This window comes from Thiothrix sp. UBA5583, from assembly GCA_002425225.1.
Taxonomy (GTDB): Bacteria; Pseudomonadota; Gammaproteobacteria; order Thiotrichales; family Thiotrichaceae; genus Thiothrix; species Thiothrix moscowensis.
Window position 1 is genome coordinate 238,366 of record DILV01000026.1, and the last position, 110,528, is coordinate 348,893.

122 protein-coding genes and 5 tRNA genes (1 of these 127 running past the window's edge) are annotated in these 110,528 nt (G+C 53.6%); 94 read left to right on the forward strand and 33 right to left on the reverse strand.

The genetic code is table 11. The annotated features are described in order from the left end of the window. On the reverse strand, window positions 1-3,145 hold the 5' portion of the coding sequence (locus B2U47_RS09820; RefSeq protein WP_296679328.1) for a cadherin domain-containing protein. The gene continues 2,798 nt to the left of window position 1, outside the view; 3,145 of the gene's 5,943 nt are visible here — the first part of the coding sequence; the start codon lies at window positions 3,143-3,145; its stop codon lies beyond the left edge, outside the window. Between the two features lie 224 nt (window positions 3,146-3,369). Between B2U47_RS09820 and B2U47_RS09825 the strand changes: the two genes are divergently transcribed. The 7 genes from B2U47_RS09825 to B2U47_RS09855 all read left to right on the forward strand — a co-directional run bounded on the left by B2U47_RS09825 (window position 3,370) and on the right by B2U47_RS09855 (window position 13,847). Beyond that, window positions 3,370-3,906 carry a protein disulfide oxidoreductase gene (locus B2U47_RS09825; RefSeq protein ID WP_296679325.1) on the forward strand — a complete coding sequence of 179 codons (537 nt, stop codon included), beginning with the start codon at window positions 3,370-3,372 and terminating at the stop codon, window positions 3,904-3,906. Window positions 3,907-4,000: 94 nt separating this feature from the next. Continuing rightward, window positions 4,001-4,936: a lysylphosphatidylglycerol synthase transmembrane domain-containing protein gene (locus B2U47_RS09830; protein WP_296679323.1), complete on the forward strand. Its 936-nt coding sequence runs from the start codon at window positions 4,001-4,003 to the stop codon at window positions 4,934-4,936. Continuing rightward, complete coding sequence (locus tag B2U47_RS09835; RefSeq protein ID WP_296679322.1) at window positions 4,929-6,353, forward strand: glycosyltransferase family 39 protein; 1,425 nt, start codon at window positions 4,929-4,931, stop codon at window positions 6,351-6,353. Before B2U47_RS09830 ends, B2U47_RS09835 begins: the two co-directional genes overlap by 8 nt. Then, a complete protein-coding gene (locus tag B2U47_RS09840; protein ID WP_296679319.1) occupies window positions 6,350-7,060 on the forward strand; it encodes a phosphatase PAP2 family protein in 711 nt (236 codons plus the stop codon). Before B2U47_RS09835 ends, B2U47_RS09840 begins: the two co-directional genes overlap by 4 nt. A gap of 193 nt (window positions 7,061-7,253) precedes the next feature. Further along, on the forward strand, window positions 7,254-11,243 hold the full coding sequence (locus B2U47_RS09845) for a cellulose binding domain-containing protein (RefSeq protein ID WP_296679318.1): 3,990 nt from the start codon (window positions 7,254-7,256) through the stop codon (window positions 11,241-11,243). Between the two features lie 12 nt (window positions 11,244-11,255). Continuing rightward, entirely contained in the window at window positions 11,256-12,527 is a 1,272-nt protein-coding gene (locus tag B2U47_RS09850; protein WP_296679316.1) for a DUF1552 domain-containing protein, read from the forward strand. 12 nt (window positions 12,528-12,539) lie between these two features. Next, entirely contained in the window at window positions 12,540-13,847 is a 1,308-nt protein-coding gene (locus B2U47_RS09855) for an NAD(P)/FAD-dependent oxidoreductase (RefSeq protein ID WP_296679314.1), read from the forward strand. A gap of 9 nt (window positions 13,848-13,856) precedes the next feature. On the opposite strand, the gene B2U47_RS09860 is transcribed toward B2U47_RS09855, so the two are convergent. Then, window positions 13,857-14,054: a CPXCG motif-containing cysteine-rich protein gene (locus B2U47_RS09860; RefSeq protein ID WP_296679312.1), complete on the reverse strand. Its 198-nt coding sequence runs from the start codon at window positions 14,052-14,054 to the stop codon at window positions 13,857-13,859. A 2-nt stretch (window positions 14,055-14,056) separates the two neighbouring features. Next, entirely contained in the window at window positions 14,057-15,205 is a 1,149-nt protein-coding gene (gene hemW / locus B2U47_RS09865) for a radical SAM family heme chaperone HemW (RefSeq protein WP_296683377.1), read from the reverse strand. Window positions 15,206-15,272: 67 nt separating this feature from the next. Between hemW and B2U47_RS09870 the strand changes: the two genes are divergently transcribed. Both B2U47_RS09870 and recQ read left to right on the forward strand, forming a co-directional pair. Next, window positions 15,273-15,566 (forward strand): antibiotic biosynthesis monooxygenase, encoded by a 294-nt coding sequence (locus B2U47_RS09870; RefSeq protein WP_296679308.1) that lies wholly within the window; start codon window positions 15,273-15,275, stop codon window positions 15,564-15,566. 6 nt (window positions 15,567-15,572) lie between these two features. Further along, entirely contained in the window at window positions 15,573-17,399 is a 1,827-nt protein-coding gene (gene recQ / locus B2U47_RS09875; protein WP_296683412.1) for a DNA helicase RecQ, read from the forward strand. A 31-nt stretch (window positions 17,400-17,430) separates the two neighbouring features. Here the strand turns inward: recQ and rsmA are convergent, their stop codons facing one another. From rsmA to B2U47_RS09890, 3 genes are all read right to left on the reverse strand, one after another. Continuing rightward, window positions 17,431-18,210, reverse strand: coding sequence for a 16S rRNA (adenine(1518)-N(6)/adenine(1519)-N(6))-dimethyltransferase RsmA (gene rsmA / locus B2U47_RS09880; protein ID WP_296679305.1), 780 nt, complete (start codon window positions 18,208-18,210; stop codon window positions 17,431-17,433). 63 nt (window positions 18,211-18,273) lie between these two features. Beyond that, a complete protein-coding gene (locus B2U47_RS09885; protein WP_296679303.1) occupies window positions 18,274-20,406 on the reverse strand; it encodes a thrombospondin type 3 repeat-containing protein in 2,133 nt (710 codons plus the stop codon). A 56-nt stretch (window positions 20,407-20,462) separates the two neighbouring features. After that, window positions 20,463-20,873 carry a hypothetical protein gene (locus B2U47_RS09890; protein WP_296679302.1) on the reverse strand — a complete coding sequence of 137 codons (411 nt, stop codon included), beginning with the start codon at window positions 20,871-20,873 and terminating at the stop codon, window positions 20,463-20,465. A 330-nt stretch (window positions 20,874-21,203) separates the two neighbouring features. On the opposite strand from B2U47_RS09890, the gene B2U47_RS09895 reads away from it, so the two are divergent. Beyond that, window positions 21,204-24,047, forward strand: coding sequence for an Ig-like domain-containing protein (locus B2U47_RS09895; protein WP_296679301.1), 2,844 nt, complete (start codon window positions 21,204-21,206; stop codon window positions 24,045-24,047). Window positions 24,048-24,109: 62 nt separating this feature from the next. Here the strand turns inward: B2U47_RS09895 and ubiB are convergent, their stop codons facing one another. The 3 genes from ubiB to B2U47_RS09910 all read right to left on the reverse strand — a co-directional run bounded on the left by ubiB (window position 24,110) and on the right by B2U47_RS09910 (window position 27,234). After that, entirely contained in the window at window positions 24,110-25,681 is a 1,572-nt protein-coding gene (gene ubiB, locus B2U47_RS09900) for a ubiquinone biosynthesis regulatory protein kinase UbiB (protein ID WP_296679300.1), read from the reverse strand. After that, window positions 25,675-26,238, reverse strand: coding sequence for a DUF2058 domain-containing protein (locus B2U47_RS09905; protein WP_296679298.1), 564 nt, complete (start codon window positions 26,236-26,238; stop codon window positions 25,675-25,677). Before B2U47_RS09905 ends, ubiB begins: the two co-directional genes overlap by 7 nt. Window positions 26,239-26,355: 117 nt before the next feature. Further along, window positions 26,356-27,234 carry a 5'-3' exonuclease gene (locus B2U47_RS09910; protein WP_296679296.1) on the reverse strand — a complete coding sequence of 293 codons (879 nt, stop codon included), beginning with the start codon at window positions 27,232-27,234 and terminating at the stop codon, window positions 26,356-26,358. Window positions 27,235-27,347: 113 nt separating this feature from the next. Between B2U47_RS09910 and B2U47_RS09915 the strand changes: the two genes are divergently transcribed. After that, the gene (locus B2U47_RS09915) at window positions 27,348-27,938 is read left to right on the forward strand and encodes a DUF1131 family protein (RefSeq protein ID WP_296679294.1); all 591 of its coding nucleotides are present in this window, start codon (window positions 27,348-27,350) and stop codon (window positions 27,936-27,938) included. Between the two features lie 54 nt (window positions 27,939-27,992). Here the strand turns inward: B2U47_RS09915 and B2U47_RS09920 are convergent, their stop codons facing one another. Then, window positions 27,993-28,259 (reverse strand): oxidative damage protection protein, encoded by a 267-nt coding sequence (locus tag B2U47_RS09920; protein ID WP_296679291.1) that lies wholly within the window; start codon window positions 28,257-28,259, stop codon window positions 27,993-27,995. A gap of 9 nt (window positions 28,260-28,268) precedes the next feature. Then, window positions 28,269-29,321 carry an A/G-specific adenine glycosylase gene (gene mutY / locus B2U47_RS09925; protein WP_296679289.1) on the reverse strand — a complete coding sequence of 351 codons (1,053 nt, stop codon included), beginning with the start codon at window positions 29,319-29,321 and terminating at the stop codon, window positions 28,269-28,271. 54 nt (window positions 29,322-29,375) lie between these two features. Between mutY and B2U47_RS09930 the strand changes: the two genes are divergently transcribed. The 24 genes from B2U47_RS09930 (at window position 29,376) to ntrC (ending at window position 45,827) form a co-directional block, all read left to right on the forward strand. Beyond that, window positions 29,376-29,449, forward strand: a tRNA-Gly gene (locus tag B2U47_RS09930). A gap of 229 nt (window positions 29,450-29,678) precedes the next feature. Then, window positions 29,679-30,914, forward strand: a complete 1,236-nt coding sequence (locus B2U47_RS09935) for a tyrosine-type recombinase/integrase (RefSeq protein WP_296679287.1) — start codon at window positions 29,679-29,681, stop codon at window positions 30,912-30,914. 69 nt (window positions 30,915-30,983) lie between these two features. Further along, the gene (locus B2U47_RS09940) at window positions 30,984-31,523 is read left to right on the forward strand and encodes a ProQ/FINO family protein (protein WP_296683386.1); all 540 of its coding nucleotides are present in this window, start codon (window positions 30,984-30,986) and stop codon (window positions 31,521-31,523) included. 27 nt (window positions 31,524-31,550) lie between these two features. Continuing rightward, window positions 31,551-31,835 (forward strand): toxin-antitoxin system TumE family protein, encoded by a 285-nt coding sequence (locus B2U47_RS09945; protein ID WP_296679284.1) that lies wholly within the window; start codon window positions 31,551-31,553, stop codon window positions 31,833-31,835. After that, window positions 31,832-32,197: a winged helix-turn-helix transcriptional regulator gene (locus B2U47_RS09950; RefSeq protein ID WP_296679282.1), complete on the forward strand. Its 366-nt coding sequence runs from the start codon at window positions 31,832-31,834 to the stop codon at window positions 32,195-32,197. Before B2U47_RS09945 ends, B2U47_RS09950 begins: the two co-directional genes overlap by 4 nt. Beyond that, window positions 32,197-32,559 carry a helix-turn-helix domain-containing protein gene (locus B2U47_RS09955; RefSeq protein WP_296679280.1) on the forward strand — a complete coding sequence of 121 codons (363 nt, stop codon included), beginning with the start codon at window positions 32,197-32,199 and terminating at the stop codon, window positions 32,557-32,559. Before B2U47_RS09950 ends, B2U47_RS09955 begins: the two co-directional genes overlap by 1 nt. 239 nt (window positions 32,560-32,798) lie before the next feature. Beyond that, window positions 32,799-33,845, forward strand: coding sequence for a phage major capsid protein, P2 family (locus tag B2U47_RS09960; RefSeq protein ID WP_296679277.1), 1,047 nt, complete (start codon window positions 32,799-32,801; stop codon window positions 33,843-33,845). 4 nt (window positions 33,846-33,849) lie between these two features. Next, the gene (gene gpM / locus B2U47_RS09965) at window positions 33,850-34,719 is read left to right on the forward strand and encodes a phage terminase small subunit (protein WP_296679276.1); all 870 of its coding nucleotides are present in this window, start codon (window positions 33,850-33,852) and stop codon (window positions 34,717-34,719) included. Between the two features lie 17 nt (window positions 34,720-34,736). Further along, window positions 34,737-35,453, forward strand: a complete 717-nt coding sequence (locus B2U47_RS09970; RefSeq protein ID WP_296679274.1) for a GPO family capsid scaffolding protein — start codon at window positions 34,737-34,739, stop codon at window positions 35,451-35,453. A gap of 50 nt (window positions 35,454-35,503) precedes the next feature. Beyond that, the gene (locus tag B2U47_RS09975; RefSeq protein WP_296679272.1) at window positions 35,504-35,710 is read left to right on the forward strand and encodes a hypothetical protein; all 207 of its coding nucleotides are present in this window, start codon (window positions 35,504-35,506) and stop codon (window positions 35,708-35,710) included. A gap of 132 nt (window positions 35,711-35,842) precedes the next feature. After that, entirely contained in the window at window positions 35,843-36,763 is a 921-nt protein-coding gene (locus B2U47_RS09980; RefSeq protein WP_296679271.1) for a hypothetical protein, read from the forward strand. 118 nt (window positions 36,764-36,881) lie between these two features. Beyond that, window positions 36,882-37,289, forward strand: a complete 408-nt coding sequence (locus B2U47_RS09985; protein WP_296679269.1) for a hypothetical protein — start codon at window positions 36,882-36,884, stop codon at window positions 37,287-37,289. Next, window positions 37,286-37,555, forward strand: a complete 270-nt coding sequence (locus B2U47_RS09990; protein WP_296679266.1) for a hypothetical protein — start codon at window positions 37,286-37,288, stop codon at window positions 37,553-37,555. Before B2U47_RS09985 ends, B2U47_RS09990 begins: the two co-directional genes overlap by 4 nt. After that, the gene (locus tag B2U47_RS09995) at window positions 37,552-37,830 is read left to right on the forward strand and encodes a hypothetical protein (RefSeq protein ID WP_296679264.1); all 279 of its coding nucleotides are present in this window, start codon (window positions 37,552-37,554) and stop codon (window positions 37,828-37,830) included. Before B2U47_RS09990 ends, B2U47_RS09995 begins: the two co-directional genes overlap by 4 nt. Then, the gene (locus B2U47_RS10000; RefSeq protein ID WP_296679262.1) at window positions 37,827-38,129 is read left to right on the forward strand and encodes a helix-turn-helix transcriptional regulator; all 303 of its coding nucleotides are present in this window, start codon (window positions 37,827-37,829) and stop codon (window positions 38,127-38,129) included. The genes B2U47_RS09995 and B2U47_RS10000 overlap by 4 nt, the downstream gene beginning before the upstream one ends. Beyond that, window positions 38,126-38,359, forward strand: coding sequence for a hypothetical protein (locus tag B2U47_RS10005; protein WP_296679255.1), 234 nt, complete (start codon window positions 38,126-38,128; stop codon window positions 38,357-38,359). Before B2U47_RS10000 ends, B2U47_RS10005 begins: the two co-directional genes overlap by 4 nt. Beyond that, window positions 38,356-38,595, forward strand: coding sequence for a hypothetical protein (locus B2U47_RS10010; RefSeq protein ID WP_296679253.1), 240 nt, complete (start codon window positions 38,356-38,358; stop codon window positions 38,593-38,595). Before B2U47_RS10005 ends, B2U47_RS10010 begins: the two co-directional genes overlap by 4 nt. Then, on the forward strand, window positions 38,592-40,283 hold the full coding sequence (locus tag B2U47_RS10015) for a replication endonuclease (protein ID WP_296679251.1): 1,692 nt from the start codon (window positions 38,592-38,594) through the stop codon (window positions 40,281-40,283). The genes B2U47_RS10010 and B2U47_RS10015 overlap by 4 nt, the downstream gene beginning before the upstream one ends. After that, window positions 40,280-40,639, forward strand: coding sequence for a hypothetical protein (locus B2U47_RS10020; protein ID WP_296679249.1), 360 nt, complete (start codon window positions 40,280-40,282; stop codon window positions 40,637-40,639). Before B2U47_RS10015 ends, B2U47_RS10020 begins: the two co-directional genes overlap by 4 nt. A gap of 11 nt (window positions 40,640-40,650) precedes the next feature. Next, the gene (locus tag B2U47_RS10025; protein ID WP_296679241.1) at window positions 40,651-42,258 is read left to right on the forward strand and encodes a hypothetical protein; all 1,608 of its coding nucleotides are present in this window, start codon (window positions 40,651-40,653) and stop codon (window positions 42,256-42,258) included. Between the two features lie 2 nt (window positions 42,259-42,260). Beyond that, complete coding sequence (locus B2U47_RS10030) at window positions 42,261-42,467, forward strand: hypothetical protein (protein WP_296679235.1); 207 nt, start codon at window positions 42,261-42,263, stop codon at window positions 42,465-42,467. A 105-nt stretch (window positions 42,468-42,572) separates the two neighbouring features. After that, a complete protein-coding gene (locus B2U47_RS10035; RefSeq protein WP_296679231.1) occupies window positions 42,573-42,860 on the forward strand; it encodes a hypothetical protein in 288 nt (95 codons plus the stop codon). Window positions 42,861-43,350: 490 nt separating this feature from the next. Continuing rightward, window positions 43,351-44,403 carry a nitrogen regulation protein NR(II) gene (glnL, locus tag B2U47_RS10040; RefSeq protein ID WP_296679227.1) on the forward strand — a complete coding sequence of 351 codons (1,053 nt, stop codon included), beginning with the start codon at window positions 43,351-43,353 and terminating at the stop codon, window positions 44,401-44,403. A gap of 2 nt (window positions 44,404-44,405) precedes the next feature. After that, a complete protein-coding gene (ntrC, locus tag B2U47_RS10045; protein WP_296679225.1) occupies window positions 44,406-45,827 on the forward strand; it encodes a nitrogen regulation protein NR(I) in 1,422 nt (473 codons plus the stop codon). Between the two features lie 58 nt (window positions 45,828-45,885). Here the strand turns inward: ntrC and B2U47_RS10050 are convergent, their stop codons facing one another. The 8 genes from B2U47_RS10050 to B2U47_RS10085 all read right to left on the reverse strand — a co-directional run bounded on the left by B2U47_RS10050 (window position 45,886) and on the right by B2U47_RS10085 (window position 52,918). Then, the gene (locus B2U47_RS10050) at window positions 45,886-47,511 is read right to left on the reverse strand and encodes a sulfatase-like hydrolase/transferase (protein ID WP_296679223.1); all 1,626 of its coding nucleotides are present in this window, start codon (window positions 47,509-47,511) and stop codon (window positions 45,886-45,888) included. A 143-nt stretch (window positions 47,512-47,654) separates the two neighbouring features. Continuing rightward, on the reverse strand, window positions 47,655-49,070 hold the full coding sequence (gene glnA / locus B2U47_RS10055; RefSeq protein ID WP_296679220.1) for a glutamate--ammonia ligase: 1,416 nt from the start codon (window positions 49,068-49,070) through the stop codon (window positions 47,655-47,657). A 165-nt stretch (window positions 49,071-49,235) separates the two neighbouring features. Beyond that, window positions 49,236-50,402 carry a cation diffusion facilitator family transporter gene (locus B2U47_RS10060; protein ID WP_296679217.1) on the reverse strand — a complete coding sequence of 389 codons (1,167 nt, stop codon included), beginning with the start codon at window positions 50,400-50,402 and terminating at the stop codon, window positions 49,236-49,238. Continuing rightward, the gene (locus B2U47_RS10065) at window positions 50,399-50,632 is read right to left on the reverse strand and encodes a sulfurtransferase TusA family protein (RefSeq protein WP_296679213.1); all 234 of its coding nucleotides are present in this window, start codon (window positions 50,630-50,632) and stop codon (window positions 50,399-50,401) included. Before B2U47_RS10065 ends, B2U47_RS10060 begins: the two co-directional genes overlap by 4 nt. Window positions 50,633-50,636: 4 nt before the next feature. After that, window positions 50,637-51,563: a homoserine kinase gene (locus tag B2U47_RS10070; protein ID WP_296679211.1), complete on the reverse strand. Its 927-nt coding sequence runs from the start codon at window positions 51,561-51,563 to the stop codon at window positions 50,637-50,639. A gap of 3 nt (window positions 51,564-51,566) precedes the next feature. Then, complete coding sequence (locus tag B2U47_RS10075) at window positions 51,567-51,911, reverse strand: hypothetical protein (protein WP_296679208.1); 345 nt, start codon at window positions 51,909-51,911, stop codon at window positions 51,567-51,569. Between the two features lie 2 nt (window positions 51,912-51,913). Beyond that, the gene (locus B2U47_RS10080; protein WP_296679206.1) at window positions 51,914-52,639 is read right to left on the reverse strand and encodes a TIGR00730 family Rossman fold protein; all 726 of its coding nucleotides are present in this window, start codon (window positions 52,637-52,639) and stop codon (window positions 51,914-51,916) included. A gap of 39 nt (window positions 52,640-52,678) precedes the next feature. Next, window positions 52,679-52,918 (reverse strand): BolA family protein, encoded by a 240-nt coding sequence (locus B2U47_RS10085; RefSeq protein WP_296679204.1) that lies wholly within the window; start codon window positions 52,916-52,918, stop codon window positions 52,679-52,681. A 108-nt stretch (window positions 52,919-53,026) separates the two neighbouring features. On the opposite strand from B2U47_RS10085, the gene B2U47_RS10090 reads away from it, so the two are divergent. Further along, on the forward strand, window positions 53,027-53,509 hold the full coding sequence (locus tag B2U47_RS10090) for a Crp/Fnr family transcriptional regulator (protein ID WP_296679202.1): 483 nt from the start codon (window positions 53,027-53,029) through the stop codon (window positions 53,507-53,509). Window positions 53,510-53,580: 71 nt separating this feature from the next. Here the strand turns inward: B2U47_RS10090 and B2U47_RS10095 are convergent, their stop codons facing one another. The 5 genes from B2U47_RS10095 to B2U47_RS10115 all read right to left on the reverse strand — a co-directional run bounded on the left by B2U47_RS10095 (window position 53,581) and on the right by B2U47_RS10115 (window position 57,220). Beyond that, the gene (locus B2U47_RS10095; RefSeq protein ID WP_296679197.1) at window positions 53,581-54,426 is read right to left on the reverse strand and encodes a rhodanese-like domain-containing protein; all 846 of its coding nucleotides are present in this window, start codon (window positions 54,424-54,426) and stop codon (window positions 53,581-53,583) included. A 95-nt stretch (window positions 54,427-54,521) separates the two neighbouring features. Further along, a complete protein-coding gene (locus B2U47_RS10100; protein WP_296679196.1) occupies window positions 54,522-54,902 on the reverse strand; it encodes a hypothetical protein in 381 nt (126 codons plus the stop codon). A gap of 167 nt (window positions 54,903-55,069) precedes the next feature. Then, on the reverse strand, window positions 55,070-55,507 hold the full coding sequence (gene dtd / locus B2U47_RS10105; RefSeq protein WP_296679193.1) for a D-aminoacyl-tRNA deacylase: 438 nt from the start codon (window positions 55,505-55,507) through the stop codon (window positions 55,070-55,072). After that, window positions 55,504-56,460: a prolyl aminopeptidase gene (pip, locus tag B2U47_RS10110; RefSeq protein WP_296679190.1), complete on the reverse strand. Its 957-nt coding sequence runs from the start codon at window positions 56,458-56,460 to the stop codon at window positions 55,504-55,506. The genes dtd and pip overlap by 4 nt, the downstream gene beginning before the upstream one ends. A gap of 37 nt (window positions 56,461-56,497) precedes the next feature. Then, window positions 56,498-57,220 carry a Crp/Fnr family transcriptional regulator gene (locus B2U47_RS10115; RefSeq protein WP_296679186.1) on the reverse strand — a complete coding sequence of 241 codons (723 nt, stop codon included), beginning with the start codon at window positions 57,218-57,220 and terminating at the stop codon, window positions 56,498-56,500. 93 nt (window positions 57,221-57,313) lie between these two features. Between B2U47_RS10115 and B2U47_RS10120 the strand changes: the two genes are divergently transcribed. Then, a complete protein-coding gene (locus B2U47_RS10120) occupies window positions 57,314-57,649 on the forward strand; it encodes a hypothetical protein (RefSeq protein ID WP_296679182.1) in 336 nt (111 codons plus the stop codon). Here B2U47_RS10120 and B2U47_RS10125 read toward each other — a convergent pair. Continuing rightward, window positions 57,646-58,590 carry a zinc ABC transporter substrate-binding protein gene (locus tag B2U47_RS10125; protein WP_296679180.1) on the reverse strand — a complete coding sequence of 315 codons (945 nt, stop codon included), beginning with the start codon at window positions 58,588-58,590 and terminating at the stop codon, window positions 57,646-57,648. The genes B2U47_RS10120 and B2U47_RS10125 overlap by 4 nt on opposite strands. Before the next feature lie 26 nt (window positions 58,591-58,616). On the opposite strand from B2U47_RS10125, the gene znuC reads away from it, so the two are divergent. The 4 genes from znuC to B2U47_RS10145 all read left to right on the forward strand — a co-directional run bounded on the left by znuC (window position 58,617) and on the right by B2U47_RS10145 (window position 61,140). Then, window positions 58,617-59,381, forward strand: coding sequence for a zinc ABC transporter ATP-binding protein ZnuC (gene znuC / locus B2U47_RS10130; protein ID WP_296679177.1), 765 nt, complete (start codon window positions 58,617-58,619; stop codon window positions 59,379-59,381). Beyond that, the gene (locus B2U47_RS10135; RefSeq protein WP_296679175.1) at window positions 59,374-60,162 is read left to right on the forward strand and encodes an iron chelate uptake ABC transporter family permease subunit; all 789 of its coding nucleotides are present in this window, start codon (window positions 59,374-59,376) and stop codon (window positions 60,160-60,162) included. The genes znuC and B2U47_RS10135 overlap by 8 nt, the downstream gene beginning before the upstream one ends. A gap of 112 nt (window positions 60,163-60,274) precedes the next feature. Continuing rightward, window positions 60,275-60,790, forward strand: a complete 516-nt coding sequence (gene coaD, locus B2U47_RS10140) for a pantetheine-phosphate adenylyltransferase (protein WP_296679173.1) — start codon at window positions 60,275-60,277, stop codon at window positions 60,788-60,790. Between the two features lie 98 nt (window positions 60,791-60,888). After that, window positions 60,889-61,140, forward strand: coding sequence for a YfhL family 4Fe-4S dicluster ferredoxin (locus B2U47_RS10145; protein ID WP_296679170.1), 252 nt, complete (start codon window positions 60,889-60,891; stop codon window positions 61,138-61,140). Between the two features lie 54 nt (window positions 61,141-61,194). Here B2U47_RS10145 and B2U47_RS10150 read toward each other — a convergent pair whose 3' ends face one another. From B2U47_RS10150 to B2U47_RS10175, 6 genes are all read right to left on the reverse strand, one after another. Then, on the reverse strand, window positions 61,195-62,382 hold the full coding sequence (locus B2U47_RS10150) for a cytochrome-c peroxidase (RefSeq protein ID WP_296679169.1): 1,188 nt from the start codon (window positions 62,380-62,382) through the stop codon (window positions 61,195-61,197). Further along, on the reverse strand, window positions 62,382-62,780 hold the full coding sequence (locus tag B2U47_RS10155) for a FixH family protein (RefSeq protein WP_296679167.1): 399 nt from the start codon (window positions 62,778-62,780) through the stop codon (window positions 62,382-62,384). The genes B2U47_RS10150 and B2U47_RS10155 overlap by 1 nt, the downstream gene beginning before the upstream one ends. A gap of 23 nt (window positions 62,781-62,803) precedes the next feature. After that, on the reverse strand, window positions 62,804-65,119 hold the full coding sequence (locus B2U47_RS10160) for a hypothetical protein (protein WP_296679163.1): 2,316 nt from the start codon (window positions 65,117-65,119) through the stop codon (window positions 62,804-62,806). Between the two features lie 18 nt (window positions 65,120-65,137). Further along, window positions 65,138-66,298: a hypothetical protein gene (locus tag B2U47_RS10165; protein WP_296679161.1), complete on the reverse strand. Its 1,161-nt coding sequence runs from the start codon at window positions 66,296-66,298 to the stop codon at window positions 65,138-65,140. 12 nt (window positions 66,299-66,310) lie between these two features. Further along, window positions 66,311-66,979, reverse strand: a complete 669-nt coding sequence (locus tag B2U47_RS10170) for a hypothetical protein (protein WP_296679156.1) — start codon at window positions 66,977-66,979, stop codon at window positions 66,311-66,313. Between the two features lie 123 nt (window positions 66,980-67,102). Then, window positions 67,103-67,573, reverse strand: coding sequence for an META domain-containing protein (locus B2U47_RS10175; protein WP_296688346.1), 471 nt, complete (start codon window positions 67,571-67,573; stop codon window positions 67,103-67,105). Window positions 67,574-67,725: 152 nt separating this feature from the next. Here B2U47_RS10175 and B2U47_RS10180 point away from each other — a divergent pair, with 152 nt between their 5' ends. After that, window positions 67,726-67,899, forward strand: coding sequence for a hypothetical protein (locus tag B2U47_RS10180; RefSeq protein ID WP_296679151.1), 174 nt, complete (start codon window positions 67,726-67,728; stop codon window positions 67,897-67,899). Then, window positions 67,899-68,657 carry a YdcF family protein gene (locus B2U47_RS10185; protein ID WP_296679147.1) on the forward strand — a complete coding sequence of 253 codons (759 nt, stop codon included), beginning with the start codon at window positions 67,899-67,901 and terminating at the stop codon, window positions 68,655-68,657. Before B2U47_RS10180 ends, B2U47_RS10185 begins: the two co-directional genes overlap by 1 nt. A 35-nt stretch (window positions 68,658-68,692) precedes the next feature. On the opposite strand, the gene B2U47_RS10190 is transcribed toward B2U47_RS10185, so the two are convergent. Next, on the reverse strand, window positions 68,693-69,205 hold the full coding sequence (locus B2U47_RS10190) for a GNAT family N-acetyltransferase (RefSeq protein WP_296679144.1): 513 nt from the start codon (window positions 69,203-69,205) through the stop codon (window positions 68,693-68,695). After that, complete coding sequence (locus B2U47_RS10195) at window positions 69,193-69,456, reverse strand: DUF1778 domain-containing protein (protein WP_296679142.1); 264 nt, start codon at window positions 69,454-69,456, stop codon at window positions 69,193-69,195. The genes B2U47_RS10190 and B2U47_RS10195 overlap by 13 nt, the downstream gene beginning before the upstream one ends. Window positions 69,457-70,349: 893 nt before the next feature. On the opposite strand from B2U47_RS10195, the gene B2U47_RS10200 reads away from it, so the two are divergent. The 51 genes from B2U47_RS10200 to rplQ all read left to right on the forward strand — a co-directional run bounded on the left by B2U47_RS10200 (window position 70,350) and on the right by rplQ (window position 110,457). Beyond that, the gene (locus tag B2U47_RS10200) at window positions 70,350-70,649 is read left to right on the forward strand and encodes a hypothetical protein (protein WP_296688347.1); all 300 of its coding nucleotides are present in this window, start codon (window positions 70,350-70,352) and stop codon (window positions 70,647-70,649) included. A 131-nt stretch (window positions 70,650-70,780) separates the two neighbouring features. Beyond that, window positions 70,781-71,407, forward strand: a complete 627-nt coding sequence (locus tag B2U47_RS10205) for a hypothetical protein (protein WP_296679133.1) — start codon at window positions 70,781-70,783, stop codon at window positions 71,405-71,407. Further along, on the forward strand, window positions 71,404-72,195 hold the full coding sequence (tsaA, locus tag B2U47_RS10210; RefSeq protein WP_296679130.1) for a tRNA (N6-threonylcarbamoyladenosine(37)-N6)-methyltransferase TrmO: 792 nt from the start codon (window positions 71,404-71,406) through the stop codon (window positions 72,193-72,195). Before B2U47_RS10205 ends, tsaA begins: the two co-directional genes overlap by 4 nt. A gap of 18 nt (window positions 72,196-72,213) precedes the next feature. Then, window positions 72,214-73,674, forward strand: a complete 1,461-nt coding sequence (dacB, locus tag B2U47_RS10215) for a D-alanyl-D-alanine carboxypeptidase/D-alanyl-D-alanine endopeptidase (protein WP_296679127.1) — start codon at window positions 72,214-72,216, stop codon at window positions 73,672-73,674. Window positions 73,675-73,699: 25 nt separating this feature from the next. Next, the gene (locus B2U47_RS10220; protein WP_296679125.1) at window positions 73,700-75,472 is read left to right on the forward strand and encodes an autotransporter assembly complex protein TamA; all 1,773 of its coding nucleotides are present in this window, start codon (window positions 73,700-73,702) and stop codon (window positions 75,470-75,472) included. Then, window positions 75,469-78,795, forward strand: coding sequence for a translocation/assembly module TamB domain-containing protein (locus B2U47_RS10225; protein WP_296679122.1), 3,327 nt, complete (start codon window positions 75,469-75,471; stop codon window positions 78,793-78,795). Before B2U47_RS10220 ends, B2U47_RS10225 begins: the two co-directional genes overlap by 4 nt. Before the next feature lie 118 nt (window positions 78,796-78,913). After that, window positions 78,914-78,998 (forward strand) — tRNA-Tyr (locus B2U47_RS10230). 67 nt (window positions 78,999-79,065) lie between these two features. Continuing rightward, a tRNA-Gly gene (locus B2U47_RS10235) sits at window positions 79,066-79,139 on the forward strand. Window positions 79,140-79,168: 29 nt separating this feature from the next. Further along, window positions 79,169-79,244, forward strand: a tRNA-Thr gene (locus tag B2U47_RS10240). 35 nt (window positions 79,245-79,279) lie between these two features. After that, on the forward strand, window positions 79,280-80,470 hold the full coding sequence (gene tuf / locus B2U47_RS10245) for an elongation factor Tu (protein WP_296679094.1): 1,191 nt from the start codon (window positions 79,280-79,282) through the stop codon (window positions 80,468-80,470). A gap of 58 nt (window positions 80,471-80,528) precedes the next feature. Continuing rightward, window positions 80,529-80,604, forward strand: a tRNA-Trp gene (locus tag B2U47_RS10250). A gap of 90 nt (window positions 80,605-80,694) precedes the next feature. Beyond that, window positions 80,695-81,087, forward strand: a complete 393-nt coding sequence (gene secE / locus B2U47_RS10255) for a preprotein translocase subunit SecE (protein WP_296683391.1) — start codon at window positions 80,695-80,697, stop codon at window positions 81,085-81,087. Then, the gene (nusG, locus tag B2U47_RS10260) at window positions 81,087-81,620 is read left to right on the forward strand and encodes a transcription termination/antitermination protein NusG (protein ID WP_296679118.1); all 534 of its coding nucleotides are present in this window, start codon (window positions 81,087-81,089) and stop codon (window positions 81,618-81,620) included. Before secE ends, nusG begins: the two co-directional genes overlap by 1 nt. A 55-nt stretch (window positions 81,621-81,675) precedes the next feature. Then, a complete protein-coding gene (rplK, locus tag B2U47_RS10265) occupies window positions 81,676-82,107 on the forward strand; it encodes a 50S ribosomal protein L11 (RefSeq protein ID WP_296679117.1) in 432 nt (143 codons plus the stop codon). Between the two features lies 1 nt (window position 82,108). Then, entirely contained in the window at window positions 82,109-82,804 is a 696-nt protein-coding gene (rplA, locus tag B2U47_RS10270) for a 50S ribosomal protein L1 (protein WP_296679114.1), read from the forward strand. A gap of 272 nt (window positions 82,805-83,076) precedes the next feature. Continuing rightward, window positions 83,077-83,595, forward strand: coding sequence for a 50S ribosomal protein L10 (gene rplJ / locus B2U47_RS10275; protein ID WP_296679112.1), 519 nt, complete (start codon window positions 83,077-83,079; stop codon window positions 83,593-83,595). A 33-nt stretch (window positions 83,596-83,628) separates the two neighbouring features. Further along, window positions 83,629-84,006 (forward strand): 50S ribosomal protein L7/L12, encoded by a 378-nt coding sequence (rplL, locus tag B2U47_RS10280; protein ID WP_296679110.1) that lies wholly within the window; start codon window positions 83,629-83,631, stop codon window positions 84,004-84,006. Between the two features lie 154 nt (window positions 84,007-84,160). Then, window positions 84,161-88,246 (forward strand): DNA-directed RNA polymerase subunit beta, encoded by a 4,086-nt coding sequence (gene rpoB / locus B2U47_RS10285; RefSeq protein ID WP_296679107.1) that lies wholly within the window; start codon window positions 84,161-84,163, stop codon window positions 88,244-88,246. An 18-nt stretch (window positions 88,247-88,264) separates the two neighbouring features. Further along, window positions 88,265-92,455 (forward strand): DNA-directed RNA polymerase subunit beta', encoded by a 4,191-nt coding sequence (gene rpoC, locus B2U47_RS10290; RefSeq protein WP_296683394.1) that lies wholly within the window; start codon window positions 88,265-88,267, stop codon window positions 92,453-92,455. A gap of 171 nt (window positions 92,456-92,626) precedes the next feature. Further along, window positions 92,627-93,001, forward strand: coding sequence for a 30S ribosomal protein S12 (gene rpsL / locus B2U47_RS10295; protein WP_296679101.1), 375 nt, complete (start codon window positions 92,627-92,629; stop codon window positions 92,999-93,001). 19 nt (window positions 93,002-93,020) lie between these two features. Further along, window positions 93,021-93,491 (forward strand): 30S ribosomal protein S7, encoded by a 471-nt coding sequence (gene rpsG / locus B2U47_RS10300; protein ID WP_296679098.1) that lies wholly within the window; start codon window positions 93,021-93,023, stop codon window positions 93,489-93,491. A gap of 19 nt (window positions 93,492-93,510) precedes the next feature. Then, window positions 93,511-95,616 carry an elongation factor G gene (gene fusA, locus B2U47_RS10305; protein ID WP_296679096.1) on the forward strand — a complete coding sequence of 702 codons (2,106 nt, stop codon included), beginning with the start codon at window positions 93,511-93,513 and terminating at the stop codon, window positions 95,614-95,616. 5 nt (window positions 95,617-95,621) lie between these two features. Further along, the gene (gene tuf / locus B2U47_RS10310; RefSeq protein WP_296679094.1) at window positions 95,622-96,812 is read left to right on the forward strand and encodes an elongation factor Tu; all 1,191 of its coding nucleotides are present in this window, start codon (window positions 95,622-95,624) and stop codon (window positions 96,810-96,812) included. Window positions 96,813-96,817: 5 nt separating this feature from the next. Further along, window positions 96,818-97,129, forward strand: coding sequence for a 30S ribosomal protein S10 (gene rpsJ, locus B2U47_RS10315; protein WP_002709721.1), 312 nt, complete (start codon window positions 96,818-96,820; stop codon window positions 97,127-97,129). A gap of 140 nt (window positions 97,130-97,269) precedes the next feature. Continuing rightward, window positions 97,270-97,902 (forward strand): 50S ribosomal protein L3, encoded by a 633-nt coding sequence (gene rplC, locus B2U47_RS10320; RefSeq protein ID WP_296679087.1) that lies wholly within the window; start codon window positions 97,270-97,272, stop codon window positions 97,900-97,902. Between the two features lie 11 nt (window positions 97,903-97,913). Then, the gene (gene rplD / locus B2U47_RS10325) at window positions 97,914-98,516 is read left to right on the forward strand and encodes a 50S ribosomal protein L4 (RefSeq protein ID WP_296679084.1); all 603 of its coding nucleotides are present in this window, start codon (window positions 97,914-97,916) and stop codon (window positions 98,514-98,516) included. Continuing rightward, entirely contained in the window at window positions 98,513-98,806 is a 294-nt protein-coding gene (rplW, locus tag B2U47_RS10330; protein WP_296679082.1) for a 50S ribosomal protein L23, read from the forward strand. The genes rplD and rplW overlap by 4 nt, the downstream gene beginning before the upstream one ends. Window positions 98,807-98,820: 14 nt before the next feature. Next, complete coding sequence (gene rplB / locus B2U47_RS10335) at window positions 98,821-99,648, forward strand: 50S ribosomal protein L2 (RefSeq protein ID WP_296679080.1); 828 nt, start codon at window positions 98,821-98,823, stop codon at window positions 99,646-99,648. Window positions 99,649-99,660: 12 nt separating this feature from the next. Beyond that, window positions 99,661-99,933 (forward strand): 30S ribosomal protein S19, encoded by a 273-nt coding sequence (gene rpsS / locus B2U47_RS10340; RefSeq protein ID WP_296679078.1) that lies wholly within the window; start codon window positions 99,661-99,663, stop codon window positions 99,931-99,933. Window positions 99,934-99,942: 9 nt separating this feature from the next. After that, window positions 99,943-100,275, forward strand: coding sequence for a 50S ribosomal protein L22 (rplV, locus tag B2U47_RS10345; protein WP_296679076.1), 333 nt, complete (start codon window positions 99,943-99,945; stop codon window positions 100,273-100,275). 9 nt (window positions 100,276-100,284) lie between these two features. Then, entirely contained in the window at window positions 100,285-100,977 is a 693-nt protein-coding gene (gene rpsC, locus B2U47_RS10350; protein ID WP_296679075.1) for a 30S ribosomal protein S3, read from the forward strand. Window positions 100,978-100,989: 12 nt separating this feature from the next. Beyond that, window positions 100,990-101,403, forward strand: a complete 414-nt coding sequence (rplP, locus tag B2U47_RS10355; protein WP_296679073.1) for a 50S ribosomal protein L16 — start codon at window positions 100,990-100,992, stop codon at window positions 101,401-101,403. Beyond that, window positions 101,403-101,600 carry a 50S ribosomal protein L29 gene (gene rpmC / locus B2U47_RS10360; protein ID WP_296679071.1) on the forward strand — a complete coding sequence of 66 codons (198 nt, stop codon included), beginning with the start codon at window positions 101,403-101,405 and terminating at the stop codon, window positions 101,598-101,600. Before rplP ends, rpmC begins: the two co-directional genes overlap by 1 nt. A gap of 8 nt (window positions 101,601-101,608) precedes the next feature. Continuing rightward, window positions 101,609-101,878, forward strand: a complete 270-nt coding sequence (gene rpsQ / locus B2U47_RS10365; RefSeq protein ID WP_296679797.1) for a 30S ribosomal protein S17 — start codon at window positions 101,609-101,611, stop codon at window positions 101,876-101,878. A 17-nt stretch (window positions 101,879-101,895) separates the two neighbouring features. Next, window positions 101,896-102,264: a 50S ribosomal protein L14 gene (gene rplN / locus B2U47_RS10370; protein ID WP_296679069.1), complete on the forward strand. Its 369-nt coding sequence runs from the start codon at window positions 101,896-101,898 to the stop codon at window positions 102,262-102,264. 28 nt (window positions 102,265-102,292) lie between these two features. Next, window positions 102,293-102,610, forward strand: a complete 318-nt coding sequence (rplX, locus tag B2U47_RS10375; RefSeq protein ID WP_296679067.1) for a 50S ribosomal protein L24 — start codon at window positions 102,293-102,295, stop codon at window positions 102,608-102,610. An 8-nt stretch (window positions 102,611-102,618) separates the two neighbouring features. After that, window positions 102,619-103,161, forward strand: a complete 543-nt coding sequence (gene rplE / locus B2U47_RS10380) for a 50S ribosomal protein L5 (RefSeq protein WP_296679065.1) — start codon at window positions 102,619-102,621, stop codon at window positions 103,159-103,161. 15 nt (window positions 103,162-103,176) lie between these two features. After that, the gene (rpsN, locus tag B2U47_RS10385) at window positions 103,177-103,482 is read left to right on the forward strand and encodes a 30S ribosomal protein S14 (protein WP_296679063.1); all 306 of its coding nucleotides are present in this window, start codon (window positions 103,177-103,179) and stop codon (window positions 103,480-103,482) included. Window positions 103,483-103,496: 14 nt separating this feature from the next. Continuing rightward, window positions 103,497-103,892, forward strand: a complete 396-nt coding sequence (gene rpsH / locus B2U47_RS10390; protein WP_296679061.1) for a 30S ribosomal protein S8 — start codon at window positions 103,497-103,499, stop codon at window positions 103,890-103,892. A 14-nt stretch (window positions 103,893-103,906) separates the two neighbouring features. Next, window positions 103,907-104,446, forward strand: coding sequence for a 50S ribosomal protein L6 (gene rplF / locus B2U47_RS10395; protein ID WP_296679058.1), 540 nt, complete (start codon window positions 103,907-103,909; stop codon window positions 104,444-104,446). A gap of 11 nt (window positions 104,447-104,457) precedes the next feature. Continuing rightward, a complete protein-coding gene (rplR, locus tag B2U47_RS10400) occupies window positions 104,458-104,811 on the forward strand; it encodes a 50S ribosomal protein L18 (RefSeq protein WP_296679056.1) in 354 nt (117 codons plus the stop codon). 11 nt (window positions 104,812-104,822) lie between these two features. Further along, window positions 104,823-105,332, forward strand: coding sequence for a 30S ribosomal protein S5 (gene rpsE / locus B2U47_RS10405; protein ID WP_296679054.1), 510 nt, complete (start codon window positions 104,823-104,825; stop codon window positions 105,330-105,332). Between the two features lie 3 nt (window positions 105,333-105,335). Next, entirely contained in the window at window positions 105,336-105,524 is a 189-nt protein-coding gene (gene rpmD / locus B2U47_RS10410) for a 50S ribosomal protein L30 (RefSeq protein WP_296679052.1), read from the forward strand. A gap of 1 nt (window position 105,525) precedes the next feature. Next, window positions 105,526-105,963 carry a 50S ribosomal protein L15 gene (gene rplO / locus B2U47_RS10415; RefSeq protein WP_296679050.1) on the forward strand — a complete coding sequence of 146 codons (438 nt, stop codon included), beginning with the start codon at window positions 105,526-105,528 and terminating at the stop codon, window positions 105,961-105,963. 12 nt (window positions 105,964-105,975) lie between these two features. Beyond that, a complete protein-coding gene (gene secY, locus B2U47_RS10420) occupies window positions 105,976-107,325 on the forward strand; it encodes a preprotein translocase subunit SecY (protein ID WP_296679048.1) in 1,350 nt (449 codons plus the stop codon). 27 nt (window positions 107,326-107,352) lie between these two features. Then, window positions 107,353-107,466, forward strand: a complete 114-nt coding sequence (gene rpmJ, locus B2U47_RS10425; RefSeq protein ID WP_296679046.1) for a 50S ribosomal protein L36 — start codon at window positions 107,353-107,355, stop codon at window positions 107,464-107,466. A gap of 129 nt (window positions 107,467-107,595) precedes the next feature. Further along, entirely contained in the window at window positions 107,596-107,952 is a 357-nt protein-coding gene (rpsM, locus tag B2U47_RS10430) for a 30S ribosomal protein S13 (protein ID WP_296679044.1), read from the forward strand. Between the two features lie 22 nt (window positions 107,953-107,974). Next, window positions 107,975-108,379 (forward strand): 30S ribosomal protein S11, encoded by a 405-nt coding sequence (gene rpsK, locus B2U47_RS10435; protein ID WP_296679042.1) that lies wholly within the window; start codon window positions 107,975-107,977, stop codon window positions 108,377-108,379. Between the two features lie 17 nt (window positions 108,380-108,396). Then, a complete protein-coding gene (gene rpsD, locus B2U47_RS10440; protein WP_296679041.1) occupies window positions 108,397-109,017 on the forward strand; it encodes a 30S ribosomal protein S4 in 621 nt (206 codons plus the stop codon). A gap of 26 nt (window positions 109,018-109,043) precedes the next feature. Further along, window positions 109,044-110,048, forward strand: a complete 1,005-nt coding sequence (locus B2U47_RS10445) for a DNA-directed RNA polymerase subunit alpha (RefSeq protein ID WP_296679039.1) — start codon at window positions 109,044-109,046, stop codon at window positions 110,046-110,048. Between the two features lie 25 nt (window positions 110,049-110,073). Further along, entirely contained in the window at window positions 110,074-110,457 is a 384-nt protein-coding gene (gene rplQ / locus B2U47_RS10450; RefSeq protein ID WP_296679036.1) for a 50S ribosomal protein L17, read from the forward strand. Window positions 110,458-110,528 lie beyond the last annotated feature (71 nt).

Consider the following 110,528-nt stretch of genomic DNA (forward strand, 5'->3'; position numbering starts at 1 on the left):
CACTGGCGTCAACATCCGTTACACGGGTGGTTTTTTCCGGCATTTGCAGGGTGGCTGTTGCGCCCCCTCCATTGCTGCTGATAACAGGCAAGGCATTGATGGCAACAGTGAAATCATCACTGCCTGTATTTCCGGCACTATCATTTGTGCGCACGGTCAGTATGTGGCTACCGGCAGCCAGATTGCTTCCGGGTGTACAAGCCCATGTACCGTTATTGGCTGTGGTAGCGCAGATAGTACCGCCACCCGCATCAAGTACCGTGATGGCTGTACCATTGGGAACATCAGTTGTACCACTCAGGTCAGGTGTGGTATCGCTGGTTTTGGCGACATCATTTCCTGTAATGGCAGGGACAATGGTATCTACGCTGATATTGCGCGTTGCTTGGGTGGCTGCATTACCCGCAGCGTCTTGGACATCGGCGGTTATTTGCAGAGCGCCTTCGGGGAGGGCATCTGCATCAGCGGCTGGAACGGTCACTGTCCACGAACCATTATTGACCGTGCCAGTATAGGTTTTGCCGTTGAGTTTGACGGTGACTGTTTGACCGTTTTCAGCATCTGTTGTGCCATTGATAGCCAGATTTGCCTGGGATTCGCTGGCATTCACTATGTCATCTGTTGCGACCGTGCTGATGGCAAGAACTGGCGGAGTATCATCCACGTTGGTGACATTGACAGTAATGATCTGTGTCGTGCAGGCGGAGAGGCTGTCGCAAGCCTTGATTTCTACCTTGTAGGCATTGTCGGTATTGGCATCGCCGGGTAATTCATAGTCGGGGGCGGCTTTGAAGGTAATTTCACCGGTTGCTGTATTCAGGTTGAACTTGCCTTCATCCGGGCTGTTGCTGGCACTGGCAGTGAAAGCATAGGTCAGACCACTACCTTCACTGCTGTTATCGTCACTACTTTCAACATTGAGGACTGCCGTGGTGTTTTCAGGAATATTGACACTATTGGCTGAGCTGATGGTCGGAGCACTGTTGGGGACGATTGTAACGCTCAGGATTTGTGTATCAATTTCACCGGTTGCATCCTTGACCTGTATGATTACGTCATATTGATTGTTTGCCCCATTGTCTTGTGGGCTGCTGATATTGGGGGGGGAAAGGAATTTCAGTTCCCCGGTACTGCTGTTGATAGTGAACAGTGCGGCATCTGCCCCGCCTGTAATGCTCCAGGTCAGACCACCTCCATTTTCAGTTTCACCATCAGGGTCGGTGGCATTGTAATCCTGTACAGATGAGGTGCTGGTGCTGGTGAAGTTGACGGCATGGGTGTTGCCCCCGTTGCCGTTACTGATGGTTGGTGCGTGGTTGCCGAGAATACGCCAGAAAACTTCTGCGCCACTATTGGGGTAGGTTGCCAGCAGGTCGGTAATACCCGCATTGGCAGGCCCCATTGCCAAATCATTGGTGTCGATGGCATCGTCCAGGCCGTCCCGGTCGGCATCTGTACCGTTTAAGGTAATGCCTGCTTCAATCAGGTCACTGGTTCCACCATTGTCGGAGTCTTGATCCAAATAGTCTGCGATGGTGTCGCTGTCCGTATCTACCGGGATGATGCCGGTATCGACGTTATAGGCTTTATCCAGACCGTTTGAATAGAACTGGAGTAATGGCGGAACATAGCCAGCGGTCGTTTGCGCTTCGATATTGGTGGGAATGCCGTCACCATCATTATCCAGATCCAGCTCATCGACCAGCCCGTCACCATCGGAGTCGCCGTTAGTGCCGGACAGGGCTTTGGATACTTCTACCGAGTTGTAAATACCATCCCCGTCGGCGTCACAGTCCTGAATATTACGGATACCATCTCCATCCAGGTCGCCCAGGCTCATGTTGCCAGGTAGCAAATAGGATTCATCTACTTTTCCGCCAAAAACTGTCAAGCCAATAGGGGTCGTATTTTCAACGGTATAGACTTGCCCTGCGGCCAAAGTGATTTGTGTCCAGGATAAATCGGTTCCTGCAATGGCAGACCAGGTTGGGGGACTGGATGGTGCTGCGCCATTGATAGTGAGGTTGGCGGTATCCGTCGTGGGGGAAACGATCAGGAGATTGTTGCTGAAATTGGGTTGTGCTTTGAAAATGTGTTTTTTAAGCCACATGGCACGGGAAGGAACCATGCCAAATGACGGGTCAAAACCGGGGCCGGTAGCGCCGTTGATCTGGTTGCCTGTGGAGTATTGTGCAACCTGGATTTTTTTTCCATTGGTCGTGTAATGCTCAACCTGGGTGGGATTGGCAATTGCCGAACCCGTCCAGTATTGGCCTGCATTCAAAGTGGCAACCAGTGTCCCGTTTTTGAAAACCTGGGTATTGTCTTCCGCTGCGATTACACGGGTCATTTGCCCGTCTGCTGCCAGTGGTGGCACAACGTATTCCACATCCCAGTCGGGTGTTGCCAGCATTTGTTCGACCAGATGATCGCATGTACCTGTTCCAGTAGGTACGTTAGCGCAGTCAACACTGCCCATGACGGCCACCGGTTTGTCGCTTTGAACCCGAGTGCCTGTCAGGTCACCGCCTGAAGGATGAAAAATGGAATAAACCTGCCCTTTGTTGATGGTCACATTTTCAGGTGAACCACCTGGGCGTGTTACGGTAATGGCGGTGTTATCCTGGCTGGCAACAATAGCCGCCTGGGATGGATAGTTCCAACTGCCACTATACAAACCGTTGTAACTGATAACGTAATAGTCTTTTCCCAAACCAACGGTAGGATAAGCTAGGAATCCATCCGTTGTATATTGTTGTTCGCTGATGATATAGGTCAGCACGTCATCGTTGCTGGTAATATGCAATCCTTTATTGAGAGTGACCTGGTTGCCAGAAACCTGACTGGTAGCCGCGATGGTAGTTTCATAGAACCCACCCGCAGGAATGGTGAAGCTGATCGCAGCAAAGCTGTTGTCAGCGATGCTGATAGTCCCTGTGGTTCCTGCTTTGCCGACCAGATTGAGGTGGATGATGGGATCACCGTTACCGCTCTGTCTGGGGATGGCAACCCAGTATTCACGTCCTCCTGCCGCTACATAGCCTTCGCAATTGTTATCGGCATAAGTGGCAGGTGAGGCGAGCAACATCAAGGATAAACAAAGTAAAGGTGCTTGCAGGACTGTGCGGGATTTAAGCAGGTGCATGAGTGGAAGTCCCCTGATAATTGTTATAAGTCAGTATTTTTCGGAGATTTTTATTTTGAGATTTATTATTTACTCTTCGTCATTATAACGGGCGCGTTTGTCAGGAATGAACTTTCTTCTGACAAATGGCATTCGATAAAAAGTGAGGAATTGCTTGATGGCGGTGGCAAGATTGTGGGATGTGCTACAATGCCTGCACTCAGGCTAAACAATAATGGATTGCAATGGAATCAAATACATTGGGGAACAAAGGGCAAGCCAGAAAACGACGCTGGCTACGCTGGTTACTCGAAGCTCTTATCATCATAGCCATTATCTTCGCGGTACGTACCTGGCAGCAGCGCGGGATGCTGGATGGAGAAGCCCCCGATTTTGAACATGCTGCTCTCAGCGGCGAAACCATCCGTCTTGATAGTTACCGGGGCAAGCCAGTGCTGCTGCATTTCTGGGCGAGTTGGTGTCCCATGTGTGAAATGGAACAGGGCAGCATTTCCGCCATCAGTGAGGACTGGCCAGTCCTCACCATTGCCTTCCAATCAGGGGGTGAGGAAGAGGTGGCGCGTTACATGGAACGCAAAGGCATTGCCCACTGGGTCACGCTGGTGGACGAAAGTGGTGATTTGTCTGCCAAATATGGCATCCGTGGCGTACCAACCAGTTATGTGCTGGATGAAGAGGGGACAATCCGCTTCCGCGAAGTGGGTTTGACTTCGGGTTGGGGCTTGCGTCTGCGCTTGTGGTTGGCTGATTGGCTGGTTTAACGGGTTAAATCGCCCAGCAGGCGGTGAATGGCGCAATAGCACCGGCATTCGGCTACAATGCAGCGCAATATTGTCTTGGATGGCAGGTATCGAGATGGCTGAGGAACAAAACAAATCCGGGCAACGCTGGAAGCTGGTGTTGTCATGGTTGATCCTGATTCTGTTTGTGATTGGTGTCGAATACTGGCTTGGCTGGCAAACGGTGCTGGAGCCGTGGCTGGCATTCAGTTGGACACAAGGGCTGGTAGCGCTAGCCTTGCTGGTACTTAGCTACGCATTGCGGGCGTGGCGCATGTACGATTATTTCCCGCAATTCCTCACCGGGCAGTGGCTGCAAACCTGGCGGCTGATGCTGATCCATAATGTTCTCAACAACCTGCTGCCTGCCCGTGCGGGTGAGGTCAGTTTTCCCGTGTTGATGAAACGCTATTTCGGGGTGGGGTATGCGCATTCGGTCTCTGCGCTGGTGTGGTTCCGGGTGCTGGATTTGCATACGGTGCTGAGTTTCGCCCTTTATCCTTTGCTGGTCGTGACGCCATTGAAACGACTGGCAGTGCCGATCATGCTGGTATGGATGGTGTTGCCGGTGCTTGTGTATGTATTGCGCAACCGTATCGAAGTGGCATTTGCAGGCAAGGACGGCAAACTCAGCGAACTGGCGCAAAAAGCCATGTATGGTCTGCCTGATGGCTGGGGGGCGTTCTGGCGCAGTTGGCTCATGACCTGGGCGAACTGGCTGGTGAAACTGGTAACGCTGGCGTGGTTGCTGGGGCAATTCCTGCCGGATGTGAGCTGGAACATGCTGCTGACCAGTGTGGTGGCAGGCGAGTTGACCAGTGTGTTGCCAGTACATGCGCCAGGTGGTTTCGGTACGTATGAAGGCGGCATGGTGACTGCTCTGTTGCCAGTGGTCAATGCGCAGGCGGCAACCATCGGTGCGGTGAATGTGCATTTGTTTATTCTTGGTTCCTCGCTGCTTGGCGGGTTGATTGGCTGGCTGATTCCATTAAAAGACAACAACAATGTTTAAAATGTTAAAAGGTGAGCTGGGGCTGCTCATTCTGTTGATTCTGCTGGTGACGCTTTATCGGGCGTGGATGGTGGCGAGCAGTGGCCTGAACCTGTTTGTGGATGAGGCACAATACTGGTACTGGGCACAGCATCTGGACTGGGGCTATTACTCCAAGCCGCCTGTGATTGCCGCCATTATCGCCGCTACTACTTCGGTTTGTGGTGACAGCGAATTTTGCGTGCGTTCCGGTAGCCTGCTGTTTTACCCGCTGAGTACGCTGGTATTGTTTCTGCTGGCACGGCGGCTGTTTGGGGCTACCACGGCGCTGATGGCTGCTGTACTGTTTCTGACCCTGCCTGCGGTGAGTTTGTCTTCCACCCTGATTTCCACGGATGTTGCGCTGTTTTTCTGCTGGACACTGGCGTTGTATGCATTCGTGCGGGTGTTGGCAAGCAATGCCTGGGGCGACTGGCTGTTGCTGGGGCTGGCGATTGGGGTGGGAATGCTGAGCAAGTATACGATGGGAATCTTTTTCGTATCCGCGTTGTTGTATGCGTTGTTTGCTCAGCGGTTGGACTTGTTGCGCAATGTGCGGGCATGGGTGGCGGTGTTGCTGGCTGCGCTGATTTTTGCGCCAAACCTGTGGTGGAACTGGCAGCACGATTTCCCTACCTTCCAGCATACGGCAGAAATTGCCGAGATTGGTTCCGGTCTGCATTGGGATGGGCTGGCGGATTTTCTGGGGGGGCAGTTCGGGGTCTTTGGCTTGCTGTTGTTTCCGCTGTTTGTGTGGGCAGCCTTTGCCTGGCGTGGGCCACACAAGGTGTTGTTACTGAGTTTTGCCTTACCGTTTTTGCTGGTGATCAGCCTGCAAGCGCTGCTGGGGTATGCGAATGCCAACTGGGCAGCCCCTACCTATGTGGCGGCAACCCTGCTGGTGGTGGTTTGGTTGCAGGGGCGTGGGCGCTGGTTTGCGTTGGCATTACTGTTGAATGTGTTGCTGGGGTTGCTGGTTTATCACCCTGCGCCTTTGAACCAGTGGCTTGATACTGACCTGCACAAGCGTCTCAAGGGCTGGCAGCAGGTGGGGGAGCAGTTTCATGCCATCCAACGCCAGTACCCTGATGCCATTCTGCTGGCAAGCGACCGCAATATCCTGAGCGAATTTGCTTACTACGTGCAGCCGGAAGGCTTGCGTGGCACAAGCTGGAATCCGGGTCAGTTGTTGCGCCATCACTACGATCTGGTGACGCGGCTGGACGACAAAATCGGCAAGGATTTTCTGTTCGTTACACCGGGTGGCTTGCCTGCGGATATGGTCGTTCATTTTGCCAACACACAGTCTGTGGGCGGTTTGCACGCAACGATTCACGCCAAATACCGGCTGGATTATCAGGTGTACCTGCTGCGTGGTTTCAAGGGGGTGGGCAAATGATGCAATGGTGGAAAATGTTTTGGAAACAGCACCCGCAAGCGTGGTTGTGGCTCAATTTGGTGGCAGCATCTACGGTGGTATTCTGGTTTTCCGGCTGGGATTTGACGGTGGCAGCGGGGTTTTACGAGCCGCAGGCAGGGTGGTTGCTGGATGATTTTCCGCTGTGGAAAGCGGTGTTTTACGATGGCGTGCCGTATGTGGCAGGTGTGGTACTGATTGCTAGCCTGTTGCTGATACTGGCTAGTACATTGTTGCGACGTTGGTATCGTGGGCGTTTGTATGCGGCTTATGTGCTGTTTGTGTTTTTGCTGGGGCCGGGTTTGCTGGTCAATGCCTTGTTCAAGGATCACTGGGGCAGGGCACGCCCGGTACAGGTGGAACAACTGGGGGGCACGGCGACTTATACTCCGCCGTTGTATTACGTGGCAAACGGGGAAGGGCGTTCGTTTCCTAGCGGGCACAGTTCGGTGGGGTTTGCTTTCATTGCTTTCTGGTTTTTGTTGCGGCGGCACAAGCCGGGTTGGGCAAAACTGGCATTGACAGCAACGCTGGTATTCGGTTGCCTGATTGGGCTGACGCGCATGGCGGCAGGGGGGCATTTCCTGTCGGACGTGATGTGGTCGGGCTGGCTGGCGTTGTTTGCCGGGTGGGTGTTGTATTACCCGCTGATGCGGATTGCCGAGCGGGAGCGGCGTTGGCAACGATAACTAAATGCATTATCATCAATAATGCTTATGATTTTATTCTTGTATATGTAAAATTAATGTACTAGTCTTCCTGACTACTGAGTAGTTTTCTTGCGAGGAAGCCATAATGAAAAACCAGATTCAATCGGTTGGAAGGAGCGGGCTGTCTGCCTATCATAAATATAAGTGTTTTTTATATGTTCTGACCGGGCTTATGTTGTGGTTTTTCAGTCCCGCTTCGTGGGCAGCTAACAGTTGTAAGGTCAACTACACCGTTTCCACGCAGTGGAATAATGGTTTTACCACCAACGTCAATATCACCAATACCGGAGACCCGTGGTCAAACTGGACAGTCAAGTGGGATATGCTGAGCGGGCAAAAAATCACAGGGCTGTGGAACGGGAGCTATACCCAAAACAGTGCAGCCGTTACCGTCAAAAATGCAAGCTGGAATGGTACTGTTGCTAAAGGTGCTTCCACCCAGTTCGGTTTCAATGCTTCCCATAGTGGAATTAACAATATTCCTACCAATATATCGGTCAATGGGGTGTTGTGTGAGGGTAATGCCTTGCCACCTCAGCCCCCTGTTGTTGCTTGCGAAGTGCTGTATGCTGTGCCTACTGTTTGGGCGGTGGGGTTTACGGCTGACGTGATGGTGAAAAATACGGGCGATGCGGTCGAAAATTGGACAGTTGCGTGGAATATGCCAAATGGGCAAACCGTAACGGGTATGTGGAATGGGCAATACCAGCAGTCTGGGAGTGCTGTTTCGGTCAGGCCAGTTGACTGGAACAAGAATATCGCCAAGGGCGGGCTAATCCAGTTTGGGTTTAATGGTGCTCACCTTGGTTTGAACAATATCCCTGGTAATATTTCCCTGAACGGCGTTAAGTGTGCCGGGCAGGTGGACCCGCCACCGCCACCGCCACCATCTTGTAACGTCAAATACCAGATTCAAACCCAGTGGGATAATGGTTTCACTGGAACGGTTGACATCAAGAATACGGGTGCGCCTTGGAACGGTTGGCAGGCGACATGGACAATGCCGACTGGGCAGAAGGTTACGGGTGGCTGGAATGGGCAGTTCAGTCAGGCAGGTGACAAAGTGACAGTGGGGAACATGGAGTTCAATAAAGTCATTGGCCCCTACAACGACAGCATTTCGTTCGGTTTTAATGCTTCCCACACCGGGCTGAATCTTGCACCGATTGATGTGGCGGTAAATGGTAAACGGTGCAGTGGTCAGGCGGATAAATTGGTGTTGCCGCCCAAAGCCCCGGAGCAGTTGCAAGCAACGTTGGTGGGTAACAGTTATGCTGACCTGTCGTGGGTGGATACCAGTGCTGAGGAGGACAATATTGTCTTGGAGCGTCGGGTTGACGCAGGCAGTTGGGCGGTATTGGCAACATTGGCAGCGAATACCATTGCCTATCAAGATAAAACCCTGGCTGTTGCCAGCAGTTACGAATACCGTGTAAAAGCAGTCAATGTTTCCGGGGCGTCGGCTTATGCTTATAGTGCCACTGTCAAACGCCAGGATCGCAACGACATCCGCGCCGCCATGCTGGTCAACAACTGCGCTTCCTGCCACGGTACGGATGGCTACAGTTCTGGCCCCGGCACACCTTCCATCGCTGGCCTGAACAAGGATTACTTGCTCCGTACCATGAAGGCTTACCGCACGGGTGAGCGTGCTTCCAGCGTGATGAGCCGCATTGCCAAGGGCTATACCGATACGCAAATCGAGCGCATGGCGGATTACCTTTCCAAACTGCCTTACAAGGCCAACCAGCAGACCACGGATGCAGCGTTGGTAGCGCGTGGTAAAGCCGTGCATGAAAGCAATTGCCAGTTCTGCCATGCGGGTACGGGCAACGATGCCGGTTTTACCAAAACCCTACTGGACGGACAATGGTCAACCTACCTGCACGCCACGCTGGAAGATTACCATGCAGGTCGTAGCAGCAATGTACCTACCGAAATGGCTAACCAGCTTAAAGACATCAAAACCCTGTTTGGTGATGATGTGTTACTGGCTCTGGCGCAATACTACGCGGCAGATGCGACTGCCAAGGCAGGAGGAGACACTGGTGGAGGCGGTTCGGGCGGTGGTGATTCAGGTGGCGGATCAACCGATACCGCTCCGGTTGCGCCTAGTAACACGACCGCCACTTTGGTGGATAACAGTAAGGTTAACCTGAGCTGGAAAGATAACAGCAGTAACGAAACAGGTTTCCGTGTCGAGCGGCGTGCGACTGGGGCAAATGACACCGCGTGGGTGACGTTGGCAGAGGTGGGTAGCAACACCCAAACCCATGTCGATAGCACGGTGGCGATGGGGCTTGGTTACGATTACCGCATCAGTGCTTTCAACGCCAAAGGCAGTGCCGTGAGTACGGTGGTGAGTGTTGCATTGCAAACGGTGCTGCAATACGGGCAAACCCAGTACCAGCGTCAGGGTTGTGCAAGCTGCCATGGCGCGGATGGCAAGGGCGGTTTCACCAAGGTTGACCTGACCAAATACACGGCGGCTGACCTGACACGCCTGACTGGGATCATTCACGATACCATGCCGCCGGGTAATCCGGGGTCTTGCAGTGGTGGGTGTGCTTCGGGAGTGGCCTCCTACATTATTGACGTATTGGTTCCGAATGCCGGAAATGGTGGCGGCGGCGGTGCGCAGGCTTGTACCACTACACCACCTGCCGGAATCCGCAGCCTGCGCCTGCTAACCCGTCTGGAATACCAGAACACTGTCAATGACCTGTTCGGCCTGAGCCTGAATCTGGTAAACAGCCTGCCGGATGAAAACACGGTAGGCGGTTTCGACAACAACAGTGAACAGAATCAGGTGTCCAGCCTGCGGATGGATGCTTATCTGACCCAGGCAGAAAAGGTGGCTGCGCAAGCGGTGCAGGATAGCTGGGGCAAGATCATGCCGTGCAGCCAACAGGATCTGGCGTGTGGTCGCCAGTTTATCCAGAGTTTTGGTAAACGTGCATTCCGTCGCCCGTTGAGCACGGTAGAAGTGGACAAGTTTGCTACCAACTTCAGTGGCGTGGCGTTCCGCGATGCGGTGGAAAAAACCGTGATGATGATGCTGGTGTCACCCAACTTCCTGTACCGTTCCGAGCTGGGTGAATTGCAGGCGGATGGTACGTACAAGCTGACCCCGTATGAGGTTGCCAGCAGTTTGTCTTACCTGTTCTGGGGTTCGATGCCGGATGACACGTTATTCCAGGCTGCTGACCAGAATGCGCTGGATACTCCGGCACAGCGGATTGCTCAAGCATCACGTCTGCTGGCGGCATCACGTAGCCGTCAACAGGTCGGGAACTTCGTCGGGCAATGGTTGCTGAAAGGTAGCCCGTACACCTTGCCAGCCAAGGATGCCAGCGTGTATCCGGCGTATACCAATGAGGTGAAAGCGGCACTGTCGCAGGAGTTGATCAATTTCTTCAACTACGTGACGTTTGATTCCACCCAGACTTTCCGTGAGCTGTATACGGCGGATTACGTGATTGCCAATAAAACGCTGGCGGATTTCTATCACCTTAGCGGGCCAAGCGGCAGTGCGTTTGAGAAAACGCCGGTCACTAACGGCACTCGCACTGGCTTGCTGACACTGGGTTCAGTGCTGGCACGTTATTCCAACAGCAACGAGTCGCATCCGTTCAAGCGTGGGCGCTTCTACTTCGAGCGGGTGTTGTGCCATGAATTGCCGGAGCCTGCCAACTTCGGGCTGGTGCAGCCGCCTGACCCTGACCCGAACATGACTACGCGACAACGCTTTGATTTCCATAGTAATGCGTTCCCAAGCTGCTATAGCTGCCACCAGTATCTGGATGGCCCCGGCTTTGGCTTTGAGAACTACGACGGTGCAGGCCAGTTCCGCAGCGCGGAAAATGGCAACCCGATCAGTGCCAGTGCCATCCTGCGCGGTATGGAAACCTACTCGCCAGACGAAGCATTGACGTTCAGCGACCTCAACCACCTGAGCGCGTTGACGGCAGACAGCCCGACCGCAGCGCAATGTGTGGCACGGCAATACTACCGCTACACCACCGGGCGGCTGGAATCGGATGCCGACAAGTGTGCACTGGACAGCTACCTGCAAAGCTACAAGGACAACGGCTACAACCTGCAAACCATGTTGATCAGCATTGTCAATGCACCCAACTTTACCGTGCGTCGGGCGCAATAAGGGGAACGTGACATGAACATCAATCAGGATCGCCGCAATTTCATGAAATGGGTCGCAGCCGCTGGTCTCGGTGCTGCCACCCTGCCGTTTGCCAGTATGGCGTATGCGGGTGAGCCGCCACGCCGCGCCATTTTCGTGTTCTACCCTGACGGGATGCGCCCGGAAAACTGGCACGCCATTGGTACGGGCAACAGCTTTACCCTGCCCGCCATGACCGCACCGTTGGAACGGGTACGCCAGCACTGTGTGTTCCTCAGTGGGGTCGACATGAAAGGCTCCGGCTCCACCCACGAGGGCGGTACGCTGAAACTGCTGACCGGGGCGGCGGGGATGTCATCCGACAAAGCGGTGTCGCTGGATTACCATCTGGCTCAAGCCTTCAAAAGCCAGACCGTGCGCCCGCACCTGAATCTCACTATCGTGCCGACTTGGGGCGTGACCGCGATTACCTACGATTACAGCGGGGTGCAGGTATTGCCGGAACCCAACCCGCTGGCGGCGTTTGAATCGCTGTTCGGTACGAATGCGCAAAGCAATTTCATCGCCCAGCGCCGTTTGAGTGTGCTGGATGCCTCGCTGGCTGAACTGAATGCCTTGCGCAGCAAGTTGGGCACGATCGAAAAAACCAAGCTGGATACCCATACCGAATCCATCCGCGAACTGGAGCAGCGCCTGAATGCCAATGCTGGGGCGTGTGCAGCGTGGAATTTCAACCCGACCGGCTTTACGGTTGACCCGAAGAAAAGCTACTGGCAGGGGGCGGAATACCGTGATCCTTACAAGATGGGTGTCATCGGCGATTTGCAGCGGGACGTTGCTGTCCATGCACTCGCTTGCGACCTGACCCGCGTCGTCACTCTGAAATGGTCGCAAGGGGTAAATGAAAACTTGATCCCGGAATCAGGCAGTGGCATGACTTGCCACGGTGCATCCCATGCGGGCGGGGAAGATTTCATCAAGATCAAGGCATGGTATACCGAACATCTGGCGCGGCTGATTGCCCAGCTTGCCAGCGTGCCGGAAGGCAATGGTACCTTGCTGGACAACACCATGATCTTTGTTGGCAGCGATTTGGCACACGGTGGCTGGCACAACCACGGTGACATGCCTTTCATCCTGGCGGGTGGTCATGCCGCAGGCATTAGCGGTGGGCGTAGCCTCAAGTTCAGTGGTACGCCACACAACAAGATTCTGGTGTCCATCGCCCAGTTCATGGGGCTGAACATCAACAGTTTCGGCAATCAAGACAGCAACCCAGGGCCGCTGCCCGGTTTGATCGGTTAGGAGGGGCAGACCATGATGGAAACGCATAATAGCCAGCGCAGAACATTCCTGAAAACGCTGTTGGCGGGTACGGCAGCCAGCGCCTTTGGTTTCCCGGCAATCGTCGGAGCTGCCGGACAGCGTGTGGTAGTGATTGGCGGGGGAACCGGCGGGGCAACCGTCGCCAAATACCTGCGCCGCCTCGACAACACGCTGGACGTGACCCTGATCGAAAAGAACGCGATTTATACCACCTGCTACATGAGCAACGAGGTGCTGAGTGGGGATCGAACCCTTGAGTCGCTGCAATTCAATTACGATGGTCTGAAAGCCCACGGCGTGAAAATCGTCACCGATGAAGTCACCGGGATTGATTACGCCGGGCAACTGGTCATCACCAAAGGTGGCATCAGCTACCCGTATGATCGCTGTGTGGTGTCACCGGGGATTGATTTCCGCTACGAGCAGATTGCCGGGTATAGTGACGCGGCGACTGCAACGGTTCCCCATGCGTGGAAAGCCGGGCCGCAAACGCTGGTGTTGCGTGACCAGTTACACGCCATGCCTAACGGGGGTACAGTGGTGATTGCCGCGCCGCCCAACCCGTACCGTTGCCCGCCCGCACCGTATGAGCGTGCCAGCCAGATTGCTTACTACCTGAAACAGCACAAGCCGAATTCCAAGGTCATCATCCTTGACCCAAAACCCAGCTTTACCAAACAGGCACTGTTTGAACAGGCGTGGACGGAACTGTACGGCTACAAGAGCAGTAATGCCCTGATTGAATGGTGGTCATCTGATAAAGCCGCTGGTGTGGTGGAAGTGGATGTCGCTGCTAAAACCGCGATTACCCAGTTCGGCGACCGGGTACAAGGTGCTGTGCTGAACGTGATCCCACCGCAAAAGGCGGGCAAGCTGGCGTTTGATGCCGATCTGGTGGATAGCACCGGCTGGTGTCCGGTCAACAAGCTGACCTTTGAATCCACCCGCCATCCCAAGGTGCATGTGATCGGTGATGCGTGTATGGCGGATTCCTTGCCCAAATCCGGTTTTGCTGCCAATTCCGAGGGCAAGGTGTGTGCGGCTGCCATCCATGCACTGCTGAATGGGCTGGAGGTGGAAAGCCCGTCATTCTCCAACGGTTGTTACAGTCTGGTCGGCAAGGATTACGCGATTTCGGTGGTTGGGGTGTATCGCCTGTCGGACGATGGCAAACTGGTGGAAAATATTCCAGGCAGTGGTGGCGTGTCTTCCGCCACGGCGACTGCCCAGGATCGTCTGTTTGATGCCAGCTATGCGTATAGCTGGTACAACAATTTTACGCAGGATGTGTTCCGCTAAACGCTTGGATTATTCATTTCCCGGTGTCACGTCGATGCCGGTGATTTCGCCATCAGTATCAATGTGAATGAAAAGCTGCACAGGGTTGCAGCACACATGGCAGTCTTCGTAATAATCCTGACTGCCAGCGGTAATGTCGATTTCAGTGCTGAAATCAGAGTAGCAGTAAGGGCAGGTGATGTTGGTGTGGGTTAGAACCTGCGACATGATCAATCCTCCAGAAACAGTTGAATAACCGTATTCAGGAACTGCCAGCCGGTATCTGTCGGGCGGATAAGTTCGCCGCTGAAATCCAGCAGACCGCGCTGCACAGCCTGATCCAGCCCCGCCTTGAGATGCTGGAATGGCAGACCGGTACGTTCGGTAAACAGGCTGGGGCTAAAGCCTTCCCGCAGACGCAAGGCATTCAGCATGAATTCAAAACCCAGATCGGCAGGTGTAAGCGTTTGCTCTCCGCTGCGGGCTGAGCCTTGCATGGCTTGTTGCATGTACTCTGCGGGTTGCCGGTATTTGTGATAGCGGATAATGCGGGCTTGTGCAGGATGGGTTAGTTTGCCGTGTGCGCCAGCACCGATAGCCACGTAATCACCAAATTCCCAGTAGTTCCGGTTATGCCTGCACTCTAATCCCGGTCTGGCATAGGCGGAAACTTCGTATTGAGAATAGCATGAATTCTTGATGAATTGTTGCCCGTTTAGCTGAATATCAGCCACCAAATCTTCATCCGGCAAAGGGGGCGGGGATTTGTAAAACAGGGTATTCGGTTCCAGCGTCAGTTGATACCACGACAGGTGGGTGGGATATAAGGCCATCGCTTGCTGTAAATCCTGCATCGCCTCATCCAGCGTTTGTTGCGGCAGGCCAAACATCAGATCCAGGTTGAAATTGTCGAAACCGGCACTGCGGGCAATATCGGCGGCGCGTAAGGCTTCCTCACGGTTGTGTACCCGTCCGAGTGCCTGCAAATGCGGCGGGTTGAAACTCTGGATGCCCATCGACAGGCGGTTGATGCCTGCCTCACGAAAGCCCCGGAACTTGTCCTGCTCGAACGTGCCGGGGTTGGCTTCCAGCGTGACTTCAATGTTGGGGCGGAAGGGTAGCAGGGCGCGGATACCGCACAGCAGCTCGTCAATGCTTTCCGCACTGAACAGGCTGGGTGTGCCGCCGCCGATGAAAATGGATTCCAGTTTGCGTCCCCAGATGTGCGGCAGTTCGTTGGCAAGGTCAGCCAACAGGGCTTGTATGTACTGCTTTTCCGGCAAGCCGCTGGGGGCATGGTGCGAGTTGAAGTCGCAGTAGGGGCATTTGCGGATGCACCAGGGGATGTGGATGTAGAGGGCAAGGGGGATGTGGGTCATGTTGCTGCTTGTACTGAGCGGAAAACCGCATTAATGTACCCCTATTAATAACAACAGGAAAGCCGCCATGCACGTTACCCTAGTCCATGTCCACGTCAAACCTGAACACATCGACGCTTTCATCACTGCCTGCAAAGCCAACCACGAAAATTCCACCCAGGAACCGGGCAACCGCCGTTTCGACATCCTCCAGTCCAGCGATGACCCATGCCGCTTTGTGCTGTATGAAGCCTATGCTAGTGCGGAAGATGCCGCAGCCCACAAGCAGACCGCGCATTACGCCACATGGCGTGACACAGTAGCCGACATGATGGCGGAACCCCGGCAAGGTGTGGGCTACCACGGGCTGTTCCCGGCATAACTGATGATGCAAAGCGCCTACCACATCCTCAACAGCGTCTACGGCTACCGCCATTTTCGCCTCAACCAGCGCGACATTATCGGTTCGCTGCTGGAAGGGAAAGACGTACTCGCACTGATGCCCACCGGCGGCGGCAAATCGTTGTGCTACCAGATTCCTTCTCTGGTACGCTCCGGTGTCGGCATCGTCGTCTCCCCCCTGATCGCGCTGATGCAGGATCAGGTTGATGCCCTGCAACAACTCGGTATCCGCGCTGCCTACCTCAATTCCACCCTCAACTATGGCACGGTATTGCAGGTGGAACGCGAGCTGCTGGAGGGGCAAATCGACCTGTTGTACGTCGCGCCCGAACGCCTGCTCACCGACAAGATGCTCAACTTGCTGGACAGCGTGCGCAACAATGTCGGCATTGCCCTGTTCGCCATCGACGAAGCGCACTGCGTGTCGCAGTGGGGGCATGATTTCCGCCCGGAATACCAGCAATTGTCGGTGTTGGCGGAACGTTTCCCCGGTATTCCGCGCATTGCCCTGACCGCCACCGCCGACCTGCGTACCCGGCAGGAAATCATTCAGCAATTGCGTTTGCAAGACGCTGACATTTACATCAACAGCTTTGACCGCCCCAATATCCATTACACAATCCAGCAGGGGCAAAATGCCCGTCAGCAGTTGTGGCGTTTTTTGGAAGAAAATCACCCGCAGGATGCCGGGATCGTCTATTGCCTGTCGCGTAAAAAAGTCGAAGACACCGCTGCGTGGCTCGCCGAACAGGGGCGTAAAGCTTTGCCCTACCACGCCGGGCTGGATGCGGACACCCGCCGCATCCACCAGCAGCGTTTCCTGCGCGAAGACGGCATTATCATCGTCGCTACCATCGCCTTCGGCATGGGCATCGACAAGCCGGACGTGCGTTTCGTCGCCCATTTGAGCCTGCCCAAAAGCATCGAAGCCTATTATCAGGAAACCGGGCGTGCCGGGCGCGACGGCTTGCCCGCCAATGCGTGGATGGCGTATGGCTTGCAGGATGTCATCACCTTGCGCCAGATGATGCAGGAATCGACCGCCAGCGAGCAGCAAAAGCGCGTCGAACACCACAAGCTGCAAGCCATGCTCGGTCTGTGCGAAATGACCGCCTGCCGCCGCCAAGCCTTGCTGGATTACTTCGGCGAACCCACCCCCGAACCGTGCGGCAACTGCGACAATTGCCAGCACCCGCCGGAAGTGTGGGAAGCCGCCACCGCCGCGCAAAAGGCGCTGTCCTGCGTGTACCGCACCGGGCAGCGTTTCGGCGTCAATTACATCATCGACGTGCTGCTGGGCAAAAGTGATTTCCGCATCAGCCAGTTCCGCCACGACCAGCTTTCCACCTATGGCATCGGCAAGGAGCATTCGGAAAGCGAATGGCGCAATATTTTCCGCCAACTGATTGCGCTGGGCTACCTGAATGTGGATGTGGACGGGCACGGCGGTTTGCGCCTGACTGACAAAGCCCGCCCGTTGTTGCGTGGCGAGGAAGGATTGTCCTTGCGCAAGGAGCAGAAGCGTGAACGGGTGCGCAAGGAGCGTAACCGCGCCGAGCGAGCAGAGAAGCCCGAATTTGCGGCACTGTCGGCGGAAGCGAAAGCACTGTTCGAGGCGTTGCGTAACCTGCGGCTGCGGCTGGCGCAGGAACAGGGGGTACCGCCGTATGTGATTTTCCACGATGCTACCTTGTTGCACATGGCGAACGAGCGTCCGCAGACCTTGACCGAGATGCGCGGGATTACGGGCGTTGGGGAACGCAAGCTGGCGCAGTATGGGCAGGCGTTTCTGGAGGTGGTGTTGGGGGCATGAAGAAAAGCCCCCCTTTTGCAACAGGCAGGTTTTATAAATTCGCCAGATTCACGAAATCCGCCACCGTCAGCGTTTCTGCTCGGCGTTGCGGGTCAATCCCCACGCTTTCCATCTGTTCGGCTGTCACCATACCTTTCAGCGTATTGCGCAGGGTTTTGCGTCGTTGCGAAAATGCTTGCGCTACCAGATCGGCGAAATGCTCCGGGTCATTGGCGACATGCGGGGGTGTTGCCCACGGTTGCAGGTACACCACCGCTGAATCCACCTTGGGTGGTGGGCTAAAAGCACCGGGGCCGATTTTCAGCAGGTAATGGGTGTCACAGTAATATTGCACCATCACCGACAGGCGGCTGTAATCGCTGCTGTCAGGTTCGGCGGTGATGCGGTCGACCACTTCCTTTTGCAGCATGAACAGCATGTCACGAATGTGCTGGCGATGGCGCAGGAAATGGAAAATCAGCGGGGTGGATATGTTGTAAGGCAGGTTGCCAACGATGCGTAGCCTGTCACCTTCGCCACGCAAGCCGGGGATGTCGAGCTTGAGCGCATCCTGGGCGTGGATGTGTAGCTTGCCTTGAGCTTGCGGTTGTTGTTGCCACCAGGCAATCACGTCGCGGTCGATTTCGACCACATCCAGCCGTGGCAGGATTTCCAGCAAAGGAAAGGTAAGTGCGCCGGGGCCGGGGCCAATTTCCACCACCCGATCGGTGGTTTGTAGGTTGATGGCTCGCAACATCTTGTCGATGACATTGCGGTCATGCAGGAAATGTTGTCCGAAGCGTTTTTTTGCTTGGTGTTCGTAACGGGGCATGGGTATCCAAGGTAGTAGTTCCCTCCCCTGATAAGGGGAGGGTTAGGGAGGGGGTTCTTTCTCTTACGGCAGTATTTTCAGCTCAACCCGGCGATTTTGGGCTTTGCCTTCGGGCGTGGTGTTGTCCGCCAGTGGAGCACTGGGGCCATAGCCTTTGGCACTGAGCAACTCGGCTTTCGCCCCTTTTTCTGCCAGATATTTCATCACGGCTTCAGCACGGGACTGGGAGAGCTTTTCATTGGCTGTTTTGTCGCCGCTGCTATCGGTGTGACCACCTACCTCGATTTTCAGGTCGGGGTATTTTTTCAGGGTGGCGGCGGCTTCATCCAGAATCGGCAGGGAAGCAGCCGTCAGTACGGCAGAGCCTGTCTCGAAATTGACACCCTTGAGGTTGATGTTTTCGGTTTTGGCGCAGCCGACCTGGTTGACTTCAGTGGCAGCAGCCGTGTCAGGGCAAAGATCAGCGTCGTCGGCTACGCCATCCTTGTCGGCATCAGCGATGGCGTCACAGCCTTTGTCGTCGACTTTAGTGCCTTCCTTGGTGGTGGGGCATTTGTCAGCCTCATCTGGTACGCCGTCTTTGTCGGCATCGGGAGGAGGCAAGTCACAGCCTTTGTCGTCGACTTTGGCGCCTTCCTTGGTGGTAGGGCATTTGTCGGCATCGTCGGGCACGCCGTCTTTGTCAGCATCGGGAGGAGGCAAGTCACAGCCTTTGTCATCGACTTTGGCGCCTTCCTTGGTGGTGGGGCATTTGTCAGTATCGTCGGGCACGCCGTCTTTGTCAGCATCGGGAGGAGGCAGGTCACAGCCTTTGTCGTCGACTTTAGTGCCTTCCTTAGTGGTAGGGCATTTGTCAGCCTCATCTGGTACGCCGTCCTTGTCACCATCGGGAGGAGGCAGGTCACAGCCTTTGCCATCGACTTTGGCGCCTTCCTTGGTGGTAGGGCATTTGTCAGCCTCATCTGGTACGCCGTCTTTGTCACCATCGGGAGGAGGCAGGTCACAGCCGTTTTCGTCAACCTTGACGCCAGCAGCCGTGACAGGGCAACGATCCTTATCGTCGGTTACGCCATCTTTGTCACCGTCTTTGGGCGGCTCACAACCTGTAGCGTCAACTTGCGCACCAGCCGGGGTTGTGGGGCATTTGTCGGCTTTGTCGGCAACACCATCCCCGTCGCTATCCTTGGTTTCGTTTTCCAGTGTGGCTGCCAGTTGCTGTTTTTCATCTGCCAGCCGTTGCTTTTCACTTTCAAGGGCTGCGAAGTTTTGACGTAACTGGGCGAATTGTTGGGAAACTTCTGCGATAGCCCCAACCTGATTATTCATTTCGCTAACTTTGCCGCTTAGTTCGTCCTTTTCCGCCTTGCAGCTTTCAAGTTCAGCCTTTTTGACGCTTTCCGCCAGTTCACCTTGCAAGGCTGTCAGTTTGCCTTCGAGGTCGCCTTTGCCTTTGGTGGCTTCTTCCAGTTGGCGTTTAAGGTCGGCAATGGTTTTTTCCTGTGCGCTAAGGGCTTCCTGGGTTTTGCCCATCAGGTCAGTCTGTTGCTGGCGCAAGGTCGTCAGGGTCTGGTTGAGGGAATTAAGCTGCTGGGTACTTTGGGCGGTGCTGGTGTTGCTTTGCCCCCCCATCAGGTTGTATCCGTTGTTATAACCCATGTTCGACCAGCCAAAGCTGGGTAGGGTTGGCATGATCATCGGTGGCGGCGGCGGCGGTGTCAGCATCGGTCCCGGCATAAAGTAGCTACTGGGGTTGTAGTAACGCATCCCGTTGCCGTAAGCAGAATAAGGGAAAACATTGCCCCAACCAGAGGTCATTTGTGGCTGGGCGTAGCTGTAGGTATAAGCGTAAGGTGTTACAGCCGTGGTAGTGGCATGACTGCCGGTGGTAACAGCAGTTGTGGGTACGGTTTTGCTTACCGTGTCCGCTTGCGGGTAAACGTAAGTGCCAGATGTTGTGGCTGTGGCACTGGTTCCTGCGTTGGTGGTCGTTGTTGTTGCCGGGTAGCTGTAGCTCCACTGCTGGGTTGTGGTGGTCGTGCTATTGGTGGAGCCGTCTGTACTTTTGCTGGTTGTGGTTTCCGTTGCTGTTTTGGCTTCTGCTGGAATCTGGTTAGGGTCGGGAAACTGGGGTGTTTCCGCAAACGCAGGTGCTGCCATGGCTGAGACCACGGTCAGACTGGCGACAAGTTTGTTCATGGTTGGTTGTTCCTCTCTGAAAGTGCGATACATGAAAATTTCGTTGTGGGTCAGGCTTATTTGCCACCTAGCGACAGGTCACGACGTGCGGCAGAAATGGTGATGGTAAAGCCTGCAATGACATCCAGGAAGGCCATCGCTGTCAGAATGAGGAAAACAGAATTGCCACCCCATTCATAAATTAGCCAGGCTGTCAGATAAAAAATCAGCACGAAAGTCGAAAACAGATGGTCGAAAATGGTGACTTCCGAGGTGCGGGTGGATTTGAACAGCTCAATGTAAAGGGTTATTACGCCAAGCAAGACCATGAAGTCTCCCCAGGTGGGTTTCCAGGTAATGCCGGAGGGCAGCCCCATCCTGAAGACCACATCATTCAGGTGATCAGGAAAGAAACGGATTTTGACGGCCAACCAGTAAATGATGAGCACGACGCCAAACAGCGGGATGAGCTGGATGATTTTGAACATGACTGTCAGGTTATCCTTTTCAGGCTAGTAAGCGTTTAACTGACCGGGACGGCAGAAAACCGTTTGTCTGTGTTCTGTTGGCTGCTGCTGTCACCGGGCTTAAAGTACGCATGAATTGCCAAGAGTATAAAGCAAAGGGTTGCGTTGCGTCAGGCATAACGCTAGGGATTCTGCATGATTACAGCAGTTTGGCGTGGTAATGACGGTGATTTTTAGGCAGATTGCGCGTTCGTCGGGGGAATTTGTGGTGCGGATAAGACAGCCCCTAATATTTACCTCGAAAGTGTCACCCGATAGCAATAACAAGGCACATAACAGAGAGATATAATCATGAACAATAAAAAAATCCGGTTAACCCGGTGGGCTATCCTTCCGATCCTTTGCTGTTCTGCTGCCGTACTGGCAGGGGATGGCGGCATTGATGCTCCCTACGGACAGCTTCCTCCCGCAGAACCCCAGGCAGCCATGACTGTTGAAGCTGAGCCACCAGCCCCTGCGGTTGTACATTCCTGCGATAGCGGTAATCCGGCGCGTGGCGAATGCCCGACGCTGGCAGCAGCAGACACAGTGGCAGCCGTACCTGATACCATGCAGCAGGCACGCCAGTTAGGGGCTGAAAGTGACGGTTTTGTGGATGATTCCACCCCGACTTCCGGTGTCAGCACGGGTTACGTAGGTGGTCAGACCCGACTTGGTATCGGTATCGACTCCGAACTCAAGGGCAAGGCTGACGTCAGCCATATCTTTTCCGAGAATGAAAACAGCACGCTCATCGGGCAGGGTTACATGGGTGTAAACCCGAAAGCCGACGGTGACAAGGGGCAGGAAACCATCACTGGCGCCGGAGCCAAACTGAACTACCACTGGACTTCCAACGGTGAAAACGGTCAGGTCAGCCACGTCAACAAGGTCTTTGGTGCTTACGACCAAAACGAACAAAAAGACAAGAAAATCACCGCAGGTTACGGTCAGGAAAACGAAAACCTGTTCTGGTCTGGTCATCTGAGCAAGGGTATTTCCGACAAGCGTGATACCGGCGCGAAAGATGCCAACGGCAACACTATCTATGAAAAAGCCTATGACTGGGGTGTCGGCGGTCGTGTCGGTACTTACCTGTCTGAACAGCAAATGCGTGTGCAGGGCGGTCTGGATTACGAATGGGGTAAGGAACAGGCTGACAACGAGAAAAAAGCCAAGCAGATGACTTTGACTGGTGGTGTGGAAAAGTTTTTCCCGGATTCCCCGCATAGCGTCAATGCCAATGTGGATGTTTACAAGAAATCCGGTGGCTATGTGGAAGGTGAACAGAAAGCCGAAGTCCGTGGTGGCGTTGGCTACCGCTATGACATTGCCAGCGAAGCCGGTGTGTGGCAGCCTAATCAGGTTTATCGCCGTGTCCGCACCGAAATTCCTGGTGAAACTGTCAAAACACCCGCCAAGGTTGAGCGCAAACTGGTCAAACACACGATGGAACTGGAAGCCGATACCTTTTTCAAGGTCGGCAGTGCCAAGCTGACGCCGGAAGCGCAGGAACGCTTGCAGGCAGTGGCTGGCAAAATCCGCGAGTGCGGGCATGAAGGCAATATTCGCATCAGCGGCAACACCTGTGATGTTGGCTCTACCGCGTATAACCAAAAACTGTCTGAGCGCCGTGCCAAAAGTGTAAGGGATTTCCTGGTCAAGGGCGGTTTCAATGCCAACGAACTGCTGGCACAAGGTCTGGGTGAAAGCAGCCCGAAATACCCGAATACCGATGCAGAACGGCACAAAAACCGTCGTGTTGACCTTGAATATCTCTGCTACCAGAACGAATACAAAGATCAGGTGGTAGAACAGGGCGGTAGCAGCAAGTCTGACCCGAAAGTGGTTTGGAAACAGGAACTTGTGCCAACGCCGCCACTGTGGGTGCGTCAGGCACTGCATAACGTTGCTGACCACAAGCAACGGGTGGATACCTACAAGACCACGGCAGGCGGCGCACCGGATGCCAGTGCTTATACGCCGGTTGCTGTGAACGATACCAGAAGCACAACGGAAGGGGTTGCGCTTCCTATCAATGTGCTGGAAAACGACAGTGATCCGAATGGTGATCCATTAACTGTTATTTCGTTTACCACACCGGGCAATGGTTCGGTGACGCAAGAAGGCAATATCCTGACCTATAAACCAAACAACGGTTTTACAGGGACGGATTCCTTCAGCTACACCATCAGGGATCCTGAAGGTAACACCAGCACGGCAACGGTCACGGTGACGGTAACAGGCGGCGGTGGTTGTACGGTCAACGCAGACAATGACACCTTCAACGTACCAAAAGGTGCTACGGCTACCCCGTTGAATGTACTGGATGGTGACGAAGCCTGCGGTGGCACAATCAAGGTTACGGCGATCAGCCAACCAGCCAACGGTATTGTCGCCATTATTGATGGTGGCAACTTTGTCAGCTATCAACCGAATGCCGGTTTCGCAGGCAATGATACCTTTACCTACACCATCACCGGGCCAAACGGTACCAGTACGGCAACCGTCACCGTCACAGTGGCAGGTAGCGGCGGGGAACCTATAGCTGTAGGTGACGAGGCAACTTCCGATTTGGGAGCTTCCATCCTGATCGACGTGCTGGACAACGACACTGACCCGGATGGCGATACGCTGAGTATTGATTCCTTTACTCAGGGTGCGAACGGCGTGGTCACGGAAGAAAATGGTCAGTTGCGTTACACACCGAATGCTGGTTTCGTGGGGGTTGATACGTTCACCTATATCGTCAAGGATCCGGTGGGCAACACCTCAACCGCAACTGTCAGAGTGACAGTGACTGGTGCAGGCGGAAGCTGCCCAGCCAATCTGAACCCGGCTGACACGGTGACATTTACCTACAGCAATAGCCCTGACCCGGCTGGTATTGCTATCACTCCAAGCAAGTATCTGGGGGCAGGTGATACGGTTGAGAAGGTCTATATCTACGATGAAAATGCTAGCTCTGAAACCGTTCGCGTTGAAGATGCCAATAACGGTGGTATGACCGGCACGATCAAGCGTACTGGTAACAGCCTGACCTTCCACCCCAGTGCAGGTTACTGCCCGGATGGTGTGTTTAGCTTCTATATCAAAGTGGCTGGTTGCAACAAACTGGTGAAAGTCGACATCACGCTGGATCAGCAGTCCAAATAAGCAACTGACGCACGATACGTCAAAACAAGGCCGCCGGGGCAACCTGGCGGCTTTTTTTGTTGCTATGAGGCTAGCCCACCCCGGTAGAGCAAGGCAAACAGCACCAGTACGATACCCGCCACTAGCAAACCTTGGTTGATGCGCTGCCCACGGCGCATTTCCCTGCGCAGCTCTTCCAGTTGTTGCGATTCCCACTGCATCTTGAGCTTGTGCTGAGCAGTTTGTTGCATGATGTCGTGCAGCATGTTGGGCATGTAGGGCAGGTTTTCGAGGAATTTCGGCAGGTTGACTTTCGCTCCGTGGAACAGGGCGCGGACACCGACCTGCTCATCCATCCAGCGTTCAATGAAGGGTTTGGCGGTAGACCACAAATCCAGATCGGGGTAAAGCTGCCGCCCTAGTCCTTCAATATTCAGTAAGGTCTTTTGCAGCAGCACCAGTTGCGGTTGCACTTCCATATTGAAACGGCGGGCGGTCTGGAACAGGCGTAGCAGGAAATGTCCAAAGGAAATGTCCTTGATCGGCAGGTTCAGGATCGGCTCGCACACCGAACGGATTGCAGATTCAAATTCATCCACACGGGTAGCAGGCGGAACCCAGCCGGATTCAACGTGCAATTCTGCGACCCGTTTGTAGTCGCGGTTGAAAAAGGCGTAGAAGTTTTCTGCCAGATAGCGTTTGTCGGCAGGGGCAAGCGTGCCAACGATGCCGAAATCCACCGCCATGTATTGCGGCTCATTGGGGTTTTTCGGGTCAACGAAAATATTACCGGGGTGCATGTCCGCATGGAAAAAATTGTGGCGGAACACTTGCGTGAAAAACACTTCGACACCCAATTCGCCCAAGCGTTTGAAGTTGACGCCGAGTGCCTGCAAGCGGGGAATGTCACCGACCGGGATGCCGTAAATCCGCTCCATCACCATCACGTTGGGGTGGGTGTAATCCCAGTAGATTTCCGGCACGTACAGGGTTGGGTTGCCCTCGAAATTGCGGCGGATCTGACTGGCATTGGCGGCTTCGCGCACCAAATCCAGTTCGTCGAAAATGGTCTTTTCGTATTCGGCAACCACCTCCACCGGGCGCAGGCGGCGGGCTTCCTTCCAATAGCGTTGTACCAGACTTGCCATCAGATACATTAGCTCCACATCCTGTCGGATGGTTTTTTCGATACCGGGGCGCAGCACTTTCACCACCACATCCTTGCCATTCCACAGTTGCGCGGCGTGAACTTGGGCGATGGAGGCAGAGGCCATCGGGTCGGTTTCAAAGTGCTTGAATACTTCCGTGACCGGTTTGCCATAGGCTTTTTCGATCATGTGCCGCGCTTGCTGGCTGGAAAAAGGCGGTACGCGGTCTTGCAGGCGGGTCAGTTCGTTGGCGATGTCGTCTGGCAATAAGTCGCGGCGGGTCGACAGCATTTGCCCGAACTTGATGAAAATCGGCCCCAGATCTTCGAGGGCGCGGCGGATGCGTTCTCCGCGAGGACGGGTTTCTTGCTTGCCCCAGTTCCACGGTGACAGGTGATAGATGAAACTGAGCGGGCGCAGGAACGGGATGTGAAAGACGAGTTCGTCCAGCCCGTGGCGGATGAAGACACGGTTGATCGTCCACAGACGCAGGATATTTTTTACCACATCAAATCATCCGGGATTTGGTAATCGGCATAAGGATCGTCTTCTACCGTTGTCTGTTGGCTGCTGCCGGTATTTTGCACCAGGATGATGGCGGTATCCCGTTGGGCAATTTTTTCGGCAACCTGTTTGGGAACGAGTTCGTAGCCGTCACCGAATTTGACCAGCGCAATCACGCCATAAGCCAGTTGGTCTTGAAGTTTGGTGGTGAGGTAGATTTTTTTGACCTTGCTGCCATCGGCAAACTGGTAGGCGATGTCGCCCCGGTTGCGGTCAATGCGGTTCATCTCGATCAGTTGTTTGATCTGCGCCTGAATGGCTTTCTTTTCGGCTTGTTCGCGCTGCTGGCGGTTGAGTTCGCGTGAGCGATCGGCCTGTTCCTGACGGGCTTTTTCTGCCAGCAATTTGGCTTCATCCACGATCACTTCGCCGCTTTTTTTCGCCTGTTTCTGTGCCTTGGCCGTTTTTTGGTGGGCTTGCTTGCGCTGATCCTGTTCGGCTTTTTGCGCCTTGGACTGGTCGATCAGGCCAGCCTTGAGGAGTTGGTCTTTGAGTGACATGGGAGAAGTCCGTCCGGTTGCTGTTACGCGGGGGAGTATATCACCACTTGTTTCATGCCCCCATAGCAGGCTTTAGCTCGGCTGCCTTCAAGTGAACAGATGCGCAACTGTGGGTGACTACACGGCTGCCCACAGTGCAAATTGCTGCTCGCTCAGGTACAGCAACTCACACAGTGTCTGTAATCGTGCCAAATCCTTGGGTTTGCGTTGCAAGTCCAGCGGAATATCCGGTACTTCACAATGGATGCCGGTCAGTTGCCGTGCCAATCGCACGCTGGTCTGATGTTCATTGACCAGTTCCTGTAAGCGTTTCGCCCCACGGGTTTTCATCTGCCCGATTTCGGGAATGCGTGACAACAAAATTTCGGTTGTACTGAATTTTTGCAATAGCCGCGCTGCTGTTGCCATGCCGATACCGGGGATGCCGGGAATGTTGTCCGCTACATCGCCTGCCAATGCCAACTGGTCGGGAATCTGTTCAGGCCATACCCCGAATTCCTTTTTCACCCCGCCGGGCGGTAGCGGTTTGCGCTTGCCGTAATCCCACCAAATGTCGTGTTCGCCTACCAGTTGCGCCAGATCCTTGTCGCCGCTGATGATCATGCAAGTGTTACCGTTTGCCCGCTGCTGTTTTGCCCATGTGCCGATGATGTCGTCAGCTTCAAAGTGGTGGCTGGCGGCTTGCACAATGCCAAGGGCATCCAGAAAGTCGCGGCAAAGCTGAAACTGGTATTTCAGCTCCTCAGGGGCGGGGCTGCGGTTGGCTTTGTAGGCGGGGTAAATGTCTTTACGTTGTGAAGTATGCAAACTGGTGTCAAAAGCAAAGCCAATCTGCTGCGGTTGCTCGGTTTGCAGCAAATTGTAAAGGAAGCGCAGGAAGCCGATGACGGCATTGACCGGATGCTCTTCCCTATCCAGCGGTATCTGACCGCGCACAAACCAAGGGCGAAACACGTAAATACTGGCATCAATCAGCCAAACGGTGTGGACAGGCATGGACATTTTCAAGCGCCGATAAAATTATGAACTATAAACAGGGGAGTCTGAAAATGCACGGACAAGTATTTTGTGGAAAAATGGGCTGGAGCTTTTTGATGGAAGGAGTGGCTATGCTGAATTTACGTGCGGCTGGAAATTGGCTATTGGCGGTATCCTGTGTATTCCTGCTGGTGGCTTGCGATGACAAGCAGACTGCGACCTCAAAACCGGCAGGCAAGCCGCTGGAAATATTGTCAGTTGCAGGTATTGGCCCGATTAATGCGCAAACTCCGTTCAATCTGCATGAGCTAACTACTGCGTTTCAGGGTTTTAATGTCGACCAGCGACTGAATTATTCCGAAGGTGAAAAATACCCCGTCATCAGGGTCAGCAAAGACTTGAAACCTCTGCTTACCATCAACCCGGATGTCAAACACGAAAAAATTTATTCGGTCATGGTGCATGACAACCGTATCGGCAATGGCCTCGGGCATAGTATTGGTGTGAAATTCGTGGATATTTATGCCTACGGTCAAACCGAAGCATGTGCCGCTGGTGCAGAAGAGCTTTCTGGTAAAGTGCTGTGTTACGCCCCCCAGACCGGCAATATCCTGTATCTGTTCGGCGGAGCCTGGAATGGGCCTAGCGGTTCAGTCCCCCCCAAGGATGTGCTGGCAGACTGGCAACTGGAAGCGATTATCTGGAAACCGTTGGCGAAATGATTGCCTGACTGATTGCACCCTTCGCCCTTGCGGGAGAAGGGTGAGGATAAAATATTAAACTGGCTTGAAGTTTTCGATCGTGCTGGCACCTTCACCAAAGAAAAACTTGTTCATTTCCTCTTCCAGAAATTTGCGGTGCTGCGGATTAATCGGGCTGAGGCGGTATTCGTTGATCAGCATGGTCTGCTGGCGTAGCCATTTGCCCCAGGCTTCCTTGGAAACATTTTCATAAATACGTACACCCAGTGTACCGGGGTAGGTTGGGCGTTCCAGCCCTTCTGCTTCGCGCCCCAGATGGACGCAGTTAACCATGCGAGTCATGTCATCTCCTCAAATTGCTTGCGGTGTCCGCTGGAAAAACTGGCGAATCGCGGCTGACAACCCACCAGTCAATACTGTGTCTGCTTTATACCAGAGCCAGCCGTCACCTTCCATTATCCACGCAGGGGACGTGTCGAAATCAACCAACAAGGGCTGCAAGTACAGGCGGTAATGGGAAAACGTGTGGGTCAGTACCGGCAAGCGGGTGGCAATGACCTGCGCCTGCCCGCGCTCAAGCAGCCAGTTAGCCATGCCATTTTCATCGGCAAACTCGGGAAAGCTCCACAGTCCACCCCAGATACCGGTTGGGGGGCGTTTCTGGAGCAGAATTTCACCTGCCGTATTGCGCAATAGCAGGGCAATGGCAGTTTTTTCCGGCAAGTCCTTGCTGGGACGCTTGCCGGGATAGTCCTGTGGGTTGCCTTGGCGGAATGCGGCACAGCCCTGCTGTAACGGGCACAGCAAACAGGCTGGTTTGCTGCGGGTACAGAGGGTTGCTCCCATATCCATCATCGCTTGGGTGTAAGCGGCATTGCGGTTGCTGGGTAAATGCTGTTCAGCGTACTGCCACAATTGTTGCAGGGTATGCGCTGTACCTGCCCAGCCTGCTACTGCATGGAAGCGTGCCAGTACGCGCTTGACGTTACCATCCAGGATGGCGTGCGCTTGCCCGTGGCTGAGGGAGAGGATGGCAGCCGCAGTGGAGCGCCCAATGCCGGGCAGGGTTTGCATACGCTCGATGTCGGTGGGGAATGTGCCTGCATACTGGTCGCACACGGTTTGTGCGGTTTTGTGCAGGTTGCGGGCGCGACTGTAATAGCCAAGACCTTCCCAGTGTTGCAAAACTTCGTCCAGCGGGGCGTTTGCCAGTGTCAGCACATCCGGGAAACGTTGCATGAAACGCTGGTAATAGGGAATGACGGTAGCAACTTGGGTCTGTTGCAGCATGATTTCCGACACCCATACACGGTAGGATGAAGGCTCGTGTTGCCAGGGCAAATCCTTGCGTCCATGCTGGTCATGCCATTTCAACACTTGGTCAGCGAAATTGTCTTCTACCATTGTTATCTTGCTGCAAACGCTTTACCATTGCGGGCTTGTAGCCTATCCCAGTACGCGGGTGTAGTTCAATGGTAGAACGGTAGCTTCCCAAGCTGCATACGTGGGTTCGATTCCCATCACCCGCTCCACGTCATAATTTCCAGCCTTATATATACCGCCACACTGTCACTAAGTGGCTGATAAATATCAGGCATTCACTCCACTATCGTCTACCGTGCAACACCCAAAGCGCACAGCTTACCGGGTATGAAAGCGGGTAGAATTTTTGTTGCAGCCATTCCGGGCGGCTTTTTGCGGGTATGGAAAGCGGGTATAGTGACCTGAATCCATTGATAGCAAAAGGAGTTCGATAGCGAAATGGCAGGCAAAACCGTTATATTGCTGACCGACTTGGAAGCCAAAAACGCAGAGGTGAAAGCAGCCGTTTACCGCATCAAGGACATGCCGGGGCTGTATCTGGAAATCAACCCAAACGGCTCGAAAATCTGGCGGCTACGTTACCGCAACCCGCAGACCAAAAAAGAGACCATGTTCACCATTGGCAGCTTCCCGGATGTGAAGTGCGCAGAAGCCCGCCACGCAGCCGAAGAAGCCAAGGCACTGGTGAGGCAGGGCATAGACCCCAACACCAAAAAGCAACGCGACCGGCTGAGAGGCAGCGGCAAAACCTTTCAGGAAGTGGCGCTCGAATGGCACGAAAACCAGTTAGGCCGCTGGAAAAAAAGCAACGCTGCACAGGTGCTGCGCTCACTGGAGCAGGACGTTTTCCCCCACATTGGCAACCACTCCATTGATGATCTGGAAGCACCCGACATCCTAGCGGTGCTGCGCAGGGTAGAAGGACGCGGAACCCTGCCACAAGCCGAAAAGGTGCGCCAGCGTGTCAATGCCGTGTTTCGGTTCGCCGTGATAGCCGGTTACATCAAGGGAAACCCGTTACCCGAAAACATGCGCGGCGTTCTCAAAGCGTACAAAAAACAGCATTTCAACGCACTGACCGTCCAAGAGTTGCCCGCCTTCCTGCACGATCTGGCTGCATACCGCTCGGAAGTGCTGCGCAGGGCGGTACAGTTCACCCTGTTGACCTTTGCCCGCACGGGTTCGGTAAGGCTGGCAGAATGGCAGGAGATCGACTGGGAAAGTGCCGTGTGGAACATTCCGGCAGAACACATGAAAATGGAACAGCCGCACATCATCCCGCTATCGCGGCAAGCACTGAAACTGCTGGAAGAACTGCGACCTTTCACCGGGGATTCCCGCCTGATTTTCTACACCTCCCGGCGTGACAAGCCCATTAGTGAAAACGCCATGCTGCAAGTTATCCGGCGTATCGGCTGGAGTGATGACACCACCATTCACGGCTTCCGTGCCATCGCATCCAGCACCCTGAAAGACAACGGCTTCCGACATGAAGTTGTGGAAAAACAGCTTGCCCATACCGGGCGCGACAAGATAGCCAACGCCTATGACTACATGGCGCGGTATATGGACGAACGCAAAAACCTGATGCAATGGTGGGCTGATTTTCTCGATGAGCAACAACATGGGCGCTGCAAAGTCATCATCGGCAACTTTGCGCAGAGCAGGGCATGAACCTGCTACACTGACCAGATACAACACCGGGCAACCGGGAAACCTTGCATGAATGAGCGAGTCCGACACATGAGCGACACACCCAAGAAAACCCTGACACTGACCCGCAAGCCAGCCAGCACCAGCACTGCACCCGCTGGCGGTCTCACCCAACGCGGCGGCAAGCGCATCATCAGGCGCGAAGACCTGCCCAACGTCCAGCGACCGGGGCAGGGCAAACCCAAACCACCCGCCAACAAGACCAAACCCAAGAAACCACCACGCAAGCCGCAGCCAAAAAAGCAGGTAACACCACCCTCTGAACTCAAAAAGCGCGAACTAAACGACCGTCTCAACGGCTTCAAGGTCTGGCGCGAATACCTGCCCCTTTCCATCGGTATCGACAAGGAACTGTTCAAGCTGGTGAATGACGAGCATTTCCCCGGCGCATCAAAGAAGGTTGTCCAACGTCTGCTGAAAATGCACACCCTGCACGGTCTCTACCTGCAAGCCATCGCGCGGGGTGGCGACCGCTACCACCTCAACGGCGAACCCGATGGAACCATAACCAACTACCAGCAGCAACTTGCCGCCGAAACCCTCACCAAACGCCAGCAGGTGAAGACTTGAAAGCCGTCTGTTATGGCATATAATGCCATGATGAAAGCAGTTAAATTACTCGACAGCAAACACGCCTTTGATGATGGCGCTATTCAGCAACTGGTTATATGGGAACTACCGGAACCAGTGCTAGGCAGTCAGCACCGTTACAAATACCGGCTTTACTACGGCAAGGGTGGGGAACGTATCGTCGGGTATGACAATGAACGCGGCAAAGGCGACCACAAGCATATTCGTGGTGAGCAGTACGCCTACACCTTCACCGGCATTGATGATCTGGTAAGGGATTTCTTACAGGACTTGAAAGAGGCGCGGCAATGAACGACAAAACACTAATGGTCTACATCGGCAGTGCAGAAGATGCACTAAAAGATTTTCTGGAAGTATGGAAAAGCGGTAAACCTGCAAACCCCGTAAACCGTCTGAGCTTTGAAAGCATGGCCGGATTCATGCGGGCATTCACCCCCAAACGCTGGGAACTACTGGAAGTCCTGAAACGTAACAGTGGTCAAAGTATCAACCAGCTCGCCCAACTGCTGGGGCGTGATTACAAAAACGTACACACCGACATTCAAACACTGGTGGAACTGGGCATCGTTGAAAAAGACAAGTCCGGGCTGGTTTCTGTGCCTTGGGATGAAATCGAAACCCATGTAAAGCTGGGTATCGGCATGGCGGCATAATGGAGAAAAGCGTTTTTTTTGATCTGTTTGAACCTGAAAAAGCCGCAAACATGCTGATCAGGGCAGAGTTGATGCACAAACTAACCAAGGTACTGCAAGCCCGTTTCAGCACACAGGGCGAAGCGGCGGAACTGTTGGGCGTTAGTCAGGCACGCATCAGCGATTTGTACCGGGGTAAGATCGGGCAGTTCACTATTGATATGCTTATCAATCTGCTATCCCGTGTCGGGCAGCGCGTAGAAGTCACCACCCATACCACCAGAGCCGGGACAATCCCGGCTTTTTTGTTTCCACCCATAAAAAAATATTCACAAAAAACGGGTGCAATGATTTGCACGAAAATGCACGAATCATTGCACTAGCAAAAACACTAAGCCAAAGCAGGGCGCGGCCTTGATGCAGTTTTCGTGCATTGCATTTGTGCAAGGTATTTTTAAGCGAGTCCCCCCGCCCCGACACGGGAAGGCTTGCGGCAACGTGTAGGGCGAAAAGCCAAGAGAATAAAGCACTTGAAAAGATTTATAAGCATGATTTAATGGAGGCGTGGTCATACACAAGGCGCGTCGTGAAGACGCTGTTATCCTAAAACTGGAACAAGCATATGCAAAGCAATACACGCATCTGCTTTAACCGTTACCTCGGCGAAGTGGCAACAGCCAACAAGCTGGACAAGGCAACGGGCGAAGCATTCAATTATTCCCCGGCTGCACAGCAATCATTTTATGAACTGGTTGGCGAAAATGCCGACTTTCTGAAACGTATCAATCAGATTTCTGTTACCGCTCAACTGGGGCAGAAGATCGGGTTGGGCGTAAGCCGACCGATTGCCAGCCGTACCAACACCGACGAAACCGAACGGCAGACCCGCTACGTGGGCGAACTGGAAGGCGACACCTACCACTGTCACCAGACAAACTACGACACTCATCAGAAATACAGCCTCATGGATTCATGGGCGCATCTGGAAGACTTCGGCACGATCTACGCCAGCCAGATTGCCAGACAGGTTGCGCGTGACCGTCTCATGATCGGCTGGCACGGTGAAACCGCAGCGGCTGAAACCGACTTCACCGTCAACCCGCTACTGCAAGATGTAAATGAAGGCTGGATTGCCAAGGTACGCAAGAAACAGCCTCACCGCTTCATGGGGTACGGCTCGGACGGCAATCCGACCGCAGACACCTACAAAGTAGGAGAGGGCGGCAAGTATGGTTCATTGGATGCGCTGGTGTTCGATATGACCAGCAGTCTGCTGGATGTATGGCATCAGGAAGCTGATGATCTGGTTGTTATGGTCGGGCGCGAAATTTGGGTGGCGCACGGGCTGGCACTGCTGGCAAACAGCACACTACCAACAGAGCGTAATGCACTGCAAACATGGTTTGCTTCCAAGACCGTGGCGGGCTTGCCTTGTATTATGCCGCCATACCTGCCAGCCCGTGCCGTGATCGTCACCAGTTACGACAATCTGAGCATTTATCATCAGGTCGGCACACTCCGGCGCACCATCATTGACAATCCGAAGCGCGACCGCGTGGAAGAGTACCTCTCTGAAAATGAAGCGTATGTGGTGGAAGATTTCGGCAAGTTCGCTGGTGTGCGTAATGGTGCAATCCTGCTACCAGACGGCGCGGGCGGCTGGGAATAAGGCCATGCCATCACCGGCAGCGCAGCACCGGGTAAAGGTGGAATCAGGGGTGAATGCACGCCATGATTCTGCCTCTGTTGACCGCAGAGCAAGTAACCAGTACCGGGCGCACCTGCACAAGCTGAAAGCCGACCTGAAACGGCTGTCCAGCATCCGCAGCCAAACCCGCAGGCTGGACGTGAAGCGCGAAATACTAACCGAATACAGCAACTATCTGGACGGTGTGTTATCCGCACCAGTCGCCAACCACAGCAGACAGGATGCCGTGATGGTTTGGTGTGCTGTGTGGTCGGCAGATGTGGGCGATGTCAGTAGGGCGCTTCAATTGGCTGCTTATGCGATTCAACACAACATGCAAGCACCGGAAGGATTCAATCGTTCGCTGGTAGAAGCCATCACGGAAGAGGTCAGCCGCAACGTGCTGTCAGCCAATCCAGCCGACCACCTGCCAGACATGCAAGCCTTGTGGGCGCTCGTGGATGGGTTGGATATGTCCGATACCATCACAGCCAAACTGTGCAAGGCGTATGGGCTGGCACTTGTACCAACTGACCCGCAGCGGGCAGCGCAACTGCTGGAACAGGCGCAAGCCATGCAGCCAAATATCGGCGTAAAAGGACACCTGAAAAAACTGCAAGGAGGTAAACCCGTGGCAATCACCACCGCAACCGCCAAAAGCTACGACCTGCCAACCAATAGGGCGGCAAAGCTGGCGGGGGTATCAGTCCCCACCTTCCTGAAACTGGCATCACTCAACCCGGCTGAATTGCCCTATGTCTGCTTTGAATCAGGCAAGCATAAGGCGTTCAGGTTCTGCCAGCGTGATGTTGAAACATTCATGCAAAAGCGCACACATGGCGGCGCGGCTGCATAACCCAAAGGACACATGACATGAAACTGACAACCGACTTTATCCGTGCAGCCGTTGAAGGCATCACCGCAGACGGGCGCGAAATCACCGCCAGCCAAATAGAGCAGATGGCGGCAAGCTACAGCCAGGACACCTATAACGCCAGAATCTGGCCTGAACACATCCGTGGCATCATGCCGGACGGCCTGTTCAAGGCATTGGGCGACGTGGTGGCAGCCAAAGCCGAACGCATCAAGGAAGGGGAGCTAGCCGGAAAAATGGCGCTGTATGTGCAATTGGAGCCACACCCCGACCTGATTACCATGGTACGCAGCGGGCAGAAAGTGCACCTCTCCATCGAAATGCACCCGCAATTCCCCAACACCAACGGTGCGTACCTGATGGGGCTGGGGGTGACTGACTCACCGGCATCACTCGGCACGGGCGTCATGAAATTCAGCACCAGCAGCCGGGGTGAGTCTGTTTTCACTGAGCCGCAGGAACTTGCTACAACAGTGGAACCATTCGACACCGCAGGCCAACCGGAACATTTCAGCAAGATGGTGAACTACTTCACCACTGAGATAAACCGATTACGTGCAGAACGTGACGAGATCAAGGCCGCTTATGCCAAGCTCAAGGCAGACACGGATGCAGAGATTGACGATCTGAAAGGCCAGATTCCAGCAGCGGGTTATAAGTTCCGCCCATTGACGACCGGAACGGAACTGGAAGGGGAATTGAAGGGCTGGCGCTAAGCCTCCCGTCACGATCAATACACCATCGTCGTGATGACGAAGGGGAATATATGAGCAGACTGGAACAATTCAGGCAGGAAGTGAAAACCGTCAAGGATGAGGCCAAGCTATCATGCCACCAATCGGCGCGGCTGGTGCGGCTGGTAAGAAATGTGGAAGAACGCATCAGGAAGCCGACAGACCAACGGGGTGCAAACCTGCATTACAACCTTGTCGCATTATCGGAACTGCTACAGCAGACACACCCGACAACCTGAGCAACACTTGCCAAACCAGACGGTTTGTCCGAAAGTCGGGTAAACCGCAGGCAATAAAAAAGGGGAAGTTAGCGGCTTCCCCTTTTTGCGTGTCCCTGCGGATGATCTGACTATCTGACAGGAGCTTGAAGTATGGAACCAAAAAGTGATGTTGGCAATCTTTGGGGAATGACCGACGATGAAGTGGAGTATTACGGGAAACTAAGCATCCAGCATCAGGAGTATTTGCCGTGGTTATTTGTCAATTATGCTGAAGAAGCAGAAAGTAATGTGGGTAATATAAAAAAATCAATCAGCATTCTAAGAAACAGAAAGGAGAATGTTAAAGTATGGCAAGATTATTATAAGTGGAATATGGAGCACGAACGGGCAAAGCATTTTCTAGGTGCTTCAATGTCAATTTATCATTTGGCCATGCTGATTTTTCCGTTTTTGTCACAAAAGCAAGAATATAAGGTTTTTTGTGATGCAGTGGTTCTGATGATATGCAACCAATCCATGCAAGCTAGTTCATTTCCGTGGCAGGGTGAATATTATCAATTGATTGAGCCGTATATTGACAGCAAAATGCTAAACGCCTTAACTGATGAAAGGTCAAGTATTCAGCTATATTCTAATCTTGTTGATAGTGGATTGAAAAACTTGGCAAAAATAACACATGCTGAATTTATAAGGGCGACCGTAAAGAATTGGCACTTGTCAAAATGTGCTGATATATGGACAAGTTACCTTGAATATATGGCTGTCCATGGGGCGCTTCCATCAAGGCTGCATTTCGGTGTTGAGTATAGAGGTGAAAAATATGAGGAGAAGGGAAAGATAAAATTAGCAAAGAACTTTAACGCTCAAAAAACGCAAATACTAAAAGAAATAGAAGATCAAAAATTAGATGTTATGAATATTAACTTAAAACAGTTTAAGGCTAAATTCTTGAGCGACTATAAAGATATGACTGATCGTATGTTTATGAAAGCATGGTGGGAACTAAGCGGTGAAGGAAGAGTAAGATCAGACAAAACAACGATCAAGAGAAAACCAAAGAAAACAAGCTGACATCACTTTCAATGTCTCACTTTTTTTGATGTGTGAGTCATTGAAAGTGAGACATGACACACCGGCAGAATGAAAAAAGGCCAGCAATGGGGCTGGCCTGAAAAAGAGTTCAGCCGACATGATAACACAAACCAGAAACAAACCGTCAATATCATTCGATTTTTCCGAATTGCAAACCAGCGCACAAGCTGCGCAGAATATAGACGTTCGTGGAATCCACGAACAAACAGCAAAATTCTGGGACTACTATCCTCACTTGCGGCGGCAATACCGCCTCAACGACAACGGCGGTTTTTTTGTGCCTGTTGACGTACCATCTAGCGGTTATATGCCGGGGGTGCGTGGACTGAAATACGGTGCAAACCGAAACAAGCGCGTCGTTTCCGTAAGGACGATAGTAGCCCCCGGCAATTTTTGCCAACTACTAAAACCTTATGGAGTAACAGCGATGAACGCTATATCTCACCCAATGGGCAACCCTGCCCGCCGTGCGTCTGCACACCTCACAGTCGGAGGTGTAGCATGAAAACAATCCAAGAAATTCATACCGCTACTGACAAGATCGGCAGACAAAGCACTGCTATTTTGTCGCTTGCCAAAACCCTGAATGCAGCAATGATCAGGCTTGCAGAGCAGCCAGATGATTATGAGTTCAATGTCGGCCTTTGCGACCTTAGCGAACTGGCTGAGCACCTGATAAATGTTTGCAGTCAGCATTCTAACGACGTTTCACAGGTCAATATCGACACATACCGCCTTGTCGCAAAGCAGAGCATAGGCGGTGTAGAATGATCAGCTACAAATCCCCCATTACGCATATCAATCTGCACTCATTCGATGACCTTTCCCTGAAAGTCGCAGAGCTGGAAACACTCCTGTCTGTTGTCAACTTGGGCAACATAGACCAGACAGCAAGTTACCTGATCAGTGCAGCCGAACGCCTCGCCAACTGGCTGCAAGCCGACGTGGAAGCCCTGCACAAAGCCTACGGTGAACAGCACGGATGGTATCCAACAGACACCACCACGTCACAATCCAATGCAGACAAAGTGGAGGAATCAGCATGAGCCTGTTACCACCACGCAAGCGCAAAAGCCAGCAGCCGACCACCACCAGCGGCGGCAATGGCGGCAACCTGCCACCCTCAGTAATCATGCCAGTGATTGATGACTGCATCATCCGTAACGTTGCCCCCGACTATGAGTTGACCAAGCTCACCGGCCTGAAGGTCTCAACCGTCTACAAACACGCAGCACTCGGCACATTCCCGCCCCAAGTCAAAATCACTGGGCGTGCATCTGGCTGGCGCTGGTCGCAGGTCAAGCAGTGGATTGACGGAAAACGCGACTGGAGGGCGGCGCAATGAGTAACCCAACCCTGAATATGGATGTATCAGACATGAGCATCCCCGCTCACATGGTCGGGCTGGTTGGTGCTGACTGGCTGGCACGTCTGCCGCTGGTCAGTGCCGAAGTGAAAAGCCGCCTGACCACCACGCCATCAGCAGAGGCATGGGGACGGCGTGCCACCCTCTGGAATCGCTGGCTGACCCGCAACGTGCTGGACGTGCCAGCAGGCCGGGAGGTGGCAGTATGAACCACCTTGAACAACCTCAATATGCCGGGCTGCTGGAAATCATCACGGGTGAATGGGGCTATGCGCTGCACAAGTCGGCAAACCCAGTCCGCGCATGGACAGAAATTCAGTACCGGATTGTCGGCATGGCTGACTGCGCCCTGCTTCTGAATCACGACGATGCAGCCTTTGATGAATTGCGGGCGCTGTCCAGTCTGGCGCTGGAACACCGCTTTAATAGTGAGGTGAAGCCATGATGCACGCCCCCACCCACCACCACCCGCATGATGCTGGCTGGATTGCCCAACAGTTCCAGCAATTGCCAGCCGTTCACCATGCCGTGATTGCCCGCGAATATGCCCAACGGTTCCGCACTGCTGGCGCTCATGACGGCGAAAAGCGGCGCAATGCCAACCTGTACCTGCTGAACCTGACCGAACAGACAGGCGTTCGCGGCTTCACCCTCTCCGATGATGACATCAAGCGCAAAGCAGAACGCCTTGCCCTGCAATGCCGCAAGACTGCCCGCCTTGCCACCGCTCCCGCCCAAGCCCATGCCGCCCTACTGGCAATGTACGAAAGTCAGGGTTTTGACCCGGCAGCACTGGGCGCTTACGACAGCACCGGGCTGATAGCCCGCCTGTCTGATGCTGACTTCTGGCGGCGGCAACTGACCCGCCAGCAAGACCGGCAGCAAGAAGCCTTTGCCATCCGGCTGGGCATTGTCCGGCGTGGTCGTGGCCTGTATGTCTCTGATGCAGCCTTCCAGACCCTTCAGGCGCGGATTGCTTCCAGCCTCAAGGCGATGGCAGCACTGGAAGCCATCAACGAAGAAACCGGCGAAACCGTGGACATGCTGACCGTGCTGAAAGGCAGCGTGGCAAACCCGGAAGTCCGGCGCGTGGAACTCATGGTCAGGATGCGCGGCTTTGAAAATGCCGCCACCCAAGCCGGACACATCGGCACGTTCTACACCCTTACCTGTCCCTCAAAGTATCACCGCTTCACCGTGGACAAGGACACCGGCAAACCAGCCGACAACCCCAACTACGCAGGCAGCACCCCACGGCAGGCGCAAGCCTACCTCACCGCACTATGGGCGCGTATCCGCTCCAAGCTCAAACGCGATGGCCTGACCGCCTACGGCTTCCGCGTGGCAGAGCCACACCATGACGGCTGTCCCCATTGGCACATGCTGCTGTTTGCGCCCCCAGCACAACAGGCAGGCGTTACCGCCATCATCCAGCACTATGCCCTGCTGGAAGACGGGAACGAACCCGGCGCAGCACAGTACCGTTTCAAGGCGGTAGCCATCGACAGCAGCAAGGGCAGTGCCACCGGCTACATTGCCAAATACGTTTCAAAGAACATCAACGGCTATGGCGTGGATGAAGACTTTGAAGGCGGCACTGATGCGGCTGACAGTGCGCAGCGAGTGCGGGCATGGGCAAGCCATTGGGGTATCCGCCAGTTCCAGCAGATTGGCGGCGCACCCGTGGGCGTATGGCGCGAACTGCGCAGGCTGGACACCGCCCCTGATGGCCTGCTGGAACAAGCACGGCAAGCAGCGGATGCAGGCGACTGGGGCGCATATCTGGCGCTGCAAGGCGGCGTGTGTGCGCTCAGAAAGGATATGCCCCTCAAGGTCTACACCGTGGAACGCATCAACACCGACACGGGCGAAGTCATCAGCAACAAATACGGGGAGATTGTCGGCAAGGTGGACGGCGTGGCACTGGCAGACATCCAGCAAGTGCAAACCCGCCTGCACGTCTGGCGCATCCAGCCCAAGGCAAAGCAGCCCGAACAGGAAACCCCAGTGCATTACGTGGCAGGGTTCGACCTGCTGCAAAGCGTGCTGTCTTCCTCTTCCAGCGGCGCAGCCGCGCCCCCTTGGAGTCCTGTCAATAACTGTACGGCAACAGCCGGGGAGGTGCTGCCATGAACCACCACCCTGATGAACTCTGGATGCTGCACCAGTACCGGCAGCAAACACAGCACCCCGCCCCAACCGCAGGCAACCGCCTTGCCGACCTGCTGGCAAGTATCGACTGGCACAAAGTATTCATCGTCACGGCGGCAATGGTCGCCCTGTCCTGCATCCTGTTTGCCAGTTACAAGCTGGTTGCCATCTGGAACCAGTACCGCGACTGGCTGCTGTTCCTGTCGTTCGTTGACCAGCACTACCCGCTGACCGTGTTCAGCGCACTGTTTGCCTTCAATTACCTGCAACACCGGGACAGCGAAAGCATGGGCATGTTCGCCCTGTTTTCAGCCGTCCTGAATGCCCTATTGGTTTAAGGGGAAGAATCATGGAAAACAACCAACTTGATGCAAAAAAACTGGAAATCCTGCAAGAGCAACTCAAGGTACACACCGAACAGGACAAACGCGCCACGATGCTGCTGAAGCTGGCAATGGTGCTAACCGGGCTGCTGTACTTCATGTTTGAAAAGCACCTGTTCCTTGGGGACGCCATCACATGGGCAGCCTACTTTCAGGAATGGCATTCCGCACTCGACTTCCTGCTGATGTTCGTCATTGTCGTGATGAGTGCCGTCTTTCTGGCATGGGTCAAACATCATGCTTACCTGCACTTCGGGCTGTATGGCTCCATCGGCCTGATCGTGTTCACCGTTATCGGCTTTGCCCTGTTTGCCGAGTTCTTCAGTTCATCCGCCAGTCAGGACACCAAAAGCCGCGTACTGCTGGCAAACGATGCAGCCTATCAAGCCACCCTTGCCCCAATAGCCACGGTTCCAGCCGCACCGCTGTTAGGTGGCAGTAGTGAAGCCATCGCACGAGCGGAACAGAATCATGCCCGCTGCATGGCAAATCTGGGCAAGCCAGGGTATCCGCACTGCAACGGTGACAAAGCCAAACTCGACAGCCTCAAAGCCGAAGAAGCAGCCAACCGGCAAGCCGCCAAAGACATAGCCATTCAGTCCAACATCGCCACGGAGCAACTGAGGAACGAGCGGCAAGACAAGCTCAAAGCCGACAGTTACAACGCGGTGATTGTCTCAATGGCAAGATTCCTTGGTAGCCTGACCGGAACCAGCTACACCGACCACATCAAGGCGGCAACCGTCTTGACCATGCTCTTGGTTGCCGTGGCGTTTGAAATCCTGCACCACTTCCTGAGCCACGCCAAAGAACGCGCACAGAATGCCCGCTATGCCCTTGAACTGGAGCTGGCGAAATACAGCGGTCTTGCCCTACCCGAGAAACCCGACAGCGTACTGCCGCCCACTGACGGCGGCTTCAAGCAATCCGGTATCGGCTTCACCGCCCCTATCGGCAACACCGCCAAACTGGGCAACGCTGAGGCAGTCCCGCAGCACACCGGGCAGGCTGATACGGTAACAAGCGCCCCACTGTTCAAGTACCAGCAACCGCACCCGGCAGCAGCACCTGAGGTGAAAAAGCAGCCGTTCGGCTTCATCCCTACCCGTGCCAAATTGCAACCAGAACCGGCAGCAGATGACACCGGCAGCACCTACCGGCAAGCCATCCGGGACGGTTCCGCAGGCTGGCAGGATACCCCGCTTGATGCACCTCTGCACCCTCAAGCCAGAACCTCAAGCGAACCTCAGGCCGGAGGGGGTAATAACCTCAGGCCGGAGGGTAGCAAGATCAACCCTCAGGAGAAGGTTATACAGGTTCCTGATGGGCTGTATGAGCAATGGGTGAAGGCCGTCTATGCTGGTGATTGCCTGCCATCCCTCAAGGGTTCGTGGTCATGGGTACAGAAGCGCATAGCAGGTACTCAGAAAGTGAAGGCATCAGCAACAAACCGAGAAATCAGACTGGTAGCAGAAAGTTTTTTCCTCCGGGCGGTGAAGGACGGACACGCCAGCATTAACCCGAAATACACAGATCCTAAATGCGGTCTGTCTAAATACTTGTGGAGCAAATGAACATGGAGCAGCAAAAACAAAATCAGCGTATTGCCTATTGGGCAGATGGTTTTCACCTCTCCGAAGAATCAGCAAGGCTATGTGTCGATGTAGGGGCATTCTCTGCTGATTACCAAATAGCAGAATTCCCGGCTGATGCTGACCCGGCATTGATCGACAGTGAAATAGCTGCGCTACTGGTGCAACAGGCAGGGCAGGCCAGCACCTGACCGCTATCAACCAGCTATCAACTAACCATCAACGAAGCCGGGACAAGTACCCGGCTTTTTTATGCCAGAATACCACCGTCAAAATGACAACCCGATGGAGGAATCATGTACCAAGACTGGAGACAATGGGCGCGGCTATGTTATGCACTGTTACTGCTGGCGCTGGTCTGGATGCTCATCAAGCCAGAGCAGTTAGAACAGTTTGCCAACTGGCAAGAAGCGCGGAACCTTCCCAAAGGCTTCCCCCTGTTGCAAGTCTCGCTCTTTGCCGTCTCAGCCGGTTTGATCTTCCCGAAGTCCAAACGGCTCGACAGCGACAACGCCAGCGATTCCTTGCAGTTCGCGGCTGGTCTGGCGCTTTCGGGGGTGGCGTGGCTTATCGCGCTACTGTAGCCATATTTCCCTGATGGGAACCATACGTGTGTATAGGGTAGGGGAATCTGGCTGCTTACAAGGATAGTTATTGAGTTAGTGCGTGCTGGGGGCTATTCTTGTGCATGATTCTGAACAATAGAGAAATGAACATGCAAGCAATGACTAGATAACTTATTGAAAAACCGTCACATAACAACAATGACCGGGTATAAAAGCGGGTATGGAATCAATTTAAGAAATAAAAAATACTTAAAAGTCAGTGTGTTATGGTTGCAGTTAAATTCACATCACCCTCCAGGCATGTGATTTTCAACGCTCCCTCCCACTAGCATCACCTCATGAAGATGCACGCACAAGTTTCCTGCATCACGCTTCATTTTGCTGCATTGCAATGCACTATAATGGTGCTTTGTGAGTGATCGCCGCTTTGTCGATGATTAAACTATTGCCTATATGATTGATTTACAAGAGATGGTTTGCATGGCACTAAATTTGCATTACATCCGCCATGAATGAAGCAAGTGCAATAAAAAATGATCTACTGGACATGCTGACCTGCGCTATTTTGGTGCTGGACGATGCGCTGCACGTGGTTTACATGAACCAGTCAGGAGAAATGCTGTTTGGGCAAAGCAAACAACGGGTGATGGGCGAGTCCATCGGTCAACTGTTGCGCAGTGAAGATTTCATGGGGTATTTGCGGCTGGGTTTGAAAGACCATGAGCCGCAATCCATCCGCGAATGTGTGGTGGATGTGTTGTACGGTGAAACAATAACCATTGATTGCATGGTGACGCCTATTTCCACTACAGGCTGGCCTCACCACCTGTTACTGGAAATACACCGCATTGACCGCAAGCTGCGCATTGTGCGCGAACAGCAGGTCATCCACCAGCAACAGGCTGCACGTGAACTGGTACGGGGCATTGCTCACGAAATCAAGAACCCGCTAGGGGGCTTGCGCGGTGCTGCCCAGTTGCTGGAAAGTGAGCTGGATGAGCCGGAACTCAAGGAATACACCCAGATCATCATTTCCGAAGCCGACCGTCTGAAAAATCTGGTCAACGGCATGTTGGGACCAAGCCGCTTGCCTCATGCCGAGCGGGTCAACATTCATGAAGTGCTGGAACACGTGCGCCAACTGGTCAGCACCGATTTGCCGCCGGAAGTGCAGATTGTACGTGACTATGATCCCAGTATCCCCGAATTCATGGGCGACCGCGACCAGATGGTGCAAGTGGTGTTGAACATTGTCAGCAATGCGGTGCAGGCACTCGCAGGGCAGGGCACAATCGAGCTGCATACCCGTATCCAGCGGCAATTTACCATCCAGCAAGTGCGTTACCGGCATGTTCTCAAGGTTGAAATATGTGATAACGGGCCGGGTGTACCCGAGCATTTGCGCGACAAGATTTTCCTGCCGATGGTCAGCGGTACGGCGGAAGGCAGCGGCTTGGGGCTAGCTATTGCCCAGTCGCTGGTACGCCGCCACAAAGGGCTGGTGCATTGTGAATCCTTGCCCGGTCGTACCTGCTTTTCCATCCTGATTCCACTGGAGTGAACATGACCCACAGCGAAAACATCTGGGTTGCCGATGATGACCGTTCCATCCGTTGGGTACTGGAACGGGCTCTGCAAAAAGCCGACATTGGTGTACGCAGTTTCGAGACAGCCGATCAGGTCATCGCCGCCTTACGCAGTCAGCAGCCGGATGCACTCATGACCGACATCCGAATGCCGGGAACCGATGGCTTGTTGCTACTGGAACGGATGCAGCGCGAATACCCGGAAATTCCGGTCATCATCATGACGGCACACTCCGACCTGGAAAGTGCGGTATCGGCTTATCAGGGGGGAGCTTTCGAGTATTTGCCCAAACCATTCGACGTGAACGAAGCAGTCGATCTGGTACGACGTGCCTGCAAGATGCGTCACGAACGTGAAGCCAACCGCAGCAAGGAAACCACCCCCGAGCTACTGGGAGGGCGCGACATTATCGGTCATGCCCCGGCGATGCAGGAAGTGTTCCGTGCCATCGGGCGACTGTCCAAATCCAGCATTACGGTGCTGATCACCGGTGAATCCGGCACGGGCAAGGAGTTGGTCGCCAAAGCCTTGCATACCCACAGCCCACGCGCCAACAAGCCGTTCATTGCCCTCAACACGGCAGCGATTCCGCGCGAGTTGCTGGAGTCGGAACTGTTCGGGCACGAAAAAGGTGCATTCACGGGGGCGTATGCCCAACGCAAGGGACGTTTTGAGCAAGCCGATGGTGGTACGCTGTTTCTGGATGAAATCGGCGACATGCCCGCCGAGTTGCAAACCCGTTTGCTACGGGTACTGGCGGAAGGCACATTCTATCGTGTTGGTGGGCATACACCGGTCAAAGTGGATGTACGTATCATCGCTGCTACCCACCAAAATCTGGAGGAATTGGTACACAAGGGCACATTCCGCGAAGACCTGTTCCACCGTCTCAACGTGATTCGTATCCACAACCCGCCGTTGCGCGAGCGGCGCGAAGACATCCCACTGTTGCTCAACCATTTCCTACGGCGGGCGGCGGAAGAGTTGCAGGTGGAAGTCAAAACCCTGTCACCGCTGGTCACTGAGCACCTGCAAAGTCTGTCATGGGCTGGCAACGTACGCCAATTGGAAAACACCTGCCGCTGGCTGACGGTGATGGCATCCGGGCGCGAGATCGTGATGGATGATTTGCCAAACGAACTGGTGGACAGCGCTCACGACCACAAACAGGAAATGCCGGGAAGCTGGGAAAAAGCGCTGGCGCAGTTTGCCGATTTCCGCCTCAACAAGGGCGTGCATAACCTGCTGGATGAACTCAGCCCGGTGTTTGAACGTATCCTGCTTCAGGCGGCACTGAAAAAAACTGGTGGGCGCAAGATCGAAGCAGCGGAGCTGCTGGGCTGGGGGCGGAATACGCTGACCCGCAAGCTCAAGGAGCTGGGGGTGGAGGAGGGGTGAGAACTGGGTCATAGCCCAGTGTCCATGAGGTTTTGGTATCAAAAGTGGTATCAAAAGCCTATGGTGTCGGCGGCTGTTGATTCTTTAGCATCGCCTGATTACTCGGGATGCTTTCCTCAAACCCGCAGAACTTGCCGGAACATGCTTGCATGTGTACCAGCTTATCGTTCAGGTAACGGCTTTCAAACCCGGCGTAACGCAGGGTCAGGGCATCCAGCATGGCTACGTCAATGGTTTCAAACTCCATGCCGTCCAGCACCTTGCGGGTGACAAAGCCTTTGGCGGAATCCCACACATTGAAAAAGGTGCGGAAACGATCCTGCTTGATGAAATCACTTTCCTCGAAATGCGCCGCCACGTCACCGGGGATATGGTCGCCGAATGCTACTACGATGGTACGCTCTGGCAGCTTTTTCAGTTGCAGCAGGAAGTCTTCATACGCCTTGACGGAAAGTTTCAGACGCTCGTTGTAATCCAACATGATGGAACACTGTTTGTCGGACATGCCCGCCTTGCAAAAGCGCGGATCGGGTTTCATGTCTTTTTCATGCGGTGAATGCTGGCGCATGGTCGCAATGAAGGTGAACAGCGGCTGCTCGTTGAGCTTGACCTGACGGAGTGCTTCGTCGAAAAAAATTTCATCCGGCATTTTGTTCCACTTGCGTTTATCGCATTCCGGCAAAGCCTTGCAGTCGATAAAGTCCTGAATGCCTAGCTGCTCGTGGAAGCGCCGCCCGCCATAAAATCGCCCTGCAATCGGGTAGATGGTCTTGGTTTTGTAGCCCTGTTCCGCCAGTTGACGGGCAATACGCCCATCCAGTCGTCCTGGGGTAAACAAGTTGATGGATTTCCAGCCGTTGCCATACAGGGGTGGCGCTACCCCGTGCAGAAAGGCGATTTCCTGCACCCAGGTGGAGCCACCGGCAGTATGTACCTTGAGCGGATAAGCATCCTTGAAGAACGTACCTTGCGGCTTGAAGTTGGCAACCTGTTCGGGGCGGAAGGTGGATTCTTCCAGAATCACAATGATATTGGGCTTTTTTTCCGGCGTTTCAGTAAAGGCTTCTGCTTGCTGGTCAGCCTTGAAACAGCAATAGCTGCTGGGGTGGGGTTGGGTTGGCTCGGTCAGTTGGGTGCGCCAGATGCTTTGCACAAAAATGGGGAACGTGTGCTTGTGCTGGTTAGTCCATTGCAGGTCAATGTAGGAAGCGGGTGTATTCATGGCACCAAACAGGAACAGGACGCTGAGCAAGCCGATACCGATGGGGGCTCGTTGCCACTGACGGGCAGGTTCCAGCACGGCTGCCACTCCCAGTAGCAGGAGATAGATGATTGCGCCGACAGTAGGAGCCAGCCCCATCGCAAACAGGGTTTCGGCACTCAATGCCGCCACAATCAGGTCAGGGGCAACCAGTTGCGATCCCAGATACCCGTATTTGATGGAAGCCCCCAGCCACAAGCTGCTGATGACAGTAGAAGCCAGACCAGCAGCAAACCACGGGCGGCGCGACAGCAACAACATGCCGCTGAACAGAATGCCCCACACCATCAGGATATAGGCTTTGTGGTACACGATGCCCCATGTCCCCTCATCCCCTTGGTCTGCCCACAATACATAAAAAACTGCCAGTGTGACGGGCAGGGCAAGCAGACGCGGAACGTAGCGCAACCAACTGGATGACATGGATTTCCCCCGATAAAGTGACGTTATCCAAAACGCCGGACTAGGATAATCGCTTTGTCATCTTTTTGTAATATTAGTTTCATAAAAAGAAAACGCCCCACAATGGGGGCGTCTTCTGTAACGGCATCTCTGTCTAAAAAAGATCAGAGTGAGTAGTACATATCGTACTCAACCGGGTGAGTGGTCATGCGGAAGCGGGTAACTTCCTGCATTTTCAGCTCGATATAAGCGTCGATCATGTCGTTGGAGAATACCCCACCGGCAGTCAGGAACTCACGGTCTTTGTCCAGTGCTTCCAGTGCCATATCCAGAGAGTGGCAAACTTTTGGAATCAGTTTGTCTTCTTCCGGTGGCAGGTCGTACAGGTCTTTGTCCATTGCTTCACCTGGGTGGATCTTGTTCTTGATACCATCCAGACCTGCCATCATCAGAGCAGCGAATGCCAGATATGGGTTGGCAGACGGGTCAGGGAAGCGCACTTCGATGCGGCGACCTTTCGGGCTGGCAACGAATGGGATACGGATGGAAGCGGAACGGTTACGCGCAGAGTAAGCCAGCATGACCGGTGCTTCAAAGCCAGGAACCAGACGCTTGTAAGAGTTGGTGCCTGGGTTGGTGATCGCATTCAGCGCCTTGGCGTGCTTGATGACACCGCCGATGTAGTACAGCGCGGTTTCAGACAGACCTGCATAGCCGTCACCTGCGAAGGTGTTCACGCCATCTTTCGCCAATGACATGTGGACGTGCATACCAGAACCGTTGTCACCCACGATAGGCTTGGGCATGAAGGTCACGGTTTTGCCGTATTGGTGAGCAACGTTGTGGATGACGTATTTTTGGCGTTGTGTCCAGTCAGCACGCTCGGTCAGGGTAGAGAAGCGTGTACCGATTTCGTTCTGACCAGCAGTTGCCACTTCGTGGTGGTGAACTTCGACCGGAACGCCCACTTCTTCCAGAATGTTACACATGGTGGAACGGATGTCCTGGAAAGAGTCGACTGGTGGAACAGGGAAGTAACCACCTTTAGTGCCTGGGCGATGACCCATGTTGCCATCAGGGTAAACTTTCTCAGAGTTCCAGCCCGCTTCCTGGGAGTCGATCTTGACGAAGCAGCCGCTCATGTCTGCACCCCAACGCACATCGTCGAAGATGAAGAATTCAGGTTCTGGCCCAAAGAACGCTACGTCAGCAATGCCAGTGGATTTCAGGTAAGCTTCTGCACGCATCGCAATGGAGCGTGGGTCACGGTCATAGCCTTCCATGGTGGCAGGGTCAACGATGCCGCAAGTGATGTTGACAGTCACGTCTTGGAAGAACGGGTCAACGAATGCAGTGCTTGGGTCTGGCATCAGGATCATGTCGGATTCGTTGATGCCTTTCCAGCCAGCGATGGATGAACCGTCAAACATCTTGCCTTCGGTGAAGGTATCTTCTTCCACAGTGTAGGCAGGCACGGTGACGTGCTGCTCTTTACCACGGGTGTCAGTGAAGCGGAAATCAACGTACTTGGCGTCGTTGTCTTTGATCATGTTGAGAACGTCTTGTGCAGACTTGGACATTGCTGTCGCCTCCTGATGAATTGGGTCTATGAAAATCAGCTAAAAAACTAACGGGAACATTATGCAATAGTTATGCCAGATAATGATATGCCTGTTTTCAAGGCATTGTGTCGACAATCTGGCGTAGATAGCACCAAAATTGTGCATCTCATTCTGCATTTTGCACTATTTTGATGCGATCCGGGTCAAAAATACTACCCGCTCAATGCAGCCGACAGTCTTGCAGGCATGTTCAAAATCTGCAAGCGTTTCTTGTGTCGGAATGCCATTCAGAATCAAATCAATGCTTATTTTTCCATCTATGTAATGCAGGGTCAGGTCATTCACGTATGACCAGAAAGGGGCTGTCGATGGGATGGCTTGCAGTTTCTCACGCAGTTCGGCACGGGAAGGCAGGTTTTTGCACGGATGCGCCGTTTCATCGTCTTCTGGATCAATATGCACGACCACATCGCTGATGCTGGGAAACTGTTTGCGCAGGCGGTACATCACGGTTTCACCGATGTGATGCCCTTCGGAGACACTGATGCGCCCATCCACTTGCAGATGCACGTCTGCCAGCACGCGCCCGCCCATACGCCGGGTACGTAGCAAATGGACATTTTCTACGCCGTTGATGGCGCAGATGAAATCGTGGATGTCCTGCACTTCCTGCGGTTCCAGCCCGGTATCGACCAGCTCGCTGGTGCTTTCCAGGATCAACTGGATAGCCATGTAGAAAATCATCGCAGCTACAATCATGGCAGCGGCAGCATCCAGCCAGGCAAAGCCCAGTTGCGCCCCAGCAATTGCCAGCAATACCAGTACTGAGGAAATGGCATCGGAACGGTGATGCCAGGCACTGGCTTTGAGCATGGGCGAATGGATGCGTTTGGCAACATGCACGGTGTAATGGTACAGCCCCTCCTTGCCGATGATAGCGAGCAAGGCGAATGCCATTGCCCACGCATCCGGTGTTACCAAGGGTTCACCACCAAACAGCCGTTCCCATGCCTGCATCAGGATGACCACGGCAACGCCGCTCAGCAACAGCCCGAGGATCACGGTTGCCAGGGTTTCGATGCGCCCGTGTCCGTAAGGGTGGTTGGCATCGGCGGCTTTCCCGGCATGATGGGCAGCTACTAGTACCACAATGTCCCCCACTAGATCCGACAGGGTATGCATGGCGTCGGCAATCAGGGCTTGCGAGGCGGTGATGATGCCGCCGATGACTTGCGCAATGACCAGAAAGATATTGACGCTCATCCCCACCAAGGCGACCCGGCGGGTGACGCTTTGACGGCTCTCACCGGAATCTGGTGCGTCGTGCAGGTGATGTTGGTGTCCGCTCATGGGACGCCGCCAGTTTGCAGGGTGATGATGTGCTCGCGCCCTTCACTGTGGGTTTCCAGCACGCGATGCCCGTGGATGCGTGCCCAGGCGGGAATGTCATGCAACGCGCCGGGGTCTGTGCAGATAGCGGTGACAGTCACGCCAGCAGGCAGGTTTTCTAGCGCTTGTTGCACGCGGATGACAGGGAGTGGACACAGCAAGCGGCGGGCATCCACCGTAACGGTTTGCATGATATTAATCCTCAGCAATGCGCTGTAACAGTTTGTCGCGGAATTCTGTTGGGTCTTTTTGCAAAATCATGTCTCCCGCACGCGGGTTGAGCTGGGCATCAAGGCGAGACAGCCAGAAACGCAGGGCAGCGGCTCGCAAGGTTGCTTGCCAGTAGTCGTGTTCAAGGGCTTGCCAGGGGCGCAACGCCTGATAGGCGTTTAGACATGCTTGCACGAGGGATTGATCCAGCTTGCCATCCGGCTGGCAACACCAGTCATTCACCACGATGGCGAGATCGTACAGCCAACTGTCGGTACATGCAAAATACAGGTCAATAATGCCACTGAGCTGCCCTTGGCGGAACATGGCATTATCACGGAACAGGTCAGCGTGGATTACGCCCGCAGGCAGTTGCGTAAATGGGATGGTTTGTTGGATAGCAAGTTCGCTGCGCAGCAAGGCTGTTTCCGGGAATCCACCTTGAGCGAGCAGCCTTGCACCCGTTTGCAATCGCCATTCATGCCCGCGATCCGGTGCGCGGTAGTGCGGAAAATCACGCCCGCTGCGATGCATTCGCGCCAGCATTGCGCCTAGTTGCGCACATTGCTCCGCATCAGGCTGTACAGGATGCGCACCAGGCAGGCGGGCAACCAGTGCAGCAGGTTTACCGTTGAGGGTGCTAAGCATCCGTCCGTTATGCAAGTGTTGTGGGCAGGCGACCGGAATTCCGGCATCTGTCCAGTGTTGCATCAGGGCAAGGAAATAATCCAGCTCAGTCGGGGAATGGTGCTCAAACAGGGTGAGAACATATTCCCCACCCGTGGTGGTAACGAAGTAATTGGTGTTTTCCACACCCGCCTGAATGCCGGTGAAATCCAGCAGTTCCCCGGCAGGGTACTGGTGCAGGAAGTTGGCAAGCTCGCTGACACTGACAGGGGTATAGACTGACATCGTTTACCAGGTGAACAGTTTCCAGCTCGGGATCAGCATATCATCTTCGCGGTGGGCATTACGGATCTTGCCTTCGGAACCTTCTGAACTGATCAGGTGATAGCCGTCTGTGCTACCTGCCGGGACATAGCGGATTTCACTGCGCATGGCTTGCACACGCTCTTCTTCGACCGTGCCGTAATTGTCTTCGACACGAATGCTTTCCACTTTCAGCTTGCCTGCGGTGTCAGCTTCTACCGCCACTTCTTCCGGGGCTGCGGCGGCAGGTGCAGTATCGTCTGCCAGCAGGATTGAGGATGCCATGCCGGATAACAGCAACACCAGCCCCAGTAATGTAGGTTTTGTCATTTTTATAACTCCATGAATTTCGCGCGTTCTTCACTGGTTGGCCCCGATACGGCGCGTTCGTAATATTGGAAAATGTGAGCAACGATGGCATCAGGATCGTCCAGCAAGACAAACAGATCCATATCGTCAGCGGCAATTGTACCCTGTTTTACCAGCGTGTTCCTGAACCATTCCACCAGCCCAGCCCAAAAAGGCGTATGCACCAGCACAATCGGAATTTTCCGGGTTTTGCCGGTTTGTACCAAGGTGAGAATTTCTGCCAGCTCATCCAGTGTGCCAAAACCGCCCGGCATTACTACGTAAGCCGAGGCGTGTTTCACAAACATCACCTTGCGTGAGAAAAAATGGCGGAAATACAGGGAAATATCCTGATACGGGTTGGAATGTTGTTCGTGGGGAAGCTGGATGTTCAGGCCAATGCTGGGTGATTTGCCTTGTTGTGCGCCTTTGTTGGCAGCTTCCATCAAGCCAGGGCCGCCACCACTGACCACGGCAAAACCGGCATTGGAAAGTTTGTGGGCAATCGTTTCTGTCAGGTGATACATCGGGTCATCCGGCAAGGTGCGGGCTGAACCGAAAATGCTGACCGAAGGGCGCAAATGGGCAAGGCGCTCGAAACCGTCGACGAATTCACCCATGATCTGGAAAATTTTCCAGCTTTCACGTGCCAGCTCCTTGTCGCTGATGGGTTGCAAGACGGGGTGGTGGGCGCGGGTTTTGTCATCCATAGGTGGTATCCTGTGTTTATTATTATGGCAGGTTGGAAATCAGGCGCTGGCTTCGGCGGGTGTTTTGGTACGCAAGGTGATGGCGTGCAACTGCCCGGAAGTAATGGCGGCATTCAGCGCTGCATACACCAGTTGGTGGCGTTTGACTGTCATCAAGCCTTCAAAGGCACTGCTGATGATGTCGGCTTCGTATTTGTAACCGTCACCGGATACACGTATTTGTGCATCCGGCAGGCTGGTACGGATGATTTGCTCAACTGCTTCATTACTGATGCTCATGTTGTACTCCATTTACCTGATAAATGGCGCAATTATACTACGTAGTCGCCGACAGCGTTTATTTCTGTGCGTATAATAAGGCATTCAACCGGCTTTTGGGGGTAAATCATGAGCGACGTGATACAGATAAAGGATACGTGTCAGGAGTTTTGCGCAGCCTTGACGGATGATGAAGTCAGCAAATTTGTGCGTTATACCCGTATCCGTGAACTGGCTGCTGAAGAAATCGTGGCAGATATTGGTGAACTCAGCGACCGTTTTTATCTGGTGATTGGTGGGGCAGTCAAACTGTTGCAGGTGGATGGTGAGCGGGAATTTGAAGTCGGTCATTTGGAACCGGGTAGTCTGGTTGGGGAAATGTCTTTCTTTGACCGCCATCCGCGCACGGTACGCATCCGCGCCCGCCATAACGGAGTGCGTCTGCTGGAAATCAACCGGCAAATGTATAACCGCATCCGTATTGAAGAGCCTTATATTGCGACCAATCTGCTGGAATTCGTGATCCGCAGCCTGGATTCGCTGGTGCGCTATCTGAGTGATGAAAATGCCAAGCTGCACAAGCGTTTGGGCGGGGAAGACGACGCTACCTGACGGGGGGCGCAACACACAAAGAAAAGACCAGTCGATGCTGGCCTTTTCCCTTTTATCCTGTGGCAACAGGCTTATTTTTTGTCGCCTTCGGCTGGTTTGGCATCCGCAGCAGGCTTTGCATCAGCGGCTGGTTTGGCATCCGCAGCAGGCTTTGCGTCAGCGGCTGGTTTGGCCTCTGCCGCAGGTGCAGCACCGCCTGCCGGTTTGGCGGTAGTCAGGCCAAGAATAGCCCAATCCTGCATACCACCGCGATACCACTTGATCTTGTCAGCAGGGTAGCCGAATTTCAGCAGTTGCTTGATGTTGGTAGGGGATTGACCGCACCACATGCCGTTACAGAACATGACCAGTGTTTTTGCACCGGAATAGTCAAACACCTTGCTGACTGCATCGCCACCAGCAGCAACGGCTTCGTCAACAGCCATGGAATCCTTGCCTGCGGCCAGTTTCACGCCGAATTTGTCCTGCATGATCGCGATGATGCCATCCGTGGTTGCACCTTTGTCAGGTGCCAGACCCTCCCATGGGATGTTGACAGAACCTGGAATGGTGCCTTTCTCAACCCAGTCAGGAGTACGGGAATCCACAACCAACACGTTTTTGTCGCCGCCACTGACTTTTTCCAGATAGCCCAACATGCCCAGTTCTGCGATGGTTTCGACCCCATCGGCAATCTTGTCAGGCTGGATGCAGAAAGGTGGGCAAGGGCGTGATGTTTTGGCGAAATCGGCAACAACGGTAGCGCTGTTGTCCTGATTACGCTTGATTTCGACGGTTTCACTGCCGTGTTTAACGCTAACGCTCATTTTGTCGGCAGTGATGCCAACTGGCTTGGCTTCGCCTTCAGCCAACGCTGCGCCAGACAAGCTCAGGCCAGCAGCCAGTGCGGCAATACCCATCATTTGAGTAAATTTCATGTATATCCTCCAGTTTTCAGGTTTCGGCTATGATTAGGCTGGTTCCAGACTCTCTCCTCCCGAAATGCCAGCCAAAAGGGTGTAAGATTCCTGCTTTATTTGCAATCCGGTTCGTCATCACCTTTCTTTTCGCCAGTTTCAGCCTTTTTCTCACCGCCTTCGGCAGGTTTGGCGTCAGTGGCAGGAGCGGCAGCTTGTGTGCCATCTGCCGGTTTAGCGTCAGTGGCAGGGGCGGCAGCTTGTGTGCCATCTGCCGGTTTGGCATCAGTGGCAGGTGCAGCAGCTTGTGTTCCATCCGCAGGTTTGGCATCAGTGGCAGGCGTAGCAGCTTGTGTTCCATTCGTGCCGCTCACCTGTGTCTGGTCAGCAGGTTTGGTGTCGGTTGTGGTGTTTTGGGCAGCTTTGTCTTCCGCAACAGCAGTGATGCTGATGGCAGATAATGCAGCCAGTAAAATAATGAAGGGAAGTTTTTTCATGGTCTTGATCCTGCTTGCATAAAAAGCACTATTTCTAATGCGCCCATAGGTTTATCAGAAATCCTTAGTGGCGACAAGTGTTAATGTTCGCAGTTTGAGAGACAGTAATGACGGTAGAAAGTTCCTGTTAAACAATGATTTAGTATTTAATTAAATGCTTATGTCTTTTAGGTCTGTAGCCAGAATGTAACAGGCCCGTCATTTACCAGTAATACCTGCATGTCAGCAGAGAAAATACCCTTCTGGATGTGAGTTAATTGCTGCAATGCACTATGACAAAAGGTGTCAAATAATATTTTCCCTTTATCCGGCGACGCGGCTGGTGTAAAACTCGGGCGCATCCCTTTGCGTGTATCCGCAGGTAATGTGAATTGGGGAACAACCAACAATTCTCCCTGGATGTCGAGCAGTGACAGGTTCATGCGCCCGTTTTCATCCGGGAAAATGCGGTAGTTCAGCACCCGGTGTAGCAACTTGTCGGCATGAGCCGGGGTGTCTTCTTTTTCCACCCCCAGCAGCAGCAGAATGCCTTTCCCGATCTGCCCGACCGTGACACCTTCCACATCCACTTGGGCATGGGTAACACGCTGGATCAGGCCAATCATTCCAGATGCTCCAGCAGTTTTTCGGTGGCTTCCACCAGCGCTTGCTGGATCAAGGGTTCGCTGGCAGCATGACCACAACCGGGGACAAGTTTGAAATCGGCGTTAGGCCATGCCTGATGCAGGGCGAAAGCCTGTTCTGGCGGGCAGATCATGTCGTAACGCCCATGAATGATACTGCCCGGCAAATGTGCAATACGGTGGGCGTCACGCAATAATTGATCGGGTTCCAGAAAGCCCTGATGGATGAAGTAATGTGCTTCGATACGTGCAACGCTCATGGCGGTGTAAGGGTCAGAAAAATGTGCCAGCACGCTGTCTTTGGTTTGCAGGTTGGCAGTGCGGCCTTCCCATATTGCCCAGGTTTTGGCAACCTGCATCCGCGCAATCTCGTTTTCCCCGGTCAGGCGTTTGTAATAGGCATCGACCAGATTGCCGCGTTCAGCTTCAGGAATGGGGGCAAGGTAATCCTGCCAGTAGTCGGGGTAAATACGCTCTACCCCGTGCCCCTGTTCGTAGAACCAGTCAATGTCCCGCTGGCGGCACAGGAAAATGCCACGCAGGATCATGCCACTGACCCGTGCCGGATACTGCTGGGCATAAGCCAGTGCCAGTGTCGAACCCCACGAGCCACCGAATACCGCCCAGCGTTCAATGCCCAATTCTTCGCGGATCAGCTCCATGTCGGCTACCAGATCCCATGTGGTATTGCGTTCCAGTGAAGCATGGGGACGCGAACGCCCGCAACCACGCTGATCAAACAGGATAATGCGGTAACGGGTTGGGTCGAAAAACTGGCGATGCCACGGTTCGCAGCCCGAGCCAGGCCCGCCATGCAGGAACACAATCGGCACACCGTAAGGATTGCCGCATTCCTCAACATAGAGTTCGTGCAACTCATCTGCCCGCAAGTAGAAGTGCCGGTTTTCATGAATGGGCGGGTAAAGTGGGCTCAATGTTTGGCTCCTGTGTTTTTCAGTTATGGGTAGTATTTTACCACCGCGTCGGCAGTTTCCGCTCAATATAAATCTGTTTGTTTTCCACCCTGATGTATCCACCCTTGCGCAAATCTCCTAGGATGCGGCTGACCATTTCCCGTGAAGAGCCAACCATTTCGGCAATTTCCTGATGGGTCAGGCGCGGGGTTATCTGGTTTTTTTCCCGTTCTTCTGCTTCACGAAGCAATACCCGTGCCACTCGTCCGTACACATCCAGCGTGGACAAGGAGCGAATGGTGTCATCCAGCGCCCGCAAACGGCTGGCGAGGATACGCAACATTGGCAGCAAGGTATCCGGGTGTGTTTCCACAAAGTGGTGGAAAGCATCCTGGGTCAGGCGTAGCAGGCGGGTTTTGGCGACCGTCATCACCGAGGCGGAACGTGGCTCATTATCCAGCAGGCTGAGCTCACCGAAAAAGTCCCCTTTGTTGAGGAAAGACAGGATAGTTTGTCGCCCCTCTTCATCCGTTACGTACACTTTCAGGCGCCCCTCCAGCACGATGTACAGCGAATTGCTGTATTCGCCTTGGTTGATGATGACGCTGTTGCGTTCATGGCGTATTTCCAGGGTGAGTTTGAGTAAATGTTCAAACTGTTCTGCAGGCAGGTTTTGAAATAGTGGAATGTCGGCAAACACGGTGTTCCCCCCTCGGCGAATCATGTGCCAAGTATGGCACAGATACCATTCGGCGGTGATGTTGATACGTTCAAACCGCATAAGAAAAGGGAATTGCCAAAGAGGGGCAAAGCTGGACTATGCTTAGAAGATGGGTTTTGCATGGTAAATTTGAAATCTACACGGAGTTGATTTATGCCAGCGACAACAACAGGACGTGAGCAGGCAGGTGTTGTTCTTTCCAAACGTGGCAAGGTGACTGCCAAAGGGGCGGGACAGGAGCCGCGAATTCTCAAGCGTGGTGATGCGGTCTACGGGGATGACGTGGTGCACACCGTGCGGGGGGCGAATGTGCAATTGAAAATGCGTGACCGTAACATCGTGATGTTGCGGGGTGGCAGTACTTTCCGGGTCAGTATCTACCATCCGCGAGCCTCCAGTGAAGATGGCCTGCGTTATGAATACGTGGGCGGCATCCTGCGCGAAAGCCAGCGTGATGCCGTCAGTGCCGGGTTGGGAATCGGAGGCTAACGCAAGCAGTCAGCAAAGCTGTTAGCCGCGTTTTGCAATAAAACCGTGTAGGTTTTGTCGTCCAGTGGTAGCCCCACCCCTAGCGGGTCGACTTGCCCAAGGTGAATGCTGCTGTTTTCCACCAGCGTCTTGATCAGGGCAGGCGAGAACTGTGGTTCTTCAAACAGGCATACCGCTTGCTTGTCGGCAATGATTTGGCGGATGTGGCTGACATGGCGAGCACCCGGTGAACGTGCCACATCTAGCGTGACGGCTCCGGCAAAGTTTAGGTCGTAATGCGTGTCGAAATGCTGCCATGCATCGTGGAAACTGAGGTAAGGTCGCCCACGCAAAGGTTCCAGTTGTTGGCGGATTTGCGTGTCAGTAGTCTGGATACGTTGCACCAGTTGTGCAGCGTTGTTTGCGTAGTCTTCCCGGTGGGCGGGGTCGGCTTGCGCCAGTACGCGGGCAATTTCATGAGTCATGGCAATGGCATTCTGCGGATTTAGCCACAGGTGTAAGTCTTTGCTGCTATTCGTGGGGGGAGTTTCATCATGTTGGTGGGTATCTGCGCGGTTTGCAGCGTGATAATGCGGCAGGCGGTTAGGTAAGTGTTGCAAGCCGGGTGTATCTGCTAGCGTAACGATGTGCGTGTGGCTGCCCAGACCTGTCAATGGTTTGTCGAGAAAGGTTTCTAGCCCGCTATCAATGCGAAAAATGACACGGGCGTTTTCCAGTGTGCGCATATCGGAAGGCTTGAGCGCATAATGGTGAGGTGATGTCCCATCTGGCAGCAACTGCTGTAACTCCAGCGCTTGATTGGCATCACCAGCCACCGCATACACCAGTGCTTGGACTGGCTTGATGGTACTGACAATCAACAGCCTGGATTCAGTTTCCTGCTGGCAGGACTGTAAAAGCGGTACGCACAGCAGCAGGAAAATCGTTAGAATACGCAGCATTTTTTACTCTCAAACATTGACAGGTCATGCCCAACACCTTTTTGGCAAAACTGGAACATATCAGCCTGGGCTTTGGGCAGCGTGTGATTTTGCACGATGTTGGCTTCGAAGTGTACCCGCAAAGCATTCTCACCCTGATTGGCCCTAACGGTGCAGGCAAGTCGACCTTGCTCAAGGTATTGCTGGGTTTGCAGCAGGCAGACACGGGCAAGATCTGGCGTATGCCTGGTTTGCGGGTAGGTTACATGCCGCAAAAATTTCACCTTGACCGGCTGTTGCCCCTGACCGTAGAGCGTTTCATCGGTTTGCGTCTGCCTCGGCATGACCGGGAAGCTGTCAGGCAGAGTGCAGAAGAAACAGGGGTTATCGGCTTGCTGGGGCAGCCTGTGCAATCCTTGTCTGGCGGGGAGTGGCAGCGGGTGCTGCTGGCGCGTGCCTTGCTGGGCAAGCCGCATTTGCTAGTGCTAGATGAGCCGGGGCAAGGGGTAGATGTCACCGGGCTGAGCGACTTGTACCAGTTGATCAACCGCCTGAAACAGCAACATGGCTATGGGGTGCTGATGGTGTCGCATGACCTGCATCTGGTAATGGCTGCGACTGACCAGGTACTGTGCCTGAATGGGCATATCTGCTGTTCCGGGCAGCCGGAAGCGGTATCGCGCCACCCGGAATATTTGCGCCTGTTTGGTGACTGGCGTACCGCTGGGCTGGGAGTTTACACCCACCACCATGACCACCAACATGATATGCACGGTTGCGTCATTCCCCACAAGGATAATTCGCATGGATGATTTTGTCTGGCGTGCTTTGCTGGCAGGTGCGGCTGTGGTGCTGATGAGTGGTGTGCTGGGGGTATTTCTGCTGTGGCGGCGTATGGCTTATTTCGGCGACACCCTATCGCATTCGGCTTTGCTGGGGGTGGCAATCGGTCTGATGAGCGGTACGAGCCTGAATGTATGGATCATGTTGGTGTGTGTGCTGGTGGCGTTGCTGATGCTGTATGTACAGCATAATCCCGTACTGGGCAGCGATACCTTACTGGGGATTATCGGGCACAGTGCGCTGGCAGTGGGTACGGTGGCACTCACATTCCTTCCAGAAGTCAGGGTTGATCTGATGGCTTACCTGTTTGGTGATATTCTCGCGGTCAGCATGACGGATATTGTGTTGACCTGGGTGTTGGCAGGCGTGGTAGTTGGTGTCATGGCATGGATTTGGCGACCGCTGCTATCCCTGTCAGTCCATGCGGAGCTGGCACAGGTGGAAGGGGTAAATACCTGGCGCATCAGTGCTGTTTACATGCTGCTGGTGGCATTGATGGTGGCGGTGGCAATGAAAGTGATTGGCGTGTTGTTGCTGACCTCCCTGTTGATTATCCCGGCAGCAACTGCACGGCGCTTTGCTTCCACCCCGGAAATGATGGCGCTACTGGCAATTCTGGCGGGGGTGTTGGCGCTGCTGGGCGGCATGTTGCTTTCCCTGCAACTGGATACCCCGACAGGCCCTAGTATTGTGGTGGTTGCCAGTGCCCTGTTCATTCTGGTGCAACTGGTGCGACCATCCGGCACTTGAATGGTGCGTAACAGCAAAAAATCCATTGTGCGATGCACAATAACATGCTACAAGATCATGACACAGGGTTAGCCCTAATGTTTCTTGCCACTAACCAGAGCGTCTTGTTTTCATGGAAATTACTGCTGTTTACCCCGGAACGTTTGACCCTGTTACCAAAGGTCATCTTGACCTGATGCGGCGTGCCAGCAAATTGTGCGCTCATGTGGTGGTGGGGGTGGCTTCCAACCCGAAAAAAAAGCCCTTGTTCTCGCTGGAGGAACGGGTTGCCATGATCCGGCAGGAGTTGGCAGCAGAAGGGCTGGCGGAGCGGGTGGTGGTCAAGGGCTTTGAAGGTTTGCTGGTGGATTTTGCCAGGGAACAGAACGCCAAAGTCCTGATCCGGGGGATGCGGGCGGTATCCGATTTTGAATTCGAGTTCCAGTTGGCCAGCATGAACCGCAGCCTTGACCCGGAGGTGGAATCGGTTTTTTTGATGCCAGGTGAAAGTTTTTCTTTCATCTCATCCACGCTGGTGAAGGAAGTTGCCATCCTGAAAGGGGATGTCAGTCGTTTCATTGCCCCGCATGTGCTGGCTGCATTGCAGGGTAAAATCAGTGAAATCCGCCAGGAGCGCGGGCTGGATTAGGGTCATCCCGATTATCATAATTTTGATACAGGTTAATGTTATCTTGCTGGGCTGGCTGCTAAGATTGGCGCAAATCAGGAATAGAAGAGGATTTTACTATGGCATTGATGATTACCGACGAATGCATTAACTGCGATGTTTGCGAGCCGGAGTGCCCCAACAACGCCATTTCTGCCGGTGACGAAATTTATGTGATTGATCCCAACCGTTGCACTGAATGCGTTGGTCACTACGATGAGCCGCAATGCGTGGCAGTGTGTCCGGTGGATTGCATTCCGCATGACCCGACCCATGTCGAGAACAAGGAACAGTTACAGTTAAAATACGAAAAACTGATGGCGCAAGGCTGATTTTCCTGCCGGTTTTGCCTGCACTGACGCCCGCTGTTGCGGGCGTTGCCGTTTTCAGAGGATGCGCAAAAAACTGAGCAACTGGTGCTTCTCGGTGACATCCAGCTCAATGGCTGGCAACTCATTGTCACGTCGCTGCCCGGTTTGACGGGATGCTTCCACATAATAATCCACCACTTCTTCCAGCGTTGCCATGCGCCCGTCATGAAAATAGGGGGCGGTTTGCGCCACATTGCGCAAGCCGGGAACCTTGAAAGCCCCTGCAAGCGCATGACGGCTGCGTGACAGGAATTTCAGTTCGCCACAATCGTCGGCGCTTGCATCACTGTATTCACCCAGACAGTTGAAACGGTCGGTCAGGATGGCATCCAGCACGGCGGCTCGTCCGCTGTCTTGCCCGAGGCTGCCAGTACCGATGTTCTGGAAAGTCTGGTTGCTGAGCAAAGGGCCGGAATGGCACAGGATGCATTGCGCCTTGCCGATAAACAGGCGTGCCCCGGCAGCAGCTTCCGGGGAAAGTGCTGTTTGCGGCAGGTTGTCAAGGGCATTGGCAGGTGGCGGTAGGCTGCTGACATAGGCGGCAATGGCCTTGCCCAGATGAGCGAAAGTACGGTCAACCTGCTGGCGTTGCTGGCTATCCATCTGTTTCCATGCCTGTAACTGCGTCAGCGTACCGTTGGGGCTGGCATCTTCTGGCAGGTGTTGCCACCACTCACTGTCAGTCGGGGTGGCAAACAGTTGGGTAAATTGCTGGCGGTAGTGTGGGTCTTGCAGCAACAGGCGGATAATGCGGGTACGGGTCAGGCCGTGTTCTGCCGGGTTTTCCAGGGGGGCAAGGGCTTGTGACCACAGACTGTCCTTGCGCCCATCCCAGAAAAACCAGTCGTTGTAGGCAACACCTGGCAGGGCAGGGGTATTGCGTGTGCCGCGTGCCAGTGCTTCCGCCACGGTTTTGCCATCGCTGAAAGCCTTGTCTGGCTGGTGACAGGTAGCACAGGCAACCTTGCCATTGCGGCTGAGACGTTGGTCAAAGAATAGTTGCCTGCCGAGATCAGCCGCTGCCGGATGGTGCTGGACGGCGTTGGAAGCATCCTGTAGCGCAGGCAGGTTTTGCAGGCGCAGGGTTTGCAGGATGGCAAGTTCCTGTTCATTCCACGTGCTGCTGTCTTTTTCCGTCTGCCATGCCCAGCCTGCCAGCAAGGTACTGGCGAGCATGACAGCCGCCAGCCAGCCTGTTTTCATCACAGCGAAAACCGGAAGACAACCTTTTCTGGTTGTGTACCGTTATCCAGCAGGAATCCCAGTACCCATTCACCCGGCATACTGAATTTCAGGCCATCAATGCGGTATGTGCCGTGTGTGTCGGTGGGAATGGCTTGCGGTGCGGTTGGCAGGCCGTGCCCGTGGGCTGGCATTCCGCCATCAACCGCCACCAGCAGGTTGGCAGGTACGGCTTGTGAACTTTGCAGGATCAGCTTGCATTCCTGAAATGCACCCGGTATCGGTGCAGAGGCACACGACAGGGTAGCCTGATACGTGCCTTTGTCGCTGGGTTGTTGCAGATGCCAGGCATGATTGGGGTCTGCGCCACAGCCTGCCAGCAGCAGGCCAAGGGTCAGGGTGAGCAATGTTTTTGGCATGGTTGTTTGCTCCTGTCAGGTTTTCAGAAACGGTACTCGAAATAGGCCGGGTTTGCCGTAACATTCGGATAAGCGTCCTCCGCATCCCCTCCCAACGCACGGTTGTTACCATGGAACACGACCCGCAAGCGGGCAGGGTTGCCCAGCCAACTGCGCGGCAGGCTGAATTCGGCAGTTTGCCCGTTAATGGCGTAAGTGCTTGTACCTTGCTGTGTCCAGCTCCAGCTTGTGCCATCGCCGCTGTAACGCCACAGGGTGCTGCCTTCCAGCAGGTATTCCGCTCCGACTGTACCACGCTGGTAGCCGCTGGCGGGGTTGCTGTCTGTATCCAGATAGACCTGATAGCCCCAGAAACCACTGGTGTTGACGTTGTTGCGGGTACGGTAGGCCAGCCACAGATTGCTACTATTGTGCGCCATCCAGCCTTCCAGCCAGTCCAGCGGGTTACTGGTTCCGCTGACATCGGCAGGGTCTGTACCGAATGAAGTCAGGCTGCTCCAGTCGGCAAGATTACCGTCTGTTGTTAGACTGCTGACCGGATTGCTGATACCGCTAGTACTACTGCCACTGGCTGTATACATCTTGTAAGTGAAGTAACGGGTAGTAGCGCTATTGCTGAAAGCTCCATCCGGGTAGATGTCCTTGGCATCGCCACCAAACGCGATGTTGTTGCCCCAGAAAAACAGGCGCAATTCGGTACTGTTGCCCAGCCAGCTACGCGGGAAACTGAATTCCGCCACGTTGCCGCTGACCTGATGGGTCAGGCTGCCTTGGTGTGTCCAGTTCCAGCTTGTACCGTCGCCGCTATAGCGCCACAGGTTGCTGCCTTCCAACAGGTAGTCGGCTCCCAGTGCGCCGGTACGGTAGCCGGTGGTGCTGCTGGCATCCGTATCCAGATAAGCCTGATAGCCCCAGAAGCCGCTGGTATCAATCGTGCCCTTGGTCTTGTAGGCCAGATAGACGCGGGAGGTGTCATTGGCCATCCAGCCTTCCAGCCAGTTGAGTTTGTTGCTGGTTCCACTGACATCATCCGGGTCAGCACCAAACGAACTCAAGCTACTCCAGTCGGTGAGGCTGCCGTTGACACTGATGCCGCTGCCATTGTTGGAAACCGTGCCGCCAGCAGGAGGTGGTGGCGGTGGTGGGGTGGTTGCGCCGGTTTCATTGCTGTCACTGAGTGGATTCCGGTTGTGCCAGTCACGCGGGGTGATGCGGAAATGTGTCCAGTGCGTATCCATGCGCGGGGCGTCTTCGGCACGCGGCATGTGGTAGAAGGTGACGGAAGGCCACACCACCAGGTCTTGCCCGACCAGGCTTTCACCATTCACAAAGGTGCTCAGGTCAGCAGCGCAGCCATTGGTGGTCGGGTTGTGCGAGGCAAACAGCTCGCAATTTTTTTGCCGGGTGACGTAAAAGTCGTAATGGGTGAAAGGCTCACTGCTGGGGCCTTCGTCCTTTTGCCCGGATTCGTTCAACTGGATGTCATAGGAGGTGGGCAGGTTCTTGCTGTTACGCAAGCTGGTATCCAGTACCCGCCAGAACCGTAATTTGGCAGGATCCACATTGCGGGCGGCTTCCGTGCTGAGGCGGGTATGGGTGCGGGAAGTCTTGCCAGCAGTTTGGGTATGGTCGATTTCCTCCACCGCATCATCGTTGCTGGTTGCACCCAGATCGAAATCCAGTTTCCAGAAAAAGTTGTGCAGGTGGGCAATGCCAACCTTGTTGCTTTCCAGCAACCAGCCATGTTGGGCGATACTAGCAGTGCCGAAGCGTTGCAAGGCTCCAGTTGCGCCCACACCCGGTTCGATAGCGCCATCATCCAGAAAACGCCATTCGGGAATGTAGTTGTATGCGCCAATGGCTGACACGCTGAACAGGCTGAGGGCGTCACCCTGCAAGCGGTCAGCGTCGACGCTGAAGGCATCATCGCGGCTTGTCACCTGTTTGCAGATGATGTTTTTGCCGAGGTAGGCGAGCCGTTCACCACCGGGGCATTCCTCGGCAGCCAGATCCTTGATGTAACCGCCACCCAGCCCATAGTCGGAAACATCATGGTAGCGTGCGCCGTTGTCATCGTAAGGTACGTGGATTTGCGCCATGGCTGCCTCGTGCAACACCATCTGGCGCGTGCCGTTGCGCGGGGTGTAATGAATGTGGTGCAACACCACGCCTTCCCGGTTGCGATGTTCCCAGCACATGTCCCAGCGTGCCTGATTGGGCAGGGTGGTTTCGATGTAATACGTATCCGCACAGAATTCAGCCGCCTGGGCGGGGATGCTGCCCAGCCCGGCAAGTGTCAGCAAGGCAGCCAGTGGATAACGGAAATGGTGCAGTTTCATGTGGGTTTCCTCCCTGCCTCAAAACGGGTTTTGCGAATGCCAGTCACGCGGCAGAAGCTGGAAGCTGCTCCAGACCGTGCCGATGCGGTTGCTGTCTTCGCTGCGGGGCAGGTGGTGGTAACTCTGCTTGTACCAGACCACCACGTCTTGCTGGTTGAGGCTTTCGCCGTTCACAAACTGGCTGACATTGCCGGTGCAGCCGCTGGTCGGGTTGTTGGCAGCGTATTTTTCGCAGGCGTTGTAGCGGGTGAAGAAGACGTCTTGTGCCAGCCATGCTTCGTTGGCGCTGTTGGCGCGGCTCTGGTCGTAACGGGTAGGCACTAGTTCGTAGGACAGGTTGCCAACCGCTCCGTTGTTGAGGATGCCATCACGCACCCGCCAGAAGCGCTTGGTTTCCGGGTCGAAGGTGCGCCCGGTTTCCGTACCGACTGTGGTGATGGCTTTGGTTTTGCGCAGGCGGTCGCTGCTGGGTGTGCTGGTGATTTCTTCCACCATGTCGTTGGCATGGGTGGTGTCAAGGTCAAAATCCAGCCGCCACAAGGCATGGTCGGTGAAACCGGTGGCAATGTTGCCGCTTGCCATAGCAGGCCAACCGTACTGGCTGTTGCTGGCATTGACGATGGGCAACTCGCCGCTAAGACCCAGGGAGGGTTCAATGGTACCGTTTTCGTAAAAGCGCCAGCGTAGCGTGTAATTGCGTGCGCCGATTTGTGACTGGCTGGCAAGTTCCCACAACTGCCCTTGTCGTTGGCTGGTGTACTTGTAGTGGTAGCCGTGGTCGCGGGTAGTGGCACACAGCACGTTGCGCCCGCCACTGGCGTGGAGTGTTCCACCGGGGCAAGCACTGGCAGGCAGGGTTTGCAGGTTGGTTCCACCCAACCCGGCTTCCGTGGTCAGGAACAACGGGGTGACGGAACCATCATCCAGCGCCGTTTCCAGTTGGGAAAGGCTGGCTTCCCCCAGTACCCGGCGCTGGGCATGGGCAGGTGCTTTGTAGCTGATTTGGGAAAGCACTACACCTTCGGCCTGACGGGTAGTCCAGCACAGGTTCCAGCTTGCCCCGGAAGCGAAGGTTTTGCTGAGGGTTTGCCCGCTACAGGTGCTGGTGGGGGCGGCGTTGACGGGCGCTTGCCACCAGGCCAGCAGGCAGAGTGTCAGCAGGGTATGACGGTATCGCATGAGTGTTTCCCCCTAAAAACCGATGTTCTGGGTGATCACACCCGCAGACAGGTTGACGATCGGGCTGATTTCAAACACCACCGAGTCAGCGGTGTACAGCAATACCTGGGCGCAGCGGTGCAAACCGCATTGCCGGGATGCGGCATTAAGCTGTTCCGGCAGGCTGGAGGCATGGAACACAAATGCCTTGACCTGAAGCTGCTGGTAGAGATCGGTGAGCGGTTGCCCGGTGATGCGGCGGAATTCGCGTTCCAGCAGGCTGCGTTGCTCGTCATCGGCAAAAATCAGGGCGGCAGCACGACGCAGCTCGTTGTCAGTCAGGGGCAATTGCAGGTTTTGCTGACGCTGGGTGGCAAGCACCTGATTGGTATCCAGATTGATGAGCGTGAGGATGGTTTCGTTGCTGCTGTAATCGTAGGTGTAAACGTCAGCCAGTCGTGCTGTTTGCCCCTTTTTGTTGGGGTGGCGCTCGACCAGTAGCAGCTCGGGAGCAGGCGTGGTGTTGACAGACAGAGAACGTTGGGTGTTGGCAGGGGAGGCAGCCGTTGCCATGCTGGTGGCGCGGCTGAGTTCCGCCGGGTTGAGGGGATCCATTGTGCCTGCCTGGGCAGACTGCAAGGCGGCAACCAGCAGGACAGATGCCAGTGGTAGCCAAGGTTTGAGGCAAAACAGTTTGTTCATGACGAAAACCGTACAATCGTTATTTGGTTATTGGTACGGCGTTCAGTCTAGGGGGGGAGTAGGTGAGCCACCATCGCAGGCTTGCCCACCCGTTTGATTTTTATGATGGACGGTAAAATAAATTTATTTGTTGTTGCCGGTTTCCGTTTTGGCAACATTGAACACCATCAGGACATTGCGCTTGGCATCCATCAGGTGCAACTGGTTGAGGATAATGCCGTACTGGTTGGCTTTGCCCAGTTCCTCGAAATAACGCTGTTCCAGTTGACCGCCTTCACCCATGCAGGCCATTTTGGTTGCACCGATCGGGCCTACACCAAACACGCCATCCCCACTGGCAGTGTAGCTGGCAAAGTAACGGTTGCAGCCGGAATAGCCCGCTACCCGGTCACTGTCAAAATTGATGGAGATGGGTGGGGCAAGCGTGAGCGTATCCTTGCCCAGTTTGTGCAGTTCCCACTGGGTTCCTGCCACGCTCATGGCGGGTTTGGGGTTGGCTTGGGTATCCAGATTGCTACACGCAGACACAATTGCCAGACCCAGCAAAACGATCAGGATTTGACCTGTCACGGATGACAGGAGTTTTTTTAGCATGGACATACACCGCTCCTCGTGGTTTTCTTGTTATGGTTATGGAGTTGCAAATAGCCGAAAAGTTGCAATTTAACCAGCAATCATGCGCCGCTTGCCTGTTTGACGCAAAACAGGCTGACAAACTGCATGGTAAACGAATTCAGGAGGTCGTCGTGAGCAAGAATCCACAGGAAGCCCTGGGGCAACTACTGGCAAATACCCAAACCCTGCAACTGGCGACACTGCTCGCCCCGCTACTGGATGCGCTGGAACAGTGTTGCGGCAATGTGGTCAAGCTGTTGCGCGGGCTGGGCGAGTTGCAGCATATCGGGGCGGGGCAAGCCTGATGTTCCTGTTCAAAAAGCTGTTTTCCTCTTCCATCATGCCGTTGTCGCTGAGCTTTTTGTTGTTGCTGGGCGGTCTGCTGCTGTTATGGCTGTCGCGCAGGCAGAAAACCGGCAAGGTGCTGGCGACGCTGGGTTTCCTGCTGTTGCTGGCACAGGGCTATGGCTGGGGCTTTGAGTCTGCCTTGCGTTCACTGGAACGGGAATATCCGCCGGTCGTTGGCTTGCCTGCGGATGTACGTTGGGTGGTGGTGCTGGGCGGTGGTACGTCGTCGGATATGGCTTTGCCGTTGCATTCGCGTTTGAGTGAGGCTTCGCTGGCGCGGCTGGTGGAAGGTGTGCGCCTGTATCGGCAGCAAGCGGGGGCGAAACTGCTGGTGTCGGGTGGGCGCGTGTTTGGTTCTGGGGCTGATGCGGATGCAATGCAGGCGTTGGCGGTGCAGTTGGGGGTGAATCCGGCTGATATTGTGCTGGACATGGATTCGCAGGATACCGAAACCCAGGCGCAGGTTATCCGCCAGCAGGTGGGGGCGGAACGGGTGGCACTGGTGACATCGGCTTCGCACATGCCGCGAGCCGTGGGGTTGTTCCGGCAGGCCGGGGTGGAGGTATTGCCTGCACCGACCCATTACCTGGAGCAAAGCAACGCCGCTTTCAGCCCGACGGATGTGTTTCCTGATAGCGACAATTTTACCGAAGCGCGACGGGCGGTGTATGAATACATGGGGGTGATGTGGGCGAAGTTGCGCGAGCGCTGGTGACATTTTCTGCGTAGGGTGGTGCAGAGTTCCTAAGTTTACTGCACGCCAGACGCTTCCAGATCACGGATACGGATGTACATCGCTTGTTGCGGGTCTGGCTCTAAAGTGCTGAACCCCCATCGCTGATAGAAGGCGCGGGCATTGTCATCCAAAGGGTGCGTTACCAGTGCAAAGCTGCCGATGGTTTTGGAAACGTGTACTGCGAACGTAAACGTGGCTGCCAACAATACTTTGGAAACGCCTGTGCCTTGGTGAGCAATATCCACCGCCAATTGCCCCAGTAATACGATAGGCAGAGGGTCGGGCATATTGCGCTGCTGACTTTTTGGCAAAAAATCGCGGCGGATTTCCCCGGCAGCCAAGGTCACATAGCCTTTGATTTGTTGTGGCTGCGTTGGATCAGGCAATACATACGTCCGGGATACACCCGTCATCTGGTTACGCCAGGCATTACGTTGAAACCAGCCGTTCAGTGATGCCCTGCCGCAATCAAAACTGGAGCGGTCATCATTTTCCGCCAAGGGGCGGATGGTATTCAGGGTTTCCATGTCGGAGCGTAGCTGGCAAGTTCTTTCACCACTGGAAGGACTCGTGCTGGCGCATTGACAAGTGCTTCAATTTCTTCCCAACGGCTGGACGGAATGACAATGGTATTGCGCTCCAACAATTCGGCTTCGGCGGCTTCCAACGCTCTACGGCGGATAAAATCGCCCAGTTTGAGGCGGGCATGACCAGCGGCAACCTCTAGGAGGCTGCGCTCAGCATCACTTAATCGGACACTCAACACGGAAGACAACATGACCATCACCCTTAATGTATGACAATAGACTACAAATATAGTGTGTTCAGAGGGATTTGGGAAGTGGGCTTTGCAGGCTAGCCCCCATCCACTGTAATCCTGCCCTGACGCCAACCCGCGCTTTTTCCGCCACGCTCCGCTACAATCAGCACAACTTATCATCGCGGGTGTCCCCATGTTTGAAGCCCTGAATGAATTCATTGCCATTGTTGCGGGTGAAAAACCGTGGCTGTTGTTGCTGGTTGTGCCGCTGGTGTGGTGGGGTTATACCAATTGGCAGGTATTGAATACACCTGAAAAAAAGGAATCATTTGACTGGGCAATCAAACAGCTCAAGGAAAACAACTGGGGCAGGCTGTATCTCAACGCGCTTGGCAGGCTGCTGGATAAGGTCAGCGACTGGATCGGCGATCGTGACAACCTTAACCAAATCTACGTCACGCCCGCCAACCCTAGGGGCATCATCCACAAAACTTTCGGCTTCAACCCTTTCACGCCTGAGTCCTACGACAAGTGCCTGCGTTTAGCCTTCCTCTACCCCATCTTTTCGTTTTTCATTGCGTGGGCAATCGGTGGCAATGGGTTAGTTGGTGATTTCAACTTTATGGGACAAGATGCAGCGACGCTGGATGTTTGGCAGCGTTGGTTCTTCTTGGTGGGTATTGCTCTGGGGTTGTGGCTGAGTCTATGGCTGTTGTTCCGCTGGCAAGGATGGCGACAGTGGGTAGTGTTGGGACTGATGTCGTTACTATGGAGTGGCGTTGTAGGCTTGTTAGACGGTGACGTTGGTAAACTCTTGAGAGATTTTTATGCCATTTTTGGCTTTTTTCTGTTCATGTATGGTGGGGGCTGGTTGACAGGCGTATTGCTCTACCGCTCTATTCGACGTTCACATGACGCAGTTTATCGCACCGCTGTCGCTGTCGCTGGCGCTGTCGCTGGCGCTGTCGCTGGCGCTGTCGCTGGCGCTGTCGCTGGCACTGTCGCTGGCACTGTCGCTGGCACTGTCGCTGGCGCTTTCGCTGGCACTGTCGCTGTCGTTGTCGCTTTCGCTTTCGCTTTCGCTGTCGCTGTCGCTGTCGCTGTCGCTGTCGCTGTCGCTGTCGCTGTCGCTGTCGCTGGCGCTGGCGCTGGCGCTGGCGCTGGCGCTGGCGCTGTCGCTGGCGCTGGCGCTGGCGCTGGTGCAATTATAGTTTTATTGGCGGCGATGCAGCAATGGGCTGCGGGTAAAGGTAAGGTGGGCTGGTTCTGGTTGTTTTATAGTGTGGTATTTCTGGTCTTGGGCTATGTCAGTTTACGCTATTCGCCGCCAGCTCCCGGGTACATGGCTTTATTGTTGTTTTGGTTGGTGTTGCCGTTGGTGAATGCGCCGTTGGATTGGTTGTCGCTGGGGGTGACGCGGGGGTTGTTACAGGCAGCGCGGGCGGGGCATCATGGCGGCTGGTCAGCTCTGGGGTTTGGGTTGCTGGATTTGGTGTTTGCGTTGGTGTTTTTGTTTTTGATCGCGGCGGTACTGGTGGTGGCGACGGCATTGGGGAATGTGGCGGCTGGCAAGACGCTGGTGGATTTGGGCGTGATTTTTGCGGGGTTACGGGCTGCCCTCTGGAGTGTGAACCACTGGTGGGTGTATTTCATGATGCTCTCTACGCTGGTTCCGACGCTGGTGCATTTTGCGTTGGCAGGTGGGGCTGCGACCTTGTGGTTGCCGCAACGCTGGCGGGAGCAGATTGCGCATAATCTGGAGCAGAATCACTACAAAACCAGTGCAGCCTGGGTTTTTCTGACGTTTACCCCTGCGATTGGCTTTGTGCTTGCACCAGCCTTGCTCATGTGGGGGTTGTATGCGGTGGTGGCAGCACATGGTGGCTGGCTGGGCGGGCATTTGCTGGAGTGGGCGGAGTGGCTGGCGCTAGTTGTGAATCCGCATACATCAGCAGGAGTGCAGCCGTGAATCGGGATAATAAAAGCAAATCGGAGGCATCCTCTTCCTCCCCTGACAAGGGGAGGGCGGGAGGGGTTTCTTCTACGCCTGAAGGGATTCCCCTCTCCCCCATCGGTATCATCACTTCCCCCTACAAGGAAAAATTCGGTATCCCCCGTCAGCCCGGTCTGGTCACTGCGGCACAAGCCACCCTGAGCTTGTTGCCCCCTTACAACCAGCCCGAAACCGTGCGCGGCCTCGAAGGTTTTTCCCATGTCTGGCTCATTTTCGTGTTCCATGCCACCCAACAGCAGGGCTGGAAACCGACCGTGCGCCCGCCGCGTCTGGGTGGCAATGCCCGCATGGGCGTATTCGCCACCCGTTCCACTTTCCGCCCCAATCCCATTGGTCTGACGGTTGCCGGGTTAAGCAGCATTCAGGTGCAGGGGAGTAACATCACCCTGACGCTGCAAGGGGCTGATCTGCTGGATGGCACGCCCGTGCTGGATATTAAACCGTATCTTCCGTATGCTGATGCGCTCCCGCAGGCAAGCGCAGGCTTTGCGCCGCAAGCACCCGAAATACCCTTGCCGGTGCGGTTTGCGCCCCTCGCCAGCCAGCAATGTGCTGCACAAGGGGGGGAGCGAAACCTGCATTTGCGTTGCCTGATCGAACAGATTCTGGGGCAAGACCCGCGCCCGTCTTACCAGCACGGGCAACAGGACGGGCGGGTATACGCCATGCGTCTGTATGAGTTTGACCTGCGCTGGCACTACACCGCTGACGGTATCGAAGTGCTGGAACTGGCAGGCATTTAAAACCACAACGAAGCCGATATGTTGAAGAAACTTGCACTTCTGGCAGGACTGTGCGCCTGCGTTGGTCATGCTGTCGCGGCTGACCTGTTGCCGGGGCGCAGTGCTCCGCAGCCAGCCGAGCTTGCTTTGATCCGCCACCAGCAAACGCTGGAATTGCCAGCGGACATCACCACCCTGATGCAGCGTTACAACCTGCCTGCCGACAGCCTGAGCGTGTATATCCGCGACCTTAATGCTGATATGCCGATGGTGGTGCATAACGACAAGGTTCCGCGCAACCCGGCATCAGTGATGAAACTGCTGACGACCTGGACGGCACTCAAGCTGCTCAGCCCTTCCTACACCTGGAAAACCGAAGCCTGGACACGCGGTGAACTCAAGGATGGTGTCCTCAACGGCGATTTGATCCTCAAGGGGTATGGCGACCCGTTCCTGACGGATGAGGCGTTCCGCCAGTTGTTGCATGACCTGCAACTCAAGGGGCTAAAAGCGATCCGGGGCAATTTGCTGGTGGATAACAGCTATTTCAGTATCCCGCACCATGATCCCGGTGCTTTCGATAATGAGCCGACCCGCGTGTACAACGCACCACCCTCAGCGCTGATGTTTAACTTTCAGGCGAACCGTTTCCTGTTTGAAGCCGACGAAAGCAAAGGCGTGGTGAATGTGACCCCATTCCCGCAGATTCCCGGTTTGCAACTGGATAACCGCATGGTGCTGTCCAAAGGCGAGTGCCGCAAGGAGCATTACCAGCCGGATTTCAAGCAGGAAGGTGCGGTGATGAAAGTGTCAGGCACGTATGCAGCGATGTGTGGCAAAAACTTTATCCTGCGTGTCATGTCTACCCCGGAAGAACATGTGTTTAATGCCTTCCGCGACATCTGGCATTCACTGGGTGGCGAGTTCGCAGGCAAGTTGCAAAGCGGGCAGGTGGGGCGGGCTGATGTGTTACTGCATACTCATGAGTCGCGCACGCTGGGTGAGCAAATCCGCTTCATCAACAAGTGGAGCAACAATGTCATGACCCGCAACCTGTTCCTGACGCTGGGGGCGAAGGTGCAGGGTGAGCCTGCCACGCTGGAAAAAAGCCGGATGGCGATGGCTGACCTGCTGCAACAGGCGGGGATTGATTACACCGGCATGGTAGTGGAAAACGGTTCCGGCCTGTCGCGGGTGGAGCGTATCACCGCCCGCCAGTTGGGGCAGTTGCTGGAAACGGCTTGGCGTGACCCGTACATGCCGGAGTTCATGGCCTCCATGCCGCTGCTGGGGGAAGATGGTACACTGGCAAAACGTTTCCGGGAGGAAGACTTGCGCGGTCGTAGCCACATGAAAACCGGCACGCTGAACGATGCCAGTGCGATTGCCGGTTACATGCTGACCCGCACCGGCAAGCGGCTGGTGGTAGTGCTGGTGCAAAACGGCAAAGGCGGGCATGGTGTGCAGGATGCCATTCTGAAATGGGTATTTGAGCAATAGTGACAACAAGAGGTAAGGCCGCATCATGAAAAGAATCGTTTGGGGCTTGTGCCTGCTGGGGGCAAGCGCACCGACAACAGCGGCTTTTTTCCAGCAAACCGAAAAAGAGGCGGCTGCCAAGGCCGAGTCGCCCGTCAAGGTGACGGTGCAAGGTGCTGGGGAATCCCTAGCGGAAAACCTCAAGGCATTCATGCCGTCCTTGCGTAACCTGCAATGCGATTCCCCTGCCGAGCGGGTCGGGCGTTTCATCGAGTCTGCCGAAGAAAAGATGCTGGAAGGGGCGGAAGCGATGGGTTATTACGCCGCCCGTGTCCACATTACTCCGGTGCAACAGGCCAACTGTCTGGCACTGAATGTGGCAGTGCAACCCGGCGAACCGGTCAAAGTCACTCAGGTGGATGTGCAGGTGACAGGTGAAGGGGTTGACTTGCCCGCTTTCCGCGAGATTGCCGCCAAGCCGCCTTACCAGCCGGGTGAGGTGCTGGTGCACCAGCCGTATGAAGATTTCAAGACCAGCCTCAGCCGTACCGCCAACAATCTGGGCTTTTTCGATGCGCAATACCTGGCACGCGAAATCCGCGTCAACCCGGATACACGCCAGGCGCAAGTGCAAGTGCATTTCGATACTGGCAAGCGTTACCGCATTGGGCAGGTCACGGTGGCGCAGGACATCCTCGACCAGAAACGCCTGAAGCGCTATATCCGCCTACGTGAGGGTGACACCTTTGATGTGGAAGTGATCCTCAAGCAGCAGCGCATTTTGGAAGGCAGCAGTTTCTACAGTGATGTGCAGGTCAACAGCCGTTTCCGTGATGCCAAAGACGGCAAGGTTCCGGTCGAAATCACTGCTGAACGCCGCAAGCGTTACAGCTATACCGGCAAGCTGGGTTACGGCACGGATACCGGGGTGCGGGTGGAAGCAGGCATGGACATCCACTGGGTCAATAGCAAAGGACACAAGATTGCCGCCAAGGGAAAGGCAGGCGTGCGTGAGCAATCGGCTGAAATGACTTACAAGGTTCCGCTGTGGGAACCGGAGCACGAATACACCAGTGCTTCGATTGGCTGGCGGAAAAGCGATAACGATGACATCAAGAGCAATGCTTTCAAACTCGGTGTCGACTATAACCGGCGCAATGACAGCGGTTGGCAGCAAACGGTTTTCATCAATTACCTCGATGAAACCACGCAAGTAGTGGGGGAGGAGGCTACCGAATCACGCCTGACCCTGCTGGGGGCAAGGGCGAAAAAGACCCAAAGTGATGATCCGTTATTTCCGCGTGATGGCTGGTTGCTGGCGGCGGAAGTGCAGGGGGCGCACAAAAGCCTGTTGAGTGATCAAAGCGTGTTGCAGGGCAAGGTACAGGGCAAATACCTGCGCACCCTGTCCAACCAAGGCAAGTTGATTGTACAGGGTTCTGCCGGTTCCACCCTGACCAATGATCTGGATGAAATGCCCAAGTCACTACGATTTTTTGCGGGTGGGCAGAATTCGGTGCGCGGTTACGATTTTGAATCCATCGGTGAAACCAATGACGATGACGAAGTTGTCGGCGGCAAGCATTCGCTGACGGCCAGTCTCGAATACGAACACCCGCTGGTTGACAAATGGAGTGCTGCAGCTTTTGTCGATGCCGGGGATGCTTTTGACCAGCCCGCCGATGCCGCTCTCAAGGTCGGGGTCGGGGTCGGAGTGCGCTGGAAATCACCGCTTGGCCCGGTGCGAGCAGATATTGCCGTGCCGACGGATGATGCCCGTGACCCGCATTTCTATTTCAGCCTAGGGCCTGATTTGTGAGAAAACTGCTGCATTACCTGCTGATCCATCCGCTAGCTGCCCTGTTGCTGGTGGTATTGCTGTTGCTGGTAACACTGGCCTTGCTGGCAAGTTCCAGCAGTGGTACGCGCATTCTTGCCAGCAATCTCCAGCATGTTGTGCCGGAGCTGGAGCTGGCAGGGGTAGACGGGGCATTGCTGCAAGGCATTCGTTTGCAACGTTTGCACTGGCACGATGATACGACACAGGTGGAGGCTGAAGGGGTGCGTATCAGCAACCGGTTGGAAATCGGTACACCTGCAACCTTGCGGGTGGATGAGCTGCATGTGGACAAGCTGACGCTGCATTTGCAGGATAGTGGGGCGGAGGACGATACAAAACCGTTTGTATTGCCAACCATCCTGCTGCCGTTCAATGTTGATATGCAGCAGGCTCGGATTGGTTCCATCGAAATCTGGCGGGATGGCAAACTGTTGCCGGTCTTGCGCAACGTGACGGCACACGGGCATACCCGTGACGGACGCTTGCAGCTTGACAGCTTGCAGGCGCAGGTAGATGACGGGCAAGGGCAGGCAACGCTTATAGTGGATGGCAATATGGGGCTTGCCCGCCCGCATCCGCTGGATGTCAATCTTGCGGTGGATTCCACCAATCCGGTCTGGGGACTTGGCAAGGGAAAAGCGCATCTGGGCGGGGAGCTGCAACAATACGAGTTGTCGATCGACGCTGACTGGCAATATGCCGCTTACCCACGTTATCAGGGGCATCTGCAAGGCAAGGGTACACTGGCAAACCTGGTGGTCAACAGCCTGCAACTGGAGGGGGCGGCTGGCAAGGTGACAGGCAAAGGCACACTCGGCTGGCAGGATGGTTTTTCCTGGCAGGCTGACCTGAACGGAACTACCCTCAACCCGGCTCCTTTCGTCAAGGATATGCCCGCCCAACTGGATGCCAGTCTGGTTTCCAGCGGTACATGGCGTGACGGTAAACCCAACCTCACCTTGGAAGTCAGCAAGTTGCAGGGCAAGCTGCGTGATTACCCGGTGGATGTGAAAGGTAAAGGGGCGTGGGATGGCAAATTGTTGGCATTGCAATCACTGGATGCCTGGGTCGGTGGCAATCATGCCGAACTCAGCGGGCAAGCCAGTGAACCTTTCGATCTGCGTTGGAAAGTGGATGCCCGCAATTTGGCTGAAGTCTGGCGTGGGCTGGAGGGTGGCGTAAAAGGTGAGGGAATCCTCAAGGGGACGCTTGCCAAACCGGTTATTCAGGCTGACCTGCAAGGCAGCAAGTTGCGCTATCAGGATTTCCGTCTCGGCACGCTGGAACTGAAAGCCACCCAGGAAGGTGAGCGTTACAACCTCAAATGGGTGCTGCAAGCCTTTAAAAATGGTAACAACGAACTCAAGTCAGCCACGCTCGACGGGCAGGGCAGTATCGACAACCACCGGCTTGTTGCCCAATTGGTTCATGCTGATGGCAAGGCCGATTTCACCGCCAATGGTGGCTGGAAAGACGGTGCATGGAAAGGGGGTGTGCAAAACCTGTCATTGCGTGATACGCCCGCTGGTAACTGGAACATGGCGGGGGCTGTCAATCTGGCTGCTTCCGCTAGCGCCTTCAGCAGTTCAGACATTTGCCTGAGCAATCCGGCAGGGGCAAAAGTGTGTGGTAAACCGGCATGGGCGCAGCGTGAGGGTTTTAGCATCAATGGTACGTTGCAACAGTTTCCGCTGGTCATGTTGAAAGCGTGGCTACCGGACACCATCAGCTTGCCGGGTTCTGCCAATGCCGAGTACCGTTTTGCCCAGTCCGGCGGGAATCCTGTAGCGAAACTCAGCTTGCGCTTGCCAGATAGTAGCTTGGGGCTGCATGACGGCAAGGGTAAAACTGAAACCTTGCAGTATGCCAATGCCAAAGCCGAGCTGGATTTACATGATCGTCAGGCTGATGTGCAAGCCAGCCTGGATTTGTTGAAGCGGGGAACCTTGCGAGCCAACGGTCAGGTAACTCTGTCACCACAGGACGGGCGGCATCGGTTGAATGCCAACATCAAGGTTGATGTACCGGACATCGGTTGGCTGGAACAGTTTTCCACGCAAATTGACCAGTTGAAAGGACAAGTTGTCGGCGATGTGCAGGTTTCCGGCTTGCTTGCCAGCCCGAACATTACCGGCAGTGCTCGCTTAAGCAACGGTCAGGTGCATTTGCCGGAAGCAGGCGTGACCCTGGATGCCATTACCCTCACCATGCAGGCGGATGGAGCAGATCGTGCCAACCTTGTCGGTACATTGCGGGCAGGGCAGGGAGCCCTGAATGCCACTGGTGTGTTGTCGCTGGCAAATCTTCCCAATTGGCAGGCTGATGTCAAGCTGACAGGCAATAACCTGCGGCTGATGGATACCCACGAGATACAGGCACTGGTTTCACCCAATCTGCATATCCAGGCCAGCCCGGTAGATGTGAACATCACGGGTGTGGTGCAAGTGCCCGAAACCACGGTTAGCTTGCGTGAGTTTCCGGCAAGTGCCAAGGTGCGTTCAGGGGATGTGGTCATCGTCGGGCGCAATACCACCCGCCAAGCCACAGCCGTGTTGGTCAAGGAAGCACCGCTGAATATCAATCCCGATGTTAGTATCGAACTGGGCGACAAGGTGCAATTCACAGGGTTCGGGCTGGATGCTCGCTTGACCGGCAAACTGCGGGTACTGCGTACCCGTCAGGACATCGTGGCGCAGGGTGTGCTGAACGTGGAGGGTGGCACGTACAAGGCTTACGGGCAAAATTTACAAATCGAACGCGGCAGGTTGCTGTTCAATGGTCCAGTGGATAATCCGGGGCTGGACGTGCGGGCGGTGCGGGAAGTCGAGGATGGTGATATTCAGGTTGGTATGGAACTCGCGGGTACAGTCAAGCGCCCTGAATCCACCCTGTTTTCCAGCCCGCAACAAAGCCAGAGCGATACGCTTAGCTATCTGTTGACGGGCAGGGCAATGTCGACTGTTAGCGGCGACCAATCATCCTTGCTGATGGATGCCATTACCGGGCTTGGTATTGCCGGTGGTGAAGGTTTGGCACGGCAAATTGGCGGTAATCTCGGGCTGGATGAGGTGGGGTTGAAAGCCAAAAACGGCAGTTTTGAGCAAAGCGAGCTGTCACTGGGCAAGCGTCTGGGGCCGCGCTTGTATGTGCGCTATATCGTCAGCTTGTTTGATTCCTTACAGCGGGTAGCGGTTACTTACCAAATCAACAAACGTTTGCAGATCCAGGCGGAAACTGGCATCCAGCAGGGCGTTGACCTCATTTACAAGATTGATACCAACAAGGGGCCATTAGGGCCGTGAGGCATAATTTGCTTGCGGGAGAATGGCTTGGAATCCATGATGAAAATAATGCAGGATTGTGTTGTTTTAAGTGTTGACAAGGACAAGGGTTTCACTCAAAATCTGCGCCTTTCCAGTCGGAGGGGTTCCCGAGCGGTCAAAGGGGACAGACTGTAAATCTGTTGGCTCTGCCTTCGAAGGTTCGAATCCTTCCCCCTCCACCATATTTTATTGGTTTACACGTTCAGCTTGATTCATATCGTCATGCGGTGTGGGCAAAAAAGGCTTCAGGCGGGTGTAGTTCAATGGTAGAACCTCAGCCTTCCAAGCTGATGGTGTGGGTTCGATTCCCATCACCCGCTCCAAATTCTGGCTGAGTCGTTAGATAGTTTTTGCTCTTGTAGCTCAGGTGGTAGAGCGCGTCCTTGGTAAGGACGAGGTCGGCAGTTCGAGTCTGCCCAAGAGCACCAGTTATTGAAAAGAATTTAACGGGAAGTTATCGAAAATGGCAAAAGGTAAATTTGAACGCACGAAGCCGCACGTAAACGTAGGGACAATCGGTCACGTTGACCACGGCAAAACCACTCTGACCGCAGCGCTGACTGTCGTACAGTCCCGCAAGTTCGGTGGTGAAGCCAAAGCATACGACCAGATCGACGCAGCACCAGAAGAAAAGGCACGTGGTATCACTATCTCCACTGCTCACGTTGAATACGAATCTGACAACCGCCACTACGCACACGTAGACTGCCCAGGGCACGCTGACTATGTAAAAAACATGATCACTGGTGCAGCGCAAATGGACGGCGCCATTCTGGTATGTTCCGCTGCTGACGGCCCAATGCCGCAGACCCGGGAGCACATCCTGTTGTCTCGTCAGGTAGGCGTACCTTACATCGTTGTTTACATGAACAAGTGTGACCTGGTTGATGACGAAGAGCTGCTGGAGCTGGTTGAAATGGAACTGCGTGAGCTGCTCTCCAGCTACGACTTCCCTGGTGACGACACCCCAATCATCAAGGGTTCTGCCCGTGCAGCCTTGGAAGGTGATCAATCCGAGATCGGCGAGCCATCCATCGCCCGCCTGATTGATGCGCTGGACAGCTACATCCCTGAGCCAGAACGCGCGGTTGACGGCACTTTCCTGATGCCGGTAGAAGACGTATTCTCCATCTCCGGTCGTGGTACTGTCGTAACAGGCCGTATCGAGCGTGGTGTTATTAAAGTTGGTGAGTCCATCGAAATCGTTGGTATCCGTGCCAGCCAAACCACCACCGTTACCGGCGTGGAAATGTTCCGCAAGCTGCTTGATCAAGGTATGGCAGGTGACAACGTAGGTCTGTTGCTGCGCGGCACCAAACGTGACGACGTAGAACGTGGTCAAGTACTGTGCAAGCCGGGCTCCATCAAGCCGCACACCAAATTTGAAGCAGAAATTTACGTTCTGTCCAAGGAAGAAGGTGGTCGTCACACCCCGTTCTTCAAAGGCTACCGTCCACAATTCTACTTCCGTACCACCGACGTAACAGGCGCTTGCGACCTGCCGGAAGGTGTGGAAATGGTAATGCCGGGCGATAACGTCAAGCTGGTTGTCAGTCTGATCAACCCGATCGCGATGGAAGAAGGTCTGCGCTTCGCTATTCGTGAAGGTGGTCGTACTGTTGGTGCCGGTGTTGTTGCCAAGATTATCGAGTAAGTAATTGCTTGTGTTTTGAAGGGGTGGGGAGTATGCTCCCTGCTCTTTCTGCTTTTACAGGTCAATAGCTCAATTGGCAGAGCAGCGGTTTCCAAAACCGCAGGTTGGGGGTTCGATTCCCTCTTGGCCTGCCATCTTTTCAGATGGCTTTGGATAACAAATTGTTTTGTACAAAGCAGTCTCTTGTCCAAAGTCATTCGACTGTCAGGTTTGGTGAAAATAAAATGTCAGATCATACCGAAGAACAGGGCTCATCGCTTGATACGGTAAAGCTCGTCATTGCACTCGCGCTGCTACTGGCAGGGATCGTGGGTTTTTACTATTTTGAGACTTGGCAAGGTGAGCAGGTTTCCTTGCTGCTGCGCGTGGTTGGTCTGTTGGTTGTGGCAGGGGCGGGAGCTGCGGTTGCGCTGACCACTCAAGCGGGTCGTTCGTTGGTGGGTTTCATGAAGGATTCCCGCCTTGAAGTGCGCAAGATGGTATGGCCTACACGTGATGAAACCCTGAAGACGACGCTCATGGTGATGGTTATCGTTCTGATCCTTTCCATTTTTCTTTGGATTGTTGACTCACTGCTTGGCTGGGGTATCCAAAGCTTGTTGGGAGGGGTTTCCTGATGGCTAAGCGATGGTTTGTAGTTCAGGCTTATTCCGGCTTTGAGAATCAGGTAAAGCGTTCTTTGGAAGAGCGCATCGTGCGTTTTGGCTTGCAGGATGCTTTTGGTCATGTGCTGGTGCCGACCGAAGAGGTCGTTGAAATGCGTGATGGGCAAAAGCGGCGCAGTGAGCGCAAGTTTTTCCCCGGCTATGTGCTGGTCGAAATGGAAATGAATGATGATACTTGGCATATGGTGAAAGAAACACCGAAAGTGCTGGGTTTCATCGGGGGCAAGGCTGATAAGCCTGCACCCATTACACAGAAAGAAGTCGACAATATCATGCGCCGTGTTGAAGAAGGTGCAGAAAAGCCACGTCCCAAAGTCTTGTTTGATGCGGGTGAAGTGGTGCGTGTTACTGATGGGCCATTTAAGGACTTCAACGGCGTTGTCGAAGAAGCTAACTATGAAAAAAACCGCCTGTTGGTCGCAGTGCAGATTTTTGGTCGCTCAACGCCCGTTGAGCTTGAGTTCTACCAGGTCGAAAAAACCTGACTTGGTAGCTAGGGGAGCCGTAAGGCGTTATCACCCGTTTATATAGGAAACTATCATGGCAAAGAAAGTCATTGGCTATATCAAGCTGCAAGTTCCGGCTGGTAAAGCAAATCCAAGTCCACCTATCGGTCCTGCGCTGGGTCAGCGTGGTCTGAATATCATGGAATTCTGCAAGGCATTCAACGCTGCTACGCAGGGTATGGAAGTTGGTTTGCCAACTCCAGTGGTAATTACAGCGTATAGCGACAAAAGCTTTACGTTTGTTATGAAAACCACGCCAGCCTCTGTTTTGCTCAAAAAGGCAGTAGGCATCAAGTCTGGCAGCGCCCGCCCTAACAGTAACAAGGTTGGCAAGGTTAACCGTGCCCAACTGGAAGAAATCGCCAAGACCAAGACGCCAGACCTGACGGCTGCTTCTATGGATGCGGCGGTACGTACCATTGCAGGCACCGCCCGCAGCATGGGTCTTGAAGTGGAGGGGGTGTAAGATGGCAAAGCTGACCAAACGTCAAAAAGCAATCGCTGAGAAAGTTAATACCAATAAGTCTTATGCGCTGGCTGAGGCTCTGGACACACTGAAATCCCTGCCGCGTGCCAAGTTTGTTGAAAGCGTTGATGTAAGTATCAATTTGGGTGTTGACCCGCGTAAATCCGATCAGGTTGTACGTGGTTCCACCGTGTTGCCAAATGGTAATGGCAAAACTGTCCGTGTTGCAGTTTTTGCTCAGGGTGCGAACGTTGAAGCTGCCAAGGCAGCAGGCGCAGACATCGTGGGTTTTGATGATCTGGCTGCCGAAATCAAGGCGGGCAAAATGGACTTCGATGTGGTCATTGCCAGTCCTGACGCGATGCGTGTCGTCGGTCAACTGGGTCAAATCCTTGGTCCGCGCGGCTTGATGCCAAACCCGAAAGTCGGCACTGTGACCCCTGATGTGGCAGGTGCTGTGCGTAATGCTAAGGCTGGTCAGGTGCGGTACCGTACTGACAAGGCCGGTATCATCCATTGTTCCGTAGGTAATGTGGAATTCGATACCGACAAACTGGCCGGTAACATCAATGCGCTGGTGGCGGATCTGGTAAAACTGAAGCCGTCTACCTCCAAGGGTGTTTATCTGAAGAAAGTTGCTGTGTCCACCACAATGGGGACAGGTTTGACAGTTGATGGTGCATCACTGTCTTACTAACTGATTTGGAGCCGTGAAGGCTCCATCTCCCTGCTTTCATGGATGAAAGCTGCCGCAAGGCAATCAAGATATACATGGATGTATGTCGTCAAAGACCGCAGGTGTTTTCCGAAAACTTAATGGTTCTGCCTTTCGCTGAAGTGGTAGAGAACCTGCGCAGATGGCGTTACCCGAGTCAGTAAGATGGTTTGGGACGCTGTTTCCTTCACAAGCCGGAAAGCGGCAAGTGATCGATAAATGGCGGAATGTCCGCCAAACCAGGAGTAGATAACGTGGCATTAACACTGCAAGAGAAAAAAGAGATTGTCTCTGAAGTGGCCGCAGTTGCTGCAAGTGCTCATTCCATGGTGGCTGCCGAGTACCGTGGATTGACCGTAGGGCAACTCACCACGCTGCGCCAAAACGCACGCAAGGGTGGGGTGTATCTGCGGGTCGTAAAGAACAATCTGGCGCGTATCGCCGTCAAGGACACTGCATTTGAATGTGTTCAGGATGGTCTGGTAGGTCCGCTGGTACTGGCGTTTTCCCAGGAAGATCCAGGTTCTGCGGCGCGTCTGATCAAGGAGTTCAAGAAAGACAAAGCCAACGACAAGATGGAAGTCAAGTTCGTCGCTATCGACGGCAAAATGCTTCCTGCTTCTGAGTTGGAACGTCTGGCGAAACTGCCGACACGCGATCAGGCACTGGCCACCTTGGCCGCTGTCCTGCGTGCTCCGCTCGACAAGTTCGCACGTACCCTTGCTGCATTGCGTGACCAAAAAGCTGAAGCCGCTGGCATCAGTTTGGATTGATCTGATTACTGATTTAGGTTTTGGAGAATCAAAATGGCTTGTACTAAAGAAGATATGTTGGAAACCTTTGCCAACATGACTGTAACTGAAATCGTTGACCTGATTTCAGCGATTGAAGAAAAATTCGGTGTTACTGCTGCGGTTGCAGTAGCTGCTGGTCCTGCTGCTGGCGGTGAAGCTGCTCCTGCGGTTGAAGAGCAAACCGAATTCAACGTTGTTATGACCAGCTTCGGCGCGAATAAGATCAACGTTATCAAGGTTGTTCGTGGCGCGACCGGTCTGGGTCTGAAAGAAGCGAAAGACATGGTTGAAGGCGTTCCTTCCGTTGTTAAGGAAGCCGCTAGCAAGGACGAAGCAGAAAAGCTCAAGAAAGAACTGGAAGAAGCAGGCGCAACTGTCGAACTCAAGTAATACTGAGGGTTGGCATGTTGAACTGCAATTAGTTCTTACATACCTTGCAGGCTGGCAGCGTATCTTGCGCTGTCAGCCTTTTGTCGCTTGTTAAGTTGACAAAACCGGCAATGTCTGGAAGCCGGGATTCTGACTCCGAAATTGAGGAAAGAAGATGGGACTGAGTTATACAGAAAAGAAACGGATCCGCAAAGATTTTGGCAAGCGCCCACAGATTCTGGAAGTGCCTGACCTGCTCACGATTCAGTTGGAGTCCTATCGGCAGTTTTTGCAGTTGGAGAAACCGGTTCTGCAACGTGGTGAAACCGGCTTGCACGCGGCATTTTCCTCCGTATTCCCGATTGTCAGCTACAACAATTATGTTGCGCTGGAATATGTAGATTATCGCTTGGCTGAGCCTGTCTTCGATGTGCAGGAGTGTCAGTTACGTGGGCTGACATTTGCTGCATCCTTGCGTGTCAAATTGCGTCTGGTTATTTACGACCGGGATACACCGCTGGATGCCAAAGTGGTCAAGTCCATCAAGGAGCAGGATGTTTATCTGGGTGAACTGCCCCTAATGACCGACAAGGGTACGTTTATCATCAATGGTACCGAACGTGTTATCGTTTCGCAGTTACACCGTTCGCCTGGTGTGTTCTTTGAGCACGACAAGGGCAAATCCAACTCGGCTGGCAAACTGTTGCACAGCGCCCGCGTGATCCCATACCGTGGTTCCTGGCTTGATTTTGAATTTGATCCCAAAGATTCCATTTATGTGCGTATCGATCGTCGCCGCAAACTGCCTGCGACCATCTTGTTGCGTGCATTGGGCATGGAAAATGAACAGATTCTCGATTATTTCTTCGATAAAACCTTGGTTCACCTGAGTGGCAAAAGTGTGGAAATGGAGATGGAGCCTGCCCGTTTGCGCGGTGAGCTGGCTTCATTTGACATCATGCTGGATGGTCGTGTATTGGTGGAGACCGGACGTCGCATTACCGCCAAGCATGTAAAGCAACTGGAAAAAGCGGGTTTGAACAAGCTGGTTGTGCCACCTGAGTATATGAATGGCAAAATTCTAGCGCACAATCTGATTGATTCCCTGACAGGCGAGTTGTTGGCGAGTGCCAATGACGAAGTGAATGCCGATATGCTGGAAAAACTGCGTGATGCCGATGTTACCAGCTTCCGGGTGTTGTATACCAACGATCTGGATCGTGGTCCATTCATGTCCAATACTGTGCGTATTGACACCACCACCAGCCAGTTGGAAGCCCAGATTGAAATTTACCGGATGATGCGTCCGGGTGAGCCGCCTACCAAGGAAGCGGCTGAAAACCTGTTTGCCAACCTATTCTTCTCTGATGACCGCTATGATTTATCTGCGGTAGGTCGAATGAAATTCAATCGCCGTTTGGGACGCGAAGAAGCGAAGGGTTCCGAGGTGTTGGATCAGGCTGACATTCTGGCGGTGTTGGGCAAACTGATCGACATCCGCGATGGTCGTGATGATGTGGATGACATCGACCACCTCGGCAACCGCCGTGTGCGTAGTGTCGGTGAGATGGCTGAAAATGCTTTCCGTGTTGGCTTAGTGCGAGTTGAGCGTGCGGTGAAAGAGCGTCTGACCATGGCAGAAAGCGAAGGTCTGATGCCGCAAGAGCTGGTCAACTCCAAGCCGGTGTCTGCTGCTATCAAGGAGTTCTTTGGTTCTAGCCAGTTGTCTCAGTTCATGGATCAAAACAACCCGCTGTCGGAAGTCACCCACAAGCGTCGTATTTCTGCGCTGGGGCCGGGCGGTCTGACCCGTGAACGTGCAGGTTTTGAGGTGCGTGACGTGCATCCGACCCACTACGGTCGTGTATGCCCGATTGAAACGCCGGAAGGTCCAAATATCGGTCTGATCAACTCGTTGGCGGTATATGCTCGTACCAACGATTATGGCTTCCTCGAAACCCCTTATCGCAAGGTCATTGACGGTCAGCCGACCATGCAGATTGATTACCTGTCTGCAATTGAAGAATCCAATTACGTGATCGCACAGGCGAGTGCGGAACTGGATGATGACGGTCGTTTGTCAGACGAATTTGTTTCCTGCCGTTACAAAAACGAATTTACCCTGATGCCTGCGGAAAAAGTTCAGTACATGGATGTTTCCCCCAAGCAGATTGTGTCGGTGGCGGCATCCCTGATCCCGTTCTTGGAACATGATGATGCCAACCGCGCCTTGATGGGTTCCAACATGCAACGTCAGGCGGTTCCTTGCTTGCGTGCCGACAAGCCACTGTCAGGTACAGGCATGGAACGTGCGGTTGCACAGGATTCCGGCTCTGCTGTAACAGCCCGTCGTGGTGGTGTGATTGATTCCGTGGATGCAGGTCGTGTGGTGGTGCGCGTCAATGACGATGAAGCCAACGAGCAGCAGGGTGGCGTCGACATCTACAACCTGATCAAGTATACCCGTTCCAACCAGAATACCTGCATCAACCAGCGTCCGATTGTGAAAGTGGGCGATGTGGTAGCGCGTGGCGACGTACTGGCGGATGGTTCTTCCACCGATTTAGGCGAACTGGCGTTGGGGCAGAACATGTTCATCGCTTTCATGCCGTGGAACGGTTACAACTTTGAGGACTCCATCCTGCTGTCCGAGCGTGTGGTCGATGAGGATCGTTACACCTCCATCCACATTGAGGAAATGTCTTGTTTGGCACGTGACACCAAGCTGGGACCGGAAGAAATTACGGCGGACATCCCCAACGTCAGCGAGAGCCTGCTGGCCAAGCTGGACGAATGCGGCATCATCCATGTCGGTGCGGAAGTCAAACCCAACGACATCTTGGTCGGCAAGGTGACGCCGAAAGGTGAAAGCCAGTTGACCCCGGAAGAAAAGCTGCTGCGGGCGATTTTTGGCGAGAAGGCTTCCGACGTGAAGGATACCTCGCTGCGTGTGCCTACCGGCATGGCGGGTACGGTCATTGACGTGCGTGTGTTCACCCGTGACGGTGTGGAGCGTGATGCACGTGCCTTGGCAATTCAGGAGGAAGACCTGAAAAAAGTCCGCAAAGACCTACGTGACGAACTGCGTATTTATGAATCTGACATCCTTGACCGTTTTTCCAAGCTGGTGCTGGGCAAGGAAGCTGTCGGTGGGCCAAATCGCCTGACCAATGGTACGGTTGTGACCCAGGCTTATCTGGATAATCTGGACAAGAAAGACTGGTTTGCCATCCGTATGCAGGATGAGGAGGTCAATACCCAGCTTGAATCACTGGCTGCGCAGATCGAAGAGAAGAAAAAGCTCTACGAGACTCGTCTGCACAAGCAACGCGACAAGCTGATGGCTGGTGATGACCTTGCCCCCGGTGTACTGAAGATGGTCAAGGTTTACATCGCGGTCAAACGCCGGATGCAGCCCGGTGACAAGATGGCTGGTCGTCATGGTAACAAAGGTGTGGTTTCCCGCATCGTACCTGTCGAAGACATGCCGTATTTGGAAAACGGTCAAACTGTTGACATCGTACTGAACCCGCTGGGCGTACCATCACGTATGAACGTTGGTCAGGTTCTGGAAACCCACCTGGGTTGGGCGGCAAAAGGTTTGGGTGAAAAGATTGGGCGCATGATCGACACCAAAGCCAAGATTGACGAGATGCGCCAGTTTATCAGCGACGTGTATGCTACTGGCGGCAACCCCAATCAGGATCGGGTTGTTGATGAGTTGGACGACGATGAAGTCGTTGCCCTTGCCAACAACCTGCGCAAAGGCGTACCGATGGCGACACAGGTATTCGATGGTGCGGACGAAGCCGAAATCAAGGCGATGCTGCGCTTGGCAGATCTGCCGGAAAGTGGTCAGACCAGTCTGTTCGATGGGCGCACAGGTGACAAGTTTGAGCGAAAAGTAACCGTTGGTTACATGCATATGCTCAAGCTCAACCATTTGGTTGACGACAAGATGCACGCCCGTTCGACTGGCCCATACAGCCTCGTTACCCAGCAGCCATTGGGTGGTAAGGCACAGTTCGGTGGTCAGCGCTTTGGTGAGATGGAAGTGTGGGCACTGGAAGCCTATGGTGCTGCTTACACCTTGCAGGAAATGCTGACCGTCAAGTCGGATGATGTGAACGGTCGTAACCGCATGTACAAGAACATTGTGGATGGCGACCACTACATGGAAGCCAGTATGCCTGAGTCCTTCAACGTCTTGATGAAGGAAATCCGTTCTCTCGCTTTGAATATCGAACTGGAACGCGACTAAACACGGGATTGGATAGCGATGAAAGATTTATTGAATTTCCACAAGAAAGAACAGGAATCCCACGACTTTGACGCAATCAAGGTCGGCTTGGCGTCGCCTGAAGTGATCCGTTCATGGTCTTACGGCGAAGTCAAAAAACCGGAAACCATCAACTACCGTACTTTCAAGCCAGAGCGTGACGGTCTGTTCTGCGCCAAAATTTTTGGCCCGGTCAAGGACTATGAGTGCTTGTGCGGAAAATACAAGCGCCTCAAGCATCGTGGCGTGGTTTGCGAAAAATGCGGCGTTGAAGTAACCCAGACCAAAGTGCGTCGTGAACGCATGGGGCATATCGACCTCGCCAGCCCGGTCGCACACATTTGGTTCCTCAAGTCTTTGCCATCCCGCATTGGTTTGATGCTGGACATGACCCTGCGTGACATCGAACGCATTCTCTATTTTGAGACTTTTGTTGTTACTGAACCTGGCATGACCACGCTGGAACGTTGCCAGTTGCTGAGCGATGAAGCCTATCTGGAAGCGGTCGAAGAGTTTGGTGACGAGTTTGATGCCAGCATGGGTGCGGAAGCTATCCTGAATCTGCTGAAAACCATCGACCTCAAGGACGAAGTGTCCCGGATGCGTGAGGAAATCAGCGAGACAGGTTCCGAAACCAAGCTCAAGCGTTTGGGCAAGCGCCTGAAACTGATGGAATCCTTCATCAATTCCGGCAACAAGCCTGAGTGGATGATCCTGACGGTGCTACCGGTATTGCCACCTGACTTGCGTCCACTGGTTCCGTTGGATGGTGGTCGTTTTGCGACTTCCGACCTGAATGACCTGTACCGCCGCGTCATCAACCGTAACAACCGTTTGAAGCGCCTGCTGGAACTGAATGCCCCGGACATCATCGTGCGCAATGAAAAGCGCATGTTGCAGGAATCCGTTGACGCGCTGCTAGACAACGGTCGTCGTGGTCGCGCCATTACCGGTTCCAACAAGCGTCCGTTGAAATCCCTGTCTGACATGATCAAGGGTAAGCAAGGCCGCTTCCGTCAGAACCTGTTGGGCAAGCGCGTTGACTACTCCGGTCGTTCCGTTATCGTGGTCGGGCCTACTCTGCGCCTGCACCAATGCGGTCTGCCCAAGAAAATGGCGTTGGAATTGTTCAAGCCGTTCATTTTCGGCAAGCTGCAACGCCGTGGTTTGGCGACCACCATCAAGGCAGCCAAGAAACTGGTGGAACGCGAAACGGCAGAAGTGTGGGACATCCTCGCTGAAGTCATCCGTGAACACCCGGTCATGCTCAACCGTGCGCCAACCCTGCACCGTTTGGGTATCCAGGCGTTTGAGCCGACCCTGATTGAGGGAAAGGCCATCCAGTTGCACCCGCTGGTGTGTTCCGCATTCAACGCTGACTTCGACGGCGACCAGATGGCGGTTCACGTACCGCTGTCACTGGAAGCACAGCTCGAAGCGCGTACCCTGATGATGGCAACCAACAACGTGCTGTCTCCAGCGAACGGCGAACCAATCATTGTGCCATCGCAAGACATCGTTCTTGGCCTGTATTACATGACCCGCGAAGCGGTCAACGCCAAAGGCGAGGGTATGGTGTTTGCCGATCCGCAGGAAGTGCAGCGTGCGTATGACACTGGCAATGCTTCCCTGCACGCTAAGGTCAAGGTGCGTATCACCGATAGCATCAAGGATGAAGATGGCGAATTCATCAAACGTACCCGTCTGCTTGACACGACCGTTGGACGTGCACTGCTGACCAGCATCATGCCGGAAGGTCTGCCATTTGAACTGTTCAATACAGCGCTGAAGAAAAAGGCCATTTCCCGGCTGATCAACGAGTCATACCGTCGGGTTGGTTTGAAGTCGGCAGTCATTTTTGCTGACCAGTTGATGTATACCGGCTACCGTTATGCGACCCGTGCGGGCGTTTCTTTTTGTGCGGATGACATGATGATCCCGGAAAAGAAAGCAGACTTGCTGGCAGAAGCAGAAGAGGCTGTGCTGGAGATTGAACACCAGTTTGCCAGCGGCTTGGTAACACAGGGCGAACGCTACAACAAGGTCGTTGACATCTGGGCTAGTACCAACGAGAAAGTCGCCAAAGCGATGATGGAAAAGATCGGCAAGGAAGAAGTGGTCGATGCTGATGGTAATACCGTTATGCAGGAATCCTTCAATTCCATCTATATGATGGCCGATTCCGGGGCGCGGGGTTCCGCTGCCCAGATTCGTCAGCTTGCCGGGATGCGTGGTCTGATGGCCAAGCCGGATGGCTCCATCATTGAAACACCGATCACTTCCAATTTCCGCGAAGGTCTGAACGTACTTCAGTACTTCATCTCCACCCACGGTGCACGGAAAGGTCTGGCAGATACCGCACTCAAAACCGCGAACTCCGGTTATCTGACCCGTCGTCTGGTTGACGTGGCGCAAGACATGGTTGTTACCATTGATGACTGCGGAACCAAACAGGGTATCCGTATGCGCCCGATCATCGAGGGTGGTGATGTGGTAGAGGCGCTGGCTGAACGTGTACTCGGTCGTGTGGTGGCACAAGATGTTACCCGTGGCGATGAAGTGCTGATTCCTGCCGGAACCTTCCTGGATGAGGCATGGGTCAAGCAGATTGATGCGCTGGCGGTTGACGAAATCGTGGTGCGTTCTGCGATTACCTGCGAAACCCGTTATGGTGTATGCGCCCACTGCTATGGACGTGATCTGGCACGTGGTCATGTGGTCAACAAGGGTGAAGCCGTCGGCGTTATTGCAGCACAGTCCATCGGTGAACCGGGAACCCAGTTGACCATGCGTACCTTCCACATCGGTGGTGCCGCTAGCCGGTCTGCGGCAGAAAGCAGTATCTCGGTCAAATCTGCGGGTCAGATTCACCTGCTCAACGTCAAGACTGTTCGCAACAAGGATGGCAAGCTGGTGGCGGTGTCCCGTTCCGGTGAAGTCGGGGTTGTAGACGAAAACGGTCGTGACAAGGAACGCTACAAGCTGCCATACGGTGCAATCCTGTCGGTAGAACAGTATGCGCAAGTGCACGCAGGTCAGGAAGTAGCGACGTGGGATCCACATACCCATCCGATCATTTCCGAGGTATCCGGTCGTGTTGACTTCAGTGATTTCACCGACGGTGTAACGGTTCAAACCAAGGTGGACGATGTAACAGGTCTTTCCTCCATTGAGGTAATGGATCCGAAGAACCGTCCGGCTGCTGGTCGTGAGTTGCGTCCTACTGTGCGCCTGCTGGATGAACGCGGTGAAAACGTATTCTTTGAAGGCACCAAAATTCCGGTGCAATACCCTTTGCCTGCTGGTGCAATTGTCAGCTCGACCAACGGAGCGACTGTGCAGGTTGGTGAGGTTATCGCCCGTTTGCCACAGGCGTCTTCCAAGACCCGTGACATTACCGGTGGTTTGCCTAGGGTTGCCGACCTGTTTGAAGCCCGCAAACCAAAAGATGGTGCAATTCTGGCGGAAAAGACCGGTACCATTTCCTTCGGCAAGGAAACCAAGGGTAAGCAGCGCGTGGTTATCACCAACGAAGATGGTGAGCAGTATGAAGAGCTGATCCCCAAGTGGCGTAATCTGGATGTGTTTGAGGGTGAAAAGATCAACCGTGGCGAGGTTATCGCTGATGGTGAGCCTAACCCACACGACATCCTGCGCCTGCTGGGGGCTACCGCACTGGCTGAATACCAGGTCAAGGAGATCCAGGATGTTTACCGTCTGCAAGGTGTAAAGATCAACGACAAACACATTGAAGTCATCGTCCGCCAGATGATGCGCAAGGTTGAAGTGGTTGATCCGGGTGACAGCAAGTTCCTGCGCGGTGAGCAGACAGACTACTGGCGAGTGGTGGAAGAGAATCGCCGTCTTGATACTGAAGGCAAGCTCAAAATCGTTTACGAGCGCTTGCTGATGGGTATTACCAAGGCTTCTCTTGTTACCGACTCCTTCGTGTCGGCAGCATCCTTCCAGGAGACCACCCGTGTCCTGACAGAGGCTGCGGTACGTGGTGCACGCGACGAGCTGCGTGGTCTTAAAGAAAACGTCATCGTAGGCCGTCTGATCCCGGCTGGTACGGGTCTGGCGTACCACGATGATCGTCGCAGCCAGCGTAATGAGTTTACTTATGAACGTCCTGTGTCCAGCGAAACCATCAGTTTTGGTGAGCCGTTAGACATGGATCTGGGTGATTAATCCAGTGAGGGTTCAGGTTTAAGTTATTGACAGGGAAAACCTCCTTGACAGGAGGTTTTCCGATCCATACAATCTTGCGTCCTTAGATAGACCGATTTTCGGTCTGTTGTTTTTATGGGGACTAGGCAAGCCAGGCAGGTTCCTCGTGATTCCAGGAGACAATTTCAGAATATGGCAACAGTAAACCAGTTGGTGCGCAAACCGCGCCAGAGCAAAGTAGAGAAGAGTAAGGTGCCAGCGCTGGAGGCTTGTCCGCAGCGTCGTGGTGTTTGTACCCGTGTTTATACGACCACCCCAAAGAAACCGAACTCCGCTATGCGTAAGGTTGCTCGTGTGCGTTTGACCAATGGTTTTGAAGTCACCAGCTATATCGGTGGTGAAGGCCATAACCTCCAGGAGCACTCGGTAGTGCTGATCCGTGGTGGTCGTGTCAAGGACCTGCCAGGTGTGCGTTACCATACAGTGCGCGGCAGTCTTGATACGCAAGGTGTCAAAAATCGCAAGCAGGCTCGTTCCAAGTACGGCGCCAAGCGTCCCAAGAAGTAATTCACAGGTGATATGAATCATGCCTAGAAGAAGAGAAGTCCCCAAGCGCATTGTGCTTCCAGATCCAAAATTCGGGAGCCAGTTGCTGACCAAATTCATGAATGCCATCATGCAAGATGGCAAGAAGTCTGCGGCTGAGAAGATTATTTACGGCGCATTGACCGAGATCGCTGGCAAGAAAGGCGGTGATGGTCTGGATGTGCTGGAATATGCGCTGGACAATGTTCGCCCTGCGGTGGAGGTTAAATCCCGTCGTGTTGGTGGTGCAACTTATCAGGTGCCGGTTGAAGTACGTCCATCTCGTCAGAATGCGCTGGCAATGCGTTGGTTGATTGATGCTGCTCGCAAGCGTGGGGAAAAATCCATGGCTCGCAAGCTCGCTGGCGAACTGATGGATGCTTCTGAAAAACGTGGTACTGCGGTGAAGAAGCGTGAAGACGTGCATCGTATGGCTGAAGCCAACAAGGCATTCGCTCACTTCCGCTGGTAATTGACGGATTAAAAATTCAGTGGCACGTAGCACCCCTATTGAGCACTATCGCAATATCGGCATCATGGCGCACATTGATGCGGGTAAAACGACTGCTACCGAGCGCATCCTGTTTTATACGGGTGTGTCTCACAAAATAGGCGAGGTGCACGATGGTGCTGCTACCATGGACTGGATGGAGCAGGAGCGGGAACGGGGTATTACCATTACCTCGGCAGCCACCACTTGTTTCTGGTCAGGCATGGATAAGCAGTTTCCACAGCATCGCGTCAATATCATTGATACGCCGGGGCACGTTGATTTCACGATTGAGGTGGAGCGTTCTTTGCGGGTGCTGGATGGTGCGGTATTTGTACTCTGCGCTGTTGGTGGTGTGCAGCCGCAATCCGAGACGGTCTGGCGGCAGGCGAACAAGTACCATGTTCCGCGCATGGCGTTCGTCAACAAGATGGATCGTTCGGGAGCAAACTTCCTGCGCGTTTACGAGCAGTTGAAAGCCAAACTGAAGGCTAATCCAGTGCTGCTGCAATTGCCCATCGGTGCGGAAGAGCATTTTGCTGGTGTTGTCGATCTAATTCGCATGAAAGCCATCATGTGGAATGATGCTGATAAGGGCGTAACCTACGAAGCTGTTGATATTCCGGCGGACATGGTTGCTGACTGTCAGCAATGGCGTGAAAAAATGGTTGAGGCGGCTGCTGAAGCTGATGAAGCCTTGATGGATAAGTACCTTGAAGAAGGTAATTTATCTTCGGAAGAGATTATTGCTGGTTTGCGCAAGCGCACGATTAATCTTGAAATCGTACCAATGACCTGTGGTTCTGCTTTCAAGAATAAGGGCATTCAGGCGGTTCTTGACAAGGTAGTGGAGCTGATGCCATCACCGGTGGATGTGCCTTCCATTAAAGGCCATCTGGATGACAAGGACGGCTCTGAAGCCGAGCGTCATCCATCCGATGATGAACCGTTTGCTGCGTTGGCATTCAAGATTGCCACTGACCCGTTTGTGGGGACATTGACTTTCTTCCGGGTCTATTCTGGGGTGTTGACTTCGCAGAGTGCGGTGTATAACCCAGTAAAAGGCAAGCGTGAGCGTATCGGGCGTTTGGTGCAGATGCACTCCAATTCGCGCGAAGATATTGATGAAGTTCGGGCGGGAGATATTGCCGCTGCTGTCGGACTGAAGGATGTGACCACAGGTGATACGTTGTGTGACATGCACAAGGTTATCACATTGGAGAAAATGGATTTTCCTGAACCGGTGATTGCGGTCGCTGTCGAGCCGAAATCCAAAGCCGATCAGGAACGTATGGGGATTGCACTGAGCAAACTTGCACAGGAAGATCCGTCGTTCCGGGTGCGTACTGACGAAGAGACCGGGCAGACCATCATCGCCGGGATGGGTGAGCTGCACCTTGAAATCATTGTTGACCGCATGTTGCGCGAGTTCAAGGTGAGCTGCAATGTTGGTGCGCCACAAGTGGCTTACCGTGAAACCATCCGCAAGTCTGTTGAGGTTGAGGGCAAGTTTATCCGGCAGTCCGGTGGGCGTGGTCAGTATGGTCATGTCTGGTTGCGTCTGGAGCCATTGGGCGAAGCGGAAGGCTACAGGTTTGAAAATGCTTTGGTGGGTGGTGTGGTGCCGAAAGAATTCGTGCCTGCCGTCGACAAAGGTGTACAAGAGCAGATGGGTAACGGCGTTTTGGTTGGTTTCCCTCTGGTTGATATGAAAGTTACCATATTTGATGGTTCCTTCCATGATGTGGATTCCAGTGAGCTGGCATTTAAGATCGCGGGTTCCATGGCATTGCGTGACGGCGTGATGAAAGCATCGCCAGTTTTACTGGAGCCGGTCATGAAGGTTGAGGTGATAACGCCGGAAGAGTACATGGGCGATGTCATTGGTGATTTGAACCGTCGGCGCGGCATCATCCACGGTACAGATGAAGAAAGCGGTAGTCTGGTGGTACAGGCAGAAGTGCCGTTGGGTTCAATGTTCGGGTATGCCACTGACTTGCGTTCAGCGACGCAGGGTCGGGCATCCTACAGTATGGAATTTTTAAAATATTCGGAAGCGCCTGCGGCTATTACTCAGGCGGTCATTAAAAAAGTGAAAGGCGAGTAACAACGATGGCAAAAGGTAAATTTGAGCGCACGAAGCCGCACGTAAACGTAGGGACAATCGGTCACGTTGACCACGGCAAAACCACTCTGACCGCAGCGCTGACTGTTGTGCAGTCCCGCAAGTTCGGTGGTGAAGCCAAAGCATACGACCAGATCGACGCAGCACCAGAAGAAAAGGCACGTGGTATCACTATCTCCACTGCTCACGTTGAATACGAATCTGACAATCGCCACTACGCACACGTAGACTGCCCAGGGCACGCTGACTATGTAAAAAACATGATCACTGGTGCAGCGCAAATGGACGGCGCCATTCTGGTATGTTCCGCTGCTGACGGCCCAATGCCGCAGACCCGTGAACACATCCTGTTGTCTCGTCAGGTAGGTGTACCTTACATCGTTGTTTACATGAACAAGTGTGATCTGGTTGATGACGAAGAGCTGCTGGAACTGGTTGAAATGGAACTGCGTGAGCTGCTCTCCAGCTATGACTTCCCTGGTGACGACACCCCAATCATCAAGGGTTCTGCCCGTGCAGCCTTGGAGGGTGATCAATCCGAGATCGGCGAGCCATCCATCGCCCGCCTGATTGATGCGCTGGACAGCTACATCCCTGAGCCAGAACGCGCGGTTGACGGCACTTTCCTGATGCCGGTAGAAGACGTATTCTCCATCTCCGGTCGTGGTACTGTCGTAACAGGTCGTATCGAGCGTGGTGTTATTAAAGTTGGTGAGTCCATCGAAATCGTTGGTATCCGTGCCAGCCAAACCACCACTGTTACCGGCGTGGAAATGTTCCGCAAGCTGCTTGATCAAGGTATGGCAGGTGACAACGTAGGTCTGTTGCTGCGCGGTACCAAACGTGACGACGTAGAACGTGGTCAAGTACTGTGCAAGCCAGGCTCCATCAAGCCGCACACCAAATTTGAAGCAGAAATTTACGTTCTGTCCAAGGAAGAAGGTGGTCGTCACACCCCGTTCTTCAAAGGCTACCGTCCACAATTCTACTTCCGTACCACCGACGTAACAGGCGCTTGCGACCTGCCGGAAGGTGTGGAAATGGTAATGCCGGGCGATAACGTCAAGCTGGTTGTCAGTCTGATTAACCCGATCGCGATGGAAGAAGGTCTGCGCTTCGCCATCCGTGAAGGTGGTCGTACTGTTGGTGCCGGTGTTGTTGCTAAAATCATTGAGTAATAGTTATGTCTGATCAAAGAATCCGTATTCGCCTGAAAGCCTTCGATCATCGCCTGATCGACCGCTCTGCGACTGAAATCGTCGAGACAGCCAAACGCACTGGTGCTCGTGTCAAGGGGCCAATTCCCCTGCCTACACGCACTGAGCGCTACACAGTGCTGATTTCCCCGCATGTCAACAAGGATGCGCGTGACCAGTACGAAATCCGTACCTACAAGCGTCTGATGGACATCATTGACCCAACAGACAAAACGGTCGACGCCCTGATGAAGCTGGATTTGGCGGCAGGTGTAGACGTACAGATCAAACTTAACTGATTTGTAAAAAAGTTCATAGACGGCGGAAAAAATTCTGCTATAATGCGCGGCTTTCCACGGCTCGACCTATGTCGAGCCGAGTTTTTCTAGAAGTACAGAATGAAAGTTGCTCGGTGTGAGTAATTCGAAGAGGTATGCAAATGGCAATCGGTCTGCTGGGTCGCAAAATCGGAATGACCCGGATATACGGTGAAGATGGTGGCTCCACTCCGGTCACTGTGCTTGAGATTGCGGCAAATCGTGTATCACAAGTCAAGACGCTAGAAACCGATGGTTATAACGCCATCCAGTTGTCTACAGGTGAGAAAAAATCTTCCCGCGTTTCCAAATCGGAAGCAGGTCATTTTGCTAAGGCGGGTGTGCCAGCAGGTACTGCTGTGCGTGAATCACGTGTGGGTGATGTGGCTGGTTACGAACCCGGTTCCGAGTTGACTGTAAGCATGTTTGAGGCGGGTCAGAAGGTTGATGTGACAGGCGTAAGCAAGGGTAAAGGCTTTGCAGGTGTCCTGAAGCGTTATCATTTTGCTGGTCAAGATCGCACGCATGGTAACTCTTTGTCGCACCGTGCGCCGGGTTCCATCGGTCAGAACCAGACTCCAGGTCGTGTATTCCCTGGTAAGAAAATGTCTGGTCATCTGGGGGCTGCTACCCGCACTTCCCAAAATCTGGAAGTGGTGCGTGTAGACACTGAACGCAATCTGTTGCTGGTTAAGGGCGCTGTTCCGGGCGCTACTAACGGCGATGTGGTTGTCAAGCTGTCAGTCAAGGCATAAGGATAACTGCAATGGAATTACAGATTGCAAATGGTGGGTCAGTCGCGGTAAGCGATGATGTATTTGCGCGTGACTTCAATGAAGGTCTGGTGCATCAGGCAGTGGTTGCTTATATGGCGGCTGGTCGTGCTGGAACCAAGGCGCAGAAAACACGTTCCGACGTTAGTGGTGGTGGCTCCAAGCCGTTCCGTCAAAAAGGTACCGGTCGCGCACGTGCTGGTAGTATCCGTAGCCCGCTGTGGCGCACGGGTGGTAAGTCTTTTGCTGCACGCCCACGCAGCTTCGAGCAGAAGCTGAACAAGAAAATGTACCGTGCAGCCATGCGCTCAATTTTCTCAGAGTTGGCACGTCAGGATCGTTTAGTGGTGGTGAATGACTTTGATGTCATGGAGCCAAAAACCAAAGCGATGGTGGCAAGATTGAAAGAATACGGTTCAAATGATGTGCTGCTGGTTTCCGATGTTGATGATGTCAATGTCCTGCTGGCATCGCGTAATATTCCGTATTGTGAGGTTGCAACAGTGGCTGGTTTGAACCCTGTTAGTCTGGTTGGGCATGAAAAAGTTGTCGTGACTGTGGCTGCGGTTGCAAAAATTCAGGAGTGGTTGGCATGAGTCAGGAACGTCTTTATCACGTTCTGGTTGCGCCTCGCGTAACAGAGAAAACAGTTGCGGCAGCAGAAAAAGGCAATCAGTACGTGTTCAAGGTTGTCAAGAATGCAACCAAACAAGAAATCAAGGATGCTGTCGAGGCTTTGTTTGAAGTCAAGGTTGACAAGGTTCGTACCATCAACATGAAAGGCAAGCAGAAAAACTTCGGTCGTCGTAGCGGTCAACGCAATGACTGGAAAAAGGCTTATGTAAGCCTGGCGGAAGGTTTCTCTCTGGATGCGGCAGCGGAATAAGGTAAGGGTGAATCATGGCAGTCGTTAAGGCAAAACCAACCTCTCCCGGTCGTCGTTTCCAGGTCAAGGTTGTCAACAAAGAGTTGCACAAAGGCGCACCTTGGAAAGGTCTGGTAGAGAGCCAGCGCAAGAGCGGTGGTCGTAACAATACTGGTCGCATTACTACCCGTCATGTGGGTGGTGGTCATCGCCAGCATTATCGTATCGTTGACTTCAAACGTCGCAAGGATGATGTTCCAGCTCGTGTTGAGCGTTTGGAGTATGATCCAAATCGTAGCGCAAACATTGCTCTGTTGCTGTATGCGGATGGTGAGCGTCGTTATATCATTGCGCCAAAAGGTTTGAGCGCAGGTATGGAAGTGATTTCCGGAATTCATGCGCCCATCGCTGTTGGCAATAGCTTGCCAATGCGTAATATCCCGGTCGGTACAGTGATTCACTGCATTGAAATGCGACCTGGTAAAGGTGCGCAGTTGGCGCGTAGTGCTGGTGCTTCCGTGCAATTGGTTGCTCGTGAGGGTGCTCATGCAACTATTCGTCTGCGTTCTGGGGAAATGCGTAAAGTGCCGATCGACTGTCGCGCAACCATCGGTGAGGTGGGTAACTCAGAGCATGGCTTAATCAAGCTGGGTAAGGCTGGTGCAAAACGCTGGCGTGGTGTTCGCCCAACGGTGCGTGGTGTGGTCATGAACCCGGTCGATCACCCGCACGGTGGTGGTGAAGGTCGTACCTCTGGTGGTCGTCATCCAGTAACACCTTGGGGTGTTCCAACCAAGGGTTACAAGACTCGTAGTAACAAGCGTACTGACAAGATGATTGTCCGTCGCCGGAACAAAAAGTAAGAGGATTAGACAGTGCCGCGTTCACTAAAAAAAGGTCCTTTCGTCGACCATCACCTGATTAAGAAGGTCGAAACTGCCAAGGCGAGTAATGACCGTCGTCCTATCAAAACATGGTCGCGACGTTCTGTGGTTCTGCCAGAAATGATTGGTTTGACACTCGCAGTTCATAATGGCAAGCAGCATGTTCCGGTGCTGGTTAATGAAAATATGGTAGGCCACAAGCTGGGTGAGTTTGCACTGACCCGTTCTTACCGTGGTCACGTTGCTGACAAGAAGTCAAAGTAAGAGGTAGAGATGGAAGTTGCAGCTAAATTGCGCTTTGCGCGTATTTCTCCTCAGAAATGTCGCTTGGTTGCTGATCAGGTTCGTGGTTTGCCAGTTGATAAGGCTTTGAATATCTTGGCGTTCAGCCCTAAGAAGGGGGCAGCTATGGTCAAGAAAGTTCTGGAATCTGCCATTGCCAATGCAGAACATAACGAAGGCGCGGATGTTGATGAATTGTGTGTCAAGACAATCTTTGTTGATCAAGGGCCTACGATGAAGCGTATCATGCCGCGTGCTAAGGGACGTGCTAACCGCATCCTGAAGCGTACCAGTCACATTACCGTCGCTGTTGGCGAGAAATAAGGTTTTAGTATGGGTCAGAAAGTACATCCAACCGGTATCCGTCTTGGTATCGCCGCTGATTGGCGCTCCAAGTGGTACGCTGAAGGCAAGGACTATGCCGATTTCCTGTATAAAGATCTGGAAGTGCGGTCATTCCTGAAGAAGAAGCTGAAAGAGGCTTCCGTCAGTCGCATCCAGATTGAGCGCCCTGCCAAGTCCGCTTTCATTACCATTCACACTGCTCGTCCAGGTGTGGTGATTGGCAAAAAAGGCGAAGATATTGAGAAACTGCGTGCAGAAACGGCTGCCAAGCTGGGATTGCATGTCAACAATGTAAAGCTCAATATTGAAGAAATCCGCAAGCCGGAACTGGATTCACAATTGGTGGCGGAAAGTATCGCCAGCCAGCTTGAGCGTCGCATCATGTTCCGTCGTGCCATGAAGCGTGCGGTCAGTAATGCAATGCGTCTGGGTGCGTTGGGTGTAAAAGTAAGTGTCGCAGGTCGTCTGAACGGTGCTGAGATTGCCCGTACAGAATGGTATCGCGAAGGTCGTGTTCCGCTTCATACGCTGCGTGCCGACATCGACTACGCAACTGCTGAAGCGTTGACTACTTACGGCATCATTGGCGTAAAAGTCTGGATCTACAAAGGCGAAGTCTTCGATCTGGAGCAAAAACAGCAAGCTGGCCAGAATCAGGGTCAGGCCAGAAAGAAGAAGTGATAGAGGTTTGAGATGTTACAACCCAAGAGAACCAAATTCCGCAAGCAGTTTAAAGGCCGCAACCGTGGTCTGGCGCTGGCAGGAAGCAAAGTCAGTTTCGGCGATTTTGGCCTGAAAACGACTGAACGTGGTCGTCTGACTGCGCGTCAGATTGAGTCTGCACGTCGTGCGATTAACCGTTATGTCCGTCGTGGCGGTAAAATCTGGATTCGCGTATTCCCTGACAAGCCAATTAGCAAAAAGCCGTTGGAAGTCCGTCAAGGTAAAGGTAAAGGGAACGTTGAATACTGGGTGGCGCTGGTTCAGCCTGGCAAGGTTCTCTACGAAATTGAAGGTGTGGCAGAAGAGATTGCACGTGAGGCGTTCCGTCTTGCTGCTGCCAAGCTGCCGGTGAAGACTACATTTGTTTCCCGTCAGGTGATGTGATGAAAGCAGCAGAACTCAAGCAAAAGTCAGCTACCGAACTCAAGGCCGAGTTGGTTGAAAACCTGAAAGAGCAGTTTAAACTGCGTATGCAAAAGGCTGCTGGTCAGTTGTCACGTCCTTCTGAAGTGAAGCGTGTACGCCGTCAGATTGCCAGAATCAAGACAGTGCTTGCGGAAAAGCAGGCGGCAGGTGAATAACGATGAGCATGAATGAAGAAGGCAAAGTTGAACGCAGTCTGATGGGGCGTGTTGTCAGCAACAAGATGGACAAGTCCATTGTTGTGCTGATGGAGCGTCAGGTTAAGCATCCAATGTATGGTAAGTTTATCAAGCGTTCCAAAAAATATCATGTTCACGATGAAAACAATGAATGCCGTGAAGGTGATACCGTATTGTTCAAGGAATGCCGTCCTTTGTCCAAGACAAAGCACTGGACTTTGATCAAAATTGTTGAACGTGCTCCAGAGCAGGCATAAAGGGACGGAAACATACAATGATCCAGATGCAATCCATTCTGCAAGTTGCAGATAACAGTGGTGCCAAGAAAGTTATGTGCATCAAGGTTCTGGGTGGCTCTCACCGTCGTTATGCCAACATTGGCGACGTTATCAAGGTGAGCATCAAGGACGCCATCCCACGTGGTAAAGTCAAGAAAGGCGATGTTTACAACGCTGTTATCGTGCGTACTGCTCATGGCATCCGTCGTAATGATGGTTCCAAAATCCGTTTTGACAACAATGCTGCTGTGTTGTTGAACAATAAACTGGATCCTATTGGAACTCGTATTTTTGGACCTGTCACCCGTGAGCTGCGTGGTGAGAAGTTCATGAAGATTATTTCTCTGGCACCTGAAGTGCTGTAAGACTGCAACGACAGGAATAGGTGACAAAATGCGCAAGATTCGCAGTAATGACGAAGTAGTCGTCATCACCGGCAAAGATAAAGGCCGTCGTGGCAAGATCATGCAGGTGTTGGCAGAAGGTAAAGTTTTGGTGCAAGGCGTTAACCGTGTTAAAAAACACGTTAAGCCAAACCCAAATGCAGGTGTTCAGGGTGGCATTGTCGAAAAGGAAATGCCGATGGATGCCTCTAATGTGATGCTGGTCAACCCTGCTACTGGTAAGGGCGACCGCGTTGGATTCAAGCTCCTGGAAGATGGCAAGAAAATCCGTGTCTTCAAATCCAATGGTGAGCGCGTAGACGCTTAAGGTGTAAAATGGCAAGACTGCAACAGTACTACCGAGATACTGTCGTCAAGGAATTGACTGACAAGTTTCAGTACAAAAACGTAATGGAAGTCCCGAAGCTAGTGAAAATCAGCCTGAACATGGGTTTGGGTGAGGCTGTCGGTGACAAGAAAATCATTGAACATGCCACAGGCGATATGGCGAAAATTGCAGGTCAAAAACCTGTTGTTACCCTGAGCCGCAAATCTGTTGCAGGTTTCAAAATCCGTGATGGTTGGCCGATCGGTTGCATGGTCACTTTGCGCGGCGAAAAGATGTATGAATTTCTGGATCGTTTGGTCAATATCTCCATTCCACGTATCCGTGACTTCCGTGGTCTGAATGCGCGTGCATTCGATGGTCGTGGTAACTACAACATGGGGATCAAGGAACAGATCATCTTCCCGGAAATCGAGTACGACAAAATTGATGCGTTGCGTGGCATGAATATTACGATTGCTACCACTGCACGCACTGACGCAGAAGGGCGGGCGCTGCTGGAAGCGTTCAAGTTCCCTTTCAGACAGCAGTAAGAGGAAAAAGATCTAATGGCAAAGAAATCCATGATCGCCCGTGAAGCACGCCGCACTGCTGCTGTTGCCAAATATGCAGCCAAGCGTGATGCACTGAAAGCTACGATTAGCAATCCTGAGAGCTCCTATGAAGCTGTGCTGGATGCTGTAGAGAAGCTGCAAAAAATGCCACGCGACAGCAGCCCGGTTCGCCAAATGACCCGTTGTAACTTGACTGGTCGTCCGCACGCCGTTTACCGCAAGTTCGGTCTGTGCCGTAATAAGCTGCGTGAAGCAGCCATGCGTGGTGATGTTCCTGGTTTAACCAAGGCTAGCTGGTAAGGGAGAGAAACAAAATGAGCATGAGTGATCCTATCGCTGATATGCTGACACGCATCCGCAATGGTCAGTTGGCAAGCAAGGCGAGTGTGACTTTCCCTGCCTCCAAGCAGAAAAAAGCCATTCTGGAAGTGCTGCAAGGTGAAGGCTATATCGCTGGTTTTGATGCTGGTGATGCTGAAGGCAAACCTGTCTTGACTGTAAAGCTGAAATATTTCCAGGGTAAGCCTGTTATCAGTAAAGTCAAACGTGTTAGCCGTCCTGGTTTGCGTATTTTCCGTGGCAAAGATGAGCTGCCAACCGTCATGGGCGGTTACGGTATTGCCATCGTGTCTACTTCCAAAGGCGTCATGAGTGACCGCGCAGCCCGAGCAGAAGGTCAGGGTGGCGAAGTCATTTGCACGGTTGAATAAGGGCAGGCTTCAAGATGTCAAGAATTGCAAAGAAAGCGCTGGCTCTGCCGAAAGGTGTGGAAGTCAGCATTAATGGGCAAAGCCTGAAAGTCAAAGGCAGTAAAGGCAATTTTGAATTTACTGTACATGACGCTGTGGAAGTTGCTCAGGAAGACAATGTGCTAAAGTTCCGTTCACGGAATGAGTCTGACAGCAGCGGCTGGGCATTAGCAGGTACAACCCGCGCACTTGCCAGTAATATGGTAAAAGGCGTCAGTGAAGGTTTTGAAAAAAAGCTGCAATTGGTCGGTGTTGGTTATCGTGCTCAAGCACAAGGTGGCAAGCTGAATCTGAGTTTGGGTTATTCCCATCCAGTAGTATATGAGATGCCAGAGGGTGTGACTGTCGAAACCCCAAGCCAGACAGAAATCATCATTCGTGGTATTGACAAGCAAAAGATTGGTCAGGTTGCCGCAGAGGTTCGCGCTTACCGCCCACCAGAGCCTTACAAAGGCAAGGGTGTGAAGTATGCCGACGAAACTATCTTGCGCAAAGAGACCAAGAAGAAGAAGTAAGGTGGCATAGTATGGACAAACAAGTATCCCGTATCCGCCGTGGCAAACGCGCTCGTATGAAAATGCGTGAGTTGCGTGTAAACCGTTTGAGCGTCCACCGTACTTCCCTGCATATCTATGCACAGGTAGTGACTGCTGATGGTTCTCAGGTTCTGGCTTCAGCTTCCTCGCTGGATAAGGATCTGCGTGCCAGTCTGGATTACACAGGCAATGTTGAGGCTGCAGCCGCAGTCGGCAAACTGGTTGCAGAGCGTGCGCTGGCAAAAGGTATTGATTCCGTTGCTTTTGATCGCTCCGGTTTTAAATATCATGGTCGTATCAAGGCGCTGGCAGATGGCGCTCGTGAAGCCGGTCTGAAATTCTAAGGATTAATCCAATGGCAAAGGCAGAAAATACAGCAGCACCATCTGACGGTTTGCAGGAAAAGTTGGTTCAAGTGAACCGCGTTGCCAAAACTGTGAAAGGTGGTCGTATCATGAGCTTCACCGCGTTAACTGTGGTGGGTGATGGTAATGGTCGTGTTGGTTTCGGTTACGGCAAAGCCCGTGAAGTACCAGCAGCCATCCAGAAAGCAATGGATCAGGCGCGTCGCAGCATGGTCAATGTTTCTCTGGTGGATGGCACACTGCAATATCCAATCAAGTATGAACAGGGCGCTGCCCGTGTCTATCTGCAACCGGCCTCTGAAGGTACCGGTGTTATCGCAGGTGGCGCAATGCGTGCTGTTTTGGAGGTTGCTGGTGTGCGTAACGTACTTTCCAAGTGCATGGGAACTCGCAACGCAGGTAATGTCGTGCGTGCAACCATTGCAGCCCTCGGATCCATGCAGGCTCCTGAAATGATCGCTGCCAAGCGTGGCAAAACTGTTGACCAAATCAAAGGGTAAGATATGACTTCCGCGAAACAGCTCAAACTGACGTTGGTGCGCAGTCTGAATGGCCGCCTGAAGAGTCATCAGCAGTGTGCACGTGGTCTTGGTATCCGCAAGATCAACAATCCGGTGACTGTGGTTGATACCCCGGAAAACCGTGGCATGATCAACAAGATTTCCTACATGCTGAAGGTTGAGGAAGCTTAAGATGAAATTGAACACGCTACAACCTGATATTGGTAGCCGCCCTTCCCGTACCCGTGTAGGTCGTGGTATTGGTTCCGGTCTGGGTAAGACCGCTGGTCGTGGTCATAAAGGCCAGAAAGCTCGTAAAGGTGGTTTTCATCAGCGTAAAGGTTTTGAAGGCGGTCAGATGCCAATGCATCGCCGTTTGCCAAAATTCGGTTTTACTTCGCGTATCGGTCGCCGTACTGAAGAAGTTCGCCTGAGTGAACTGGCTAAAGTTGCAGGTGACATCGTCGATATGCTGAGCCTGAAAGCTGCCAATGTAATCGACGCGCAAGCTTTGCAAGCCAAAATCATTCTGTCAGGCACAGTCGATAAAGCTGTTACTGTCAAGGGTGTCGGCGTGACCAAAGGTGCACGTGCGGCTATCGAAGCAGCGGGCGGCAAGGTCGAAGAATAACGGACAATAAATATGCGCAAGAACCCGACAGGTTCCCTTGGGGGCTTTGGAAATATGGTTGAGATTCGCCAGCGGTTGGTTTTCGTACTGCTGGCGTTAATCGTTTACCGGATAGGTACTTACATTCCCGTGCCTGGTGTTAATCCTGCGGCAATGGCGCAGTTCTTTGACCAGAACAACGGTACTATCCTTGGCGTTTTCAACATGTTTTCGGGTGGTGCGCTGGAACGTCTAAGCGTGTTTGCGTTAGGCATCATGCCGTATATTTCTGCTTCCATCATTATTCAGTTGATGGCTACCGTTCTGCCTTCGCTTGAGCAGCTAAAGAAGGAAGGGGAATCTGGGCGTCGTAAGATTACACAATATACCCGTTACGGAACTGTGGTATTGGCACTCTTTCAGAGTGTTGGTGTGGCCATTGCGTTAGGTGGTCAGGATATTGGTGGTGGTCAAACGATTGCCCTGAATCCGGGAGTCAGCTTCATCATCACTACGGTTGTGACGTTGGTGACGGGTACGTTGTTCCTGATGTGGCTGGGTGAGCAAATTACTGAGCGTGGTATTGGTAATGGCATTTCCCTGATCATTTTTGCTGGTATCGTGGCGGGATTGCCAGCGGCTGTCGGTGGAACGCTGGAGTTAGCAAATACGGGCGAACTGTCTCCTTTCCTCGTCATTGTTTTGATATTGCTGGTTCTGTTGGTGACTGCGTTTGTTATTTTTGTTGAGCGTGGTCAGCGTCGCATTACAGTCAACTATGCCAATCGCCAGCAAGGTCGCAAGATGATGATGGGACAGTCCAGTCATTTGCCGCTGAAATTGAATATGGCTGGTGTTATTCCGCCTATCTTCGCCTCTAGCATTATTCTGTTTCCGGCAACACTGGGGCAGTGGTTTGGTCAGGCAGACGGTATGGGCTGGTTGCAGGATTTCTTCAACATGTTGCAGCCTGGGCAGCCGCTGTATGTGTTGTTGTATGCCATTGCTATTGTATTTTTCTGTTTCTTCTATACGGCTCTGGTGTTTAACTCGCGTGAAACAGCCGATAATCTGAAAAAAGCGGGGGCGTTTATTCCAGGTATCCGTCCAGGTGAACAGACATCTCGGTACATTGATGGCGTAATGACCCGTCTGACTGGTGTTGGTGCTGTTTATATTACGCTGGTTTGCTTGCTGCCAGAGTTTTTGATCCTGTGGTTCAATGTGCCGTTTTATTTTGGTGGCACTTCGTTGTTGATCATCGTGGTCGTTGTCATGGATTTCCTGTCACAGTTACAGGCTCACATGATGTCGCACCAGTATGAGGGCTTGATGAAAAAAGCCAACTTCAAAGCGCAGACACGCCCAGGCACAGTGCGCTGATTTGATTACTTCCAAGAGGTTTTTATCATGAAGGTTCGTGCTTCAGTTAAAAAATTGTGCCGCAACTGCCGTGTTGTTCGCAGAAATGGCGTTGTACGCATCATCTGCTCTGATCCGCGCCACAAGCAACGTCAGGGTTGATTTTCTTGTGCTGCCTCGGGCAGTAGGCAAGAGACCAGAAAACCTCTGCTCAGGCAGGGGTTATTTGTTGATAATTGAAAGAGGTTCCGGCATAATCGCCGGTTTTCCCGGTAGTCTGGAGAGATTTTAATGGCTCGTATTGCGGGTATCAATCTTCCTGTCAACAAGCACGTGATTATTGGTCTGACAGCCATCTATGGTATTGGTCCTTCCCGTGCTGCGGATATTTGCAAGGCTGCGGACATCGTACCTAGCACCAAGATTCGTGAGCTGACAGAAGAGCAAGTTGAGCGCGTCCGTCTTGAAGTAGGCAAGTTCCTGGTTGAAGGCGATCTGCGTCGTGAAATTTCCATGAGCATCAAGCGCTTGATGGATATGGGTTGCTATCGTGGCATCCGCCACAGACGTGGTTTGCCTCTGCGTGGTCAGCGTACTAAAACCAACGCACGCACCCGTAAAGGTCCTCGTCGTCCTATTCGTAAATAAGAGATTGCAGGTAGAGTAAGTAATGGCAAGACAGCCTAGAAAAGGTGCAACTGTTAACCTTCGCAAGAAGGTCAAGAAAACTGTCACTGACGGTGTTGCACACATCCATGCATCATTCAACAACACTATCGTAACCATTACCGACCGCCAAGGTAATGCCCTTGCTTGGGCTACTTCTGGTGGTTCCGGTTTCCGTGGTTCGCGTAAAAGTACCCCGTTTGCAGCACAGGTTGCTGCCGAGCGTGCGGGTAACGCAGCTAAAGATTATGGCTTGAAAAACCTTGATGTCGAAGTCAAGGGTCCTGGTCCTGGTCGTGAGTCTGCCGTCCGTGCGCTGAATAGCGTCGGTTTCAAGATCAATACTATTGTGGATGTGACGCCTATCCCGCATAACGGCTGCCGTCCACCCAAGAAACGTCGTGTGTAACGGGAGATAGGATAGTCATGGCACGTTATATTGGCCCTACCTGTAAATTAAGTAGACGTGAAGGTACTGACCTTTACCTCAAAAGCCGTGGTGTTTCTCTGGAAAAGAAATGCAAACTGGACAAAGCTCCAGGGCAGCACGGTGAAAACAAGGCACGCTTGTCCGACTACGGCGTGCAGTTGCGTGAAAAACAGAAAGTTCGCCGTATTTATGGCATTCTGGAACGTCAATTCCGTAACTATTTTAAAGAAGCAGCACGTCGTAAGGGTTCCACTGGTGAAAACCTGCTGCAATTGCTGGAATGCCGTTTGGACAACGTTGTTTACCGCATGGGTTACGGTTCTACCCGTGCTGAAGCCCGCCAGTTGGTAAGCCACAAAGCTATCACGGTTAACGGTCAGAGCGTTAATATCCCGTCTTATCAGGTTAAGGCTGGTGATGTGGTTGCTGTCCGTGAAAAATCCAAAAAGCAAACCCGGATTCAGGATTCCGTCACTGTTGCTGAGCAACTGGGATTCCCTGCTTGGGTTGAAGTGGATGCCAAAGCATTGCAAGGTACTTTCAAGTCTGTACCAGACCGTAGTGATCTGCCGTCCGAAATCAATGAATCACTGATTGTGGAATTGTATTCCAAGTAATCACTGATCAGCTTCGAGAGAACAATATGACCTCGAAAACAACAGAATTGCTGAAGCCCCGCAATGTCCATGTGCAAGAGGCAGGTCTAAACACCTACCGTATCACACTGGAGCCATTGGAACGCGGTTTCGGTCATACATTGGGCAATGCCTTGCGCCGTATTCTGCTGTCTTCCATTCCGGGAAGTGCAGTGACAGAGGTGCAGATTGCCGGTGTTGTGCATGAATACACCAGTATCGAAGGTGTACAGGAAGATGTGGTTGAGATTCTGCTGAATCTCAAAAACCTTGCTATCCGTTTGAATGCGCGTGACGAAGCGACCCTGACCCTGAAAAAGAAAGGCAAAGGTGTTGTAACGGCTGCTGACATTGAGCTGGATCATGATGTTGACATCATCAATCCAGAGCATGTCATTGCGCATGTCACCAAGGATGACACCGAGCTGGAGATGAGCCTGACCATTACTCGTGGTCGTGGGTATCAACCAGCTTCTGTGCGCCGTGGGCCGGATTCACCTGAGCTGCCGTTAGGTACTCTGGTGCTGGATGCCAGTTATAGCCCAATTACCCGTGTTGCCTACAATGTAGACAGTGCGCGTGTAGAGCAACGCACTGACATGGACAAGCTGGTGCTGGAAGTCCAGACCAATGGTTCTATCAATGCGGAAGAAGCTATCGGCATGGCTGCGCAGATTCTGCAACAGCAGTTGGCGGTCTTTTTCGATCTGCGTATCGAAGAGCCTGTGCGCCGTGAAGAAGAACAGCCGGAAATCGACCCGATCCTGTTGCGTCCGGTCGACGATCTGGAGTTGACTGTACGTTCAGCCAACTGCCTGAAAGCCGAGAACCTGTTCTATATCGGTGATTTGGTGCAACGGACAGAAACCGAACTGCTCAAAACACCGAATCTGGGCAAAAAGTCCCTGACTGAAATCAAAGATGTGCTGGCACAACATGGTCTGACTTTGGGCACAAAGCTGGACAACTGGCCGCCTGCGGGTTTGGATCATCGTGATAGCAAAGTGGGTTAACCACGGGTTTTGAAGGATATAGAAGATGCGTCATCGTAATACTGGTCGTCAATTGAGCCGTAACAGCAGTCACCGCAAAGCCCTGCTGCAAAGTCTGACCAACTCACTGATCCGCTATGAAGCGATCAAGACAACCCTGCCAAAGGCGAAAGAACTGCGCCGTGTTGCAGAGCCGCTCATCACTCGTGCGAAAGAGGATTCTGTCCACAATCGCCGTATTGCGTTCTCCCGTCTGCGTGACCGTGAGATTGTGACCAAGCTGTTTACAGAAATTGGTCCACGTTTCAAGGGACGCCCAGGTGGCTATCTGCGTATCATCAAGTGCGGTTTCCGTGCTGGTGACAATGCGCCAATGGCGTATGTTGCCTTGGTTGATGACGCAGAAGGTGCTCAGGCTGCTGCTGAATAAACAGCGTGATTCCGTATCAGCAGGAAGGTCGACAAATGTCGGCCTTTTTGCGTTTGGTCAAGTTGCTTTAT

Excerpts from the sequence above, each read along its gene's own strand:
- B2U47_RS09825 (WP_296679325.1), top strand. The coding sequence starts at position 3,370 with ATGGAATCAAATACATTGGGGAACAAAGGGCAAGCCAGAAAACGACGC.
- B2U47_RS09830 (WP_296679323.1), top strand. The coding sequence starts at position 4,001 with ATGGCTGAGGAACAAAACAAATCCGGGCAACGCTGGAAGCTGGTGTTG.
- B2U47_RS09835 (WP_296679322.1), top strand. The coding sequence starts at position 4,929 with ATGTTTAAAATGTTAAAAGGTGAGCTGGGGCTGCTCATTCTGTTGATT.
- B2U47_RS09840 (WP_296679319.1), top strand. The coding sequence starts at position 6,350 with ATGATGCAATGGTGGAAAATGTTTTGGAAACAGCACCCGCAAGCGTGG.
- B2U47_RS09845 (WP_296679318.1), top strand. The coding sequence starts at position 7,254 with ATGTTGTGGTTTTTCAGTCCCGCTTCGTGGGCAGCTAACAGTTGTAAG.
- B2U47_RS09850 (WP_296679316.1), top strand. The coding sequence starts at position 11,256 with ATGAACATCAATCAGGATCGCCGCAATTTCATGAAATGGGTCGCAGCC.
- B2U47_RS09855 (WP_296679314.1), top strand. The coding sequence starts at position 12,540 with ATGATGGAAACGCATAATAGCCAGCGCAGAACATTCCTGAAAACGCTG.
- B2U47_RS09860 (WP_296679312.1), bottom strand. The coding sequence starts at position 14,054 with ATGTCGCAGGTTCTAACCCACACCAACATCACCTGCCCTTACTGCTAC.
- hemW (WP_296683377.1), bottom strand. The coding sequence starts at position 15,205 with ATGACCCACATCCCCCTTGCCCTCTACATCCACATCCCCTGGTGCATC.
- B2U47_RS09870 (WP_296679308.1), top strand. The coding sequence starts at position 15,273 with ATGCACGTTACCCTAGTCCATGTCCACGTCAAACCTGAACACATCGAC.
- recQ (WP_296683412.1), top strand. The coding sequence starts at position 15,573 with ATGCAAAGCGCCTACCACATCCTCAACAGCGTCTACGGCTACCGCCAT.
- rsmA (WP_296679305.1), bottom strand. The coding sequence starts at position 18,210 with ATGCCCCGTTACGAACACCAAGCAAAAAAACGCTTCGGACAACATTTC.
- B2U47_RS09885 (WP_296679303.1), bottom strand. The coding sequence starts at position 20,406 with ATGAACAAACTTGTCGCCAGTCTGACCGTGGTCTCAGCCATGGCAGCA.
- B2U47_RS09890 (WP_296679302.1), bottom strand. The coding sequence starts at position 20,873 with ATGTTCAAAATCATCCAGCTCATCCCGCTGTTTGGCGTCGTGCTCATC.
- B2U47_RS09895 (WP_296679301.1), top strand. The coding sequence starts at position 21,204 with ATGAACAATAAAAAAATCCGGTTAACCCGGTGGGCTATCCTTCCGATC.
- B2U47_RS09905 (WP_296679298.1), bottom strand. The coding sequence starts at position 26,238 with ATGTCACTCAAAGACCAACTCCTCAAGGCTGGCCTGATCGACCAGTCC.
- B2U47_RS09910 (WP_296679296.1), bottom strand. The coding sequence starts at position 27,234 with ATGCCTGTCCACACCGTTTGGCTGATTGATGCCAGTATTTACGTGTTT.
- B2U47_RS09915 (WP_296679294.1), top strand. The coding sequence starts at position 27,348 with ATGCTGAATTTACGTGCGGCTGGAAATTGGCTATTGGCGGTATCCTGT.
- B2U47_RS09920 (WP_296679291.1), bottom strand. The coding sequence starts at position 28,259 with ATGACTCGCATGGTTAACTGCGTCCATCTGGGGCGCGAAGCAGAAGGG.
- mutY (WP_296679289.1), bottom strand. The coding sequence starts at position 29,321 with ATGGTAGAAGACAATTTCGCTGACCAAGTGTTGAAATGGCATGACCAG.
- B2U47_RS09935 (WP_296679287.1), top strand. The coding sequence starts at position 29,679 with ATGGCAGGCAAAACCGTTATATTGCTGACCGACTTGGAAGCCAAAAAC.
- B2U47_RS09940 (WP_296683386.1), top strand. The coding sequence starts at position 30,984 with ATGAGCGACACACCCAAGAAAACCCTGACACTGACCCGCAAGCCAGCC.
- B2U47_RS09945 (WP_296679284.1), top strand. The coding sequence starts at position 31,551 with ATGATGAAAGCAGTTAAATTACTCGACAGCAAACACGCCTTTGATGAT.
- B2U47_RS09950 (WP_296679282.1), top strand. The coding sequence starts at position 31,832 with ATGAACGACAAAACACTAATGGTCTACATCGGCAGTGCAGAAGATGCA.
- B2U47_RS09955 (WP_296679280.1), top strand. The coding sequence starts at position 32,197 with ATGGAGAAAAGCGTTTTTTTTGATCTGTTTGAACCTGAAAAAGCCGCA.
- B2U47_RS09960 (WP_296679277.1), top strand. The coding sequence starts at position 32,799 with ATGCAAAGCAATACACGCATCTGCTTTAACCGTTACCTCGGCGAAGTG.
- gpM (WP_296679276.1), top strand. The coding sequence starts at position 33,850 with ATGCCATCACCGGCAGCGCAGCACCGGGTAAAGGTGGAATCAGGGGTG.
- B2U47_RS09970 (WP_296679274.1), top strand. The coding sequence starts at position 34,737 with ATGAAACTGACAACCGACTTTATCCGTGCAGCCGTTGAAGGCATCACC.
- B2U47_RS09975 (WP_296679272.1), top strand. The coding sequence starts at position 35,504 with ATGAGCAGACTGGAACAATTCAGGCAGGAAGTGAAAACCGTCAAGGAT.
- B2U47_RS09980 (WP_296679271.1), top strand. The coding sequence starts at position 35,843 with ATGGAACCAAAAAGTGATGTTGGCAATCTTTGGGGAATGACCGACGAT.
- B2U47_RS09985 (WP_296679269.1), top strand. The coding sequence starts at position 36,882 with ATGATAACACAAACCAGAAACAAACCGTCAATATCATTCGATTTTTCC.
- B2U47_RS09990 (WP_296679266.1), top strand. The coding sequence starts at position 37,286 with ATGAAAACAATCCAAGAAATTCATACCGCTACTGACAAGATCGGCAGA.
- B2U47_RS09995 (WP_296679264.1), top strand. The coding sequence starts at position 37,552 with ATGATCAGCTACAAATCCCCCATTACGCATATCAATCTGCACTCATTC.
- B2U47_RS10000 (WP_296679262.1), top strand. The coding sequence starts at position 37,827 with ATGAGCCTGTTACCACCACGCAAGCGCAAAAGCCAGCAGCCGACCACC.
- B2U47_RS10005 (WP_296679255.1), top strand. The coding sequence starts at position 38,126 with ATGAGTAACCCAACCCTGAATATGGATGTATCAGACATGAGCATCCCC.
- B2U47_RS10010 (WP_296679253.1), top strand. The coding sequence starts at position 38,356 with ATGAACCACCTTGAACAACCTCAATATGCCGGGCTGCTGGAAATCATC.
- B2U47_RS10015 (WP_296679251.1), top strand. The coding sequence starts at position 38,592 with ATGATGCACGCCCCCACCCACCACCACCCGCATGATGCTGGCTGGATT.
- B2U47_RS10020 (WP_296679249.1), top strand. The coding sequence starts at position 40,280 with ATGAACCACCACCCTGATGAACTCTGGATGCTGCACCAGTACCGGCAG.
- B2U47_RS10025 (WP_296679241.1), top strand. The coding sequence starts at position 40,651 with ATGGAAAACAACCAACTTGATGCAAAAAAACTGGAAATCCTGCAAGAG.
- B2U47_RS10030 (WP_296679235.1), top strand. The coding sequence starts at position 42,261 with ATGGAGCAGCAAAAACAAAATCAGCGTATTGCCTATTGGGCAGATGGT.
- B2U47_RS10035 (WP_296679231.1), top strand. The coding sequence starts at position 42,573 with ATGTACCAAGACTGGAGACAATGGGCGCGGCTATGTTATGCACTGTTA.
- glnL (WP_296679227.1), top strand. The coding sequence starts at position 43,351 with ATGAATGAAGCAAGTGCAATAAAAAATGATCTACTGGACATGCTGACC.
- ntrC (WP_296679225.1), top strand. The coding sequence starts at position 44,406 with ATGACCCACAGCGAAAACATCTGGGTTGCCGATGATGACCGTTCCATC.
- B2U47_RS10050 (WP_296679223.1), bottom strand. The coding sequence starts at position 47,511 with ATGTCATCCAGTTGGTTGCGCTACGTTCCGCGTCTGCTTGCCCTGCCC.
- glnA (WP_296679220.1), bottom strand. The coding sequence starts at position 49,070 with ATGTCCAAGTCTGCACAAGACGTTCTCAACATGATCAAAGACAACGAC.
- B2U47_RS10060 (WP_296679217.1), bottom strand. The coding sequence starts at position 50,402 with ATGAGCGGACACCAACATCACCTGCACGACGCACCAGATTCCGGTGAG.
- B2U47_RS10065 (WP_296679213.1), bottom strand. The coding sequence starts at position 50,632 with ATGCAAACCGTTACGGTGGATGCCCGCCGCTTGCTGTGTCCACTCCCT.
- B2U47_RS10070 (WP_296679211.1), bottom strand. The coding sequence starts at position 51,563 with ATGTCAGTCTATACCCCTGTCAGTGTCAGCGAGCTTGCCAACTTCCTG.
- B2U47_RS10075 (WP_296679208.1), bottom strand. The coding sequence starts at position 51,911 with ATGACAAAACCTACATTACTGGGGCTGGTGTTGCTGTTATCCGGCATG.
- B2U47_RS10080 (WP_296679206.1), bottom strand. The coding sequence starts at position 52,639 with ATGGATGACAAAACCCGCGCCCACCACCCCGTCTTGCAACCCATCAGC.
- B2U47_RS10085 (WP_296679204.1), bottom strand. The coding sequence starts at position 52,918 with ATGAGCATCAGTAATGAAGCAGTTGAGCAAATCATCCGTACCAGCCTG.
- B2U47_RS10090 (WP_296679202.1), top strand. The coding sequence starts at position 53,027 with ATGAGCGACGTGATACAGATAAAGGATACGTGTCAGGAGTTTTGCGCA.
- B2U47_RS10095 (WP_296679197.1), bottom strand. The coding sequence starts at position 54,426 with ATGAAATTTACTCAAATGATGGGTATTGCCGCACTGGCTGCTGGCCTG.
- B2U47_RS10100 (WP_296679196.1), bottom strand. The coding sequence starts at position 54,902 with ATGAAAAAACTTCCCTTCATTATTTTACTGGCTGCATTATCTGCCATC.
- dtd (WP_296679193.1), bottom strand. The coding sequence starts at position 55,507 with ATGATTGGCCTGATCCAGCGTGTTACCCATGCCCAAGTGGATGTGGAA.
- B2U47_RS10115 (WP_296679186.1), bottom strand. The coding sequence starts at position 57,220 with ATGCGGTTTGAACGTATCAACATCACCGCCGAATGGTATCTGTGCCAT.
- B2U47_RS10120 (WP_296679182.1), top strand. The coding sequence starts at position 57,314 with ATGCCAGCGACAACAACAGGACGTGAGCAGGCAGGTGTTGTTCTTTCC.
- B2U47_RS10125 (WP_296679180.1), bottom strand. The coding sequence starts at position 58,590 with ATGCTGCGTATTCTAACGATTTTCCTGCTGCTGTGCGTACCGCTTTTA.
- znuC (WP_296679177.1), top strand. The coding sequence starts at position 58,617 with ATGCCCAACACCTTTTTGGCAAAACTGGAACATATCAGCCTGGGCTTT.
- B2U47_RS10135 (WP_296679175.1), top strand. The coding sequence starts at position 59,374 with ATGGATGATTTTGTCTGGCGTGCTTTGCTGGCAGGTGCGGCTGTGGTG.
- coaD (WP_296679173.1), top strand. The coding sequence starts at position 60,275 with ATGGAAATTACTGCTGTTTACCCCGGAACGTTTGACCCTGTTACCAAA.
- B2U47_RS10145 (WP_296679170.1), top strand. The coding sequence starts at position 60,889 with ATGGCATTGATGATTACCGACGAATGCATTAACTGCGATGTTTGCGAG.
- B2U47_RS10150 (WP_296679169.1), bottom strand. The coding sequence starts at position 62,382 with ATGAAAACAGGCTGGCTGGCGGCTGTCATGCTCGCCAGTACCTTGCTG.
- B2U47_RS10155 (WP_296679167.1), bottom strand. The coding sequence starts at position 62,780 with ATGCCAAAAACATTGCTCACCCTGACCCTTGGCCTGCTGCTGGCAGGC.
- B2U47_RS10160 (WP_296679163.1), bottom strand. The coding sequence starts at position 65,119 with ATGAAACTGCACCATTTCCGTTATCCACTGGCTGCCTTGCTGACACTT.
- B2U47_RS10165 (WP_296679161.1), bottom strand. The coding sequence starts at position 66,298 with ATGCGATACCGTCATACCCTGCTGACACTCTGCCTGCTGGCCTGGTGG.
- B2U47_RS10170 (WP_296679156.1), bottom strand. The coding sequence starts at position 66,979 with ATGAACAAACTGTTTTGCCTCAAACCTTGGCTACCACTGGCATCTGTC.
- B2U47_RS10175 (WP_296688346.1), bottom strand. The coding sequence starts at position 67,573 with ATGCTAAAAAAACTCCTGTCATCCGTGACAGGTCAAATCCTGATCGTT.
- B2U47_RS10185 (WP_296679147.1), top strand. The coding sequence starts at position 67,899 with ATGTTCCTGTTCAAAAAGCTGTTTTCCTCTTCCATCATGCCGTTGTCG.
- B2U47_RS10190 (WP_296679144.1), bottom strand. The coding sequence starts at position 69,205 with ATGGAAACCCTGAATACCATCCGCCCCTTGGCGGAAAATGATGACCGC.
- B2U47_RS10195 (WP_296679142.1), bottom strand. The coding sequence starts at position 69,456 with ATGTTGTCTTCCGTGTTGAGTGTCCGATTAAGTGATGCTGAGCGCAGC.
- B2U47_RS10200 (WP_296688347.1), top strand. The coding sequence starts at position 70,350 with ATGACGCAGTTTATCGCACCGCTGTCGCTGTCGCTGGCGCTGTCGCTG.
- B2U47_RS10205 (WP_296679133.1), top strand. The coding sequence starts at position 70,781 with ATGGCTTTATTGTTGTTTTGGTTGGTGTTGCCGTTGGTGAATGCGCCG.
- dacB (WP_296679127.1), top strand. The coding sequence starts at position 72,214 with ATGTTGAAGAAACTTGCACTTCTGGCAGGACTGTGCGCCTGCGTTGGT.
- B2U47_RS10220 (WP_296679125.1), top strand. The coding sequence starts at position 73,700 with ATGAAAAGAATCGTTTGGGGCTTGTGCCTGCTGGGGGCAAGCGCACCG.
- tuf (WP_296679094.1), top strand. The coding sequence starts at position 79,280 with ATGGCAAAAGGTAAATTTGAACGCACGAAGCCGCACGTAAACGTAGGG.
- secE (WP_296683391.1), top strand. The coding sequence starts at position 80,695 with ATGTCAGATCATACCGAAGAACAGGGCTCATCGCTTGATACGGTAAAG.
- nusG (WP_296679118.1), top strand. The coding sequence starts at position 81,087 with ATGGCTAAGCGATGGTTTGTAGTTCAGGCTTATTCCGGCTTTGAGAAT.
- rplK (WP_296679117.1), top strand. The coding sequence starts at position 81,676 with ATGGCAAAGAAAGTCATTGGCTATATCAAGCTGCAAGTTCCGGCTGGT.
- rplA (WP_296679114.1), top strand. The coding sequence starts at position 82,109 with ATGGCAAAGCTGACCAAACGTCAAAAAGCAATCGCTGAGAAAGTTAAT.
- rplL (WP_296679110.1), top strand. The coding sequence starts at position 83,629 with ATGGCTTGTACTAAAGAAGATATGTTGGAAACCTTTGCCAACATGACT.
- rpoB (WP_296679107.1), top strand. The coding sequence starts at position 84,161 with ATGGGACTGAGTTATACAGAAAAGAAACGGATCCGCAAAGATTTTGGC.
- rpoC (WP_296683394.1), top strand. The coding sequence starts at position 88,265 with ATGAAAGATTTATTGAATTTCCACAAGAAAGAACAGGAATCCCACGAC.
- rpsL (WP_296679101.1), top strand. The coding sequence starts at position 92,627 with ATGGCAACAGTAAACCAGTTGGTGCGCAAACCGCGCCAGAGCAAAGTA.
- rpsG (WP_296679098.1), top strand. The coding sequence starts at position 93,021 with ATGCCTAGAAGAAGAGAAGTCCCCAAGCGCATTGTGCTTCCAGATCCA.
- tuf (WP_296679094.1), top strand. The coding sequence starts at position 95,622 with ATGGCAAAAGGTAAATTTGAGCGCACGAAGCCGCACGTAAACGTAGGG.
- rpsJ (WP_002709721.1), top strand. The coding sequence starts at position 96,818 with ATGTCTGATCAAAGAATCCGTATTCGCCTGAAAGCCTTCGATCATCGC.
- rplC (WP_296679087.1), top strand. The coding sequence starts at position 97,270 with ATGGCAATCGGTCTGCTGGGTCGCAAAATCGGAATGACCCGGATATAC.
- rplD (WP_296679084.1), top strand. The coding sequence starts at position 97,914 with ATGGAATTACAGATTGCAAATGGTGGGTCAGTCGCGGTAAGCGATGAT.
- rplW (WP_296679082.1), top strand. The coding sequence starts at position 98,513 with ATGAGTCAGGAACGTCTTTATCACGTTCTGGTTGCGCCTCGCGTAACA.
- rplB (WP_296679080.1), top strand. The coding sequence starts at position 98,821 with ATGGCAGTCGTTAAGGCAAAACCAACCTCTCCCGGTCGTCGTTTCCAG.
- rplV (WP_296679076.1), top strand. The coding sequence starts at position 99,943 with ATGGAAGTTGCAGCTAAATTGCGCTTTGCGCGTATTTCTCCTCAGAAA.
- rpsC (WP_296679075.1), top strand. The coding sequence starts at position 100,285 with ATGGGTCAGAAAGTACATCCAACCGGTATCCGTCTTGGTATCGCCGCT.
- rplP (WP_296679073.1), top strand. The coding sequence starts at position 100,990 with ATGTTACAACCCAAGAGAACCAAATTCCGCAAGCAGTTTAAAGGCCGC.
- rpmC (WP_296679071.1), top strand. The coding sequence starts at position 101,403 with ATGAAAGCAGCAGAACTCAAGCAAAAGTCAGCTACCGAACTCAAGGCC.
- rpsQ (WP_296679797.1), top strand. The coding sequence starts at position 101,609 with ATGAATGAAGAAGGCAAAGTTGAACGCAGTCTGATGGGGCGTGTTGTC.
- rplN (WP_296679069.1), top strand. The coding sequence starts at position 101,896 with ATGATCCAGATGCAATCCATTCTGCAAGTTGCAGATAACAGTGGTGCC.
- rplX (WP_296679067.1), top strand. The coding sequence starts at position 102,293 with ATGCGCAAGATTCGCAGTAATGACGAAGTAGTCGTCATCACCGGCAAA.
- rplE (WP_296679065.1), top strand. The coding sequence starts at position 102,619 with ATGGCAAGACTGCAACAGTACTACCGAGATACTGTCGTCAAGGAATTG.
- rpsN (WP_296679063.1), top strand. The coding sequence starts at position 103,177 with ATGGCAAAGAAATCCATGATCGCCCGTGAAGCACGCCGCACTGCTGCT.
- rpsH (WP_296679061.1), top strand. The coding sequence starts at position 103,497 with ATGAGCATGAGTGATCCTATCGCTGATATGCTGACACGCATCCGCAAT.
- rplF (WP_296679058.1), top strand. The coding sequence starts at position 103,907 with ATGTCAAGAATTGCAAAGAAAGCGCTGGCTCTGCCGAAAGGTGTGGAA.
- rplR (WP_296679056.1), top strand. The coding sequence starts at position 104,458 with ATGGACAAACAAGTATCCCGTATCCGCCGTGGCAAACGCGCTCGTATG.
- rpsE (WP_296679054.1), top strand. The coding sequence starts at position 104,823 with ATGGCAAAGGCAGAAAATACAGCAGCACCATCTGACGGTTTGCAGGAA.
- rpmD (WP_296679052.1), top strand. The coding sequence starts at position 105,336 with ATGACTTCCGCGAAACAGCTCAAACTGACGTTGGTGCGCAGTCTGAAT.
- rplO (WP_296679050.1), top strand. The coding sequence starts at position 105,526 with ATGAAATTGAACACGCTACAACCTGATATTGGTAGCCGCCCTTCCCGT.
- secY (WP_296679048.1), top strand. The coding sequence starts at position 105,976 with ATGCGCAAGAACCCGACAGGTTCCCTTGGGGGCTTTGGAAATATGGTT.
- rpmJ (WP_296679046.1), top strand. The coding sequence starts at position 107,353 with ATGAAGGTTCGTGCTTCAGTTAAAAAATTGTGCCGCAACTGCCGTGTT.
- rpsM (WP_296679044.1), top strand. The coding sequence starts at position 107,596 with ATGGCTCGTATTGCGGGTATCAATCTTCCTGTCAACAAGCACGTGATT.
- rpsK (WP_296679042.1), top strand. The coding sequence starts at position 107,975 with ATGGCAAGACAGCCTAGAAAAGGTGCAACTGTTAACCTTCGCAAGAAG.
- rpsD (WP_296679041.1), top strand. The coding sequence starts at position 108,397 with ATGGCACGTTATATTGGCCCTACCTGTAAATTAAGTAGACGTGAAGGT.
- B2U47_RS10445 (WP_296679039.1), top strand. The coding sequence starts at position 109,044 with ATGACCTCGAAAACAACAGAATTGCTGAAGCCCCGCAATGTCCATGTG.
- rplQ (WP_296679036.1), top strand. The coding sequence starts at position 110,074 with ATGCGTCATCGTAATACTGGTCGTCAATTGAGCCGTAACAGCAGTCAC.